This window comes from Vogesella oryzagri (assembly GCF_040148885.1).
Lineage (GTDB): Bacteria > Pseudomonadota > Gammaproteobacteria > Burkholderiales > Chromobacteriaceae > Vogesella > Vogesella oryzagri.
On record NZ_JBEFLD010000002.1, the window covers coordinates 385,232 to 493,658 of the forward strand.

118 protein-coding genes and 1 riboswitch (1 of these 119 only partly in view) are annotated in these 108,427 nt (G+C 65.4%); of the genes, 63 read left to right on the forward strand and 55 right to left on the reverse strand.

Annotation, left to right across the window (positions count from 1 at the left end; genetic code table 11):
• Both ABNW52_RS04540 and parC read right to left on the reverse strand, forming a co-directional pair.
• A protein-coding gene (locus ABNW52_RS04540; protein WP_349584611.1) for a two-component system sensor histidine kinase NtrB crosses the window boundary here: on the reverse strand, positions 1-1,432 show its 5' portion. Its footprint begins 89 nt before the window's first position; the window shows 1,432 of its 1,521 coding nt (coding positions 1-1,432); its start codon is at positions 1,430-1,432; its stop codon lies beyond the left edge, outside the window.
• A gap of 4 nt (positions 1,433-1,436) precedes the next feature.
• Positions 1,437-3,779, reverse strand: coding sequence for a DNA topoisomerase IV subunit A (gene parC, locus ABNW52_RS04545; RefSeq protein WP_349584614.1), 2,343 nt, complete (start codon positions 3,777-3,779; stop codon positions 1,437-1,439).
• 80 nt (positions 3,780-3,859) lie between these two features.
• Between parC and ABNW52_RS04550 the strand changes: the two genes are divergently transcribed.
• Positions 3,860-4,318, forward strand: a complete 459-nt coding sequence (locus ABNW52_RS04550) for a GNAT family N-acetyltransferase (RefSeq protein ID WP_349584617.1) — start codon at positions 3,860-3,862, stop codon at positions 4,316-4,318.
• Positions 4,319-4,359: 41 nt separating this feature from the next.
• On the opposite strand, the gene ABNW52_RS04555 is transcribed toward ABNW52_RS04550, so the two are convergent.
• Positions 4,360-5,094, reverse strand: coding sequence for a BPSS1780 family membrane protein (locus ABNW52_RS04555; protein WP_349584619.1), 735 nt, complete (start codon positions 5,092-5,094; stop codon positions 4,360-4,362).
• A gap of 209 nt (positions 5,095-5,303) precedes the next feature.
• Here ABNW52_RS04555 and tkt point away from each other — a divergent pair, with 209 nt between their 5' ends.
• From tkt to fba, 5 genes are all read left to right on the forward strand, one after another.
• Positions 5,304-7,295: a transketolase gene (gene tkt, locus ABNW52_RS04560; protein WP_349584622.1), complete on the forward strand. Its 1,992-nt coding sequence runs from the start codon at positions 5,304-5,306 to the stop codon at positions 7,293-7,295.
• 119 nt (positions 7,296-7,414) lie between these two features.
• Positions 7,415-8,428: a type I glyceraldehyde-3-phosphate dehydrogenase gene (gene gap, locus ABNW52_RS04565; RefSeq protein WP_349584625.1), complete on the forward strand. Its 1,014-nt coding sequence runs from the start codon at positions 7,415-7,417 to the stop codon at positions 8,426-8,428.
• A 162-nt stretch (positions 8,429-8,590) separates the two neighbouring features.
• On the forward strand, positions 8,591-9,763 hold the full coding sequence (locus ABNW52_RS04570; RefSeq protein WP_349584628.1) for a phosphoglycerate kinase: 1,173 nt from the start codon (positions 8,591-8,593) through the stop codon (positions 9,761-9,763).
• A 171-nt stretch (positions 9,764-9,934) separates the two neighbouring features.
• Positions 9,935-10,567 (forward strand): LysE family translocator, encoded by a 633-nt coding sequence (locus ABNW52_RS04575; RefSeq protein WP_349584630.1) that lies wholly within the window; start codon positions 9,935-9,937, stop codon positions 10,565-10,567.
• A 73-nt stretch (positions 10,568-10,640) separates the two neighbouring features.
• Complete coding sequence (gene fba / locus ABNW52_RS04580; RefSeq protein WP_349584633.1) at positions 10,641-11,705, forward strand: class II fructose-bisphosphate aldolase; 1,065 nt, start codon at positions 10,641-10,643, stop codon at positions 11,703-11,705.
• A gap of 109 nt (positions 11,706-11,814) precedes the next feature.
• Here fba and ABNW52_RS04585 read toward each other — a convergent pair whose 3' ends face one another.
• Positions 11,815-12,969: an HPP family protein gene (locus ABNW52_RS04585; RefSeq protein ID WP_349584636.1), complete on the reverse strand. Its 1,155-nt coding sequence runs from the start codon at positions 12,967-12,969 to the stop codon at positions 11,815-11,817.
• A gap of 112 nt (positions 12,970-13,081) precedes the next feature.
• Between ABNW52_RS04585 and ABNW52_RS04590 the strand changes: the two genes are divergently transcribed.
• Both ABNW52_RS04590 and ABNW52_RS04595 read left to right on the forward strand, forming a co-directional pair.
• Positions 13,082-13,228: a hypothetical protein gene (locus ABNW52_RS04590; RefSeq protein WP_349584638.1), complete on the forward strand. Its 147-nt coding sequence runs from the start codon at positions 13,082-13,084 to the stop codon at positions 13,226-13,228.
• A 46-nt stretch (positions 13,229-13,274) separates the two neighbouring features.
• A complete protein-coding gene (locus ABNW52_RS04595; protein ID WP_349584640.1) occupies positions 13,275-14,069 on the forward strand; it encodes a TIGR00266 family protein in 795 nt (264 codons plus the stop codon).
• Between the two features lie 82 nt (positions 14,070-14,151).
• On the opposite strand, the gene aroG is transcribed toward ABNW52_RS04595, so the two are convergent.
• The 6 genes from aroG to ABNW52_RS04625 form a co-directional block, all read right to left on the reverse strand.
• Entirely contained in the window at positions 14,152-15,225 is a 1,074-nt protein-coding gene (gene aroG / locus ABNW52_RS04600) for a 3-deoxy-7-phosphoheptulonate synthase AroG (protein ID WP_349584643.1), read from the reverse strand.
• 132 nt (positions 15,226-15,357) lie between these two features.
• Positions 15,358-15,768, reverse strand: coding sequence for an RNA polymerase-binding protein DksA (gene dksA / locus ABNW52_RS04605; protein WP_174873000.1), 411 nt, complete (start codon positions 15,766-15,768; stop codon positions 15,358-15,360).
• A 209-nt stretch (positions 15,769-15,977) separates the two neighbouring features.
• Positions 15,978-16,283 carry a c-type cytochrome gene (locus tag ABNW52_RS04610; protein WP_349584646.1) on the reverse strand — a complete coding sequence of 102 codons (306 nt, stop codon included), beginning with the start codon at positions 16,281-16,283 and terminating at the stop codon, positions 15,978-15,980.
• Positions 16,284-16,335: 52 nt separating this feature from the next.
• Positions 16,336-16,920 (reverse strand): YggT family protein, encoded by a 585-nt coding sequence (locus tag ABNW52_RS04615; RefSeq protein ID WP_349584649.1) that lies wholly within the window; start codon positions 16,918-16,920, stop codon positions 16,336-16,338.
• A 3-nt stretch (positions 16,921-16,923) separates the two neighbouring features.
• Entirely contained in the window at positions 16,924-17,727 is an 804-nt protein-coding gene (proC, locus tag ABNW52_RS04620) for a pyrroline-5-carboxylate reductase (protein ID WP_349585033.1), read from the reverse strand.
• 50 nt (positions 17,728-17,777) lie between these two features.
• Positions 17,778-18,470 carry a YggS family pyridoxal phosphate-dependent enzyme gene (locus tag ABNW52_RS04625; RefSeq protein WP_349584651.1) on the reverse strand — a complete coding sequence of 231 codons (693 nt, stop codon included), beginning with the start codon at positions 18,468-18,470 and terminating at the stop codon, positions 17,778-17,780.
• A gap of 394 nt (positions 18,471-18,864) precedes the next feature.
• Between ABNW52_RS04625 and ABNW52_RS04630 the strand changes: the two genes are divergently transcribed.
• The 3 genes from ABNW52_RS04630 to ABNW52_RS04640 all read left to right on the forward strand — a co-directional run bounded on the left by ABNW52_RS04630 (position 18,865) and on the right by ABNW52_RS04640 (position 22,047).
• A complete protein-coding gene (locus tag ABNW52_RS04630) occupies positions 18,865-19,572 on the forward strand; it encodes a hypothetical protein (protein WP_349584654.1) in 708 nt (235 codons plus the stop codon).
• A 285-nt stretch (positions 19,573-19,857) separates the two neighbouring features.
• Positions 19,858-20,895 (forward strand): type IV pilus twitching motility protein PilT, encoded by a 1,038-nt coding sequence (locus ABNW52_RS04635; protein ID WP_349584657.1) that lies wholly within the window; start codon positions 19,858-19,860, stop codon positions 20,893-20,895.
• Positions 20,896-20,907: 12 nt separating this feature from the next.
• Entirely contained in the window at positions 20,908-22,047 is a 1,140-nt protein-coding gene (locus ABNW52_RS04640; RefSeq protein WP_349584660.1) for a PilT/PilU family type 4a pilus ATPase, read from the forward strand.
• A gap of 59 nt (positions 22,048-22,106) precedes the next feature.
• Here ABNW52_RS04640 and ABNW52_RS04645 read toward each other — a convergent pair whose 3' ends face one another.
• Positions 22,107-23,318 (reverse strand): EAL and HDOD domain-containing protein, encoded by a 1,212-nt coding sequence (locus tag ABNW52_RS04645; RefSeq protein WP_349584663.1) that lies wholly within the window; start codon positions 23,316-23,318, stop codon positions 22,107-22,109.
• A gap of 233 nt (positions 23,319-23,551) precedes the next feature.
• On the opposite strand from ABNW52_RS04645, the gene thpR reads away from it, so the two are divergent.
• Complete coding sequence (thpR, locus tag ABNW52_RS04650; RefSeq protein ID WP_349584666.1) at positions 23,552-24,058, forward strand: RNA 2',3'-cyclic phosphodiesterase; 507 nt, start codon at positions 23,552-23,554, stop codon at positions 24,056-24,058.
• Positions 24,059-24,146: 88 nt separating this feature from the next.
• Here the strand turns inward: thpR and ABNW52_RS04655 are convergent, their stop codons facing one another.
• From ABNW52_RS04655 to cyaY, 8 genes are all read right to left on the reverse strand, one after another.
• Complete coding sequence (locus tag ABNW52_RS04655) at positions 24,147-24,881, reverse strand: amino acid ABC transporter ATP-binding protein (RefSeq protein WP_349585035.1); 735 nt, start codon at positions 24,879-24,881, stop codon at positions 24,147-24,149.
• A 2-nt stretch (positions 24,882-24,883) separates the two neighbouring features.
• The gene (locus ABNW52_RS04660) at positions 24,884-25,549 is read right to left on the reverse strand and encodes an ABC transporter permease subunit (protein ID WP_349584669.1); all 666 of its coding nucleotides are present in this window, start codon (positions 25,547-25,549) and stop codon (positions 24,884-24,886) included.
• Positions 25,549-26,292 (reverse strand): amino acid ABC transporter permease, encoded by a 744-nt coding sequence (locus ABNW52_RS04665; protein ID WP_349584672.1) that lies wholly within the window; start codon positions 26,290-26,292, stop codon positions 25,549-25,551. The genes ABNW52_RS04660 and ABNW52_RS04665 overlap by 1 nt, the downstream gene beginning before the upstream one ends.
• Before the next feature lie 121 nt (positions 26,293-26,413).
• Positions 26,414-27,310: a glutamate/aspartate ABC transporter substrate-binding protein gene (locus ABNW52_RS04670; protein ID WP_349584675.1), complete on the reverse strand. Its 897-nt coding sequence runs from the start codon at positions 27,308-27,310 to the stop codon at positions 26,414-26,416.
• Between the two features lie 84 nt (positions 27,311-27,394).
• Positions 27,395-28,129 (reverse strand): amino acid ABC transporter ATP-binding protein, encoded by a 735-nt coding sequence (locus ABNW52_RS04675; protein ID WP_349584678.1) that lies wholly within the window; start codon positions 28,127-28,129, stop codon positions 27,395-27,397.
• A gap of 119 nt (positions 28,130-28,248) precedes the next feature.
• Positions 28,249-29,022: a 16S rRNA (adenine(1518)-N(6)/adenine(1519)-N(6))-dimethyltransferase RsmA gene (gene rsmA, locus ABNW52_RS04680; RefSeq protein WP_349584681.1), complete on the reverse strand. Its 774-nt coding sequence runs from the start codon at positions 29,020-29,022 to the stop codon at positions 28,249-28,251.
• Positions 29,023-29,224: 202 nt separating this feature from the next.
• A complete protein-coding gene (locus ABNW52_RS04685; RefSeq protein ID WP_349584684.1) occupies positions 29,225-29,641 on the reverse strand; it encodes a YqaA family protein in 417 nt (138 codons plus the stop codon).
• A gap of 5 nt (positions 29,642-29,646) precedes the next feature.
• Positions 29,647-29,964: an iron donor protein CyaY gene (gene cyaY / locus ABNW52_RS04690; RefSeq protein WP_349584687.1), complete on the reverse strand. Its 318-nt coding sequence runs from the start codon at positions 29,962-29,964 to the stop codon at positions 29,647-29,649.
• 97 nt (positions 29,965-30,061) lie between these two features.
• Here cyaY and lptM point away from each other — a divergent pair, with 97 nt between their 5' ends.
• A complete protein-coding gene (lptM, locus tag ABNW52_RS04695) occupies positions 30,062-30,181 on the forward strand; it encodes an LPS translocon maturation chaperone LptM (RefSeq protein ID WP_349584690.1) in 120 nt (39 codons plus the stop codon).
• Positions 30,178-30,657 (forward strand): GNAT family N-acetyltransferase, encoded by a 480-nt coding sequence (locus tag ABNW52_RS04700; RefSeq protein WP_349584693.1) that lies wholly within the window; start codon positions 30,178-30,180, stop codon positions 30,655-30,657. The genes lptM and ABNW52_RS04700 overlap by 4 nt, the downstream gene beginning before the upstream one ends.
• A 25-nt stretch (positions 30,658-30,682) precedes the next feature.
• Here ABNW52_RS04700 and ABNW52_RS04705 read toward each other — a convergent pair whose 3' ends face one another.
• Positions 30,683-32,395: a GGDEF domain-containing protein gene (locus tag ABNW52_RS04705; protein WP_349584696.1), complete on the reverse strand. Its 1,713-nt coding sequence runs from the start codon at positions 32,393-32,395 to the stop codon at positions 30,683-30,685.
• A 375-nt stretch (positions 32,396-32,770) separates the two neighbouring features.
• Between ABNW52_RS04705 and ABNW52_RS04710 the strand changes: the two genes are divergently transcribed.
• From ABNW52_RS04710 to ABNW52_RS04735, 6 genes are all read left to right on the forward strand, one after another.
• Complete coding sequence (locus ABNW52_RS04710) at positions 32,771-33,139, forward strand: VOC family protein (RefSeq protein ID WP_349584699.1); 369 nt, start codon at positions 32,771-32,773, stop codon at positions 33,137-33,139.
• Positions 33,136-33,582, forward strand: a complete 447-nt coding sequence (locus tag ABNW52_RS04715) for an EVE domain-containing protein (RefSeq protein WP_349584702.1) — start codon at positions 33,136-33,138, stop codon at positions 33,580-33,582. Before ABNW52_RS04710 ends, ABNW52_RS04715 begins: the two co-directional genes overlap by 4 nt.
• Positions 33,583-33,586: 4 nt before the next feature.
• The gene (locus ABNW52_RS04720) at positions 33,587-34,300 is read left to right on the forward strand and encodes a helix-turn-helix transcriptional regulator (protein ID WP_349584705.1); all 714 of its coding nucleotides are present in this window, start codon (positions 33,587-33,589) and stop codon (positions 34,298-34,300) included.
• Positions 34,301-34,372: 72 nt separating this feature from the next.
• Positions 34,373-34,780, forward strand: coding sequence for a VOC family protein (locus tag ABNW52_RS04725; RefSeq protein WP_349584708.1), 408 nt, complete (start codon positions 34,373-34,375; stop codon positions 34,778-34,780).
• Between the two features lie 202 nt (positions 34,781-34,982).
• Positions 34,983-35,615, forward strand: coding sequence for a glutathione S-transferase family protein (locus tag ABNW52_RS04730; protein ID WP_349584711.1), 633 nt, complete (start codon positions 34,983-34,985; stop codon positions 35,613-35,615).
• Positions 35,616-35,634: 19 nt separating this feature from the next.
• Complete coding sequence (locus ABNW52_RS04735; protein ID WP_349584714.1) at positions 35,635-36,576, forward strand: pyridoxamine 5'-phosphate oxidase family protein; 942 nt, start codon at positions 35,635-35,637, stop codon at positions 36,574-36,576.
• Positions 36,577-36,633: 57 nt separating this feature from the next.
• Here ABNW52_RS04735 and ABNW52_RS04740 read toward each other — a convergent pair whose 3' ends face one another.
• Complete coding sequence (locus tag ABNW52_RS04740; protein ID WP_349584717.1) at positions 36,634-37,533, reverse strand: LysR family transcriptional regulator; 900 nt, start codon at positions 37,531-37,533, stop codon at positions 36,634-36,636.
• A 137-nt stretch (positions 37,534-37,670) separates the two neighbouring features.
• Between ABNW52_RS04740 and ABNW52_RS04745 the strand changes: the two genes are divergently transcribed.
• Positions 37,671-38,225: a carboxymuconolactone decarboxylase family protein gene (locus ABNW52_RS04745; RefSeq protein WP_349584720.1), complete on the forward strand. Its 555-nt coding sequence runs from the start codon at positions 37,671-37,673 to the stop codon at positions 38,223-38,225.
• 59 nt (positions 38,226-38,284) lie between these two features.
• Positions 38,285-38,767, forward strand: a complete 483-nt coding sequence (locus tag ABNW52_RS04750) for a nuclear transport factor 2 family protein (protein WP_349584723.1) — start codon at positions 38,285-38,287, stop codon at positions 38,765-38,767.
• 36 nt (positions 38,768-38,803) lie between these two features.
• Here ABNW52_RS04750 and ABNW52_RS04755 read toward each other — a convergent pair whose 3' ends face one another.
• From ABNW52_RS04755 to ABNW52_RS04810, 12 genes are all read right to left on the reverse strand, one after another.
• Positions 38,804-39,646, reverse strand: coding sequence for a GNAT family N-acetyltransferase (locus ABNW52_RS04755; protein ID WP_349584725.1), 843 nt, complete (start codon positions 39,644-39,646; stop codon positions 38,804-38,806).
• A 79-nt stretch (positions 39,647-39,725) separates the two neighbouring features.
• The gene (locus ABNW52_RS04760) at positions 39,726-40,271 is read right to left on the reverse strand and encodes a cytochrome b (protein ID WP_349584728.1); all 546 of its coding nucleotides are present in this window, start codon (positions 40,269-40,271) and stop codon (positions 39,726-39,728) included.
• A gap of 133 nt (positions 40,272-40,404) precedes the next feature.
• Positions 40,405-44,517 (reverse strand): DEAD/DEAH box helicase, encoded by a 4,113-nt coding sequence (locus ABNW52_RS04765; protein ID WP_349584731.1) that lies wholly within the window; start codon positions 44,515-44,517, stop codon positions 40,405-40,407.
• Between the two features lie 173 nt (positions 44,518-44,690).
• Entirely contained in the window at positions 44,691-45,968 is a 1,278-nt protein-coding gene (gene hemL, locus ABNW52_RS04770; protein ID WP_349584733.1) for a glutamate-1-semialdehyde 2,1-aminomutase, read from the reverse strand.
• Between the two features lie 256 nt (positions 45,969-46,224).
• The gene (locus ABNW52_RS04775) at positions 46,225-46,557 is read right to left on the reverse strand and encodes a thioredoxin family protein (RefSeq protein WP_349584736.1); all 333 of its coding nucleotides are present in this window, start codon (positions 46,555-46,557) and stop codon (positions 46,225-46,227) included.
• Between the two features lie 161 nt (positions 46,558-46,718).
• Positions 46,719-47,138 carry a flagellar protein FlhE gene (locus ABNW52_RS04780; protein ID WP_349584739.1) on the reverse strand — a complete coding sequence of 140 codons (420 nt, stop codon included), beginning with the start codon at positions 47,136-47,138 and terminating at the stop codon, positions 46,719-46,721.
• A 184-nt stretch (positions 47,139-47,322) separates the two neighbouring features.
• Positions 47,323-47,784 (reverse strand): CYTH domain-containing protein, encoded by a 462-nt coding sequence (locus ABNW52_RS04785; protein WP_349584742.1) that lies wholly within the window; start codon positions 47,782-47,784, stop codon positions 47,323-47,325.
• The gene (locus ABNW52_RS04790; RefSeq protein ID WP_349584745.1) at positions 47,768-48,181 is read right to left on the reverse strand and encodes a DVU_2496 family lipoprotein; all 414 of its coding nucleotides are present in this window, start codon (positions 48,179-48,181) and stop codon (positions 47,768-47,770) included. The genes ABNW52_RS04785 and ABNW52_RS04790 overlap by 17 nt, the downstream gene beginning before the upstream one ends.
• Complete coding sequence (locus ABNW52_RS04795; RefSeq protein ID WP_349584748.1) at positions 48,181-48,597, reverse strand: CopD family protein; 417 nt, start codon at positions 48,595-48,597, stop codon at positions 48,181-48,183. Before ABNW52_RS04795 ends, ABNW52_RS04790 begins: the two co-directional genes overlap by 1 nt.
• Before the next feature lies 1 nt (position 48,598).
• Positions 48,599-48,949 carry an MmcQ/YjbR family DNA-binding protein gene (locus tag ABNW52_RS04800; protein ID WP_349584750.1) on the reverse strand — a complete coding sequence of 117 codons (351 nt, stop codon included), beginning with the start codon at positions 48,947-48,949 and terminating at the stop codon, positions 48,599-48,601.
• A 149-nt stretch (positions 48,950-49,098) separates the two neighbouring features.
• On the reverse strand, positions 49,099-49,911 hold the full coding sequence (locus tag ABNW52_RS04805) for a M48 family metallopeptidase (RefSeq protein ID WP_349584753.1): 813 nt from the start codon (positions 49,909-49,911) through the stop codon (positions 49,099-49,101).
• Positions 49,912-49,937: 26 nt separating this feature from the next.
• Entirely contained in the window at positions 49,938-50,102 is a 165-nt protein-coding gene (locus ABNW52_RS04810) for a rubredoxin (protein WP_349584755.1), read from the reverse strand.
• 63 nt (positions 50,103-50,165) lie between these two features.
• Between ABNW52_RS04810 and thiD the strand changes: the two genes are divergently transcribed.
• The 3 genes from thiD (at position 50,166) to ABNW52_RS04825 (ending at position 52,511) form a co-directional block, all read left to right on the forward strand.
• Positions 50,166-51,023, forward strand: a complete 858-nt coding sequence (thiD, locus tag ABNW52_RS04815) for a bifunctional hydroxymethylpyrimidine kinase/phosphomethylpyrimidine kinase (RefSeq protein WP_349584758.1) — start codon at positions 50,166-50,168, stop codon at positions 51,021-51,023.
• The gene (thiE, locus tag ABNW52_RS04820; RefSeq protein WP_349584761.1) at positions 51,010-51,624 is read left to right on the forward strand and encodes a thiamine phosphate synthase; all 615 of its coding nucleotides are present in this window, start codon (positions 51,010-51,012) and stop codon (positions 51,622-51,624) included. Before thiD ends, thiE begins: the two co-directional genes overlap by 14 nt.
• A gap of 95 nt (positions 51,625-51,719) precedes the next feature.
• Complete coding sequence (locus ABNW52_RS04825; RefSeq protein ID WP_349584764.1) at positions 51,720-52,511, forward strand: DinB family protein; 792 nt, start codon at positions 51,720-51,722, stop codon at positions 52,509-52,511.
• 34 nt (positions 52,512-52,545) lie between these two features.
• On the opposite strand, the gene ABNW52_RS04830 is transcribed toward ABNW52_RS04825, so the two are convergent.
• The gene (locus ABNW52_RS04830; RefSeq protein WP_349584767.1) at positions 52,546-53,316 is read right to left on the reverse strand and encodes an EAL domain-containing protein; all 771 of its coding nucleotides are present in this window, start codon (positions 53,314-53,316) and stop codon (positions 52,546-52,548) included.
• Between the two features lie 199 nt (positions 53,317-53,515).
• Between ABNW52_RS04830 and ABNW52_RS04835 the strand changes: the two genes are divergently transcribed.
• Entirely contained in the window at positions 53,516-54,184 is a 669-nt protein-coding gene (locus ABNW52_RS04835) for a flagellar basal body L-ring protein FlgH (RefSeq protein ID WP_349584770.1), read from the forward strand.
• A 10-nt stretch (positions 54,185-54,194) separates the two neighbouring features.
• Here ABNW52_RS04835 and ABNW52_RS04840 read toward each other — a convergent pair whose 3' ends face one another.
• On the reverse strand, positions 54,195-54,713 hold the full coding sequence (locus ABNW52_RS04840) for a hypothetical protein (protein WP_349584772.1): 519 nt from the start codon (positions 54,711-54,713) through the stop codon (positions 54,195-54,197).
• 190 nt (positions 54,714-54,903) lie between these two features.
• Between ABNW52_RS04840 and ABNW52_RS04845 the strand changes: the two genes are divergently transcribed.
• A complete protein-coding gene (locus tag ABNW52_RS04845) occupies positions 54,904-55,668 on the forward strand; it encodes a response regulator (protein ID WP_349584775.1) in 765 nt (254 codons plus the stop codon).
• Positions 55,669-55,743: 75 nt separating this feature from the next.
• Here ABNW52_RS04845 and ABNW52_RS04850 read toward each other — a convergent pair whose 3' ends face one another.
• The 11 genes from ABNW52_RS04850 to ABNW52_RS04900 form a co-directional block, all read right to left on the reverse strand.
• Positions 55,744-56,247 (reverse strand): ester cyclase, encoded by a 504-nt coding sequence (locus ABNW52_RS04850; RefSeq protein WP_349584778.1) that lies wholly within the window; start codon positions 56,245-56,247, stop codon positions 55,744-55,746.
• Positions 56,248-56,465: 218 nt separating this feature from the next.
• Entirely contained in the window at positions 56,466-57,917 is a 1,452-nt protein-coding gene (locus tag ABNW52_RS04855; RefSeq protein WP_349584781.1) for a gamma-aminobutyraldehyde dehydrogenase, read from the reverse strand.
• Positions 57,914-58,726, reverse strand: a complete 813-nt coding sequence (locus tag ABNW52_RS04860) for an ABC transporter permease (protein ID WP_349584784.1) — start codon at positions 58,724-58,726, stop codon at positions 57,914-57,916. Before ABNW52_RS04860 ends, ABNW52_RS04855 begins: the two co-directional genes overlap by 4 nt.
• Positions 58,716-59,669: an ABC transporter permease gene (locus tag ABNW52_RS04865; RefSeq protein ID WP_349584787.1), complete on the reverse strand. Its 954-nt coding sequence runs from the start codon at positions 59,667-59,669 to the stop codon at positions 58,716-58,718. Before ABNW52_RS04865 ends, ABNW52_RS04860 begins: the two co-directional genes overlap by 11 nt.
• 10 nt (positions 59,670-59,679) lie before the next feature.
• Positions 59,680-60,693, reverse strand: coding sequence for an ABC transporter ATP-binding protein (locus ABNW52_RS04870; RefSeq protein ID WP_349584790.1), 1,014 nt, complete (start codon positions 60,691-60,693; stop codon positions 59,680-59,682).
• 205 nt (positions 60,694-60,898) lie between these two features.
• Positions 60,899-62,056 (reverse strand): ABC transporter substrate-binding protein, encoded by a 1,158-nt coding sequence (locus tag ABNW52_RS04875; protein WP_349584793.1) that lies wholly within the window; start codon positions 62,054-62,056, stop codon positions 60,899-60,901.
• Between the two features lie 279 nt (positions 62,057-62,335).
• Positions 62,336-63,241: a LysR family transcriptional regulator gene (locus tag ABNW52_RS04880; protein WP_349584796.1), complete on the reverse strand. Its 906-nt coding sequence runs from the start codon at positions 63,239-63,241 to the stop codon at positions 62,336-62,338.
• 91 nt (positions 63,242-63,332) lie between these two features.
• A complete protein-coding gene (locus tag ABNW52_RS04885; protein WP_349584798.1) occupies positions 63,333-64,079 on the reverse strand; it encodes a sulfite exporter TauE/SafE family protein in 747 nt (248 codons plus the stop codon).
• Between the two features lie 89 nt (positions 64,080-64,168).
• The gene (gene ung, locus ABNW52_RS04890) at positions 64,169-64,882 is read right to left on the reverse strand and encodes a uracil-DNA glycosylase (RefSeq protein ID WP_349584801.1); all 714 of its coding nucleotides are present in this window, start codon (positions 64,880-64,882) and stop codon (positions 64,169-64,171) included.
• A 120-nt stretch (positions 64,883-65,002) separates the two neighbouring features.
• Positions 65,003-65,329, reverse strand: a complete 327-nt coding sequence (locus ABNW52_RS04895; RefSeq protein ID WP_349584804.1) for a rhodanese-like domain-containing protein — start codon at positions 65,327-65,329, stop codon at positions 65,003-65,005.
• Positions 65,330-65,331: 2 nt separating this feature from the next.
• Complete coding sequence (locus ABNW52_RS04900; protein WP_349584807.1) at positions 65,332-65,991, reverse strand: protein-L-isoaspartate O-methyltransferase family protein; 660 nt, start codon at positions 65,989-65,991, stop codon at positions 65,332-65,334.
• Positions 65,992-66,137: 146 nt separating this feature from the next.
• Positions 66,138-66,278, forward strand: a riboswitch (TPP riboswitch).
• A gap of 101 nt (positions 66,279-66,379) precedes the next feature.
• Here ABNW52_RS04900 and thiC point away from each other — a divergent pair.
• The 5 genes from thiC (at position 66,380) to ABNW52_RS04925 (ending at position 72,798) form a co-directional block, all read left to right on the forward strand.
• A complete protein-coding gene (gene thiC / locus ABNW52_RS04905; protein WP_349584809.1) occupies positions 66,380-68,284 on the forward strand; it encodes a phosphomethylpyrimidine synthase ThiC in 1,905 nt (634 codons plus the stop codon).
• Between the two features lie 175 nt (positions 68,285-68,459).
• Complete coding sequence (locus tag ABNW52_RS04910; protein ID WP_349584812.1) at positions 68,460-69,491, forward strand: tetratricopeptide repeat protein; 1,032 nt, start codon at positions 68,460-68,462, stop codon at positions 69,489-69,491.
• A 51-nt stretch (positions 69,492-69,542) separates the two neighbouring features.
• Entirely contained in the window at positions 69,543-70,553 is a 1,011-nt protein-coding gene (locus tag ABNW52_RS04915; RefSeq protein ID WP_349584815.1) for a tetratricopeptide repeat protein, read from the forward strand.
• A 174-nt stretch (positions 70,554-70,727) separates the two neighbouring features.
• Entirely contained in the window at positions 70,728-71,468 is a 741-nt protein-coding gene (locus tag ABNW52_RS04920; protein WP_349584817.1) for a sporulation protein, read from the forward strand.
• A gap of 400 nt (positions 71,469-71,868) precedes the next feature.
• A complete protein-coding gene (locus ABNW52_RS04925) occupies positions 71,869-72,798 on the forward strand; it encodes a sugar ABC transporter substrate-binding protein (RefSeq protein WP_349584819.1) in 930 nt (309 codons plus the stop codon).
• Between the two features lie 148 nt (positions 72,799-72,946).
• Here the strand turns inward: ABNW52_RS04925 and ABNW52_RS04930 are convergent, their stop codons facing one another.
• Complete coding sequence (locus ABNW52_RS04930; protein ID WP_349584822.1) at positions 72,947-73,291, reverse strand: hypothetical protein; 345 nt, start codon at positions 73,289-73,291, stop codon at positions 72,947-72,949.
• A 117-nt stretch (positions 73,292-73,408) separates the two neighbouring features.
• On the opposite strand from ABNW52_RS04930, the gene ABNW52_RS04935 reads away from it, so the two are divergent.
• From ABNW52_RS04935 to ABNW52_RS04955, 5 genes are all read left to right on the forward strand, one after another.
• A complete protein-coding gene (locus tag ABNW52_RS04935) occupies positions 73,409-73,639 on the forward strand; it encodes a DUF2789 domain-containing protein (RefSeq protein WP_349584825.1) in 231 nt (76 codons plus the stop codon).
• Between the two features lie 177 nt (positions 73,640-73,816).
• Entirely contained in the window at positions 73,817-74,131 is a 315-nt protein-coding gene (locus ABNW52_RS04940; protein ID WP_349584827.1) for a hypothetical protein, read from the forward strand.
• Between the two features lie 121 nt (positions 74,132-74,252).
• Positions 74,253-76,241, forward strand: a complete 1,989-nt coding sequence (locus tag ABNW52_RS04945; RefSeq protein WP_349584830.1) for a peptidase U32 family protein — start codon at positions 74,253-74,255, stop codon at positions 76,239-76,241.
• 149 nt (positions 76,242-76,390) lie between these two features.
• Positions 76,391-77,044, forward strand: coding sequence for a CPBP family intramembrane glutamic endopeptidase (locus ABNW52_RS04950; protein ID WP_349584832.1), 654 nt, complete (start codon positions 76,391-76,393; stop codon positions 77,042-77,044).
• Positions 77,045-77,272: 228 nt separating this feature from the next.
• The gene (locus ABNW52_RS04955) at positions 77,273-77,734 is read left to right on the forward strand and encodes a DUF3806 domain-containing protein (protein WP_349584834.1); all 462 of its coding nucleotides are present in this window, start codon (positions 77,273-77,275) and stop codon (positions 77,732-77,734) included.
• 357 nt (positions 77,735-78,091) lie between these two features.
• Here the strand turns inward: ABNW52_RS04955 and ABNW52_RS04960 are convergent, their stop codons facing one another.
• Positions 78,092-78,751: a cupin domain-containing protein gene (locus ABNW52_RS04960; RefSeq protein ID WP_349584836.1), complete on the reverse strand. Its 660-nt coding sequence runs from the start codon at positions 78,749-78,751 to the stop codon at positions 78,092-78,094.
• Between the two features lie 320 nt (positions 78,752-79,071).
• On the opposite strand from ABNW52_RS04960, the gene ABNW52_RS04965 reads away from it, so the two are divergent.
• From ABNW52_RS04965 to ABNW52_RS05040, 16 genes are all read left to right on the forward strand, one after another.
• A complete protein-coding gene (locus ABNW52_RS04965) occupies positions 79,072-79,251 on the forward strand; it encodes a hypothetical protein (RefSeq protein WP_349584839.1) in 180 nt (59 codons plus the stop codon).
• A gap of 20 nt (positions 79,252-79,271) precedes the next feature.
• Positions 79,272-79,763: a L,D-transpeptidase family protein gene (locus ABNW52_RS04970; protein ID WP_349584842.1), complete on the forward strand. Its 492-nt coding sequence runs from the start codon at positions 79,272-79,274 to the stop codon at positions 79,761-79,763.
• A gap of 60 nt (positions 79,764-79,823) precedes the next feature.
• Positions 79,824-79,991 carry a hypothetical protein gene (locus ABNW52_RS04975; RefSeq protein WP_349584844.1) on the forward strand — a complete coding sequence of 56 codons (168 nt, stop codon included), beginning with the start codon at positions 79,824-79,826 and terminating at the stop codon, positions 79,989-79,991.
• Positions 79,992-80,099: 108 nt separating this feature from the next.
• A complete protein-coding gene (locus tag ABNW52_RS04980; protein WP_349584847.1) occupies positions 80,100-80,600 on the forward strand; it encodes a cupin domain-containing protein in 501 nt (166 codons plus the stop codon).
• Between the two features lie 201 nt (positions 80,601-80,801).
• Positions 80,802-81,266, forward strand: coding sequence for a DMT family transporter (locus tag ABNW52_RS04985; protein ID WP_349584849.1), 465 nt, complete (start codon positions 80,802-80,804; stop codon positions 81,264-81,266).
• 32 nt (positions 81,267-81,298) lie between these two features.
• A complete protein-coding gene (locus ABNW52_RS04990; protein WP_349584852.1) occupies positions 81,299-81,664 on the forward strand; it encodes a nuclear transport factor 2 family protein in 366 nt (121 codons plus the stop codon).
• 170 nt (positions 81,665-81,834) lie between these two features.
• Positions 81,835-84,282 carry a DUF3141 domain-containing protein gene (locus ABNW52_RS04995; RefSeq protein WP_349584854.1) on the forward strand — a complete coding sequence of 816 codons (2,448 nt, stop codon included), beginning with the start codon at positions 81,835-81,837 and terminating at the stop codon, positions 84,280-84,282.
• 147 nt (positions 84,283-84,429) lie between these two features.
• Positions 84,430-84,798 carry a VOC family protein gene (locus tag ABNW52_RS05000; RefSeq protein ID WP_349584856.1) on the forward strand — a complete coding sequence of 123 codons (369 nt, stop codon included), beginning with the start codon at positions 84,430-84,432 and terminating at the stop codon, positions 84,796-84,798.
• 143 nt (positions 84,799-84,941) lie between these two features.
• A complete protein-coding gene (locus tag ABNW52_RS05005) occupies positions 84,942-85,406 on the forward strand; it encodes a DUF3291 domain-containing protein (RefSeq protein WP_349584858.1) in 465 nt (154 codons plus the stop codon).
• 3 nt (positions 85,407-85,409) lie between these two features.
• Entirely contained in the window at positions 85,410-85,697 is a 288-nt protein-coding gene (locus ABNW52_RS05010; RefSeq protein WP_349584860.1) for a hypothetical protein, read from the forward strand.
• A 101-nt stretch (positions 85,698-85,798) separates the two neighbouring features.
• On the forward strand, positions 85,799-86,311 hold the full coding sequence (gene sodC / locus ABNW52_RS05015; protein WP_349584863.1) for a superoxide dismutase [Cu-Zn] SodC: 513 nt from the start codon (positions 85,799-85,801) through the stop codon (positions 86,309-86,311).
• A 113-nt stretch (positions 86,312-86,424) separates the two neighbouring features.
• Positions 86,425-86,823, forward strand: a complete 399-nt coding sequence (locus ABNW52_RS05020; RefSeq protein WP_465270722.1) for a YkgJ family cysteine cluster protein — start codon at positions 86,425-86,427, stop codon at positions 86,821-86,823.
• On the forward strand, positions 86,820-87,107 hold the full coding sequence (locus ABNW52_RS05025; protein WP_349584868.1) for a VF530 family protein: 288 nt from the start codon (positions 86,820-86,822) through the stop codon (positions 87,105-87,107). The genes ABNW52_RS05020 and ABNW52_RS05025 overlap by 4 nt, the downstream gene beginning before the upstream one ends.
• Positions 87,108-87,202: 95 nt before the next feature.
• The gene (gene gstA / locus ABNW52_RS05030) at positions 87,203-87,811 is read left to right on the forward strand and encodes a glutathione transferase GstA (RefSeq protein ID WP_349584871.1); all 609 of its coding nucleotides are present in this window, start codon (positions 87,203-87,205) and stop codon (positions 87,809-87,811) included.
• 146 nt (positions 87,812-87,957) lie between these two features.
• Complete coding sequence (locus ABNW52_RS05035; RefSeq protein WP_349584874.1) at positions 87,958-88,287, forward strand: nucleotide pyrophosphohydrolase; 330 nt, start codon at positions 87,958-87,960, stop codon at positions 88,285-88,287.
• 242 nt (positions 88,288-88,529) lie between these two features.
• Entirely contained in the window at positions 88,530-89,468 is a 939-nt protein-coding gene (locus ABNW52_RS05040; protein WP_349584877.1) for a sensor domain-containing diguanylate cyclase, read from the forward strand.
• A gap of 75 nt (positions 89,469-89,543) precedes the next feature.
• Here ABNW52_RS05040 and ABNW52_RS05045 read toward each other — a convergent pair whose 3' ends face one another.
• Entirely contained in the window at positions 89,544-90,758 is a 1,215-nt protein-coding gene (locus ABNW52_RS05045) for an HD-GYP domain-containing protein (RefSeq protein WP_349584880.1), read from the reverse strand.
• A gap of 320 nt (positions 90,759-91,078) precedes the next feature.
• Here ABNW52_RS05045 and ABNW52_RS05050 point away from each other — a divergent pair, with 320 nt between their 5' ends.
• The 4 genes from ABNW52_RS05050 to ABNW52_RS05065 all read left to right on the forward strand — a co-directional run bounded on the left by ABNW52_RS05050 (position 91,079) and on the right by ABNW52_RS05065 (position 95,454).
• Positions 91,079-93,157 carry a methyl-accepting chemotaxis protein gene (locus ABNW52_RS05050; protein ID WP_349584883.1) on the forward strand — a complete coding sequence of 693 codons (2,079 nt, stop codon included), beginning with the start codon at positions 91,079-91,081 and terminating at the stop codon, positions 93,155-93,157.
• Between the two features lie 313 nt (positions 93,158-93,470).
• A complete protein-coding gene (gene pyrB / locus ABNW52_RS05055; RefSeq protein WP_349584885.1) occupies positions 93,471-94,391 on the forward strand; it encodes an aspartate carbamoyltransferase in 921 nt (306 codons plus the stop codon).
• Positions 94,392-94,402: 11 nt separating this feature from the next.
• Entirely contained in the window at positions 94,403-94,870 is a 468-nt protein-coding gene (gene pyrI / locus ABNW52_RS05060; RefSeq protein WP_349584887.1) for an aspartate carbamoyltransferase regulatory subunit, read from the forward strand.
• Between the two features lie 224 nt (positions 94,871-95,094).
• A complete protein-coding gene (locus tag ABNW52_RS05065) occupies positions 95,095-95,454 on the forward strand; it encodes a group I truncated hemoglobin (protein WP_349584890.1) in 360 nt (119 codons plus the stop codon).
• A 30-nt stretch (positions 95,455-95,484) separates the two neighbouring features.
• Here the strand turns inward: ABNW52_RS05065 and ABNW52_RS05070 are convergent, their stop codons facing one another.
• Together ABNW52_RS05070 and ABNW52_RS05075 are read right to left on the reverse strand one after the other, a co-directional pair.
• Positions 95,485-96,879: a sensor histidine kinase gene (locus ABNW52_RS05070; protein WP_349584891.1), complete on the reverse strand. Its 1,395-nt coding sequence runs from the start codon at positions 96,877-96,879 to the stop codon at positions 95,485-95,487.
• Entirely contained in the window at positions 96,876-97,544 is a 669-nt protein-coding gene (locus tag ABNW52_RS05075; protein ID WP_349584894.1) for a response regulator, read from the reverse strand. The genes ABNW52_RS05070 and ABNW52_RS05075 overlap by 4 nt, the downstream gene beginning before the upstream one ends.
• Positions 97,545-97,766: 222 nt before the next feature.
• On the opposite strand from ABNW52_RS05075, the gene ABNW52_RS05080 reads away from it, so the two are divergent.
• From ABNW52_RS05080 to ABNW52_RS05100, 5 genes are all read left to right on the forward strand, one after another.
• Entirely contained in the window at positions 97,767-98,816 is a 1,050-nt protein-coding gene (locus ABNW52_RS05080) for an ABC transporter substrate-binding protein (RefSeq protein ID WP_349584897.1), read from the forward strand.
• Positions 98,817-98,912: 96 nt separating this feature from the next.
• The gene (locus ABNW52_RS05085; protein WP_349584900.1) at positions 98,913-99,866 is read left to right on the forward strand and encodes a Bug family tripartite tricarboxylate transporter substrate binding protein; all 954 of its coding nucleotides are present in this window, start codon (positions 98,913-98,915) and stop codon (positions 99,864-99,866) included.
• Positions 99,867-99,869: 3 nt separating this feature from the next.
• Positions 99,870-100,385, forward strand: a complete 516-nt coding sequence (locus ABNW52_RS05090) for a tripartite tricarboxylate transporter TctB family protein (protein WP_349584903.1) — start codon at positions 99,870-99,872, stop codon at positions 100,383-100,385.
• The gene (locus ABNW52_RS05095; RefSeq protein ID WP_349584906.1) at positions 100,386-101,891 is read left to right on the forward strand and encodes a tripartite tricarboxylate transporter permease; all 1,506 of its coding nucleotides are present in this window, start codon (positions 100,386-100,388) and stop codon (positions 101,889-101,891) included.
• Between the two features lie 75 nt (positions 101,892-101,966).
• Positions 101,967-102,437 (forward strand): AbrB family transcriptional regulator, encoded by a 471-nt coding sequence (locus ABNW52_RS05100; RefSeq protein ID WP_349584909.1) that lies wholly within the window; start codon positions 101,967-101,969, stop codon positions 102,435-102,437.
• On the opposite strand, the gene ABNW52_RS05105 is transcribed toward ABNW52_RS05100, so the two are convergent.
• Positions 102,365-102,928 carry a YIP1 family protein gene (locus ABNW52_RS05105; protein ID WP_349584912.1) on the reverse strand — a complete coding sequence of 188 codons (564 nt, stop codon included), beginning with the start codon at positions 102,926-102,928 and terminating at the stop codon, positions 102,365-102,367. The genes ABNW52_RS05100 and ABNW52_RS05105 overlap by 73 nt on opposite strands.
• Before the next feature lie 217 nt (positions 102,929-103,145).
• Here ABNW52_RS05105 and ABNW52_RS05110 point away from each other — a divergent pair, with 217 nt between their 5' ends.
• The gene (locus ABNW52_RS05110) at positions 103,146-103,373 is read left to right on the forward strand and encodes a hypothetical protein (RefSeq protein WP_349584915.1); all 228 of its coding nucleotides are present in this window, start codon (positions 103,146-103,148) and stop codon (positions 103,371-103,373) included.
• A gap of 139 nt (positions 103,374-103,512) precedes the next feature.
• Here the strand turns inward: ABNW52_RS05110 and ABNW52_RS05115 are convergent, their stop codons facing one another.
• From ABNW52_RS05115 to ABNW52_RS05125, 3 genes are all read right to left on the reverse strand, one after another.
• Positions 103,513-103,959: a MarR family winged helix-turn-helix transcriptional regulator gene (locus ABNW52_RS05115; protein WP_349584918.1), complete on the reverse strand. Its 447-nt coding sequence runs from the start codon at positions 103,957-103,959 to the stop codon at positions 103,513-103,515.
• Positions 103,960-103,992: 33 nt separating this feature from the next.
• Complete coding sequence (locus tag ABNW52_RS05120; protein WP_349584921.1) at positions 103,993-104,433, reverse strand: DUF488 family protein, N3 subclade; 441 nt, start codon at positions 104,431-104,433, stop codon at positions 103,993-103,995.
• Positions 104,434-104,611: 178 nt separating this feature from the next.
• Positions 104,612-108,106: an indolepyruvate ferredoxin oxidoreductase family protein gene (locus tag ABNW52_RS05125; protein WP_349584924.1), complete on the reverse strand. Its 3,495-nt coding sequence runs from the start codon at positions 108,104-108,106 to the stop codon at positions 104,612-104,614.
• Positions 108,107-108,427 lie beyond the last annotated feature (321 nt).

Below are 108,427 nucleotides of genomic sequence, written 5' to 3' on the forward strand. Positions count from 1 at the left end.
CAATGTACAACCCCAGCCCGGTGCCGCTGCTCTCGGTGGTGTAGAACGGCTCGAACAGCCGGCTTTGCGCCTGCTCGCTCACCCCCGGGCCGTCGTCGCGCACGCGGATGCTGTCGTCGTCCACTTCCACGCACAGCGCGCCCGGCGTCTGGCTGCTGTAGCGCCAGCCGTTGCTGATCAGATTGGTGAGGATCTGCTGCAGGTGGCCGCGGTCGAAGCGCACGGTGTGTGCCACCAGCACGCGGCAGACGATGCCGCCCGCCGCCGCAGGGTTGGCCAGCAGGAAATCGTCCACCAGCGCGGCGAGAAAGGCGCTCAGCGCCACCGGCTCCGGCTTCACCCGGTCGCGGCGGTTCAGCTGCAGCACTTCTTCCACCAGGTGGTTGATGCGACGGCTGTTGGCATGCACCATCGCCGCCAGCCGGCGGCTGCCTTCGTCGCTGGCATCCTCGCCCAGCAGTTCGGCGGCCTGGCTGATGGCGGCCAGCGGGTTGCGGATTTCGTGCGCGATATTGGCGGTAAGCCGTCCCAGTGCGGTGAGCTTGATGCGCTGCGCCTCGGCGGCCAGCTCCGCCACGTTCTGCAAAAAGATCACCACCAGCCGTACCTCGCCCACCGCCAGCGGCAGCATGCGCCCCAGCAGCTGTTGGCCGCGTACATTGAGGTCCAGCGTCTGCGCGTGCGACGGGCAGCCCTGCAGCCGCCAGCGGCGCAGCAGCGGCGACAGCTCCGGCAGGCTGCTATCGCGCTGGATGCGGCCGAACACGCGCTCGGCGCGGCTGTTGTAGTGCTGCACCAGGCCATTGTCGTCCAGCACCACCACCGCCTCGCGCAGTGCCTGCAGCACCAGCGCATTGACGCGGTTGAGGCTGGCCAGCTCGCTGCTGCGCGCGGCGGCCAGCTGCTCGGAGCGGCGCGCCTTGTTGCCCAGCAGCGAGGTGATGCCGCTGGTGACGAAACAGGCGGTGGCCAGCAGCGCGCCCTGGAACAGCTCGCGCGGATCGGGTGCGCCGCCGTGGCTGCTCAGCAGCACGCTGCCGAACACCGTCAGCGTGGCCAGCGCGGCATAGAAGCCGGCAAAGCGGCCGGACACCAGCATGCCGGCCACCGCCAGGAACGGCAGCAGCAGCATGCCGAAGCCGCTCTGCACCCCGCCGTAGTGCTGCATGAATGCCACCAGCAGCAGGATGTCGCCGGTCAGCGTGGCGGACAGCGTCCACAACAGCGGCAGCTTGAAGCGCGGCAGCAGCAGCCCCAGTGTGATCAGCGCGCCGTATAGCCAGGCCCAGCCGCCCAGCGGCGTGCCGGGCGACAGCGTCGGCATCGCCCACTGCGTCATGATCAGCAGCACCACCACGCTGACGGTGCGGAACAGGTTGAAGAAATGCAGCACCCGTTGCGGCGACAGGGGGATCGGCACGGGTATCGGCATGCGCTCAGTCCAGATCGCGAATGGCGGCGACGGTCCACTTCTTCGGCAGCAGCTTGCCCTTGCGGCCACGCTTGCCGTCGAACTCCGCCAGCGCCAGCTTCTCGTCCGCCACCTTGCCGCGCACCGAGGTGGTGGCCAGCAGCGCACGTTCGCCGGCCACCAGGCCGAAGGCGGTGACCGCCTCGCCGGCCTCCAGCGCCATAAGCATCAGGCCGCGGCCCTTGGCCAGCTCCTTCAGTTCGCTGGCCGGGAACGCCAGCAGGCGGCCGCCGTCGCTGGCCACCACCAGGCGCAGGCCGTCAAGGTTGGCCGCAGCCTTCACCGGCGCCAGCACCGCTTCGCCGGCATCCAGGCTCAGGAACGCCTTGCCGGCCTTCACCCGCCCGGCCATGTCGGCGATTTTGGCGATGAAGCCGTAGCCGCCGCTGCCGCCGACCACAAAGCGCTCGTCGTCCTTGCCGGAGATCATCTGCGCCGGCTTGGCGCCGTCCTGCAGCTCCACCAGACTGGCCACCGGCACGCCGTCGCCGCGGCCGGTGGGCACGTCGGCCGGATCGATGCTGTAAGCGCGGCCCTTGCTGTCCAGCACGATCAGCGACCACACGGTGCGCGTTTCCACCACCGTGTGCAGGCCGTCGCCGTCCTTGAAGCTAAGCGCCGACAGGTCGACGTTGTGGCCGACGCGGGCGCGGATCCAGCCCTTCTGCGACAGGATCACCGTCACCGGCTCGTCGGCCACGGTCTGGGTCAGCACCGCGCGCTCGGCGGCCTTGATCTCGCTGCGCCGCGCATCGCCGTACTTGGCGGCGTCTTCGCGGATTTCCTCCGCCATCTTGCCGCGCAGAGCGGCCTCGCTGCCCAGCAGGTAGCGCAGGCGGTCGCGCTCGTCGCGCAGCTCGCCCAGTTCCTTCTCCAGCTTGAAGCCTTCCAGCCGCGCCAGCTGGCGCAGGCGGATTTCCAGGATGTCCTCGGCCTGCAGCTCGGTGAGGCCGAAAGCGCGCATCAGGTCCGGCTTCGGCTCGTCCGACTCGCGGATCACGCGGATCACTTCATCGATGTGGATGAAGGCGATCATGCGCCCTTCCAGGATGTGGATGCGCTTGTCCACCTGCCCTAGGCGGTAGTTCAACCGGCGGGTGATGGTGTGCTGGCGGAACTGCAGCCACTCGGCGAGGATGCTCTTCAGCCCCTTCTGCGCCGGGCGGCCGTCCATGCCGATCATCACCAGGTTGAGCGAGGCGTTGCCTTCCAGGCTGGTCTGCGCCAGCAGGATGTTCATGAACTCGTCCGGGTCCTGGCGGCTGGACTTGGGTTCGAACACCAGCCGCACCGGCTGTTCGCTGTCGGATTCGTCGCGCACGCGGTCGAGCAGCGACAGCATCAGGCTCTTCAGGTTTTGCTGGTCCTGCGTCAGCGCCTTCTTGCCGGATTTCACCTTCGGGTTGGTGGCTTCCTCGATTTCGGCCAGCACCTTCTGCGCGCTGGAGCCGGGCGGCAGCTCGGATACGATCACCCGCCACTGGCCGCGCGCCAGCTTTTCCACTTCCCACTTGGCGCGCACGCGCACGCTGCCGCGGCCAACCTCATACGCCGCCAGGATGTCTTCCACCGGGGTGATGATCTGGCCGCCGCCGGGGAAGTCCGGCCCCGGTACGTGCTGCATCAGCTCGGCAGTGCTGAGCTCAGGATTGGCCAGCAGCGCCAGCGCGGCAGAGGCCACTTCCTTCAGGTTGTGCGGCGGGATCTCGGTAGCCATGCCCACCGCGATGCCGGAGGCGCCATTGAGCAGCACCATCGGCAGCCGGGCCGGCAGCAGCGCCGGCTCGTCGAAGGCGCCGTCGTAGTTGGGCACGAAGTCCACCGTGCCCATGTCGATCTCGGACAGCAGCAGCTCGGCAATCGGCGTCAGCCGCGCTTCGGTGTAACGCATCGCCGCCGCGCCGTCGCCATCGCGCGAGCCGAAGTTGCCCTGGCCGTCGATCAGCGGGTAGCGCAGGGTGAAATCCTGCGCCATGCGCACCAGCGCCTCGTAGGCCGAGCTGTCGCCGTGCGGGTGGTATTTACCGAGGATCTCGCCCACCACGCGGGCGGATTTCACCGGCTTGGCGCCGTGCACCAGGCCCATGTCGCGCATGGCGTACAGGATGCGGCGCTGCACCGGCTTCTGGCCGTCGGCCACCTCCGGCAGCGCGCGGCCCTTGACCACGCTCATCGCGTATTCGAGGTAGGCGCGCTCGGCGTACAGATCAAGCGGAATGCTGCCGTCGTCCACGGCAAGGTTGGCCGCGGGCGGGGCCGGCGGCGGCGCGGACACATCGGGTGCGTCAAACAGGTCGTTGTGGCTCATATGTGGGAATCGCGGCCGGCGTGCAGGGCGCACACCGTGCTATGTTCGGATCACGAAAGTGAAAGTTCGAGGATTGTACTATGGCAAGTCAGGTACGGTGGCAATGCCACGGTTTTAGCGATTTTTCGGCGCGGGCACTGTATGAAGTGCTGCAACTGCGCGACCGGGTGTTTGTGCTGGAGCAGCAGTCGCTGTACGGCGATATCGATGGCGCCGATCTGGAATGCTGGCATTTGTCCGGCCGCGACGCGCACGGCCAGCTGCTGGCCTATGCCCGGCTGATCGCCCCCGGGGTGAAATACCCGGATGCCAGCGCCATCGGCCGGGTGGTGATTCCGCAGCCCTTGCGCGGCAGCGGCCTGGCCAAGCCGCTGATGCAGCAGGCGGTAAACCATTGTCTGGCGCTGTTCCCGGGCCGCGCCATCATGCTGTCGGCGCAGGCGGACCGCCAGGGCTTCTACGAGAGCTTCGACTTCCGCCCGGTATCGGCGCCGTACGACGACGGTGGCATCCTGCATCTGGACATGCGTCGCGATTGAGCAGCAAAGGTTGGCCGCAAGCGCTGCGGCCAAGCTGGCAATCAACGCTGCGGCAGCCCGTCGCCAAATACGTCCTGCCAGGCCATGTACACCGACACGAACATCACCGGCAGCCACAGCAGCAGCCCCAGGCCGAACGGCAGCATGGCCAGGAACAGCAGCAGCGCCAGCACCACGCCGCACAGCAGCACCGCCGCCCAGTTGGCCAGCCCGCCGGCCAGGCTGCAGCGCATGGCGCGCAACGGGTCGAACCCGGCCAGCACCACCGCCGCCGGCGCAAACCAGTACAGCAAGGAGGCGGCAAACAGCCCTCCGGCCAGCAACACCATGCCCACCAGTTGCTTGCCCAGCGGCAGCGCCTGCATCTGCTGCGGGTCGTGCATGCCACCCATCAGGCCCATCAGCAGCAGCATGAGCAGCAGCATCGCCAGCACCAGCAAACCGAAGTAGCTCAGCCCCAGCCCGATCAGCGGTCGGGCGAAATCCTGGAACGCGGCCAGCACCTCGGCCGGGCGCAGTGTGTCGCCGCGGTCGGCGCGCTGCGCCGCCAGCACGAAGCTGCCGGCAAACAGCGGCGCCACCATGATGGCCAGCAGCTGGCCGATGGCGGGCAGCATGCCCAGCAGCAGCTGCAGCGCTAGGTAGCTGGAGGCAAACAGCAGCCAGGTCAGCGGCTGCTCGCGCACCAGGAAGAACGCCTGCTGCACCCAGCGCCAGCCGTTGATCATCGGCACGCGGCGCGGCGGAAAGGCATGAGAAGGGGGGGATTCGATCACCAGTACACTCCGTTTTGGTACCGCTACGACTACACGCAACGGCAAAGTAATTTTATTACGCCGCAAAGCCAATACCGGCGCGGGCTGGCGAGGTTGCCGCGGTGCGGCAAAATCGGCGATAATCCTATGATTTCGCAACGGTTACATCCGCCGCTTTACCTGACGGTGCGCCGTTGTTCCGGTTCCCTACAAGTTGAGGTTTTCCCCGAATGGTCACCCGAACCGAGCTAGCCAATGCCGTGCGCTTCCTGTCCATGGACGCCGTGGAGAAGGCCAAATCCGGTCACCCCGGCGCCCCGATGGGCATGGCGGATATCGCTGAAGTATTGTGGCGCGATCATCTGAAACACAACCCCGCCCACCCGGACTGGGCCAACCGCGACCGCTTCGTGCTGTCCAACGGCCACGGCTCGATGCTGCTGTACAGCCTGCTGCATCTCACCGGCTACGACCTTTCGATCGACGACCTCAAGAACTTCCGCCAACTGCACAGCCGCACCCCGGGCCACCCGGAATACGGCTACGCGCCGGGCGTGGAGACTACCACCGGCCCGCTGGGCCAGGGCATCAGCAATGCGGTGGGCATGGCACTGGCCGAGAAGATTCTGGCTGCCGAGTTCAACCGCGACGGCTTCCCGGTAGTGGATCACTACACCTACGCCTTCATGGGCGACGGCTGCCTGATGGAAGGCATCAGCCACGAAGCCTGCGCACTGGCCGGCACCTGGGGCCTGTCCAAGCTGATCGGCTTCTACGACGACAACGGTATCTCCATTGACGGCGACGTGGACGGCTGGTTCACCGACGACACCCCGGCACGCTTCGAAGCCTACGGCTGGCAGGTGATCCGCAACGTGGACGGCCACGACGCGGAAGAAATCCAGACCGCCATCGACACCGCCAAGAAGAGCACCGATCGCCCGACCCTGATCTGCTGCAAGACTGTGATCGGCAAGGGCGCACCGAACAAGCAGGGTGGCCACGACGTGCACGGCGCGCCACTGGGCAGCGCCGAAATCGCCGCCGCCCGCGCCAACCTGCAGTGGGCCTACGAACCGTTCGTGGTGCCGCAACCGATCCAGGACGCCTGGGACTGCCGCGCCAAGGGCGCCGGTCTGCAAGCCGCCTGGGACAAGCTGTTCGCCGACTACGCCGCCGCCTATCCGGAACTGGCTGCCGAATTCACCCGCCGCATGGCCGGTGAGCTGCCGGCTGGCTGGGATGCGCACGTGGCCGCCAAAATCGCTGCCGCCAACGACAAGGGCGAAACCATCGCCACCCGCAAGGCTTCGCAGAACGCCATCGCCGCACTGGCCGAGGTACTGCCGGAACTGGTCGGCGGCTCTGCCGACCTGACCCCGTCCAACCTCACCAACTGGCCGGGCTCGGTCGCGGTGACTCCGGAAGCCGGCGGTAACTACATCCACTACGGCGTGCGCGAGTTCGGCATGGCCGCCATCATGAACGGTCTGGCCCTGCACGGCGGCGTGAAACCGTTCGGCGCCACCTTCCTGATGTTCAGCGAATACGCCCGCAATGCACTGCGCATGGCGGCGCTGATGAAGATCAACCCGGTGTTCGTGTTCACCCACGATTCCATCGGCCTGGGCGAAGACGGCCCCACCCACCAGCCGGTGGAACAGATCGCCACCCTGCGCCTGATCCCCAACATGGCGGTATGGCGCCCGTGCGACACCGTGGAATCCATGGTGGCGTGGGCCGAGGCGCTGGCAGCCAAGGACCACCCGTCGTGCCTGATCTTCAGCCGCCAGAATCTGCCGTTCGTCAGCCGTGACGCCGCGCAGATCGACGGCGTGAAGAAGGGCGGCTACGTGCTGCGCGATGCGGCCAACCCGCAAGCGGTACTGATCGCCACCGGCTCGGAAGTGGAACTGGCGCTGAAGGCACAGGAAGCCCTGGCCGCCGAAGGCATCGCCGTGCGCGTGGTGTCCATGCCGTGCACCAACGCCTTCGACAAGCAGGACAAGGCCTACATCGCCTCCGTACTGCCGGCCGGCGTGCCGCGCGTGGCCATCGAGGCCGGTGTCACCGACATCTGGCGCAAGTACGTGGGTCTGGAAGGCGACGTGGTCGGCATCGACCACTTCGGCGAATCCGCTCCGGCCGGCGAGCTGTTCAAGGAATTCGGCTTTACCGTGGACAACGTGGTCGCCAAGACCAAGGGCGTGCTCCGCGCATAACTGACAGGCCGCCCCGCCACGTGTAGGGGCGGCCGCTTCATTTCTGTGCCACCAGACCGGCAAAAGCCGGCAGCCATGGGCACATTCCGGTTTCAGACATTTTTCTTGGGAGAGAAAACATGACCATCCGTATCGCGATCAACGGCTACGGCCGTATCGGCCGCCAGGCGCTGCGCTCCATCTACGAATACAACCTGCGTAACGAGTTCGAGATCGTGGCTGTCAACGCCTCCGGCGACCTGGCTACCAACGCGCACCTGACCAAGTTCGACACCGTGCACGGCCGCTTCAATGCCGAGGTGAGCAACGACGAGCACAACCTGATCGTCAACGGCGACGTGATCCCGTTCTTCTCCACCCGCAACCCGGCCGAACTGCCGTGGGACAAGCTGCAGGTGGACCTGGTGCTGGAATGTACCGGCTCGTTCACCACCAAGGAAAAGTGCCAGGCGCACCTGAACGCCGGCGCCAAGAAAGTGCTGATCTCCGCCCCGGGCGGTGACGACGTTGACGCCACCATCGTGTACGGCGTGAACCACGACGTGCTGCGCCCGGAAATGACCGTGGTGTCCAACGCTTCCTGCACCACCAACTGCCTGGCCCCGGTGGCCAAGGCGCTGAACGACGCCATCGGCATCAAGAAGGGCCTGATGACTACCATTCACGCCTTCACCAACGACCAGGTACTGACCGACGTGCGTCACAAGGACCTGCGCCGTGCGCGTTCCGCCACCGACAACCTGATCCCGACCAAGACCGGCGCCGCCAAGGCCGTGGGCCTGGTACTGCCGGAGCTGAAAGGCCGTCTGGACGGTTTCTCGGTACGCGTGCCGACCATCAACGTATCGCTGGTTGACCTGACCTTCACCGCCATGCGCGATACCACCAAGGATGAAATCAACGAGATCATCAAGGCCGCCTCCGAAGGCAGCATGAAAGGCACGCTGGGTTACAACACCCTGCCGCTGGTCTCCAGTGACTTCAACCACAGCACCGAAGGCTCCATCTTCGACGCCACCCTGACCAAGGTGACCGGCGGCAACATGGTGAAAGTGCTGGCCTGGTACGACAACGAGTGGGGCTTCTGCCAGCAGATGCTGAAAACCGCCAAGGCTATGTTCGAGGCGAAGTAAACCGGGACTGATGCGGCCAACCTGCGGGTTGGCGCCAGCCTGGTAGGGTGGGCCGCTTGCGGCCCACGCCACTGTTACCCATTTGCCGCTGTCCGGTTTACCGGCAGCGGCACAATGACTATGGCGGGCAGCATGCCCGCCCTGCCTAGCTGAGGAGAAAACATGCAATTCAAGAAACTGACCGACCTGGCCCTGGCCGGCAAACGCGTACTGATTCGCGTGGACATGAACGTGCCGGTAAAAAATGGCGTGATCGGTGACGACACCCGCATCCGCGCCAGCCTGCCGTCCATCGAGCACTGCCTCCAGGCCGGCGCCAGCGTGATCCTGATGACCCACCTGGGCCGCCCCACCGAAGGCGAGCCGAAGCCGGAAGACAGCCTGGCACCGGTAGCCACCCGCCTGTCCGAGCTGCTGGGCAAGGCCGTTACCGTGTCCGACAACTGGCAGGCTGGCCTGCAGTTGGCCGCAGGTGACGTGGTGATGCTGGAAAACGTGCGCCTGAACAAGGGCGAGAAAAAGAACAACGAAGAACTGGGCCGCGCCTACGCCAGCCTGTGCGACATCTTCGTCAACGATGCCTTCGGCACCGCGCACCGCGCCGAAGCTTCCACCCATGCCGTGGCCAAGTTCGCCCCGGTAGCCTGCGCCGGCGTGCTGCTGGCTGCCGAGCTGGAAGCACTGGGCAAGGCACTGCAAGCGCCCGCCCGCCCGCTGGTGGCGATTGTTGCCGGCTCCAAGGTATCCACCAAGCTCACCATCCTGGAAGCGCTGGCCGACAAGGTAGACCAGCTGATCGTCGGTGGCGGCATCGCCAACACCTTCCTGCTGGCCGAAGGCAAAACCATCGGTAAGTCGCTGGCCGAAGCCGACCTGGTGGACGAGGCGAAGAAAGTCATTGCCAAGATCCGCGCCCGCGGTGGCGACGTGCCGCTGCCGAGCGATGTGGTGTGTGCCAGCGAATTCGCCGAAACCGCCGCCGCCACGCTGAAGAACGTGGCCGAGGTGACCGCCAACGACATGATCCTGGACATCGGACCGCAGTCCGCTGCCGAACTGGCCCAGATCGTGGCCAAGGCCGGCACCGTGGTGTGGAACGGCCCGGTCGGCGTGTTCGAGTTTGCGCAGTTCAGCGACGGCACCCGCGTGCTGGGCGAAGCCATCGCCAAGTCGCCGGCGTTCTCGATTGCCGGTGGTGGCGACACCCTGGCGGCCATCGCCAAGTTCGGCCTCACCGACGACATCAGCTACATTTCCACCGGTGGTGGCGCCTTCCTGGAGTTCCTGGAAGGCAAGGAGCTGCCGGCGGTAGCAATCCTGGCCGAACGCGCCTGAGGCTGCGCTGGTCTGCGGCCAACGTTGGCCGCAGACCAGCGCTTAAACGCCGCTGCGCGCGCCCGCTCGTGCGGGAACAGCCGGCGGCGGCAACACCTGCACGGCGTGTAACTTGCCGGGTACAGGCCTGCGGCCTAGACTCGGCAAGACTGTTTTCAAGGAGCAGCGATCATGGCATTCAATACCTGGCTTATCTTCGTGGTGACGGTGTTCTTCGTGTCCGCCACCCCCGGCCCCAACATGCTGCTGGCGATGAGCCACGGCATCCGCTTCGGCCTGCGCGGCGCGCTGCCGACCATGGCCGGGCTGCTGCTGGCGCTGGGCCTGATCATGGCCGGTTCCGCCGCCGGCCTGGGTGCCTTGCTGGCCACCTCCGAACTGCTGTTCTCCATCGTCAAGTACGCCGGTGCCGCCTACCTGGTGTGGCTGGGCTACCAGGCCTGGCGTGCGCCGGTCAGCGCCGACAACACCGCCAGCAAAGCTGACAGCGATGTCGCCGTCAGTGGCTGGCAGCGCTTTCGCACCGGCTTCCTGGTGGCGATGAGCAACCCGAAGGCGTTCGTGTTCTTCACCGCGTTGTTCCCGCAGTTCATGCGTGCCGATGCGCCGCAGCTGCCGCAGCTGGTGGTACTGGCCGGCACCTTCTACGTGATCGAAAGCAGCTGGCAAGTGGTGTACGCCTTTGGCGGCGCCAAGCTCAAGCACTGGCTGACCAGCCCGCTGCGCCAGCGGCTGATGAACCGTTTTGCCGGCGGCTCGTTCATGGCAGCCGGTATTGCACTGAGCACCGTGAACCGCGCGTAGTCCCCGCGGCCAACCTTTTCCCGCGCCGGCCACGGCGGGCGCGACAAGCATTCAACTACTGGAGATTCACACCATGGCACTCGTTTCGATGCGTCAGCTGCTGGACCACGCAGCAGAATTCAGCTACGGCCTGCCGGCCTTCAACGTCAACAACCTGGAACAGATGCGCGCCATCATGGAAGCCGCCGACAAGGTCGACGCCCCGGTGATCGTGCAGGCTTCGGCCGGTGCGCGCAAATACGCCGGCGCGCCGTTCCTGCGCCACCTGATCCTGGCGGCGGTGGAAGAATTCCCGCATATCCCGGTGGTGATGCACCAGGATCACGGCACCAGCCCGGACGTGTGCCAGCGCTCGATCCAGCTGGGTTTCAGCTCGGTGATGATGGACGGCTCGCTGAAGTCCGACGGCAAGACCCCGGCCGACTACGACTACAACGTCGACGTCACCCGCACCGTGGTCAACTTCGCCCACGCCTGCGGCGTGTCGGTGGAAGGCGAGATCGGCTGCCTGGGTAGCCTGGAAACCGGCATGGCCGGCGAGGAAGACGGTGTCGGCGCCGAAGGCGTGCTCGATCACAGCCAGCTGCTGACCGACCCGGAAGAAGCCGCCCAGTTCGTCAAGGACACCGGCGTCGACGCGCTGGCGATCGCCATCGGCACCAGCCACGGCGCCTACAAGTTCAGCAAGAAACCGACCGGCGACGTGCTGCGCATCGACCGCATCAAGGAAATCCACGCCCGCATCCCCAACACCCACCTGGTGATGCACGGCTCCTCCAGCGTGCCGCAGGAATGGCTGCAGATCATCAACGAATTCGGCGGCGAGCTGGGCGAGACCTACGGCGTGCCGGTGGAAGAGATCGTGGAAGGCATCAAGCACGGCGTGCGCAAGGTGAACATCGACACCGACTTGCGTCTGGCCTCCACCGGCGCCATCCGCCGCTTCATGGCGCAGAACCCGAAAGAGTTCGACCCGCGCAAATACCTGGCCGCCAGCACCGTGGCGATGCGCGACATCGTGATCGCCCGCTACGAGGCGTTCGGCGCCGCCGGCATGGCCAGCAAGATCAAGCCGGTGAGCCTGGACAAGATGGCCAATCTGTACCTGCAAGGCCAGCTGGCGCAGATCGTGAAGTAAGCGGCTAGCGCAGTAAAAAACGCCACTCGGCTGAGTGGCGTTTTTTTATGCCTGCGGCCAACGTTGGCCGCATCGCGGGGTGCCGGCGCAGTCCGGCATCGACCGCCGGCTAGGCATGCAGCCGGTCGCGGAACAGCGCGGCGATCAGGTCGGACTGGCTGATCATGCCCACCAGCGTGCCATCGCCACTCAGCACCGGCACATGGTGCAGGCCGCGCTCGGCGAACAGCGGCACCAGCTCCACCAGGTGCAGGCCTTCGCGCACGCTGATCACCGGGCTGCTCATGATCGCCGCCACGCGGTTGGCGGCGCTGCGCCCGCCCAACAAGCGCGCCAGCCGCTCGCGCAGCCCTTCCGGCGTACCGTCCAGCCGCTTGAGAAAATCCACCAGCGACACCATGCCCAGCACCTGACCAAACTCGCCCACCACCGGCAGGGCGCGCACCTTGTGGCGGCGCAGCAGGCGCCAGGCCTCCTGCAGGCCGGTATCGGCGCGCAGCGTCACCACGTCGCGGGTCATGATGTCGCGGCAGCGGATATCGCCCAGCCGGCGGCGGTAGGCGTGCATCTCGGCCAGCGTCATCACCTGCTCCAGATCGTCGCGACTGATATCGAGCAGGTGGTTGAAACCGGCCAGCGCCGCGCTGACGTCATCGTCCTGGATGCCCAGCCGCGCCAGCGGCGACGGGTCGCGCACCTGGTGACGATTGGGCGCCGGCAGCGGGCGCGGGTAGGGGCGGCGCAGCAGATAGCGGTTGAGCAGCACGGCAAACAGCAGCATCAGCAGCGCGTTGCTCAGCACCAGCCCGACGAAGCCGAAACCCATGGCCTGCACCGCCGGGCCGCCGATCACCGCGTTGAGCGCGATCGCGCCGCCCGGCGGGTGCAGGCAGCGCAGCGCAATCATGGCGAAGATGGCCAGCGCCACCGCCAGCCCGGCGGCCAGCACCGGCACCGCCACGTAGTGGGCGCACAGCACGCCGATGGCGGCCGACACCAGGTGGCCGCCCACCAGCGGCCACGGCTGCGCCAGCGGGCTGCTGGGCAGCGCGTACAGCAACACCGCGGCGGCGCCCATCGACGCCACCAGCATCGGCGCTGGCCCCAGCAGCCAGTGGGTAAGTAGGCCGGTGCTGGCAATGGCCAGCAGGGTGGCCACGGTGACCGCCAGCCGTTCGCGCTGGCCGATTACCAGCGGCTCCGGCCACCAGCGCCCCAGTTGGCCGCGCAGGGCGACCGGAAAGTGCATCAGTTTCGCAATCATCCGGCCATTGTAGAGAAGATGTATTTCAACTGTCACTTAGCAGATACCGCCGGCACGGGCTGGCGGGCGGATGCGACTTGGCCGCTGCGGATGGCTTGCGTACACTGCTGTCATGAGCGAACTTTTCTCCCCCCTGGAATGGGTCTTCGTCATCATCCTGGCGTTGGTGCCGCTGGCCGGCATCGTGCTGCACCTGTGGATCATGCTGCTGCGGCCGCCCAAGACGCCGCCGGCTGACGACGACCAGTCCAAATCCTGACCCGCGCCCCAGCGGCAAACCGCCCTGATCCCGAAAGGAAAGCAGCATGGCAATGGACGTGATCGATTACGAGATTTTCGGCGACGACATGCAGTACGTCGAAGTGGAACTGGACCCGGGCGAGGCCGCGGTCGGCGAGGCCGGCGCGCTGTACTACATGGAAGACGGCGTCAGCATGGACACCATCTTCGGCGACGGCTCGGCCAGCCAGAGCGGCCTGTTCGGCAAGCTGCTGGGCGCCGGCAAACGGCTGATTACTGGCGAATCGCTGTTCACCACCGTGTACCAGAACCAGAGCACGCAGAAGCGCAAGGTGGCGTTTGCCGCCAGCTACCCGGGCAAGATCGTGCCGGTACACCTGCTGGAGCTGGGCGGCACGCTGTATGCGCAGAAAGACAGCTTTCTGGCCGGCGCCAAGGGCGTGAGCCTGGGGCTGGCGTTCCAGAAGAAGATCGGCACCGGCCTGTTCGGCGGCGAAGGCTTCATCATGCAGAAGCTGGAAGGCGACGGCTATGTGTTCCTGCATGCTGGCGGCACGTTGACCTGCCGCCAGCTGCACCCGGGCGAGACGCTGCGGGTGGATACCGGCTGCGTGGTGGCCTACCAGCCGAGCGTGGATTTCGACATCGAGTACGTCGGCAAGCTCAAGAGCGCGCTGTTCGGCGGCGAGGGCGTGTTCTTCGCGCGCCTGACCGGCCCGGGCAAGGTGTGGCTGCAGTCACTGCCGCTGTCACGCCTAGCCGACCGCATCCTGGCCGCCAGTCCGCGCGCCGGCGGCCGCAGCAGCGAGCAGGGCTCGATCCTGGGTGGGTTGGGCGATCTGATCGACGGCGACGATTGACACTGCGGCCAACGTTGGCCGCATAAAACAAAACCGCCCGTGGCAGCACGGGCGGTTTTTTATTGCCGTGGCAGGCCGGCGCTTACTTGCCGCCGACGCCCAGCTTGCTACGGCGGGCTTTCACCGCATCGGCCAGCGTTTGCAGCGTGGTTTCGGTGTCGTCCCAGCCGATGCAGGCATCGGTGATGCTCTGGCCGTAGGTCAGGTTGCAACCCGGCTTCAGGTCCTGGCGGCCTTCCACCAAGTGGCTTTCCACCATCACGCCGAAGATGTGGTTGTCGCCGGCGGCCAGCTGGCCGGCCACGTCCTGGCACACTTCCATCTGCCGCTTGTAGTCCTTGCGGCTGTTGGCGTGGCTGAAATCCACCATCAGCTTCTGCGGCAGGCCGACGGCGGCCAGCTCGGCGGCAGCGGCCTTGACGAAGCGCTCTTCGTAGTTCGGCTCCTTGCCGCCACGCAGGATCACGTGGCAATCCGGGTTGCCGCCGGTTTCCACGATGGCGGAGTGGCCGGTCTTGGTCACCGACAGGAAATGGTGCGATACGCTGGCGGAACGGATGGCATCCACCGCGATCTTCAGGTTGCCGTCGGTGCCGTTCTTGAAGCCCACCGGGCAGGACAACCCGGACGCCAGCTCGCGGTGCACCTGCGATTCGGTGGTGCGCGCGCCGATGGCGCCCCAACTGATCAGGTCGGCCAGGTACTGCGGGGTGATCATGTCGAGGAATTCGGTGGCGGCCGGCATGCCCATGCTGTTGAGGTTGAGCAGCAGGCGGCGGCCGATGCGCAGACCGGCGTTGATGTCGTAGGACTCGTCCAGGTGCGGATCGTTGATCAGCCCTTTCCAGCCCACGGTGGTGCGCGGTTTTTCAAAGTACACGCGCATCACCACCACCAGTTCGCCGGCGTATTTTTCGCGCAGCGGCAGCAGGCGGCGGGCGTACTCTTCGGCCGCGGCCGGGTCGTGGATGGAACAGGGGCCAATCACCACCAGCATGCGGTCGTCTTCGCCGCGCAGCAGGCGAGCGATGTCCCGGCGGGTATGGTAGATCAGCTCGGCGGCCGGCTCGTTGATCGGCAGTTCGTACAGGTGCGCGATCGGGGGCAGCAATTCCTTGATGTCACGGATTCTTACGTCATCGGTCTGGCGGTGCATGATTGTTTTCCTTGCCTGTCTGGCTATCTCTTTGCATAGCAACATTACCTGCTTGCACCCGCCGTGCCAAGCCTGCTGCGGCAAAACAAAAGGGCACCCCGCGGGGTGCCCTTGTGCTGCGGCCAACAGCAATCAGTCTGCGTACTGGCGTTTCATGCGCTCGCGGCGTTCCTGCGCTTCCACCGACAGGGTGGCGGTAGGGCGTGCCAGCAGGCGCTTGAGGCCGATCGGTTCGCCGGTGTCTTCACAGAAGCCGTAGGAGCCGTCGTCGATCAGACGCAGGGTGGACTGGATCTTTTGCAGCAGTTTGCGCTCGCGGTCACGGGTGCGCAGTTCCAGTGCGTACTCCTCTTCCAGCGTGGCGCGGTCAGCCGGATCCGGCGTGGCCTCCTGCTCTTGCAGATGGCTGGCCGTGGCATTGGCGTTGCCCAACAGCTCTTGCTGCATCTGCAGCAGGCGCTCCTTGAAGAACTCAAGGTGGTCGGCGTTCATATAGTCGTCGCCGGACCAGTTGAGGATGTCTTGTTCAGTCAGCTTGGCCATGATTTGAGCTTCCAGCTATTAAGAGTTTTGGCAAACAGGCGTGGAAGATTACCGACGGCATACGGAAAGTGCAACACGGTAATGGAACATTCACGGAATTATCTATCTATATAGCGTCCGCGGCACTAAAGCTCAAGCCGCATCGCTGCTGGCCGCCGCGCCAGGCCAGCACAACACCTTAGCGGCCGTTGTACTGGCGCCAGGCAGCATCACTTCTGCGACAGCACCCACTTCACCAGCGTCTTGAGGTCGGCATCGCTGACCTGCGGGTTGGGTGGCATCGGAATGCTGCCCCAGACGCCGGAGCCGCCGGCCTTCACCTTGGCAATCAGCCGGGCCTCGGCGCCCTTGTCAGCGGCGTATTTCTTGGCCACATCCCGGTAAGCCGGACCCACCACCTTTTTTTCCACCGCATGGCAGGCGGTACAGCTGTATTTTTGCGCCAGCTGAAGATTCGCCATGGCCGGAGCGGCCAGCAAGCCGCCGAACACGGCAGCAAACAGCATCTTTTTCATTGCAGTACCTCCACAAGCGCAGCTGCCGGCAGGCCGGCGGGCTGCATGTCCATTACACCGCCAGTTGCAGCTGGGTCAGGAATAGCCCTTCCAGCATACGCAATGGCAGCATCTGCAGCACCTGGATGATCAGCAGCAGGATCAGCGGCGACAGGTCCACACCGCCCACGTTGGCCGCACGGAACGGCTTGAGGTAGGGGCGGGTGAGTGCTTCCAGTACCGGCGACAGCGCATTGTACGGGCTCACCCAGCTGAGGATCGCCTGCACGATCACGGCACCGGCCAACAGGTTCAGCGACTGGCGGAACAGCTCCAGCAACGCTAGCAGCAGCAGGCCGAACCAGGTTTGCGGATTGGCAAAATCGTAAGGCATGGCGTTGAGCGCCAGCACCACGACCACCACCAGCAGCTGCACCAGCAGCGCCAGCAGCAGTGAAGCGCTGTCGTAACCATGCCAGGCCGGCACGCGGCGGCGCAGCGGCAGCACGGCAAAGTTGGTCACCGCCAGCACGAACTGGGTAAACGGGTGCTTGTGCGGTGCACGCGCCAGCTGCAGGTAGAAACGCAGCAGCAGTACCAGCACGAACAGCCCGCCCACGGTGGTCATCAGAAAGCGCAGGGTTTCCAGAATCAGCATGGATCAGTCCTTGGACAGTTCGATGCCCATTTCCACCGAGCGGGCGCGGCAATCCATGGCACCGGCGATGATGGCCTGCTTCACGCCCTCCGCCTCGAAGCGGAAGATCGCACGTTCGGTGGTGCCCCCCTTGGACATCACGTTCTGGCGCAGGGTTGCCACCGGCAGCGGGCTTTGCCGCGCCAGTTCCACCGCGCCGTCGAAGGTGGCCAGCACCAGGCGGCGCGCTTCGTCTGCAGCAAAGCCGGCCTGCACCGCGCCTTCGATCATGCTTTCGATAAAGTAGAACACGTAGGCCGGACCACTGCCGGACACGCTGGTGATGTCGTCGATGCCGGTTTCGTCCGCCAGCCAGGTGGTGGTACCCACTGCCTGCATGATGCTGGTCGCCGCCGCGCGGTCGGCCTCGCCCACGTTGGCCGCGGCATACAGGCCGGATACGCCCTTGCCCACCATGGCCGGGGTGTTCGGCATCACGCGCACAAGGCGCTCGCTGCCCAGCCAGCGCGCCAGCGCCTCGCAGCGGATGCCGGCGGCAATCGATACCACCAGCGCGCCACCCAGCACCGGCGCCAGCGCCAGGCAGACATCCCGCAGCGCCTGCGGCTTCACCGCCAGGACCACCACGTGGTCGGCCCCAAACTGGGCCGGCAGTGCCGACACGGCTTCCACGCCAAATTGCTGCTGCAGCTGGGCGCGCTTTTCTTCGTGCAGTTCGACCACACGGATATGGTGCTCGCCGCTTTGTACCAGCCCGCCGATGATGGCCGTCGCCATATTGCCGCCGCCAATGAAGGTAATCTGCATCATTTCGCCTTTGTAGATTGTATACATTTGTTTGAGCAAAGCATGATAGCTCAGGCCGGATAGTGCCGGGCGCCAAAGATGGCAGTACCCACCCGCACCATGCTGCTGCCGGCAGCCACCGCCTGCGCCATGTCGGCCGACATGCCCATCGACAGCGTATCCAGCGGCATACCCTCGGCCGCCATCTGCTGCTGCAACTGGCGCAGCACGGCAAAGCGTGCGGCCAACAGCGCCGGATCCGGCGTGGGTTCGGGAATGCACATCAGCCCGCGCACGCGCAGCCCGGGCAGCGCAGCTACCGCGCGCAGCAACGCTGGCGCGTCTTGCGGGGCACAGCCACTCTTGCTGTCTTCGCCGGAAACATTCACCTGGATGCAAACATTCAGCGCCGACAGCGCCGCAGGACGCTGTGCCGACAGGCGCTCGGCAATCTTCAGCCGGTCGACGGAATGCACCCAGTGCGCCAGCTCGGCCACGATGCGGCTCTTATTGGATTGCAGCGGGCCGATGAAATGCCATTCGATGGCCAGGTCGGCCAGTTCACGGCATTTGCTCTGCAGCTCCTGCACATAGTTCTCGCCGAATGCCCGCTGCCCGGCAGCGTATGCTTCACGAATGGCCGCCGCCGGAAAGGTTTTGCTGACCGCCAGCAGCTGGACGTCCTGCGCCGGTCTGCCGGCGGCCTGCGCCGCGGCGTCCAGTTTGCTGCGTACCTGCTGCAATGCCTGTGCGAGTTGCGTCATGTGACTATGTGGATTCTTTCGATGTGGCCAACAGACAGCTGCGCTTGCTACGCCATGGCAAGCATGCGTATCGAGCGCGGTGACCAAACAAGGCTGCCATGTTCGCGGTTTACACTTTGCCAGGAGGACAACACCAAGCCCGCCCGCCTGCGGTCGCTGCCTTGGCACCCTGGAGAATTATATGGATGTGCTGCAGCAAGAGCCAGAAGCCGATATCCAGCACCTCCACCGCGCGAGCAAAGACAAGCCCCGATAGCCCGATCGCCACACACGGAGTTTTGTCGTCACAACGGCATATCCGGGCCATCAATCGACCCGCGGCCATTCGGCGCGGGTGTCATGCCAACTAGGCTATAAAGCAATAGCTGATAAAGACTTGCGGCGGGAGGATCATATGCAGGGCCATGATGAGGAGGCACGCTCAAACCGCTTGTATAAAATCGAGAAAAAAAGTGCCCAGTATCAGGAAACATACCGCAATCTGGAGAACGAGCTCGGTATTGCCGCCGCTATTGCCGCCCTGGAAGGCGACAATTACAACGGGATAGCAATTGAAGTGGCCGCGCTGCGCGAATTATTTGCCGGGAAGCGCAAAGCGGAGGATTTGCGGACCAAACAGCATAAAAGCTACGACTACATCGCGACGCGCATTGGCAAGGTCAGAAAAGCGCTGCGACAGCATTACTTTTCGATTCCAGATGTCGAGCAGCGCAAAATATTGATCATGGCCCGGCGTATGCCTAGGCGCCTGGTTTGCGAGGCGCTGCAGAACGAGCTGAATGTGGCCCGCCACTCCTTGCAGACGGTGAAGCACACGGCACATGCCAAGCCCTGGTTGATCGGCGCGACGGCAAGCGTGGTAGCGGTGTTGCTCGGGGGCAGCTTGGCCGGACTGTACGGAGCGCTGGCGGGCGTGGTCGGGGGCTTCTTCCTTGGCAAGTGGCTTGTCGACAACAGTCATAAAAGAATCATGCGCCAGACAACTGCCGTGCAATGGGACGTGGACAGCCTTTCCAACCTGCTGCTGGCATGCCGCCGTGCACCGGAGTGGTTTTCCGAATCGGAAGAACACAGCGGTGAGCGCGATCTGTATGAAGTGTGATGCGGCGCACCCTCGAATGCCGTTCGACAGCTAGTTACCCCCTGCAGACGGCGACCACGCTGCGCCATGCCTCGGCCATCGCCTTCCCGCACTGTTCACCCCCTGTGTCACTCTCCAACTAACCATGAACTGGCCGTATCGATACCGGCATGGAGCCGCGAGAAAGCGCCGTGTATGATTTAGTCACACACGGCGCCAATCCGGCATCCAAATGCGGTATTACCGCGCGTCGTATTTTGTGGCTCACCAGCAGACACGCCACGCCGAGCATCGGGGGAAAACAAGATGGAAATTTCGGACCTGCTGGCCTTCACGGTCAAGAACAAGGCCTCAGACCTGCACCTTTCCGCCGGCCTGCCGCCCATGATCCGCGTGCATGGCGACATCCGCCGCATCAACCTGCCGCCGATGGATCACCATGATGTGCACGACATGGTGTACGACATCATGAACGACTATCAGCGCAAGATCTTCGAAGACAGCTTCGAATGCGACTTCTCGTTCGAGGTGCCCAACCTGGCGCGCTTCCGGGTGAATACCTTCATGCAGAACCGCGGTATGGGTGCGGTGTTCCGCGTGATTCCGTCCAAGGTGCTGTCGCTGGAAGACCTGAATGCGCCGAAGATTTTCCGCGACATCTCCGAATATCCGCGCGGCATCGTGCTGGTGACCGGGCCGACCGGCTCCGGCAAGTCCACCACCCTGGCGGCGATGATCGACTACATCAACAACAATGCGTATTCGCACATCCTTACCGCCGAAGACCCGATCGAATTCGTGCACGAGAGCAAGAAATCGCTGATCAACCAGCGCGAGCTGGGTACCCAGACCCGCAGCTTTGCCAATGCGCTGAAAAGCGCGCTGCGTGAAGACCCGGACGTGATCCTGGTGGGCGAGATGCGCGACTTGGACACCATCCGCCTGGCGCTGACCGCGGCCGAGACCGGCCACCTGGTATTCGGCACCCTGCACACCAGCAGCGCGGCCAAGACCGTCGACCGTATCGTGGACGTGTTCCCGGCCGGCGAAAAGGAAATGGTGCGCGCCATGCTGTCGGAAAGCCTGCGCGCGGTGATTTCGCAGGCGTTGCTGAAAACCAAGGACGGCGGCGGCCGGGTGGCGGCGCACGAGATCATGGTCGGCACCCCGGCGATCCGCAACCTGATCCGCGAGAACAAGCTGGCGCAGATCAACTCGATGATCCAGACCGGCCAGCAATACGGCATGCAGACGCTGGACCAGTGCCTGCAAGACCTGGTACGCCGCAATATCGTGTCCGAGGAAGAGGCACGCGGCAAAGCCACCAACAAGGATTACTTCTAAGCGGAGCCGGTGATGGAAAAGGAACAGGCGTCAAAATTCATCAACGATCTGCTGGCCCACGCGGTCAGCAAGAATGCTTCGGATATCTTCATTGCCGCGGAATTCCCGCCGGCGATGAAGATCGACGGCAAGATCACCCCGGTGTCGCCACAGGTGCTATCCGGGCAACATACCAAGGAGCTGGTACGTTCGGTAATGAACGATCGCCAGACCGAGGAGTTCGAGGCCAGCAAGGAAGCCAACTTCGCCATCAGCCCGCCAGGAGTTGGCCGCTTCCGTGTCAGCGCCTATGTGCAGCAGGGCAAGGCCGGCATGGTGCTGCGCAAGATCAACACCGAAATCCCCACCTTCGATCAGCTGCAGCTGCCGGAAGTGCTGCGCGACATCGCCATGATCAAGCGCGGGCTGGTGATCTTCGTCGGCGGTACCGGCTCCGGTAAATCCACCTCGCTGGCGGCGCTGGTGGACTGGCGCAACACTAATGCCGCCGACCACATCATCACCATCGAAGATCCGGTGGAATACGTGCATGCGCACAAGAAAAGCATCGTCACCCAGCGGGAAATCGGCGTGGACACCGACAGCTGGGAGATCGCGCTGAAGAACACCCTGCGCCAGGCGCCGGACGTGATTCTGATGGGCGAGATCCGCGACCGCGAAACCATGATGTACGGCCTGCAGTTTGCCGAGACCGGCCACCTGTGCCTGGCCACGCTGCACGCCAACAACGCCAACCAGGCGCTGGACCGCATCCTGAACTTCTTCCCGGAAGAGCGGCACCAGCAGGTGCTGATGGATCTGTCGCTGAACATGAAGGCCATCATCTCGCAGCGGTTGGTGCCGCTGAAGGGCGGCAAGGGCCGCACCGCGGCGATCGAGGTGCTGATCAACAGCCCGCTGATCTCCGACCTGATCTTCAAGGGCGAGGTGTCCAGCATCAAGGAGGTGATGGGGCGCTCGCGCGAATCCGGCATGCAGACCTTCGACCAGGCGCTGTTCGATCTGTTCGAGATCGGCAAGATCAGCTACGAGGACGCGCTGCGCAATGCCGACTCGGTGAACGACCTGCGACTGCAGATCAAACTGCACAGCGAAACCGCCAAGCACCAGGGCGTGGAGCAGGGCGGCCTCGATCACCTGGACATCGTCTAGCCGCGCAGCCACCCAAACAACAAGGCCGATCTATGACCGGCCTTGTTGTTCTTGTCGCCTCAGTGCGGCAGCTCTTCCTGCCACAGCTGTTTCACCCACTCCAGCGCGTGCAGCTGCAGCCGGTTGAAGCGCTCGGCATCCATCTGCGGCAACGGGCAGGCCGGCAGCCGGCACTCGGCCAGCTCCACCTGCTGCAGCAAGTCTCCCAGCTCACCGCTGCGGCGCAGTAGGGCGTCCTCCACCGGCGGATGCAGCGCCAGACCATCCACCAGCTCGGCCATCGGCATCGACAGCAGACTGTCGGCCAGCGACAGGATGCCGGCCATGAAGGCATCGTCACTGTCATGCCCCAGCTCGTCGGCCAGCAACTCCATCATGCGGCCGCGCACCGCCGCCATTTCCAGCAGCGGGTTGGGGCCACGCATTGGGCTGCAATCGGCGGAAAACAGCAGGATCAGTGCCCAGCGCTTCAATCGCGCGGTGCCCAGCAGCAGCAGCGCCTCGCGGATGGAGGAGATCGGTCGGCGGTAGTTTTCCGCCGCGTTCACCAGCCGCAACAGGCCCAGCACCATGTCCGGCGCCGCCTTGAACACTTCTTCCAGGCGCTGGATGTCGGCCTCCTGCAGCACCAGGCCCAGCAGGCGCAACGTCAGCGCGCGGTTGGGGTGGGCGCGGTTGTGGGTCATCACCGTTGGCCGCGCAAAGAAATAGCCCTGGAACAAGGAAATGCCCAGCGCCTTGCAGGCCTCGAACTCTTCCACCGAGTCCACCTTCTCCGCCAGCAGCGTACCCTTGAAGCCCTGCAGCCGGCCCAGCACCGCGGGCAGGGTCGCCAGCGGAATCTCGCGCAGGTCGAACTTGATGTAGTCCACCAGCGGCAGCATGCGCGTCACCTCCGGCGTGATGTCCACCACGTCGTCCAGCGCAAAGTGGTAGCCACGCGCCTTCAGCTCGGCGCAGCGCGCACGCACCGTGTCATCCAGCGGCACGTTTTCCAGGATTTCCAGAATGATGCTTTCCGGTGGCATCAACTCGATCAGCGGGCTTTTCAGCAGCTGCTCGTTGACGTTGATAAAACCGGGGCAACCTTCCAGCACCCGTGCCAACCCCAGGTCGATGAAGGTGTGGCGGATAACAGCGGCGGTGGCATTGATGTCGTCCGTGAACAGCGCCCGGTTTTCTGGGCCGGAGCGGAACAGCAGTTCGTACGCCACGCGTTGCTGCTTGAGGTCGACAATTGGCTGTCGGCCAAGATAGATGGTGGAGTACATGGTTTCAGTTCATGCCTAGACGGTTCGATAGTAGCCGAAAGCAGCCGCTGGCGGCATCCGCGCCGGAATGCCATCGGCAACTGGCCACGGCGGCGTGGACTTGTTGCAACAAAACTGCAATTGGTCGCCCAGCGCAGTTCCATGTGAAACCGCGGCCCCGGCCCCTGGTCCGGCAGCCAGCGGCGCCAGTTGGTCGCATACTGCAAACATGCCCCCGCCGCCAGGAGTCCGCCGTGCGACTGTTCTTCGCCATCCTGCCAGGCCGGCACCTTGCCGGCGCCCTGCATGGCCTGGCGCGCCCGCTCACCCGGCGCTGCCGCGGCCGGCCGGTGCCACCGCGCAGCCTGCACCTCACGCTGGCCTTCCTGGGCGAGGTGGCGCCGGAACGGCTGGACGAACTGCGCCGTATCGGCAGCCAGCTGCCGCACGCGGCCGGCACCGCCTGGCAGCTGGACCAGGTGGGCTGCTGGCACGGCGGCATCGTCTGGGCCAGCGGCAGCCAGCCCTGCCCGGCACTGGACGAACTAGCCACCACCCTGCGCAGCGCGCTGGCCGGTGCCGGCTTCAGCATCGAACAGCGCCTCTATCTGCCACACATCACCTTGCTGCGCCGCGCGCGCCAGCCACTGCCGACCCATGCCATTGCACCGCTGCTCTACCCGTTGCGGCGCGTGTCGCTGATGGCATCCACACTGACACCACAGGGGGCGCACTACCGCGAGCTGGCACACTGGCCCTGAGCCGGATACGACAACGCCACCTCGGACGGTGGCGTTGCCGGGCAAGGTTGGCCGCAGGCTTGCGGCCAACCTGTGGCACAGGTGCAGCTCAGTGCTGCAGGATCTTGGACAGGAACTGCTTGGCCCGCTCGGAGCGCGCCTCCGGATTGCCGAAAAACTCTTCCTTGGCGCAATCTTCCACGATGTGGCCGCGGTCCATGAAGATCACGCGGTTGGCCACCTTGCGCGCGAAGCCCATCTCGTGGGTCACGCACATCATGGTCATGCCTTCGTGCGCCAACTCCACCATCACGTCCAGCACCTCGTTGACCATTTCCGGGTCCAGCGCCGAGGTCGGTTCGTCGAACAGCATGGCGATCGGGTCCATCGCCAGCGCACGGGCGATGGCCACGCGCTGCTGCTGGCCGCCGGACAGCTGCCCCGGGAACTTGTTGGCCTGCGCCTTCAGGCCGACGCGGTCCAGGTAGTGCATACCCTTCTGCATCGCCTCGTCCTGGCTACGGCCCAGCACGCGCTGCTGCGCGATGGTCAGGTTCTCGGTAATCGACAGGTGCGGGAACAGTTCGAAGTTCTGGAACACCATGCCGATGCGGGCGCGCAGTTTCGGCAGATCGGTCTTGGCATCGCCGACCGACACACCGTCGACGAAAATCTCGCCCTTCTGGAACGGTTCCAGCGCGTTGACAGTTTTGATCAGCGTGGATTTGCCGGAGCCGGACGGGCCGCACACCACCACCACTTCGCCTTTGCTAACGTCGGTCGTGCAGTCGGTAAGCACCTGGAACTCGCCATACCATTTGCTGACGTTCTTGATGGAAATCATGCTCATACTGCCAACCTCTTTTGCAGACGCTTCACCAGGGTGGAGGCGCCGAAACTGATCACAAAGTACACCGCACCGGCAAAAATCAGGAACTCATGCGGCAGACCGATAATGTCGCCCTTAGAGCGGGCCATGTTGAGGAAGTCCATCAGGCCCACCGCATACACCAGCGACGTGTCCTGGAACAGGATGATGGACTGCTGCAGCAGCAGCGGCATCATCTTGCGGAACGCCTGCGGCAGGATGATCAGGCGCATGGCCTGGCCATAGCTCATGCCCAGCGCGTAGGCGGCGTTGAGCTGGCCGCTGGAGATGGACTGGATGCCGGCACGCACGATCTCGCAGTAGTAGGCGGCCTCGAACATCATGAACGCCACCAGGCAGGAGGTGAAGGCGCCGATGGCGACAAACTCGCCGGTGATCCAGTTCAGCAGCATCGGCACTGCCAGGTAGAACCAGGTGATCACCAGCAGCAGCGGGATGGAGCGGAAGTAATTGACATAGGCCTTGGCCAAGCCGGACAGCAGCGGGCTGCTGGACAGGCGCAGCAACGCCAGGATGGTCCCCAGCGCCACACCGCCGCCCACTGCCAGCAACAGCAGCTTGAGCGTCAGCAGCATGCCTTCCCACAGGTTGGGCAGGGATGGAACGATCTGCGTGAAATCCATTATTTGCCTCCTCCCATCATGCCGGGCACGCGCACCTTGCGCTCCACCCAGCCCATCACGCCCATCAGACTCATATTGAGCACGAAGTAGATGATGGTAGCGAGGGTAAACGCCTCAAACATATTGGCGGTAAATTCCGCGGTCTGCTTGGTCTGCGCCAGCAGCTCCATCAGGCCGATCAGCGACGCCACCGACGAGTTCTTGAAGATGTTGAGAAACTCGCTGGTCAACGGCGGGATGATGATGCGGAACGCCTGCGGCAGTAGCACGTGGCGGTACATCTGCATCTGGTTGAAACCCACCGCCATGGCAGCGGCACTCTGGCCCTTGGGCAGCGCCTGAATGCCGGTGCGCACCTGCTCGCAGACGCGGGCGGCGGTAAACAGCGCCAGGCAGATCACCACCGAGATATAGGCCGAGGAGGTGGGCGACAGCTCCTGCTTGAACCAGATCTGCGCGTGCTCCGGCAGCAAGTCCGGTACCAGGAAGTACCACACGAACAGCTGCACCAGCAGCGGCACGTTGCGGAACAGCTCGACATAAGCAGTCGCAATGCTGGCCAGAGTCTTGTTCGGTAGCGTACGCATCACGCCGAGCAGCGACCCGATCAGCAGCGCCACGCTCCAGGCCACCAGCGCCACGGCGATGGTCCAGCCCAGGCCGGAGACGAACCAGTCAAGGTAGATCTCGCTGCCGATGCCGGTGGACTTGAAGAAAACGTTCCAGTCCCAGTTGTAATTCATTGATGTCTCCAAAGAAAAAGGGGCGCAAGCCGCGCCCCTTCGCAAGCGGGTGGGGGAGCTTCCCCCGGCCCGGTTACGTTGGCCGCAAGCCGAACTTACCCGCTTGCACCGTCATGCCGGCTTACATCTGCTCCGCAGACTTGTCGGTCGGCTTGGCGATCAGCTCTTTCAGCTCGTCAGACATCGGGAAGTTCAGGTTCAGGCCTTTCGGCGGCACCGGGCTGGTGAACCACTTGCTGTAAATCTTGTTGACTTCGCCGGACTTGTAAGTGGCCTTGATGGCATCGTCCACCACTTTCTTGAATGCCGGATCATCCTTGCGCAGCATGCAGCCGTAGATTTCGAACGACTGCGGCTTGCCGGTCACTACCCAGTTGGCCGGGCTCTTGGCCTTGGCCAGTTCGCCGTACAGCAGCGCGTCGTCCATCATGAAGGCCACGGCACGGCCGGACTCCAGCATCAGGAACGATTCGCCGTGATCCTTGGCGGAGATGATGTTCATGCCCATCTGCTTCTCGGCGTTCATCGCCTTCAGCAGGCGCTCGGACGTGGTACCGGCGGTGGTCACCACATTCTTGCCCTTCAGGTCCGGGAAGTCTTTCACGCCGGAGGTCTTGGCGGTCAGCAGGCGGGTGCCGATTTCAAAGATGCCCACCGAGAAGGCCACCTGTTTCTGGCGCTCCAGATTGTTGGTGGTGGAGCCACATTCCAGGTCCACGGTGCCGTTCTGTACCAGCGGGATACGGGTCTGCGAGGTCACCAGGTTGTAGCGCACTTGCAGGTTAGGCATCTTCAGCTGCTTCTTTACCGCCTCGACCACTTTCAGCTGCAGATCGTGCGAGTAGCCTACCGGCGCCTGGCCATCAGCCAGGTAGGAGAACGGAATCGATGCATCACGGTGGCCCAGCACAATCACGCCGGATTGCTTGATCTTGTCCAGGGTACCTTCGGCCATGGCCGGAGCGGCAACAGCAGAGGCGATTACGGCGGTAGTCAGCAGTCGTTTAGTAAAACGCATGAGTTTCTCCATTTTTTCTCGGGTTTTTTGCTGCTTGTCCCGGCGACCCCGTACAACGGCGCCGCCCGAATTAAATCTGTTGTTTTAGTTCATCGGCGTCAGCAACTGACGCAGGAATTGCTTGGCACGGTCATGCTGCGGATTGGTAAAGAAGCTTTCCGGATGTGCCTGTTCGATGATCTCGCCGTGATCGACAAACACCACGCGGTCGGCCACTTCGCGGGCAAAGCCCATTTCGTGGGTCACCACCATCATGGTCATGCCGGATTCGGCCAGGTCCTTCATCACCTTCAGCACTTCGCCGATCATTTCCGGGTCCAGCGCCGAGGTCGGCTCGTCGAACAGCATCACGCGCGGTTCCATCGCCAGGCCGCGGGCAATCGCCACACGCTGCTGCTGGCCGCCGGACAACTGCGACGGGAACGCATCCTTCTTGTGTGCCAGACCCACCTTCTCCAGCAGCCCCACCGCCTGCTTTTCCGCCGCGGCCTTGTCCATGCCTTTTACCTTGATAGGCGAAAGCGTGATGTTTTCCAGTACCGAAAGGTGGGGATACAGGTTGAAATGCTGGAAAACGAAGCCGACTTCGGCACGCAACGCGTTCAGATTGGTCTTCGGATCGGTAACGTTAACGCCGTCGACCCAAATCTCGCCTTCGTTGATGGTTTCCAGCTGGTTCACCGTGCGGATCAGCGTGGACTTGCCGGAGCCGGACGGCCCGCACACCACGACAACCTCGCCCTGGGTCACTTCCAGGTTGATGCCCTTGAGCACATGCAGATCCTTGAACCACTTGTGCACATTGTTGAATCGGATCATGACTTCCCTTTTCCCACCGTATGTAGAAGATTCCCGTCGCCGCTGGCGCGGTCTTGTCTGACGGAGCGTAGCAGGCGCCAATACTGTCTGCCGGTAAGCCGGCAGACAGCCTGTCGCCATCAGCCGGCCAGCGCGTTGGCGATGGCCACGTATTGCTCGACGCTGAGGTTCTCGGCGCGCAGCCCGGCATCGATGCCCAGTGCGGCCAGCTTCTCGTCGTCGATCATGCCCTTGAGGTTGTTGCGCAGAGTCTTGCGGCGCTGGGCAAATGCCTGCGCCACCACCTGCTCCAACAGCTCCTCATCGCGGGCAATGCCGCAACGTCCCGGTACGGGAATCATCCGTACCACCGCCGAGTCCACCTTCGGCGGCGGGTAGAACGAACCGGGCGGTACCAGCAAGATCTGTTCCATGTCGAAACGGTACTGCAACATCACCGTCAAACGGCCGTAATCCGGGGTGCCCGGTACCGCCACCATGCGATCCACCACCTCTTTTTGCAGCATGAAATGCATGTCGGTGACGCGCTCGCCGTAGCAGGCCAGGTGAAACAGCAGCGGGGTGGAAATGTTGTACGGCAGGTTGCCCACCAGCTTGAATTTGCCGGCGGTGACGCTACCGAAATCGAACACCAGCGCATCGCCCTCGTGGATGGTCAGCCGCTCGGGCGGGTATTCACGCTTCAGGCGGGAAATGATGTCGCGGTCGATTTCTGCAACATGCAAATGGTCTAGACGCTGCAGCAGCGGCTTTGTCAGCGCCCCCAGGCCCGGGCCGATCTCGATCACCACGTCGTCGCGCTGTGCGCCCACGGCATTGACGATGTCCTCGATCACCTTCTGGTCCTGCAAAAAGTTCTGGCCGAATCGCTTGCGCGGAATGTGTTTGCTCATGAATTGTCCGGATTGCTAACAAAGCACAACGCCCGCGCAATACCGCGCGGGCCGTTGGCAAATAAAAACGTGGCCACTGTGTTCACCTTATGTCGTCGCGGCCGTTTTGCCATGACAAAGTCCCACAGTACCCAGAAAAACCTATGCGTACGGAAAACCGAACAAGTGCACCTGCCACCATACGCCAGACCGGATGCGCGGTCTAATGCCCCGGCCCCAGCTGCTGCAGCCCCACCACCAGCACGGCATAGCGCGCAAACTTGCCCACGCCGATCCAGCACAGGCAGGGCCACCACGGCAGGCGCAGCCAGCCGGCCGCCAGCGGCAGCGCATCGCCCAGCAGCGGCACCCAGCTTAGCAGCAGCGCCGCCGGGCCGAAGCGGCCGAACCACGCCGCCGCCCGCGGCGGCAAGGTCTTGGGCGGCACCCGCCGCCCCAGCCACATGCTGCTGAGACTGCCGGCGGTATTGGCGATGGTCGCCACCAACAAGGCCAGCAGCCACAGTTGCGGCCGGGCCCGCAGCAGCGCGCCCAGCGCCAGCTCCGAGCTACCGGGCAGCACCGTGGCCGACAGGAAGGCCGAGGCGGCCAGCCCTGCCAGCAACAGCGCGCTGTCCATGCCGCTTATACGCTGAAGCTGAACGCCGCGCTGGCGGCGGTGCTGACCACCTGCGACAGCGTGGCGCCAAACTCGGCGCCATCGCGGCTGGCGATCCACTGGCCGTCGCGACAGGCAAAATGGAAGCCGCCGCTCTTGGCGGCGATCCACAGCTCCTGGTTGGGTACGTGGCGATTCACCACCACCTTGCCGCCATCGTCGAACTCGATCTCCAGCACATTGCCGCTGATCACGCAGTCCACATCCAGCCCGGCGGCGTCCAGCGCATTCTCGATGCGGCGAAAAATCTCCTCGCTCAGACGCAGGAATTCGGTTTCGCTCATTGCTTCATCCTGTCCAAAAGGTTGGCCGCACAGCTTGGGAGAGTCTGCCACGGCCTGTTAGACTGCCATTTTGCCATAGCTCCCCACTGGAATCCGTATGCGTACTGCGCTGCTGCTTGTTCTGCTGTGTTCCACCGTGGCCGCCTGCGGCTACAAAGGCCCGCTGTATCTGCCAAAACCGCCAGCCGGCGAGCTCGCCGCCAGCGCCGCCAAATGAGCCAACTAACTGTGCGGGCGGCCGACCTGGCCGACGCCGCCGAGCGTGCACGGCTGGTGCAGCTGACCGATGGCTACGCCCGCGACCCGATGGGCGGCGGCAATGGCCTGTCCGCCGCGGCCCGCGCACAGCTGGCCGATGCGCTGGGCCGCCATCCCGGCCTGTTTGCGCTGATTGCCGAACTGGACGGCGAGCCGGTGGGGCACGCGCTGTGCGTGCTGGGCTTTTCCAGCTTCTACGCCGCGCCGGTGTGCAATCTGCACGACCTGTCGGTGCTGGCAGCAGGCCGTGGCAAGGGGCTGGGGCGCCGGCTGATGCAGGCGGTTACCGCCGCCGCCAGCGCACGCGGCTGCGCCAAGGTGACGCTGGAAGTGCGCGAAGACAACCACGTTGGCCGCGCGCTGTACCACAGTGAAGGTTTTGCCCACGCCGGGTTGGGCGACAGCCGCTACCTGCTGCTGGAAAAACGGCTGTAAGCGTGCGGCCAACCTGACCACCGGCTCATTCCAGATCGCGGTCGCTGGACAGCTGCAGCCGGTTGCGGCCATTGCGCTTGGCGCGGTACAGCGCGATGTCGGCGGCGCGCAGTGCCTCGTCCCATGACTGCGGGCTGTCGCACCAGTGCAGGCCAAAGCTGGCGGTCACGTGCAGCAGCGGGTGCACCTCCTGCCAGCTGTATTCCATGATCGCCAGCCGCAGCCGTTCACAGCACACCAGCACGCTTTCCACCACGCTGTCCGCCAGCAGCAGCACGAATTCCTCACCGCCGTAACGCGTCACCAGATCGCTGCTGCGCGTGCGCAGGGTAATCAGCTGCGCGACCTTCTTCAGCGCCTCATCGCCGACGGCATGGCCGAAGCGGTCGTTGATGTTCTTGAAGTGATCCAGATCCAGCACCACCACCGCCAGCCCGCCGTCCTCGCTGCCCAGCCGCGCCAGCCGTGCCGGCCCTTCCAGATCCAGCAGCCGGCGGTTGCCCACCCCGGTCAGCGCATCGACCAGCGCCGCCTGTTCCAGCTCGTTCATGCGCGCATCGGCCACCGCTTTTTCCGCCTCCAGCCGGGCGGCGCGCAGCCGTTCGCGCTCCGCCTGCAGCCGCTCGCGCTCGGCGGCCAACTGCGCGCTGGTGATTTCCAGTTCTTTGCGGATGGCCCAACCCTGGGTGCTGCTGCGCTGGGTGGCCAGCTCCTGCTCGATACGGCGCAGCGCTTCCAGCTCGGCCAGCGCCAGCTGGAACTCGCCAATATCCTTGTACAGCCGGTACAGGCCCTCGTGCACAAGCACCTTCATGTCGAACTCCAGCAGCTCGGCCTGCGCCAGCAGTGCGCGCAGCACCGTGGCTGCCGCCTGATGCTGGCCGGAGTGATGCAGCAGGGTGGCTTCGGCCAGGTCGACATTGCGCTGGATGTGAGTGAAATGGCCCTGCTGCGCCAGACTGCGCGTCTGCGCCAGCGCCGTCTGGCCGGCGGCAAAATCGCCGAGGTTGGTGTGGATTTCCGCCAGGTTGATGTAGGCGGTGGCCAGCGAGTGCAGGTTGTTGCCGCTGACGGCCAGCTGCTCGGCCTGCATGAACTGCGCGCGCGCCAGCAGGAACAGCCGCCGCGCCTCGGCGCCATTGCCCAGCAGCTCCTGCTGCAGGCCGGCGGCGCGGTAGGTCACTCCCAGATTGGTCAGCGCGCTGAAACAGGCGACATCGTCTGCGGCCAACCGGGCCTGGATCTCGGCCTGCTGCAGCAGGCTGACGCTCTGTTGCAGGTCGCCCAGTGCGGAAAAGGTGGCGATGCCAGCGCGGTTCAGCGCCCACGACAGCAGCTCCGGTTCGTTACTGATGCGCGCCGCCCCCAGCGCCTCCAGCGCGTACTTCAGCGCGTCCTGGCCCAGCCCCATCTCGTTGCAGGCCATGGCCACGGTGCACAGCACGTCGGCGCGCGCCGCCGCCTGGCTGACGAAATCCAGCCCCGACGCCGCCTCCAGCCCGTACTGCACGGCGTCGGTCAGCCGCCCCAGGCGCAGCGAATGCAAGGCCAGCAACTGCAGCGCCTCGTCGCGCTGACGGCGAAAGCGCGGCTGGCCGCACAGCGCCAGCGCCGCTGCGGCCGCCTGACGGCCAAGGTGATGCTCGCCGCTGAGCCGTGCCCGCCGCGCCTGGCGCAGATGCAGGGAAATCGTGCGGCTGCTACTGGGGGCAGGGGCCGACGGGGAAGGCTCATTCATGGCTTTAGCCGTGACTCGTGTTGGCATTATGTTTTTTGTTGGCAAACAGCTGTAAGCAAATCGCTAAAAAATGGTTACATTTCAATAACGCATTGCTTTATATCGCCTAATTCGCCGGCGGAACAGGGGCTAAACAAGTCATAGCCGGTTTTTTTGCGCCTTGCTGCCCCGGCATACAACAAGCAGCGGATTCTTCAAGCAAGCGCATCAAATAATGAGAATTTCCGGGCGTAAAACTATCAGTTGTCAACCGCACACTGTTGCGGTGATGCCACCGGCCGCCACCCGCTAAGCCGCCTGCTGACAGTAGGCTGTCAGTAGGCCCGGTCGATACTGGCGCCATGCAGGAAGTCCTGCCCATTCAAGGAGCCCATCATGTCGCCGTTTGTTCACTGGTTCGAAATCCCCGTTACCGACTTTGACCGCGCCGTTGCCTTCTACCAGCAGGTGTTCCACGTGGAACTGCGGCTGGAGGACGCCATGGGCGAGCGCATGGCCATCTTTACCCGCCCGGACGGCAGCAGCCACGGCTGCCTGATGGCCAGCCCGCGGCTGCAGGCATCGCCCCACGGCTGCCGCCTCTACCTGGATGGCAGCCCGGACGTGGCCACCGTGCTGGCGCGCGCCCGCGCCGCCGGCGGCCAGGTGCTGCTGGAGAAAATGGCGCTGCCGGATGGCAACGGCGACATCGGCCAGTTTGCCGACCCGGACGGCAACATCATCGGCCTGCACACCGAGCCATGAGCCGACGCTACTGGATCGGCGTCGCCAGCCGCGACCACGTTGGCCGCGGCGTGGCCGGCGGCTTTGCCCAGCTGTGCCACGGCAAGGCCGCGCCGCTGGCGCGCCTGCAGCCGGGCGACGGCCTGGTGTACTACTCGCCGCGCGAGCAGTTCGGCGCCGACACGCCGTGCCAGTGTTTCACCGCCATCGGCATCGTGCAGCCGCGCCAGCCATATCAGGTGGCGATGGCGCCGGACTTCACGCCGTGGCGGCGCGACGTGCAGTTTCTGCCCGCCCACGCCGCGGCCATCCGGCCGCTGCTGCCGCAACTGGCCTGCATCGCCGACCCGGCGCACTGGGGCTACAGCTTCCGCTTTGGCCAGCAGCAGATCAGCGCCGCGGATTTTGGCTTGATCGCGCAGGCGATGGGCGCGACACTGCCCGCTTCCATGCTGACGGAGTAATGCGATGCGCCGAGCCGATCGCCTGCTGCAGATCCTGCTACTGCTGCGCGGCCGGCGCCGCACCACCGCCGCGCAGCTGGCCGAGTGGCTGGAAATCTCGCCACGCACCGTGTACCGCGACATGGCCGACCTGCAGGCCAGCGGCGCGCCGGTCAACGGCGAAGCCGGCGAGGGCTACTGGCTGGAGCGCGGCTTTGTGCCGCCACCGCTGAGCTTCAGCAGCGACGAGCTGGCGGCGCTGGAGGCGGGCGCCCGCATGCTGGCCGGCTGTGCCGACAGCGACACCGCCGCCGCCGCTCATGCCGCGCTGGCCAAGATCCACGCCGTGCTCGGCAGCGCCGGGCTGGCGCCGTCGCCGCTGTTCGTGCCACCGCTGCTGGCGCCGGCCCCGCAGGTACTGGCCGCGCTGCGCCGCGCCTGCGTACAGCAGCAATGCCTGCAACTGCACTACCGCGACGCCGCCGGCAACAGCAGCCAGCGTGCTGTCGCGCCGCTGGGGCTATTCTTCTGGGGCGAGCGCTGGACGCTGGCGGCGTGGTGCCTGCTGCGGCAGGACTACCGCCACTTCCGTACCGATCGCATCGCCGCACAGCAGGCGGCCACCGTACCGTGGCCGCACGGCATCTCGCTGGATGCCTTCCTGCAACAGGCCGGGGCAGGTGCTGCCAGCCGCCAGCAATTGCAGCAGCAGACCCGCCAGCCCTGGCACCAGCGCTAAGCGCGGCGCGGCGCGGCGCGGCGCGGCAGCGCAAGGTTGGCCGCAACATTCCTCATCACAAGGAGCCCGAATATGGAAGCCCGACTGAGTTTCATCACCCTGGGCGTGGCCGATCTGGCGCGCGCCACCGCGTTTTACCGCGACGTGCTGGCGCTGCCGCAGATAGCGATGCCGGAGGGCGCCGGCGTGGCCTTCTTCGAACTGGGCAAAACCTGGCTGTCGCTGTTTCCACGCGCCGAGCTGGCCAAGGACGCCGGTGTGGCCGACAGTCCGCCGGCGGCGTTTCCCGGCTTTTCGCTGGCGCACAATGTGCGCGAGCGGCTGGCGGTGGACGCGCTGCTGGCCGAAATCGCCAGCCGTGGCGGCGACATCGTCAAGCCGGCGGAGGACGCGTTCTGGGGCGGCCGCAGCGGCTACTTCCGCGATCCGGACGGCTTCCTGTGGGAAGTGGCGTGGAATCCGCAGTTTCCGCACGTGTAACCACCACCGCCTGCCGTGCAGGCACGCTGCGGCCAACGTGCCGGCTACGGCGGTAGGCGCTTTGCCGCGGCCTTCGCCGCCGTACTATTCCGCTGCTGGCAATAATCAATTACCCGCCGCGGTCATTCTGTTCTCCGCCTGGGTGGCGCACAGTGCCGCCATCCGCATCCCGTCGTGATGCGCCACTGTTCCGGAGATCAACATGGCTCGTCTGCCCGTCAAACTGTATACCTTCCCGCTGTCCGGCCACGCCCATCGCGTGCGGCTGGCGCTGGCCTTGCTCAAGGTGCCCACCGAGTTGATTGAGGTGGATCTGCGCAGCGGCGCACACAAGCAGACCGATTTCCTCAAGCTGAACGTGTTCGGCCAGGTGCCGGTCATCGACGACAACGGCAGCATCATTGCCGACTCCAACGCCATCCTGGTGTACCTGGCGCGCCGCTACGGCAATGGTGACTGGTTGCCGAGCGATGCGGTGGGCGAAGCCGCGGTGCAGCGCTGGCTGTCGGTGGCCGCCGGCCCGCTGGCCTTCGGCCCAGCGGCGGCGCGGCTAATCACGGTGTTTGGTGCAGGCTTGCATGCCGAAGAAGTCATCCCGCGCGCCCACAAACTGTTCGCGGTGATGGAGGCGGAACTCTCGCGCCGCCCGTTCCTCACCGGCGACCAGCCCAGCATTGCCGACATCGCCAACTACACCTATACCGCGCATGCGCCGGAAGGCAATGTCTCGCTGGCCGCCTATCCGCACCTGCGCGCCTGGCTGGCGCGCATCGAGGCCTTGCCCGGTTTTGTCGGCATGCAGCAAAGCGCCGTGGCGCTGGCCGGCAGAGCGTAACCACCGCGAGGGAAGCACCATGCACAGCACCTCACCCTGGCACCGTGGCGAACAGCTGCTGCAGCAACGGCTGGGCGTCTCCAGCCAGATGGCAGCCGTCGGCCAACGCGTGATTCGCGACTACATGCCCGAGCAGCACCGGCAGTTCTATGCCCAGCTGCCGTTCCTGCTGCTCGGAGCAGTGGATGCCGCCGGCTGGCCGTGGGCCGGGGTGCTGGAAGGGGCGCCCGGCTTTGTGCAGTCCCCCGATCCCCGCCTGCTGACGATTGCCGCCCAGCCTGGCCGCGATGACCCGCTGCACACCTGCCTGTCACCCGGCGCCCCGGTCGGCTTGCTGGGCATCGAGCTGCCAACCCGCCGCCGCAACCGCATGAACGGCCGCCTCCAGGCCTGCACGGGCGCGGGCCTGACGGTGGCCGTCGAGCAATCGTTCGGCAATTGCCCGAAGTACATCCAGCAGCGTGATGTCTGCGTTGTCCCACGGCCGGCCGGGCCTGCGGCGCCGGCCGAACAACACGGCGCGCTGGATGTCGCCGCGCGGCAGCTGATTGCCAGCGCGGACACGCTGTTTGTCGCCAGCAGCTTTCCCGGCGATGCCAGCCAGCCGGCCGCATCGGTCGATGTGTCGCATCGCGGCGGCAAGCCGGGCTTTGTCCGGGTCGACGGCAATCGCCTGACGATTCCGGATTTTTCCGGCAACCGCTTTTTCAATACCCTCGGCAACCTGCTGCTCAACCCCAGAGCCGGGCTGCTGTTCATCGATTTTGCCAACGGCGACCTGCTGCAGCTGACCGGCCGCACCGAGATCATCTGGCACGACGAACGTATTGCCGCGTTCGCGGGCTGCGAGCGCGCCTGGCACTTCACTGTCGAACAGATGTGGCGGCGGCGCGGCGCGCTGGCCCTGCGCGGCCTGCCCCCCCAGCTGTCGCCCAGCCTGCAACACACCGGCACCTGGTAACAAGCCGCGGCGCGGCCGAGCCCGCACCGGCGCCGCGACTAACGGCGGCCGGGCGGCTCAGCCCAGGTGCTTGTCGGCCCGCAGCCGCGCCACCATCAGGTCGATGAAACTGCGCACCTTGGCCGAGCCATATTTGCTTTCCCGATGCACGATATGGATCGGTAGCGGGGCGCTTTCGTACGCCGGCAGCACGATCTGCAGCGCACCGGATTCCAGTTGCCCGGCGACCTGATAGGACAGCAGCCGGGTAATGCCCAGGCCGGCCTTGGCCGCCTCGATGGCGCTGTCGTTGCTGGTGACCAGCAGCCGTGGCTGCAGCCGCACCGCCTCCGTGTCGCCCGCCGGCCCGAACTTCCACTCCACGGTAGGCGACACGCTGGTGGCGGCAATGGTGGTGTGCGCCTGCAGATCGGCAGGCTGCGCCGGCACGCCATGCGCCGCCAGGTAGTCCGGTGCCGCACACAGCACCCGCCGCACTTCCCCGACCTTGATCGCACGCAGGCTGGAATCCGGCAGCGGGCCGATGCGCACCGCCACATCCACGCCTTCTTCCAGCATGTTCACCACCCGGTCGAGAAACAGCGCCGACACCGCCACCTGCGGGTAGCGCTGCAGATAGGCCACGATGCCCGGCATCACGTACAGCTTGCCGAACAGCACCGGCGCGGTAACGGTAAGTTGGCCGCGCGGTGCGGCGTTGATGCCGGCCACCGCCTCGTCCGCTTCGTCCACCTCCGCCACTATCCGCCGCGCATCATCCAGATAGCGTTGCCCGGCATCCGTCACCCGCACATAACGGGTGGTGCGCTGCAGCAGCTTGACCCCCAGCCGCGCCTCCAGGCTGGCAATGGCACGCGTCACCGCCGGTGGCGACATGCCCAGCCGGCGGGCGGCGCCGGCAAAACTGCCTGCCTCGCCCACCGCCACAAACACGGTCATCAGGTGCAGCCGGTCCATGTTTCATTTCTCCAAGTGGAACAATCAATTGCATTGTATGGCTATTCTTCTGCCGCATGAGGTCTGCCAAAGTGAACTCACGCGCTCCACACCCTGCGGCGCGCAGCAAACCCCCATCACTTGCCAAGGACTGCACCATGAACCGCCTCAGCATCCCGACCGTGGAACACGCCCATACCGCCAGCCAGCCGCTGCTGGCCGCCGTGCAACAACAACTGGGCGTCGTGCCCAACCTGATGAAAGTCATCGGCCACAGCCCGGCCGCGCTGGAAGGCTATCTGGCGCTGAATGGCGCGCTGAACAAGGGCAAGCTGCCGCCGGCCCTGCGCGAACGCATCGCCCTGGCAGTGGCGGAATACAACGGCTGCGATTACTGCCTGTCGGCACACAGCTACCTCGGTCAGCATGTCGCCAAGCTCAGCGCCGCCGAAATCGCCGCCGCCCGCGACCAGCACAGTGCCGATGCCCGCGCCGCCGCCGCGCTGCAGTTTGCCTACCAGGTCGCCGCCAGGCGCGGCCATGTCAGCGATGCCGAGCTGGCCGCGCTGCGCGAGGCCGGTTTCGACGAGGCGGAAACCATCGAACTGGTGCTGGTGGTGGCGCTGAACGTGCTGACCAACTATGTCAACAATGTGGTGCGCACCAGCATCGACTTCCCGCTGGTGACGGCCCGCCAGCCGGCAACGGCTTAAAACCAGGTTTCCCCGGCGCTACCACCGGCGGTAGCGCCGCCCCTTTTCCAGGAGCTGCCATGACCACCACTCACGCCGCAAGCCGGCCACCGCTGCCACCGTTCACGCTGGAAACCGCCATCCAGAAAGTGCGCGCCGCCGAAGACGGCTGGAACAACCGCAACCCGCAACAAGTGGCACTGGCGTATACCCCGGACAGCCGCTGGCGCAATCGCAACGAGTTTCTGGCCGGCCGGGCACAGATCGAGGCCTTCCTGACCCGGAAATGGCAGCGGGAACAGGAATATCGCCTGATCAAGGAAATCTGGGCATACGGCGAGCAGCGCATTGCGGTGCGCTTTGCCTATGAATGGCACGACGCGCAGGGGCAGTGGTTCCGCTCCTACGGCAACGAGAACTGGGAATTCGATGCAAACGGCCTGATGGCAGTGCGCCACGCCAGCATCAACGATCTGCCGATCCGCGAGGAGGAGCGGCTGTTTCGCTGGCCGCAGGGCCGCCGCCCGGACGATCATCCGGGGCTGACCGCGCTGGGGCTGTGACGGACGGTGCGGCCAGTGCCGAGTTGACACGCGGCATCAGCCGGCAGGCAACGGCCGCCGCATCAGGTACTGGAACAACTCATCGCGCTGGCAGCCGGCCGCCAGCAGTGCCTCGCCGCCGGCATCCGGCCGTTGCAGCTGCGGCACGCGCCACGGCACGCCGGGCTGCGCGGCGCGCAAGGCCTGCAGCAAATGCTGCGCATCGTGCTGCGCCAGCTGGCGATCGACCAGGCTGTGGATCAGCACGCCCTCATCCGACAGCGAAAACACCAGCTGCGCCGCACCGTGCTGCCACGCCTGCCACGGCAGCGGCGATACCGCCAACACCGGCGCGGTGACCTGCAGCGGCAGGTCGTCGCGCTGCAGTTCGGCATCGTCCAGCCACGCCAGTGCCGCCTCGCGGCCAACGTGTGGCGGCGCAAGCCCCGCCGCCGGGGCCGGTGCCGTTGCCGCCAGCGTGTAGCCATGCAGCGGCGCCAGTTCGCCAAAGCCACGGCTGCGGTACAGCCGCAAGGCGCGCGCGTTCTGCGCGAACACTTCCAGTTCCAGCGCCTGCAGGCCGTGGGCGCCAGCGCGGGTGATCAGCTCGTCCAGCAGCGCCGGCGCCGCGCCGCTACCACGCGCCTGCGGCACCGCCCCCATGCCGGCCAGCCGCCAACGTTGGCCGCGCGGCGCCACCAGTGCAAACGCCAGAATATCGTCGCCGCGCAAGGCCACCCGACTGAGGGACAGCACCGCCGCCTGCCGCGCCAGGAAGGCCGGCCACTGCGCCAGCGTCAGCGCCAACGGCAGCAGGTAATCGGCAAACGCATCGCGAAACGCGGCATGCAGCTGCGCCGGCGGCAGGATATTGGCGGGGACAAGGCGGAAAGCGGACATGGCGCGGCTCCTGTGGGATACCGCGCCATTCTAGAAACGCGCCGCGCCGAGCACAGCCCGCCGTTGGGACAGCTGCGGCCTAGCGCAGCGGGCCGATCAGCCGGGTGAGGGTGTCGTCGCGCAAAAAGCGGTGATGCCAAACGCTGGCAGCCACATGCACGGTCAGCGCCACCAGCATCAGGTTGCCCAGCAGCTCGTGGACCTCCTTCAGCACATGGCCCAGCCCCGGCCGTGACGACAGCAGCACCGGCAGCGCACTGCCAAACAGCGCCACCGGCTTGCCGGCCGCCTGCAACGCCAGCACCCCGAACAGCGGCAGCGCCAGCATCAGGCCATACAGCGCCCAGTGGCCGGCACGAGCCAGCAGCTGGAATAACGGCGGCGGCGGCGGGGTGACGTCCGGCGGGCGGTTACCCAGCCGCCACAACAGGCGCGGCACCAGCAGCAGCGCGGTCAGCAGGCCGGCGTCGATATGCCATAGCAGCAGCTGCAGGCGCTCGGTCGAGCCGCGCGGAAAGAAATCGTTGATCTCGATGCAGATCAGCGCACCCACGACGGCTATAGCAGACAGCCAGTGAAAGACGCGCGCCAACACACCATAACTGTGGCGGGTATTGCGTAGCATGCTGCGGCTCCGGCAAAGGGTAGGCTATAAGCCTAGCCCGCCCGGCTTAACCGCGCCTTAGCGCGGCCAGCCACAGCACAACGCCCGCCGCGGCAGGCCGGGGCGGGCGTCAAGGTTGGCCGCAGGCGGCGGCTTACAGTTCGCCCTTCAGCAGCGCCAGCAGCGCCTCGGTATCCAGCTTGGCGCTGGCGTCGCCGCCTTCCAGCAGGCTGTCGGCCAGATCGCGCTTCACACCGTGCAGCGCCACGATCTGCTCCTCGATGGTGTGCTCGGCCACCAGCCGGTAGATGGTCACCGGCCGCTGCTGCCCCATGCGGTAAGCGCGGTCGGAGGCCTGGTCTTCCACCGCCGGGTTCCACCACGGGTCGAGGTGGATCACGTAATCGGCGGCAGTAAGGTTGAGACCGGTGCCGCCGGCCTTCAGGCTGATCAGGAAGATGTCGCCCTCGCCACGCTGGAAGGCATCCACCCGCGCCTTGCGTTCGCGCGCCGGGGTGCTGCCATCCAGGTACTGGTAGGCGATGCCCTGTTCATCCAGCCACTGCCGCACCAGCTTGAGGTGATCGACGAACTGGCTGAACACCAGCGCCTTGTGGCCGTTTTCTACCAGCTCCTCGGCGATCTCGCTGAAGGCGGCCAACTTGCTGCCGGCAATGACACTGTCCGGCAGCACCAGCTGCGGGTGGCAGCAGAAGCGGCGCAGCTTGGTGATCTCCGCCAGCACCTGCATCTGCTTGCCGTCGGTGCCCTGCAGCTGGTCCAGCTTGTCCACCGCCTGCTGGCGCATGGCCTCGTACAGGTGCAGCTCTTCCGCCGACAGCGGCACTTTGCGGGTGATCTCGGTGCGCGGCGGCAGCTCGTGCAGCACCTGGCTCTTGGTACGGCGCAGGATGAAGGGCTGGATCAGCGCCTTCAGCGCCAGCCGCGCGTTCTTGTCGCCTCGCTCCACCGGGCCGGCAAAGCGCTGCTGGAAGCGCTCCTGGCTGCCCAACAGGCCGGGGTTGAGGAAGCGGAACAGATTCCACAGCTCGCCCAGGTGGTTTTCAATCGGGGTGCCGGAGGCCGCCAGGCGGAAGCCGGCGTTCAGCGCCATCACCGCCTGCGAGCGCTTGGTGCCGGCGTTCTTGATCGCCTGCGCCTCGTCCAGCACCACCGATTGCCACGGCACCGCGGCAAAGGCGTCGGCATCCAGCTGCAGCAGGCCGTAGCTCACCACCACCAGGTCGAACGGCCCCAGCTCCACCAGCGAGCGGAACTGGTGATACGGCCGCACGCGCAGGGTGGGGGCGAAGCGGGCGGCCTCCGACAGCCAGTTCAGCGCCACCGAGGTCGGCGCCACCACCAGCTGCGGGCCGCCGGGGGCGCGCGCCAGCAACAGCGCCAGCGTCTGCACCGTCTTGCCCAGGCCCATGTCGTCGGCGAGGCAGGCGCCGACGCCCCAGTGTGCCAGCCGCGCCATCCAGTTGTAGCCTTCCAGCTGGTAGTCGCGCAGCGTGGCCTGCAAGGTGGACGGCAGCTGCGGCTGGTAATCGCGCAGCGTGTCCAGCAGCGCCAGCTGCTGCTGCCAGGCGGCGTCGGCGTCGAATTCGCCCACCTCGCCGGACAATTCGGCCAGCACCGGTGCCGCCAACTGGGCGTAGTGCACGCCGTCGCGGCCAACGTGGTCGGCCAGCAGCGCCAGCTCCTCCAGCCGTTTTTTCATGCTGTCGGTCAGCGCCAGCCAGTCGTCGTCGCCCAGGGTGATGAAGCGGCCCTGCTGCTGCGCCGCCAGTTCCAGCAACTCTTTCAGCTGCAGCACGCGGCCGTCGTCCAGTTTCAGCTGGCCATTGAGCACGAACCACTCGCCGTGGCGCTTCACGCTCAGTTGCAGCTGCGGCAGGCCGCGGCGCGACTTGATGCGCAGCCGCTCGCCTTCCGGCCACACGCACTCCAGCACGCCGGCGTCCAGCTGCTGCAGTTCGGACAGCACTTCCAGCGCCTGCTGCGGCTCCGGCAGCTGCCATTCCTGGCCGTCGTTGTCAGCCGCGGCCAGCGCCGGGCAGGACGACAGCACATGTTGCAGCGCGGCGCGCTCGGCGGCCAGGTTGCGGCGGGTCTGCACCGTGCGGCCGTCCACCTCGCCGACGATGCTCTCCATGCCGCTGCCCGGCTTGCACCAGTTGGCCGCCGCCAGCGGCCGCACCAGCAGCTGCAGCCGCAGCCCCTGCGCCAGTGGCAGCAGGTGGGCATAGATGCGGCTATCGGCGGCGATGGTGTCGAGATTGGCGGCCAGCTCCGGCAGATCGGAATGAATCGGCACCAGCGGCGCCACGCTGGTCACCGCATCGATCAGCTGCGCCTTGGCCGCCAGCGGCACGGTGAGTTCGCGGCCGATGATGGCGGCGATCTGCCGCACCTCGCGGCCAACCTGGTACACCGCCAGCCGGGTGGGGGTATCCTTGTCCCACACCACCTCGCTGTCGGCGGCGATCTTGGACGGGTTGAGGCGCACGCGGATCTCGCGTGCATCCTCGGTCAACTGCAGCGTGACCTGGCCAGCCACCACGTCCACGCGCACGTCCGGCGCGTCGGCCCAGTACACCGCGCCGTGGCCGACCAGCGCCGGCAGCGATTTCTCGCCGTCCAGCTCGTAGGCGCTGCCGCCACCGTAGTAGCTGTCATGCGCCGACTTGATCTGGCGCAGGATGCGGCGGTCCGGCTCGGCCAGGTAATCGAATTCGTCGCTGCTTTCCAGCAGCCGGCGCAGCGCCACCGCGCGGCCGCGGCTCCATTGCCCGCGCGCGCCCAGTTTCTGTTCGCGCGGCTCCATCAGCACGCCATGCGGGGCCACGGTGATGAACCAGGCCAGACGGGTATCCTTGCTGTCCACGGTGAGTGGGGTCTCCTTGCCGGCGCCCAGCATCTTGAGCGCGTTGAGTGCGTGCTGCCAGGCTTCCTGGCGGCGATAGATGTCCACCAGCGGCGTCAGCTGGCGGCCGGCGTGCCAGTCCGGCTGCTCGCGCGCCACGCCGAACTGGCGCTGCAACAGCGCCGCCACTTCCTGCGCCGCCCAGGCATAGCCTTCGTCCTGCAACTGCTGGCCAAACGCAGTCAGCGCCACCTGCCATGCCGGCGTGCGCGCCTGTTTCACGTCCAGCCAGTAGGCGGCCAGCGCCAGCAACAGGCCGTCAAAACCGTTCAGTACCGAGGCATCCGGCAGCTGCACGCTGGCGGCCACCGCCGCACCTTCCTGCACCGTGAGCAGATGCTGCAGCACGTAGTAGCAGTGGCCATGGCGCTGGCGCACGCCGGCGGCAATTGCCTGCTTCAGCTCGGCCTGGCGCTTGTCGTCGCGGCTGCCGATCAGTGCCAGGCAGTAAAACGCGTTCAGCACCGCCGGCAGATCCAGCGTGCGCTTCTTGGTTTCGCGGCGGATGTCCGCCAGCCAGTCGGCCACCACTTCCAGCGCCTCGGCATAGCGGCCCTGCATCACCGGCAGGAAGAAGCGCCGCGCCACCGGCAGACCATCGCCCTCGGCGCCGGCCTGGGTCACCTGGTCGAAATCGGCGCGCCACAGCGCCTGCTGCAACAGCTGGCCGGTCAGGTCGTCCCAGTCGCGGTAGCCGTCTTCCAGCCGCGCCACCGCATAGCGGTAGCCGTCGGCAAAGTGGTCCAGCCGCCAGTTGGCATCCGGCAGGTAGTCCATCAGCAGCTGTACCTGGATGTCGTCGTCCAGGCGGTCGAACAGCGCGCGGCCGGCGGCGGTGTGGAACAGGCGCTTGAACGGCGGCTGCGGCTGCGCGCCGCTGCCGTTCTGCATCAGCTGCTGGTACAGCGCCAGCCACTCGGCGGTGGGCTCGGCGCGGCCCTGCAGAATCGCCAGCCACAGCCGCAGCTGCACCGCCGGTGCGCTGGGCGCGCCGCGCGGCAGCGGAATGTGGTCGCACAGCAGCTCGCCCCACGCTGCCAGCTCCGCCTGCTCGTCCATGAGCTGCAGCAGCACCGCGTTGCGCGCCTGCGGCGCCACCCGGTACGGCAGGCCGGTGGTGCGCACGATGGCGTCGCGATGCTCCAGATCGCCCAGCACCGCGCCCAGCGTGTCGTTGTTGAGCGCCTTGCCGTGCGCATCGCGGATCAGGTTCAGGCTCAGCAGCATCAGCAGGTTGGGCTTGTTTTCGCCGTTGGGCAGCAGCGCCAGCGCTCGCAGCACCGCCAGGTGATGGGCGGGCAGCTGGTCCAGGTAATGCAGGGAATCGGGCGTGGTCATGTAGGCACAGGCAATCAGGTTGGCCGCAGCAAGCTTCGCGCTGCAGTTTTAAAAAACGAACCTGAAAGTTTACGGCAAGGCGGCGCCGGCGGCCATCGGCGGCCAAAGAAAAACCCCCGGCCGGGTTGCCACGGCAGGGGGTTGCAGCCGGCGGCCAACGTTGGCCGCAACGCTCAGATGCGTGCCAGCGCGCGGCGGGCGGCGGCGATGGTCTGCTCGATCATGTCGTCGCTGTGGGCGATGGAGGTGAAGCCGGCTTCGTACGCCGACGGCGCCAGGTACACGCCTTCGTCCAGCATGGCGTGGAAGAAGGCCTTGAAGCGGGCGATGTCGCACTGGGTGGCTTCGGCGTAGCTGGTGGGCACCTTGTCGCTGAAGTAGAAGCCGAACATGCCGCCAACGCTGTCGGTGGTCATCGGCACCCCGGCCTCGCGCGCGGCGTCGGCCAGGCCGGCGGCCAGGCGCGCGCTACGGGCGCCGAGGGTGGCGTGGAAGCCCGGCTGCTGGATCAGCTTCAGGGTGGTAAGGCCGGCGGCCACCGCCAGCGGGTTACCGGACAGGGTGCCGGCCTGGTACACATTACCCAGCGGCGCGATCTTGGCCATGATGTCGGCGCGGCCGCCGAACACCGCCAGCGGCATGCCGCCGCCGACCACCTTGCCCAGCGTGGTCAGGTCCGGGGTGACGCCGTGCAGGCCCTGCGCGCAGTTCAGCGCCACGCGGAAGCCGGTCATCACCTCGTCGTAGATCAGCAGCGCGCCGTGCTGTTCGGTGAGTGCGCGCAGCTGCTGCACGAACTCGGCCGACGGCTTGATCAGGTTCATGTTGCCGGCGATCGGCTCCAGGATCACGCAGGCGATCTTGTCGCCCAGTTCCTTGAAGGTGTCGGCCAGCTGCTGCACGTCGTTGTACTGCAGCACCAGGGTGTGCTTGGTGCAGTCGGCCGGCACGCCGCCAGAGGACGGGTTGCCGAAGGTGAGCAGGCCGGAGCCGGCTTTCACCAGCAGGCTATCGGAATGGCCGTGGTAGCAGCCTTCGAACTTGACGATCAGGTCGCGGCCGGTAAAACCGCGCGCCAGGCGGATGGCGGACATGGTGGCCTCGGTGCCGGAGGACACCAGCCGCAGCTGCTGGATGGACGGCAGCAGCTTGCAGATTTCCTCGGCGATCTCGACTTCGCCTTCGGTCGGCGCACCGAACGACAGCCCGCCGACGGCGGCATCCTGCACCGCCTTGATCACCTCGGGGTGGGCGTGGCCGAGGATGGCCGGGCCCCAGCTGCCGACGTAGTCCAGGTACTGCTTGTCGTCGGCATCCCAGAAGTAGGCGCCTTCGGCGCGCTTGACGAAGCGCGGCGTGCCGCCGACCTGGCCAAAGGCGCGCACCGGCGAATTGACGCCGCCGGGGATCACTTGCTTGCCACGTTCAAACAGTTCGAGATTGCGGGACATTGCTTTTCCTTTCTGGCAGCCGCGGGCGGCTGCGCTTCACATGGGGTGCGGCACCGGCGGCAATGGCCACCGGGCGGATATTCCTGTCGGCAACGATAGCGCCTGGTTGCCGGCGCGGCGTTGACCTGTGTCCAGACGGGGCACCTTCTGCGGGCGCGTGCTGAAATCAAGACCGCGATTTTCCGGCAAATCGCCGCCGCGGGCTAGCGGGTAGCGGGAAAGCTGTGTTCTGCCTGCGGCCAACCTTGTGGCCACTTCACGGCACGGGCGGCAGCAGCGCCAGCAGGTCGGTCACCTCGGCCGCCGCCAGCGGCCGCACCACGCGGCCCAGCTCCACGCCGTGCTGCAACAGGATCAGTGTCGGCCACAGCTTGACGCGGAAGCTGCGCCCCAGCCGCCGGCCGGCGCCGTCTTCCACCTTGATGTGGGTCAGCGCCGGCTGGGCGGCCAGCGCCTGCGCGATGGCCGGCTGCGCGCCCTGACAGTGCGGGCACCAGTCGACGCCGAATTCCAGCAGCAGCGGCGCGGCGGCGGCATCCAGCGCGGCGCGCTCGGGGGCGCTGGCAGAGTAATGGGCAATGTAGGGCATGATGTCATCCATAAAGGCGCGGCGGCCGCCGTCCGGGTGCAGCCGGCGCGGCAAATACTGCCGCCGCCGGCGCAGAGTGTGTTCACGATCTCGCGAGCTAGAACGAGACAAGGCGTTTTTAACGCAGTATCGCTGACGCGTAGCAGATCGTGCACACGCACTCAGAACTCGTAGCTTACCGCCAGCTGCTGCTTGCCACTGAGCACCGGCATCAGCGCGCCGCGGCCAGTGACAGAGTATTGGAGGTAAAACGGCTGCGTCGGGTTCAAACCGCGAAACGCCTGCGTGCTGCCGCTGGCGTCCTGGCTGACATTCACACAGCGGTGGCCCTGACACAGCAGCACGGTTAGCCCAGGCGGGGACGGCGAGAAATGCCAGGCGTAGTACACCGAGGTGATGCGGCCATCCGCCGGCGGCGTGCCCTGCAGCGGAAAGGCGGCGCGGTACGGCATGTTGCGCACGGCAATGCCGGGGCCCACCGTGTCGCTGGCATAGGAACCGGCGCCGGCAGCGGCCAGCAAGGGCAGCGTCGCCAGCAACAGGGCGGCCAGCGTGCGAGGCCAGCTAGCGGTGCGGGGCATCCGGCGCTCCTTTCCCCGGCGTGGCCGGGCGGCAACAAGGCGATAAACCGGCTATGACAAGCAACGTTGATGCCCGTTCGCGCCGCCGCAAACAAGGTTGGCCGCATGCCTGCGCGGCGATGCGGCCAACCTTGTTACCGTGCAGCTGACCCGCGCTGGCGCTAAGCCTTGCGCGGCACTCGCCTTACCAGCGGGTGTACGGGTGTTTCGACAGGTAGGCGTTGGTGTAGCGGCCGTCGCTGGTCACTTCCTCGCCGAGCCACGCCGGCTGTTCGAACGGCGTGTCTTCCGACGGCAGCTCGATCTCGGCCAGCACCAGCCCGGCGTTGTCGCCGAAGAACTCGTCCACTTCCCACACGAAGCCGCCGAATGTGATGCGGTAGCGCAGCTTGTCCACCACCATCGGGCACATCGCGTCCATGATGGTCTGCGCCTCGGCCAGCGGGATGCTGTATTCGAACTCGTGGCGGCTGATGTCGCTGATCTGGCCCTTCAGCGTGAGCCAGGCCTGCTCGCCCACCACGCGCACGCGCACGGTGCGCTCCTTTTCCACCGACAAATAACCCTGCCGGTAGCGCACGCCGGGCGCCAGGCCGCGCCAGGCGTCACCGTTTACCTTGAAGCGGCGTTCAATTTCCACTGCCATGGGTTTCTTCTTTCTTCAGCAGGCGGGCCGGGGCTTTCAGGCGCCAGTCGGCCTCGCGGTAGGGATAAACATCTTGCGGCCAGCGTGCATCCAGCCGGTAGACGTACCAGGGTTTGCCGGCTTGCAGATGGCCGCCTTTCAGCGCATCGCGGTAATCGCTACGCGCCGCCAGCGCGCTGCAGTAGGCCTTGGTGCCAGGGTAGTGGCCATCGGCCGACGGTTGCAGCCCGGCCGGCAGCTTGCCCGGCGGCAGGCGGCCCGGCATGGCGGCAACGCTGGCCGCCGGGACATCGCCAAAATCGGTGCCGGACAGCACGAACACACCGGCGGTACAGTCGTCGCGCTGGCAGCCGGCCAGTACGGCCGTCAGCAGCAGGGGAAGAATGAGAATTTTCATCAGAACGGTTTGACCACCACCAGAATCACCACCGCCAGCAGCACCAGCACTGGCAGCTCGTTGAAGACGCGGAACCAGACATGGCTCCGGAGGTTGTGCCCGCTGCGGAAATCGGCCAGCAGTTTGCCGCAGTAGCCGTGATAGCCGATCAGGCCAGCTACCAGCGTGAGCTTGGCATGCAGCCAGCCGCCGCCGATGCCGTAGCCGAACATCAGCCACAACCCCAGCAGCACCGCCAGCACGCCCAGCGGCGTCATGAAGCGCAGCAGCTTGTGCGCCATCAGCAGCAGGCGGTCGTATTCCGCCCCCGGCTGGGCCATGGCCAGGTTGACGTAGATGCGCGGCAGGTAGAACAGGCCGGCAAACCACGCCACCACGAAGAAAATGTGAAACGCCTTGAGATACAGGTATGCCATGTCAGAGTCCGTACGCAGCGCGTACTTTTTTGGGGAGTGTCAGCAGCACCAGCCGCCACGAGGCGGCCAGCCCGGCCTGCAGCTGCGCCAGGTCCAGCGCGGCGGTGCTGGCCACGCTGATCCAGCGCGCCCGCGCCAGATACGGTGCCGGGCGCACACCGGGCAGGCCGGACAGGGCGAGGAAATCCTCGGCCGCCACCTTGTAGGCCAGCGCGTCGGCGACGAAGGTGGCGAACATCTTGCCCTCCACCTTCAGCACCTGCACGCCGCCCCACAGCACTTCCAGCTGCGCGCCGGGCAGCGCCAGCGCCTGCTGCTGCAACGCGGCCAGCTGGCTGGGAGTCAGTTTCACGTGAAACGGCTCAGCGTCGCTGCACGTGCTGCTGCGCGGCGGCGGTAGCGCATTAACACCGTCGTCGGAACACTCATTTACCACAGTGATACTCCGCGCCCCTCAGTTTTTGCCTTGTCTCGCACCAGCACGAGAACGTGAACACCCGCTTACTTCTTCGCTGCCGCCTGGTACAGCGGCATCACCTTGGGAATCAGCCGCTGCAGGGTAGCGATGCGTTCCTCGCCCGCCGGGTGGGTGGACAGGAAGGCCGGACCACCGCCGCCGCCGGCTTTCAGCATTTTCTGCCACAGCGTAATGGAGGCCTGCGGGTTGTAGCCGGCGCGCGCCATCAGCTCCAGGCCGATGGTGTCGGCCTCGCTTTCCATGCCGCGGCTGTGCGGCTTGGTCAGCGCCACGTCGGTGGCCAGCGCCGCCAGTTCCATCGAGCCCTGCGACAGCCCGGCCAGCTGGCCGACGATACTCAGCCCGGCCTGCTGCGCGTAGGCCTGGCTCATGCTTTCGCGGCTGTGCTCACGCAGCGCATGCGCCATTTCGTGGCCGATCACGGTGGCCAGCTCGTCGTCGCTCAGCGCCAGTTTTTCCACCAGCCCGCTATAGACCATGATCTTGCCACCCGCCATGCAGTAGGCGTTGAGCTCGGGCGAGGTGGCGACGTTGACTTCCCACTTCCAGTTGCGCGCATCGGCGCGGAACACCGGCGCCTGGCGGATCAGCCGCTCGGAAATGGCGCGCACGCGGCGGGTGATCACCGCATTGCTGTTCAGCGCGCCGGCGGTTTTGGCCTTTTGCAGCTCCTGCGTGTAGGCCTGTGCCGACATGGCGGTGACCTCCTGCTCGGACAGCAGGATGAACTGCTTGCGGTTGACGCCCACCTCACCGCCGGCGGTGGTGTTGACACAACCGGCCAGCGCGGCCGAGACCAGCAGCGCAGCACTACAACGTCGCAGAGTGGTGTTCATAGTCTATGCATCCATCAAGTGATGGCTCAGAATGCCATCATTTCAAAGTCGTCCTTGCGCGCACCGCAGTCCGGGCAAGTCCAGTTCATCGGCACGTCCGCCCACTTGGTACCGGGGGCAATGCCATCTTCCGGGCGCCCGGCGGCCTCGTCATAGATAAAGCCGCAAATCAGGCACATCCAGGTTTGCATGGTTTCTGCTCTCAAACGGTTAAAATGCACATTGTAAATGCTCCTGCACAAAGAGGATAAACCTTGAGCCAAGACATCGAGCTGCCGCCCATCGTACTGACGCTGGCCGGCTCCGACCCCACCGGCGGCGCCGGCATCCAGGCCGACATCCTGACCCTGGCCAGCATGGGCTGCCACCCGCTATCGGTGATTACCGCCGTCACGGTGCAGGACACCCGCGGCGTGCAGGACTTTCTGGTCATCGACGACGAGTGGGTGCTGGACCAGGCGCGTGCGGTGTTAGAGGACATGCCGGTGGCAGCGTTCAAAGTCGGCATGATCGGCAGCGTCGAAAACGTGGTGGCCATCGCCGAACTGGCCGCCGACTACCCGGACATCCCGCTGATCTACGACCCGGTGCTGGCCAGCGGCCGCGGCGACGAGCTGTCGCGCGACGAGCTGGTGCACGTGCTGCGCGACATGCTGCTGCCGCAGGTGACGGTGCTGACCCCCAACAGCATCGAGGCGCGCCGGCTGGCGGCCAACGACGAGGACGACGAGGACAGCATCACCCTGGCCGACTGCGCCAAGCGCCTGACGCTGCTGGGTTGCGACTACGTGTTCATCACCGGCACCCACGAAACCACCCGCGACGTGGAAAACCGCCTGTACGACCGCAGCGGCGAAGTACGGCTGGACACCTGGCCGCGGCTGAACGGCAGCTTCCACGGCTCCGGCTGCACGCTGGCCTCGGCCATCGCCGGGCTGATCGCGCGCGGCCTGGCGGTGCCGGAGGCGGTGAAGGAGGCGCAGGATTACACCTGGCAGGCGCTGCGCTACGGCTTCCGTCCCGGCATGGGGCAGTACATCCCGGACCGGCTATTCTGGGCCAACGACGACGCCAGCGACGACGACAACAAGGATCAAGATGCCCAACGTTAGTGGCTTATATGCCATCACCCCCGACACCGACAACAGCGAGCAGCTGATCGAGCAGGTCAGCGCCGCGCTGGATGGCGGCGCCCGCGTACTGCAGTACCGCAACAAGGGCAGCGACACCGTGCGCCGGCTGTGGCAGGCCAACATCCTGGCCAGCCTGGCGCGCAGCCGCCACGCACTGTTCATCGTCAACGACGACATCGAACTGGCGCAGGCAGTGAAAGCCGACGGCGTCCATGTTGGCCGCGACGATGCCGCCATTGCCGCCGCCCGTGCCGCGCTGGGGCCGGCGGCGCTGATCGGCGCCAGCTGCTACAACGACATCGCGCTGGCGCGCGCCGCGGTGGCCGCCGGCGCCAACTACGTGGCGTTCGGCGCGGTGTTTCCGTCCGCCACCAAGCCGCAGGCGGTGGCCGCGCCGCTGGCGCTGTTCGCGCAGAGCATCGATCTGGGCGTGCCGCGGGTGGCCATCGGCGGCATCACCACCGCCAACGCCGGCCAGGTGGTGGCCGCCGGCGCCGATGCCATCGCGGTGATTGGCGGGCTGTTCGACGGCGACGGCATCGCCGAGCGCGCAGCAACGTTGGCCGCACTGTTCGACTGAGCCTGCGGCCAACCTTGCCGCAGCGCAGATAACGCTGTACATCCCCCGACGCCCCTAGTAACGTATCAAATTGATACGTTACTAGGGGCGTCGCCATGCACAACCGCTTCGACCAATTCCGCCTCACCGCGCTGGGCCGCCAGCTGGAAACGCTGATCGACAGCCCGCAGCGCTACACCGAATACGCGGCGCTGTCGCGCGCCGAGATTCCCGCCGTGACCGCCATCGTGCACGAGCTGCAAAGCCGCTTTCCGGAACTGGCCGCCGACCAGACCGCGCGCCAGTTCTGCGGCGCCATGGTCGGCGATGTGATGCGCCGCCACGGCCACGAGCTGCTGCGCCCGCGCGGCCGCGTGCCCGGCGGCTATTTCAGCTACGGCGCGGTGTGGTCGCCGACGCCGCGGCAGCGCAGCTTCGGCGAACTGCTGCAGCAGCTGGCCGCCATGCCGGCGCTGGTGCAGCACAGGTTGGCCGCACTCCCGGCGGCACAACGCCGCCAGCGCCCAGCCGGCACCGCCTTCTGCGCGCTGGAGCACCTGTGCCACCTGCGCGATCTGGATACCGATGCCTTCCTGCCGCGCGTGCAGGCCATGCTGCAGCAAGCGCAGGCCACGCTGCACGGCGTCAACGGCAGCCAGTGGGCGCTGGAACGCGACTACCTAGCGCAGGACTGGCAGCAGGCTGCCGATGGCTTCGCCGCCGCGCGCCAGGCGCTGCTGACGGCACTGCAAGACTGCGACGCGGCGGCGCAGGCGCGCATCGCGGTATGGGAAGGGGTGCGCCGGCTGACGCTGGCGGAGCTGGTAGCCGACATGGTGGCGCACGACGCCACCCATTTGCAGGAGATCGACGAGCTGCTGGCGGCGCTGGCGGGCGAGGCGGTCTAAACGGCTAGCCAGCCTGCGGCCAACCTTGGCCGCCTCACAACAGCTCGCGCACCGGCAGCAGCGCCGGTCGCCCCAGGTGAAAGCCCTGGTACAGCTCCAACCCCAGTGCCTGCATCGCCTCGTGCTGGGCGGCGGTTTCCACGCCGCACACCACGCTGCGACAGCCGATCTGCCACGCCAGCTGCAGCTCGCGGCCAAAGCGGCCGCCATCGCCCTGCTGCTGGTCCAGCAGCATGCTGCGGTCGAACTTGATGATGTCCGGGCCCAGCGCGCGGGTGCGGCTGTGGCTGGAGGCGGTGGCGCCGAAATCGTCGATGGCCAGGCCGAAACCGGCCTGCGCGACGCGGCGCAGGCTGTCGGCCAGCTGCAGCGGGCTGTGCTCCAGCTCGTACTCCAGCACTTCCAGCACCAGCCCGGCCGGCACCAGCCCCAGCGCCGCCGCCAGCTGCTGCAACAGCGGCAGCAGGCCATCCACCTGCAGCGAGGCGGCCTGCACATTCAGCGCCAGGCAGCCGTCGCAGCGCGCCTGGGCAAAGTTGTGCAGATGCATCACCAGCGCCAGCACATCCAGCTGCCGCGCCGCGGCGTCGTCCAGCGTGGCGAACAGCAGGTCCGGGCGCAGCGCCCGGCCGGCGGCGTCCTGCACCCGCAGCAGCGCCTCGTGGCCGAACACGCCGCCGCTGCGGTAGTACACCGGCTGGAACACGCTGTGCAGGCAATGGCCGGCGAACTGTGCCTGGTAACGGCCGGCGTCATCGCGTTGCAGCGCCGGCAGCAGCGTTGTCAGGCTGGGCAAAGGGGTCATCGGGTCGCTACCGCGGGAAACAATGGTTGCAGCATAGCCCAGCGCCGCTGGCGAGCGAAATCCTGCCGCCGCCACCGCTGTTGCAGCTTGGTGTCCGGATTGCAACAGACGGCAATAAAATGCTTACCAACTGGCAGTGCTGGCGCTACATGCGCGTGCTTGAATCGCACGCATGCATTCTGCACAGCGAGCTTCTGCCATGGCCCCCCTGCGTCTGACCCTTCCCCTGCTGCTGTTGGCCGGCTGCACCACGCAGTCGGTGGTGCAACTGCCCACCAGCGCCTACCCGCAGCTGCGCCCGGTGCTGACCAGCCAGGCCGACGGCTCGATCTTCAACCCGTCCACCGCCAAGCTGTTCTTCGAAACCCAGCTGGCGCGGCAGATCGGCGACGCCATCACCATCACCATCGAGGAAGACCTCAGCAGCAGCACCTCGCAGGCGCTGAACGACAAGTCCAGCGGCAACAACAAGGTCAACGGCCCGGCGGCGCTGAATACCGTGCCCGGGGCGGTGAAGCAGCTGTTCAATGTGGATGTGGATTCGGACTACAGCCTGCAGGACAAGCTGGATCACTCGCGCAAGAACAACAGCAAGGTCAGCGGCAACATGATGGTGTCGGTGATCGATGTGCTGCCCAATGGCTACCTGGTGGTGGGTGGCGACAAGATGCTGCTGATCAATAACAAGCAGACCGTGCTGCGCCTGTCCGGGGTGGTCAACCCGGCCAACCTGCAGGCTGGCAACACCATCTCCTCCAAACAGGTCGTCAACGTGCGGCTGGATCAGGTCAACCAGGACATGCCGCTGGACGCCAGCGTGCTGGCCTGGGTGCAGTTCCTGTTCGGCGTGGCGCTGACGGTGTACTGAGCCGCGCGGCTCAGGGCGCTACCGCCGGCGAGCGCAAGGCGAACAGCAGCTGATCGACCAGAAACACCAGCTTGGCCTCGGTGCTGGCCCAGCGATCCATCACCCGTGGCTCGTACGCCACGCTGGCCAGCACATGGCCTTCCTTTTGCAACGCCATGGTGGCGTAGTTCAGATACGCATTGTCCTTCTCCCACACTCTGGTGGCGGCATAGGTAAAGGTCACGCAATCCGCCGGCACGCTGCCTGGCTGATAGACCTGGGTCGCCACCCCGCGGCGAGTCATGCCGTCCTGCACCACACGCACGAAATCCGGCACCGTCACTTTGTCGTTCCACTGGATGCAGATACGCGAATAGGGCGCTTGGCGGCGGTCGAAACGCTGGCGCTCCTTCTCCACGAATGCCTGCATTTCACTGGCAGTAGAAAAGGTAAACGTAAAGATATCCATGGTCGGATTGGGCAGCGATTGCACGGTGATGCAACCGGACAGCGCCAGCACGGCAAGGGCAACAACAGGAAAACGGGTCATGAGTGGGGTAAGCCGGTTAAGCGGCCGCGCGCGGGCGCGGCCATCGGCGACAAGCCTAGCCGCAGCAGTGTTGCCTGCGATTGCTCGTTTTGTAGAAAAACGCTTACAAACGGCACATATGGTGTCAGCACGGCGTCGTTACCCTACATTTTTTTGCGGCCAACCTTCGGTCACCACACGCACCCACACCATGCTGCAAGCCATCTACCCCCCGCCAACCAGCATCAGCGACCCGGGCACCATCCGCGTACTGGTGGTGGATGACGACGACGAAATCCGCGAGCTGATCTGCCAATACCTGGGCAACTACGCCATCCGCTCGGTGGGCGTGGCCAACGGCGAGGCGATGCAGCAGGCGCTGGGCGAACACAGCTTCGACGCCATCGTGCTCGATCTGATGCTGCCGGGCGAAAACGGCCTGTCGCTGTGCAAGCGGCTGCGCAGCCACTCCTGCGTGCCGATCCTGATGATCAGCGCCCATGGCGACCCCACCGAGCGCATCATCAGCCTGGAAGTGGGCGCCGACGATTTCCTCACCAAGCCGTTCGATATCCGCGAGCTGGTGGCGCGCATCCACTCGGTGCTGCGCCGCACCCGCCAGCAGCCGGCCAGCGGGCCGCAACCGGCGGCGGCACCGCAGCGGCTGGGCTTTGGCGACTGGCAGCTGCACCTGACGCTGCGCCAGCTGCAGGACCGCGACGGTACCGTGGTGCCGCTGTCCAATGCCGAATTCCGCCTGCTGTCGGCCATGCTGCAACGGCCGCGCACGGTGCTGGACCGCGACCAGCTGCTGGACATCACCCGCGGCAGCACGGTGGAGGTGTTCGACCGCAGCATCGACATCCTGATCTCGCGCCTGCGCGGCAAGCTGCGCGACGATCCGCGCAGCCCGCGGCTAATCCGCACCGTGCGTGGCGAGGGCTATATGCTGGACGCGCAGATTCGCCCGCTGTGAATCACGACGCATCCAACAGAAAAAAGGCCATCCGCACGCGGATGGCCAAGCCCTTTGCCCTCACCACATCAACCGTTACTTGATGTTGCCCAGCTGCTTGTTCAGTGACAGCGCGTCGTAGAAGTCGCCCTGGTACACGATCTTGCTGTTCTTCACCCGGATCAGGCTCAGCCCTTCGAAGCTGATCGGCTTGCCGGTGGGTTTGCCCTCGTTGATGCTGGCGTCGATGTTCGGCCCGGTGTTGGTGCCGGTAAAGCGCCAGCGGAACACCACCTCGTTCTTGGTCACCACCGGCTGATCCAGCATCTGCCATTTCAGGTCCGGGAAGCTATTCATGAAGAAACGGATCACGTTGTCGCGCGCCACCATCACGCCGTATTGCGACTCGCCCACCGTCACGTCGTAGTACTCCACCTCCGGGTCCATCGCCATCGCCGCCTGGTTGGCGTCGTGCGCGTTCCAGCCCGCCATGTATTGCTGCACCACCTGCAGCGGTGTCGCCGCCCAGCTGGCGGTGGACAACAGCAGGCCGCCCACTACCGTAGCCAGGGCAACGCGTCGGGTGATTCCTGTGTACATGTGTGTCTCCCTATGTGAACGAGGTTGGCCGCAGCCTTGCGGCCAACTGTTTGACGCCGGCAAGCCGGCTGCCGCTTAGAGCGTATTCACGATCTCGCGAGCTAGAGCGAGACAAGACGAAAACGGCTGAGGAAGCAGAGTTGACATGAAGTCAATGCACATCACTGAGTCGAATTCAACGCCGTATCGCCGACGCGCAGCAGATCGTGAACTGGTGCCTACTGCTTGATCATCACGTGCCTTACGCAGCTGTAATCCTCCAGCGCGTACATCGACATGTCCTTGCCGTAGCCGGAGCGCTTCATGCCGCCGTGCGGCATCTCGCTCACCAGCATGAAGTGGGTATTCACCCAGGTGCAGCCGTACTGCAGCTCGGCCGATACCTGCATCGCGCGGCCAACGTTCTGCGTCCACACCGAGCTGGCCAGGCCGTAGTCGGAATCGTTGGCCCAGCCGATCACCTGCTCGGTGTCGTCGAACGGCGTCACCGACACCACCGGGCCGAATACCTCGCGGCGCACGATCTCGTCGTCCTGCAGCGCGCCGGCGATCAGCGTCGGCTGGTAGAAGAAGCCGGGGCCGCTGCCCATGGCGCCGCCGGTGACTACCTCGATGTGCGGCTGCTGCTCGGCGCGCTCCACGAAGCTGGCGACGCGGCTGCGCTGACGCTCAGAAATCAGCGGCCCCATCTCCACGCCGTCCAGGTGCTGGTGGCCGACCTTGATGGTGGCCACCGCGCCGGCCAGATCGGCGACAAAGCGCTCGTACACGCCTTTCTGCACGTACAGGCGGCAGGCGGCGGTGCAGTCCTGGCCGGCGTTGTAGTAGCCGAAGGTGCGGATGCCTTCCACCGCGGCGGCGATGTCGGCGTCGTCGAACACGATTACCGGCGCCTTGCCGCCCAGCTCCAGGTGGGTGCGCTTCAGCGAGCGCGAGGCGGTTTCCAGCACCCGCTGCCCGGTGGATACGTCACCGGTGATGGAGATCATGCGCACCTCCGGCTGCGAGATCAGCGGGCTGCCCACCGTTTCGCCGCGGCCCAGCACCAGGTTGAACACCCCCGGCGGCAGGATGCCGGCCACCAGCTCGGCCAGTTTCAGCGTCGACAGCGGCGTCTGCTCGGATGGCTTGAGCACCACGGTATTGCCGGCCGCCAACGCCGGCGCCATCTTCCACGCCGCCATCATCAGCGGGTAGTTCCACGGCGCGATGGAGGCCACCACGCCCAGCGGGTCGCGGCGGATCAGGCTGGTATGGCCGGGCAGGTATTCACCGGCCAACGCGCCGGTCTGCGCGCGCACCGCGCCGGCAAAGAAGCGGAACACGTCCACCACTGCCGGAATCTCGTCGCCCAGCGCCAGGTGGTAGGGCTTGCCGCAGTTCAGCGACTCCAGCCGCGCGAACTCCGGCCCGCGCGCTTCGATGGCCTCGGCCAGTGCCAGCAGTTTTTCGCTGCGCTCGCGCGGCGTGGTGCGCGCCCAGCCGGCGAAAGCGGCCTGGGCGGCCGCCACCGCGGCCTGTACCTGTTCGCCGCTGGCTTCGGCGATTTCCACGATCAGCTCGCCGGTGGCCGGGTTGACGATGCGCTCCGGCTCGCCGTGGCCTGCCACAAATTCACCGCCAATCAGCATGCGGGTTTGCAGTGTCTTTTCCATATGCACCTCGGTCATTTACCGCTGCCGGCGATGTCTTCCGTGCCGCGGGTCAGGTAGTACGCGGCCAGAATCGGCAGCGCGGTGATCAGCATCACGGTCATGGCCACCACGTTGGTGATGGGCACGTCGCGTGGACGGGTAAGCTGGTTCAGCATCCAGATCGGCAGCGTGGTTTCGTTGCCGGCGGTGAAGGTGGTGACGATGATCTCGTCGAAACTCAGCGCGAAGGCCAGCATGCCGCCGGCCAAGAGCGCAGTGGCGATCTGCGGCAGCACCACGTAGCGGAAGGTCTGGAATACGTCGGCGCCCAGATCCTGCGACGCCTCCACCAGGCTGTAGCTGATGCGGCGGAAGCGGGCGATCACGTTGTTGTAGATCACCACCACGCAGAAGGTGGCGTGGCCGACGGCAATGGTCCAGAAGCCGGACGGGATCTCCGCCAGCCGGAATGCCGACAGCAGCGCGATGCCGGTGATGATGCCGGGCAGGGCGATCGGCAGGATCAGCATCATGGTGATGGCGTCCTTGCCGAAGAACTCGCGGCGGTACAACGCGGCGGCGGCCAAGGTGCCCAGCACCAGCGCCAGCACCGTGGCCAGCAGCGCCAGCTGCAGCGAAAGGCCGATCGCCGCCAGCACGTCGTCGCGGGCAAAGGCCGCCGGAAACCACGCCAGGGTGAAGCCCTTGGGCGGAAAGCTGTAACCGGCACTTTCGGCGTTGAAGGCGTAGATGATGATGACGGCGATCGGCAGGAACAGGAAGCCGATGCCACCGTAGGCCAGCAGGCGCAGCCACAGCGGGGCGCGGTCTTGATCAGAGTGCATCGAACGCTCCCAGTTTGCGTGCGCCGGACAGGTACAGCGCGATGATCACCACCGGCACCACGGTGAAGGCGGCGGCCAGCGGCATGTTGCCGATGGAGCCCTGCATGGTGTAGACCATGGAGCCGATGAACAGGCCGGACGGACCGATGATCTGCGGGATGATGTAATCGCCCAGCGTCAGCGAGAAGGTGAAGATGGAGCCGGCCACCACCCCCGGAAACGCCAGCGGCAGGATCACGTGACGGAAGGTCTGCGCGCCGCTGGCGCCCAGGTCGCTGCTGGCTTGCAGCAGGTTGGTCGGTACCCGCTCCAGCGCCGCCTGCACCGGCAGGATCATGAACGGCAGCCAGATATAGGTGAACACGGCAAAGCGGCCCAGGTGCGAGGTGGTCAGCGAGTTGCCGCCCAGCAGCGGTAGCGTCATCAGCCAGTCCACCGCGCCGCCCAGCCCCAGGTGCTGATAGCTCCAGTACACGATGCCGTCCTTGGCCAGCAGCACGGTCCAGGCATACACCTTGACGATGTAGCTGGCCCACATCGGCAGCATCACCGCCACGTAGAAGAAGCCTTTTTTCCAGCCGCGGGCGTAGCGCACCATGTAGTAGGCCAGCGGAAACGCCAGCACCGCTGACGCCAACGACACCGCGCTGGCCATCACCAGCGTACGCAGCACCACGTCGAAGTTGGCCGGCTGCAGCAGCTGCTGGTAGTTGGCCAACGTCAGCTCGCGGCTGACCTCCATGGTGAAATCGTCGAAGGTGAAGAAGCTCTGCGCCAGCAGCGTCGCCAGCGAGCCGATGTACACCACCAGGAACCACAGCAGCGGCAGCCCCAGCAGCAAGGCCAGCTGCAGACCGGGATGGCGATACAACGCCACCCCCAGCCGTTGCCACAGGCTAAGCGGCGGCACGGCAGGGCTGGCGGACAGGGAAGCAGTCATCATGGCATCCCCCTCAACCGGCCAGCGGCAGCATGGCCTGCCGCGGCCAGGCCAGGGTCACGGCGGCGCCGATCTCGGCCGGCGCCACCGCGTTGCCGTTTTCATTGGGTAGCACCATGCTCACCACCTTCTGGCCGAACACTTCCACCTCGTAGCGGCTGACCGCGCCCAGGTACTGGATGTCCAGCAGCTTGCCCGGCACCCGCACCACGTCGCCGTCCAACTGCCCGGCCGGGCGGATGCGCTCCGGACGCACGGCAAACGCCCGCTGCTGGCCGACCAGCGTGCCGGCCAGCTCGCCGTCGAACACGTTGGCCGCACCGACAAAATCCGCCACGAAGGCGGTGGCCGGCTGGTTGTACAGCAGCTGCGGCGCGGCGACCTGTTCGATGCGGCCCTTGTTGAACACCGCCACCCGGTCGGACATCGACATCGCCTCGCCCTGATCGTGGGTGACGTAGATGAAGGTGATGCCGAGGCGGCGCTGCAGCGCCTTAAGCTCGGTCTGCATCTGTTCGCGCAGCTTGAGATCCAGCGCGCCAAGCGGCTCGTCCAGCAGCAGCACGCGCGGCTGCAGGATCAGCGCCCGCGCCAGCGCCACCCGCTGCCGCTGGCCGCCGGACAGCGCCGCCGGGCGGCGGGTGCCGTACTGGCCAAGCTTGACCATCTCCAGCATTTCCTCGGCGCGGCGGTAGCGCTCGTCCTTGCTGACGCCCTTGAGCATCAGGCCGTAAGCGACGTTGTCCAGCACGTTCATGTGCGGAAACAGCGCGTAGTCCTGGAACACGGTATTCACCGCACGCAGATTGGGCGGCAGGCCGGCGGCTTCCTGGCCGAAGATGCGGATGGAGCCGATGCTGGGCTGCTCGAAGCCGGCGATCAGGCGCAGGCTGGTGGTCTTGCCGGAGCCGGACGGCCCCAGCATGGAGAAGAATTCGCCCTCGACAATGTCGAGGCTGATGTCGTCAACCGCGCGCACGCTGTCGTAGTGGCGGCTAACCTGTTGAAATTGAACGGCAATAGACATGGTGTGCTCCAATGCGCGGTAACTGCGCGCAAGGCGGGCCGCCCGGCGGACAGGCCGTACTGCGGGTGAGCCGCCGCCACACCCCGCCCCTCAGCGGGGCATGGCGGTGCTCGGTTGATACGCCGGCGGCCCGGGCGCGTCAGGCCGCGGACCCGGCATGTGGTGCCATGGCGGCCAGACGGTGGGGCGCCGGAGACGCAGCGGCTTAACGGCCACCCATGATGGCGATGTAGTCGCTGGTCCAGCGGCTGTACGGCACGCAGCTGCCCTGGCTGGCGCACTTGGCCACCGGGGTTTTCCAGAAGCGGATCTGCGCAAAGCGGTCAAAACCGTTGCTCTTGCAGAAATCACTGCCACCCGGCGCCTTGGTCTTGCAGGCGTCGGCCACCACCGGGTTGGAGCCGAACCATTCGGCCAGCCCCGACTGCAGGTTCTTGTTCAGCGACCATTCCATCCACTTGTAGGCGCACACCGGGTGCTGCGCCTGGGCATGCAGCATGGTGGTATCGGCCCAGCCGGTGGCGCCTTCTTTCGGAATCACGCCCTCCACCGGGAAGTTCTCCGCCTGCAGGGTGTTGATGGTGTAACCCCAGGCACTGGAGGCGGCGACGCCTTCTTTCTTGAAGTCGTTCATCTGCACGGTGACGTCATGCCAGTAGCGGTGGGTAAGCTGCTTTTGCTGGCGCAGCAGCTTCAGCACTTCGGCGTACTGCGCTTCGTTCAGCTCGTACGGGTCCTTGATGCCCAGCTTGGGGTTCTTGCTCATCAGGTACAGCGCGGCATCGGCAATGTAGATGGCCCCGTCGTAGGCCTGCACCTTGCCCTTGTTGGCCAGGCCGTTGGCCAGCTTGCCCGGCTCGAATACCACCGACCAGCTGTTCGGCGCGCTGGGGTAGAGCTTGGTGTTGTACATCAGGAAGTTGGCGCCCCACTGGTACGGCGTGCCATACACCTTGCCGCCCACGGTGTACCAGCTGCCGTTCTTCACCCGCGGGTCCAGCGTGTTCCAGCTGGGGATCAGCGCCGGGTTAATCTCCTGCACCTTCTTGCCGTAGATCAGGCGCAGCGAGGCATCGCCGGAGGCGGTGACCAGATCGTAATTGGGGGAGTTCATCAGCGACACCATCTCGTCCGAGGTGGCGGCGGTTTTCACGCTGACCTGGCAGCCGGAGCTTTTCTCGAACTGGGTCACCCAGTCGTAGTTCTTGTCGGTTTCGCCGCGCTCGATATAGCCGGGCCACGCGATGATGTTGAGTTTGCCTTCCGGTTTGCCCAGCGCGGTGGGCGGTGCGGCCAACAGCGGGGTGGCAACCATGCTGCTACAAACGGCGGCGCAGGCCAGGGCATGCAGGCGGTGCTTCATCACAGTTCTCCTTTGCAGATCGGCGCATTGTTTGCGTCTTCAGTGGTGTGCTGCATTCTAGGAACCGCCATTCGGCACTACCAAGGCAACTTGCCCAATACGACCTATCGGAAAAACCGGATGCTCAGCATGCGGATTGGCAGTTTTCACCCGGATTGTGCAATGCAACGCCAGAAATGACGCAGCAGCGGAAAATGCGCCGCCAGCCGGGCCGTAGCAATCTGTATTACCGATTGCTTATCGCCACATATCGATTAAATAGAAATAAAACCGGGGCAATCAGACGTGGCTGCGGGTGTACTCGCGCGCCACGGTCAGGAAGTTCTGTGCCGTTTCCGCCACTTTGGCGCCGCGGCGCCAGGCTAGCCCCACCTGCAGCGACGGGGTTTTTTCCAGCAGCTGGCGTACTTCCAGCCGGTCGCCATCCAGCGACCACGGCCGGTACAGCAGGTCCGGCATCACCGCCAGCCCGGCACCGGTGGCCACCAGGCTGCGCAGCCCCTCCACCGAGCTGGTGCGCACCGCCACTGTTGGCCGCAGACCCTGGCTGCGCCACAGCGCGGTGGCCACGTCTTCCAGCTCGTCCAGCCTCAGGTTCACCAGCGGCTGCTGCGCCATCTCCGCCACCGCCACCGTGCCCAGCTCCAGCAACGGGTGGTTCACCGGCAGCCACAGCCGGTAGGCGGACTCCAGCAGTGTCTCCGCTTCCAGCGCCTGGCGGTTTTCCAGGTTGGAGACGATCAGCACGCCGACATCCAGCTCGCCATTCACCAGCAGGTGCTCGATGTATTCACGCTGGTCTTCCACCACGCGCACATCCACCAGCGGGAAAGTATTGCGGAAACGGTCCAGCAGATAGGGTAGAAAGTAGCCGCACACCAGACTAGTGACGCCGATATTGAGCTGGCCGGTGACGGTATCCGGCCGGGCGCGCATCGCCTCGCGCGCATTGCGCACCGAGGCCAGGATCTGGTGCGCATGGCGCAGGAACTGGTAGCCGGCGTGGGTCAGGATCATGCCGCGCGCGTGGCGCTGGAACAGCGTGGCGCCCAGGTCGGCCTCCAGCGCGCGGATCGCCTCGGTGACCACCGATTGCGATACGTTCAAATCCTGCACCGCGCCGGTAATGGATTCGGCCTCGGCCACCGCCACGAAGTAGCGCACGTTCTTCAGCGTGATTGCCACGATTTCCCCCTGTAGACAATGGCGGTGTCGCCCGCCTTGGGCTGCACTTTACACCATGGCCGCCAACGGCAAAGCGGGCAGCCGGGGCAGGCTAGGCCAGCGCCGAGTACACCAGCTGCACGCCGGACAGCGCCAGCAGCACAATGGCGGTGCTGAAAAACGCCTGCTCCGGCAGCCGGCGCTGCAAACGCACCCCCAGCCATACGCCCAGCGGCACCAGCGGCGCCAGCAACAGGCATTGCCACAGTAGCGATGCGGTAAACAAGTGCAGCGCCAGATACGGCAGCAGCTTCACCAGGTTGACCACGGTAAAGAACACCGCCAGCGTGGCGACGAAGCGCTCCTTGGGCATTGGTCGGCTGAACAGGTACACCAGCACCGGCGGGCCGCCGGCATGTGCCAGCGTGCTGGTCAGTCCGCCCAGCAGGCCGGCGATGCGGCCAACCTGCGGCCCCAGCTGCCGCGGCGTGGCCGGGAAAAAGCGCAGCCACAGCCGTTGCAGCGCGAACAGCAGCGCCAGTCCACCAATGGCCAACTTGATCGACCACGCCGGTAGCAGGCCGAACGCCAGCGCGCCCAGCGCGATACCCAGCAGCGCGCCGGACAGCAGCAACTTCAGCTCGCGCGCGTCCCAGCGCCGCCAGTACAGCCGCACGCTGGACAGATCCATCAGGCACAACAAGGGCAGGGTCAGCGCGGCGGCGGCCTCCGGCGGCATCACCAGCGACATCAGCGGCACGGCGATGCCGCCGAACACGCCGCCAAAACCGCCCTTGGCCACGCCGGTGAGCAAGATGGCCACGGCGCTGACCAGCCAGGCGCTGAGGGAGAAATCCATGCGGAAGCCGTCTCGAGGAATGCAGGAAACAGCCAGCTTACTGGGGATGCAGAAATTCTGCATGCATGGCGGCAGCGCCGGGCCGGAGACTAGAACAGGCTGTCCTGCGCCGCCGGCGCGCCCCAGGCGATCTCGCCGCGGCCGCGGGCGGCCAGCCATTGATTGGCCTGCGAGAAATGGCGGCAGCCAAAGAAGCCGCGGCTGGCGGACAGCGGTGACGGGTGTGCCGCCTTCAGCACCGCGTGGCGCTGCGCGTCGATGCGCTCGGCCTTGCTTTGCGCCCAGTTGCCCCACAGCAGGAACACGCAGCCGGGGTTGGCCGCACTCACCGCGTCGATCAGCGCATCGGTCACCGCCTGCCAGCCGATCTTGCCGTGGCTGCCGGCGCTGTCGGCCTCTACCGTCAGCGAGGTGTTGAGCAGCAGCACGCCCTGTGCCGCCCAGTGCGACAGGTCGCCGCTGACGGCCGGGGCGATGCCGAGGTCGCTGGCCAGCTCCTTGTACATATTGCGCAGGCTGGGCGGAATCTTCATCCCGGCCGGCACCGAAAAGCTCAGCCCCATCGCCTCGCCGGCGCCATGGTACGGGTCCTGCCCCAGGATCACCACCCGCACATCCTGCGGCGCCACGTGATGCAAGGCATTGAAGATCAGCTCGCGCGGCGGGTAGATCGCCACGCCGGCGGCGGCGCGGGCGGCCAGGCGGGTATCGATAGCCTGCAGTTGCGTCGCCAGCGTCGGGGTGGACAGCAGCTCGCGCCAGGCGGCGGGCAGGGTTTCGATTGCAGGGGACAGAAAAGTCATGGTCATCGCTACACAAGCCACCGAACGCACCGCCCGCATCGACGGCGGTGGCGGGTTGCGGTGGTGACAATAAAAAAGCCGCTCCAGGTCTGGAACGGCTTTACGCATACCCGCGGCGAGCTAGTAGCGCGCCATCGCCGGGTCGACATCGTTGGCCCAGGCATCCACGCCGCCCCGCAGGCTCAGCACGTTTTCAAAGCCGGCGTTCTGCAGATACAGGCCGACCTGGAAACTACGCACGCCGTGGTGGCAGATGGTGACGATGGGCACATCGTCCGGCAGCTCGTTGTGCCGCAGCGGCACCAGGTTCATCACCATCTGCTGCGAGCCGTCGATATGGCACAGCTTGTATTCCCAGTCCTCGCGCACATCCAGCAGCAGTGGCTTGACGCGGGATTCGTCCGCCAGCCAGGCCGCCAGATCGCGGGCAGTGATTTCGCCGATCATGCTCAGAAGCTGAAACGGGACGGCTCGATGGCGTCCAGTTGCTGCAGGCGGGCAATGTTGGTGTCGAAGCTCACGCTTTCCTGATACGCGTTTTCCGACACACGGGTGATCACCTTGGCGATCATCACCGGGGCGTCGCCGGCGATCACCGCCAGACGGCCGCCGATGGCCAGCTGCGACTTCAGCGCTTCCGGCACCACCGGCACCGAGCCGCCGACGCAGATCACGTCGAACGGCGCCTGCGAGGCCAGACCGTCGATACCGTTGCCGACCGACAGGGTCACGTTGCGGATGCCGGCGGTCTTGAGGTTGGCCGCAGCACGCTGCGATTGCTCGGCATCCAGGTCCACGCTGTACACGTGCTGGCTGACGGCAGCCAGCAGCGCGGTCAGGTAGCCACTGCCGGTGCCCACTTCCAACACCTTGTCAGTGGACTTCACCTGCAGGTCCTGCACCAGGCGGGCTTCCACTTTCGGCTCCAGCATGGTGCAGCCGTTTTCCAGCGGCAGTTGCACGTCGGCAAACGCCAGCGTGCGCTTGTCTTCTGGCACGAAATCTTCGCGTTTCACGTGGAACAGCAAATCAAGAATGGAGGTGTCGAGCACATCCCACGGACGGATCTGCTGCTCAACCATGTTGAAACGGGCTTGTTCGAAATTCATTCGGAAACTCCGAGGGATTCAAGACTAATGAAAGGACGACTCTGAAAACGGCATTAACGCTTGATTTCATGCGGTTTTCGCAGGCGACCAACGCCAGATGCGGGCGCAACCTAACTTGCGATTATCCCACAATTAACTTACCTTCACAGCATCGCTAGGGGTCCTGCCCCTGCCGTGAAGGATGCCACAGCGTTGTGCGCAAACGACACTGGCAGGTTGGCGGGTGAGAGTCACCCTTCGAACCTGACCCGGATAATACCGGCGTAGGGAAGCGTAATCTGCCAGACACCGCACATCGTCATGCGTTCCCGCACCGGTCTGCGGCCAACCTGCAGCCGGGCATTCCGGGCCGCTCCTTGCGCCGTTTCATCGCACTGGAGAACCCCCGATGAACGCGCCTGCCAAACTGAACCAGCAAATGGTGGTGGATTCCGCCGCCATCCAGCCGCTACCCAATTCCCGCAAGATTTATGTCGAAGGCAGCCGCCCGGACATCCGCGTGCCGATGCGCGAGATCAGCCAGGCCGACACCCCGACCCAGTTCGGCGGCGAGCAGAACCCACCGATCTACGTCTACGACTGCAGCGGCCCGTACAGCGACCCCGCCGTCAGCATCAATATCCAGAACGGCCTTGCCCCGCTGCGCGCGGCATGGATCGCCGAGCGTGACGACACCGAGCTGCTGGCTGGACTGTCCAGCGACTACGGCCGCCAGCGCGAAGCCGACCCCAAGCTCGCCGAGCTGCGCTTCAACCTGACCCGCAAGCCGCGCCGCGCCAAGGTTGGCCGCAACGTCAGCCAGATGCACTACGCACGGCAGGGCATCATCACCCCGGAGATGGAATACGTCGCCATCCGCGAAAACCTCAACCGCCAGGCCTATGTCGAATCGCTCAAGGCCACCGGCAACAGCCGCCTGCTGGAGCTGATGACGCGCCAGCACCCCGGCCACAGCTTCGGCGCCAACCTGCCGGACACCATCACCCCGGAATTCGTGCGTCAGGAAATCGCCGCCGGTCGCGCCATCATCCCCAACAACATCAACCACCCGGAATCCGAGCCGATGATCATCGGCCGCAATTTCCTGGTAAAAATCAACGGTAACATCGGTAACAGCGCGGTAACGTCGTCGATCAGCGAAGAAGTGGACAAGATGACCTGGGGCATCCGCTGGGGCGCCGACACCATCATGGACCTGTCCACCGGCAAGAACATCCACGAAACCCGCGAGTGGATCCTGCGCAATTCGCCGGTACCGATCGGCACCGTGCCCATCTATCAGGCGCTGGAAAAGGTCAACGGCAAGGCCGAAGACCTGACCTGGGAAATCTTCAAGGACACCCTGATCGAGCAGGCAGAGCAGGGCGTGGATTACTTCACCATCCACGCCGGCGTGCGCCTGCAGTACGTGCCGCTGACCGCCGGCCGTATGACCGGCATCGTGTCGCGCGGCGGCTCGATCATGGCCAAGTGGTGTCTGGCGCATCACCAGGAAAACTTCCTGTACACCCACTTCGAGGACATCTGCGACATCATGAAGGCCTACGACGTGGCCTTCTCGCTGGGCGACGGCCTGCGTCCAGGCTCTGCCTGGGACGCCAACGACGCGGCGCAGCTGGGCGAGCTGAAGACACTGGGCGAACTGACGCAGATCGCGTGGCAACACGACGTGCAGGTGATGATCGAAGGCCCCGGCCACGTGCCGATGCAGCTGATCAAGGAGAACATGGACAAGGAGCTGGAGTGGTGCCACGAGGCGCCGTTCTACACGCTGGGGCCGCTGACCACCGACATCGCGCCGGGCTACGACCACATTACTTCGGCCATCGGTGCCGCGCAGATCGGCTGGTACGGCACCGCCATGCTGTGCTACGTGACGCAGAAGGAACACCTCGGCCTGCCGAACAAGAACGACGTGAAGGAAGGCATCATCACCTACAAGCTGGCCGCCCACGCCGCCGACCTGGCCAAGGGCCATCCGGGCGCGCAGATCCGCGACAACGCGCTGTCCAAGGCACGTTTCGAGTTCCGCTGGGAAGACCAGTTCAACCTCGGCCTCGATCCGGACAAGGCACGCGAATTCCACGACGAAACGCTGCCGAAAGACAGCGCCAAGGTGGCACACTTCTGCTCGATGTGCGGCCCACACTTCTGCTCGATGAAGATCACCCAGGACGTGCGCGAATTCGCCGCCAAACAGGGCATCAGCGAGCAGGATGCGCTGCAGAAGGGCATGGAAGTGAAATCGATCGAGTTCGTGCAGGGCGGCGGCAAGCTATACGACAAGGTGTAACTAGGCACTGCTTCCCGTGAAACGATAAAGGTTGGCCGCAGCGATGCGGCCAACCTTTTTTCAAGACAGACACAGCCGCCTCCACACCGCGACATTCCGCGATCCGTCAGCCACCGCTGTTCCCCATTGGCATAATTTGCGGCACCATGGCCTCCCTACAAGACAAGGTCATGCCATGAAAAAAGCACTCTTCGGACTGCTGCTGTACTTGCCACTGGCGCTCCCTGCACTCGCGACGGAAACCAAGCAATTGCTGCAGGACGGTTATTACCTGCAAGCAATGCAACAGGCCCGGCAGGCACTGCAGCAACTACCCGCGGATGACTCGGCAGGCAGATTGCGTGCACAAATCGACCTGGCGAACGCCATGATGGAACGCCATCAAGCAGACCAGGCGGAGCTCATATTCAAGGCCTTGTTGCAGGACAGCCGCCAGGTTCCCCCTAGTAGCCTGATCGAGGCAGAAGTGCAGGAAGGTCTGGCTGGCGTGTATCTGGACCGGCAGCAGTCCAAAGCGGCCGCAAAGCTCTACCGCCGCATACTGTCCATACGTCAGCAGCATCTGGGGGCACAACATCTGGACGTTGCCCAGACACTGAATGACCTAGGGGTTGCACTGGGCATGCAAGACCAGATGTCTGAAAGCGAGAAGCTGCTGAAACAAGCACTGGAAATACGCGAGCAACTGGCAGGGCATGACAGTTTCCCTGTGGCAGAAAGCCTGTACAACCTGAGCTTCAATCACATGGCTCCCGGCCAGTACCAACAGGCCGAACCCATGATGATCGAAGCCATCCGCATCAAGCAGCATGTCTTGCGCCCTGATCACCCCAGTCTGACTCGCAGCATGCGCATGCTGGGCTGGCTGTACCGCAAGCAAAAGCGCTTCGACGAAGCCATGGCGCAATTACAGGCAACCTTGGCCATGACACAACGGAATGGCGAAGACTCGCTTGACCAGACGGGCAGAACCTTACGCGCCATCGCCGACTGCCTTCAGGACCAGGGTAAGGCCATGGAAGCGGAACAGTACTACCGCCAGGCCCTGGTAGTACTGCCGCAGGCACTGGGAGCAAAACATTACGCAGTAGGCCAGACCATGAACAATCTGGGATGGCTGCTGAAAACAAACCTCCATAGCAGCGAAGGCCAGCAACTGATCACCGAAGGCCAGCGCATCATGGATGCCGCGGAAAACCAGAACTGACGGCACGCCGGATTACTTCCGGCAGCAAGCACATCATCCAGGGCTGCCCATATGCACATTTTCCGTCCCGTCCTCCCCCTGCTCTTCGCCATTGCCTGCCATGCCAATGGTGTCGATGATCTGCTGCGACAGGGCAATTACCAGCAGGCCACCCAACTGGCAGAAGCGGCGCTTGCCAGCGCCACCGACCAGCCTGCCCGCTGGCAGGCGCAGCGGGACCTTGCCCGCAGCTGGCTACAGAAGGACCACTATCAGGAAGCAGGCGTGTTGCTGCAATCTCTGCTTTACGGCCCGCAAGCCGTACCCGCTGACACGTTGCTGTATGCCGATCTGCTGGACGCATGGTTCCAGTTCCTGCGCGAGAGCAGCCGCTTCAAGGAAGCAGAGCCCGTTGGCACGCAAGCCCTCGCACTGCGCACACAGCTACTGGGCACGCAACATCTGCTGGTTGCCGAATCGATGAACAATCTGGCCCTGCTGCGCCAATACACCGGTAACTATGGCGAGGCCATCCGGCTGCACGAACAGGCATTGGCCATGCGCAAGACCCTTGCCGGAGAAAACAGCAAGGAGGTGGCCGAAAGCCTGCACAATCTGGGCACGCTGTATAACCGCAAGCGGGACTGGGTTTCCGCCGAGCGCTATCTGGAGCAAGCCCTCGCCATCAAGCAACAGATTATGCCGGCCGACCACCCGTCGATCCGGGTGTCGAAAGCGCGTCTTGCCGGCAGCTACATCGATAGCAAACAGTACCCCCGTGCCATCCCGCTACTGGAGGAGGTACTGAGCGGGGAGCAGAACAACCTGAACAGCGACCGGGTGCACAAGGCCATCGTGCTGCGCGAACTGGGCGATGCCCATCACTATCTGCACCATGTCGATGTGGCAGAAGGTTATTACCGGCAAGCACTGGATGCCTTTGCCTCCAGCGTAGGCACGCAGCATTACGCCTATGCGGTCACCCTCAACAGCCTGGGGTGGCTGTACAAGAAGAATGGCAAACAGGAGCAGGGTGCAAGCATGATTGCCGAATCCGAGCGCCTGTTCGACGCCATCAAATAGCGCCGCGCCCTGGCAGAGCCATGCTCCTTGTACGGGGCCTACAGGCCGAACTGTTCTACTCACCGTTACAAGCGCCGCAGCGGGCATGCGGCCAACGGCGTGCCACCTTGCCGGAACTTGCCGCCACGACTACAGTCTGCTGCCTCTGCCGATTCAACACATACGGATACAAAAATGTTCAAGAAACTGCTGGCCTCCATTGGCGTCGGTGGCGCCCGTGTCGATACCCAACTGGACAACCCGCGGCTGTACCCGGGCGAGCTGCTGCGCGGCCGCGTCGTGGTGCACGGCGGCGGAGCCGATCAGGACATCGAGAAGATCGAGCTGGTGCTGATGGTGGAAGCGGAGCAGGAATCCGGTGACCACGAGGCGCGCGGCGCGTTACCGCTGGGCGCGGTACGGGTGGCGGAGCGCTTTACCATCCGCGCCGGCGAAAGCCGCGAGCTGCCGTTCCAGATCAACCTGCCGGCGGAAACGCCGATCAATGCACTGGCGCACTACGGCCGGCCGCTGCCGGTGTGGATTCACACCGATCTGGCCATCGACGCCGCGCGCGATGCCAGCGACCGCGACCTGCTGGAAATCCTGCCGCCGCCGCCGGTAGCCGCGCTGCTGAGCGCCTTCGACCAGCTGGGCTGGGCGCTGTCCAGCACTGATGTGGAGGTGGGTACCGCCCGCGTCGGCAATGTGGTGAGCACGCTGGGCTGCTACCAGGAGTTCGAGCTGCGCCCGCGCGGCGGCAACTTCCGCCTCCAGGAGATCGAGCTGACCTTCATCCCGCACGGCAGCGACACCCATGTGCTGATCGAGGTGGATGCGCGCTTTGGCAGCGACAGCTACCAGGCACTGGTGATGGGCGCCGATTTTGCCAGCCGCGACTGGGCCGTCGAGCTGCGCCAGCGGCTGCCGCTGTAGTCCTGACCGCGACACCGCCGCGCTAGCCGCACGCCCCATTCGCTCACGCCCAGCCGCCGGCAGCGGCCAGCGCGGGGCCACGCGCGGCCGTCCGCCGTGTCGGCGGCGAGCGGCCAACCGCGGCAACACCCAGCAGTTGTCCACTCCCCGTACGCCTTGCCCGGCGGGCGGGCAGTCGCACCAGTCGAGGCATGGCCCGGTTTCCGCGGCGACATACCGGCCATGCCACGACGCCGCTCCGCCAACCGCGGTGCCCGAGTGCCATCATAGGCCGGCAACTGACGGGAATTGGGGTGACGGCAAAAAGTCTTCTGGAAATTTATTTCCGCAATTGTTAACTTGTGGAAATAAATTTGCCTCCGGTGCCTTGCTACCGGCGGCCATGACCAGGAGACAATGCATGTTGAAACAATCCGCAATTGCCATAACGTTGGCCGCCAGCCTGGCCAGCCCGCTGGCACTGGCCGAAAAAATCGGCGCCACCATCGCCAACTCCAACCCGTGGCTCACCCGCGTGCGGGCCGGCATGCAGCAGCAGGCGGCCAAGATGCCCGGCGTGAAAGTCCAGTTCGAGGATGCGCAGGACGACATCGGCCGCCAGCTCAGCCAGATCCAGAACTTCATCGCGCAGAAGGTGGACGCCATCATCGTGGTGGCGGTCGATTCGCAGGCAACCCCCAAGATCACCAAGCTGGTAACCCAGGCCGGTATTCCGCTGATCTACGTGAACCACCCGCCCGGTGACAAGGCGCTACCGCCGCGCGTGACCTTCGTCGGCTCCAATGAAAAAGAATCCGGCACCATGCAGGCCCGCGAAGTGTGCCGCCTGATGAAGGGCAAGGGCGATTTTCTGCTGATCGTCGGCGATCTGGCGAATGAGTCGGCGCTGCAGCGCACGCGCGACGTGAAAGAGGTGATTGCCAAACCGCCGTGCAACGGCATGCGCATCGTGGCGGAACAGGCCGCCACCTGGAGCCGAACCCAGGCCGCCGACCTGATGAACAACTGGCTGACCACCGGCATGAAGTTCGATGCCGTGATCTCCAACAACGACGAAATGGCCATCGGCGCCATCCAGTCGCTGAAAGCCGCCGGCAAGATGAACAGCAAGATGATCGTCGCCGGCATCGACGCCACCCATGACGCGCTGGCGGCGATGAAGGCGGGCGACCTGAAGGTGACAGTATTCCAGGACGCGCTGGGGCAAGGCGGCGGCGGGGTGAGGGCGGCGGTAGATCTGGCGCGCGGCAAGAAAGTGCCGTCGCAGGTGTGGATTCCGTTCGAGCTGGTGACCCCGGCCAATATGAGCAAGTACGCGCAGAAAAACTGAGCGCGCGCCGCAGGCGGGCGTGACGGCGGCTGGCTGGCATCGTGCCGGCCAGCCGTTTTTTCATGCCACCGTCCGGGCCACCAGCCACCATTTGTGCGCTGGGCAAGCGCGGCGCCAGCGCGTGCCGCGGCCAACGTTGGCCGCGGCGTTACGGCTTACCGGTGACGGCATCGGCCGCCTGTTTGACGGCATCCACCTGCTGCTTGGCAGCGTCGATCTGCTGCCCCAGCTCCGGGTCGAGGATGGCCTCCGCCGCACCCACGCGCTTGGCCACGCCGATGGCGGCGCTGGCCTGGTGCTTGAGTTTGTCGGTGCTGCCGATGGCGGCACTGGCTTGCTGCTTCAGCTCGGCCAGCGGCGCACTGCTGTCCTGCACCACCTGGTGCACGCTGCCAATGGCGGCCGACGCCTGCTGCTGTAACTGGGCGGTTTGCTCCGGGCTGCAGGCGCTCAGCACCATGACAGCGGCAATCAGCGGGGCAATTCGATACATGCGATGTCTCCGGGCCGGTGGCCAGATTCGGGTCAATCAACGCTAGAGCAATTGCCCCGCAGCAAGTTCCATCGCCGTCTATGCTGGACAGGACACCCCCGCCAACAGGAGCGCCACATGGATACCAGCCATCACGATCTGCCGGGCCTGTTCAAGCAACTGGGCCTGCCGGCAGATGCCCACGCTATCCGCGCCTTTATCGCCAGCCACCCGCTGGACCCCGAAACCAATATCGAAGAAGCCCCGTTCTGGAGCAGCTCGCAGGCGGCGTTCCTGAAGCAGTCGCTGGACGACGACGCGGAGTGGGCCGAGGCGGTGGACGCGCTGGCCAATCTGCTCACCGGCTAGCGCTGCCGCCGGCACGGCCATGGTCTATGCTGGGTTACACCCATCTGGGCATGCGCGTCCACCATGCGGCGGGCGCCGGCCCGGCTGCCTTGCAACACGGCCACCCCGGCCCCGCGCTGCAGCGGCAACCGTTGGCCGCACGCGTTCGGCATGCCCTGTCTGACAGGAGTAGCCATCATGTTCATTGCCCGCTGGAGTATCGAGGCCCGCTTTGGTCACAAGGCAGAGGTGCTCGACCAGATGCACCACTGGCTGCGGGAGATCGGCTCGCAGATCGGCTGGACCGAAGCCAATACCCGCCTGCTCACCGGCTCGATCGGCGCCAAAGAGTCCACCATCCAGTCCGAAATCGCCGTCGCCAGCCTGGCCGAGCTGGAAACCGCCTGGGCCAAGCTTGCCAGCCTGGATTCGCACGCGGCGTGGAGCAAGCAGCTGGAACCGCACGTGGTTTCCGGCACCCAGCACTGGGAAATCTTCCGCCTGCTGGGCTGATCGCCGCCATGCCGCGCCCGCACACTGCCGGCGCTCACGGCAGCGCTGCGGGTGGCTACACCTAAGCTACTGATTCCGCTATACTTCCGCCCCTTCACCCCACCCACCGCAGGAAGTATTCATGAGTCTGTTGCCGCACCAGGTTGAGCTGCTATCCCCCGCCAAGAACGCCGACATCGGCCGCGAAGCCATCCTGCACGGCGCCGACGCGGTGTATATCGGCGGCCCCAGCTTTGGCGCGCGCCACAACGCCTGCAACAGCGTGGAAGACATTGCGTCCCTGGTGCAGTTTGCCCATCGCTATCACGCGCGCATCTTCACCACACTGAACACCATCCTGCACGACGCCGAGCTGGACGCCGCGCGCACGCTGATCTGGCAACTGTACGATGCCGGCGTCGATGCGCTGATCGTGCAGGATATGGGCATCCTGCAGCTGGACCTGCCGCCGATCCAGCTGCACGCCTCCACCCAGTGCGACATCCGCGATGCCGACAAGGCGCGCTTCCTGTCCGATGCCGGCTTCAGCCAGATCGTGCTGGCGCGCGAGCTGACCATCCCGCAGATCGCCAAGATCGCGCAGACCGTGGCCGAAGGTCCGGACCCGGCCGCCATCGAATACTTCATCCACGGCGCGCTGTGCGTGGCGTTCTCCGGCCAGTGCTACATCAGCCATGCCGACACCGGCCGCAGCGCCAACCGCGGCGACTGCTCGCAGGCCTGTCGCCTGCCGTACACGCTGACCGACGAAAAGGGCGGCGTGGTGGCGTTCGACAAGCACCTGCTGTCGATGAAGGACAACAACCAGAGCAACAACCTGGAAGCACTGCTGGACGCCGGCGTGCGCTCGCTGAAGATCGAGGGCCGCTACAAGGACGTGAGCTATGTGAAGAACATCACCGCCCACTACCGCCTGCTGCTGGACGAAATCTTCGAGCGCCGCCCGGAGCTGGCGCCGGCCGCCAGCGGCAGCAGCGAAATCTTCTTTACCCCCGACCCGGACAAGACCTTCCACCGCGGCGCCACCGACTACTTTGCCACCGGCCGCAAACAGGACATCGGCGCCTTCGATTCGCCCAAGTTCGTCGGCGTACAGCTGGGTACCGTGCACCAGGTAGGCGAGGGCTGGCTGGAAATCGCCACCAGCGAGCAGATGAGCAACGGCGATGGCATCAACTTCATGAAGAAGCGCGACGTGGTGGGCATGCAGCTCAACACCGTGAAGCAGATCGGCAAGGCGCCCGGCGGCCTGCTGCTGTGGCGCTGCCAGCCGAACGACCCGGCGCTGCTGGCTGGCCTCAAACCCGGCACCGACATCAGCCGCAACCGCGACCACGCCTGGGAGCTGGCGCTGCTGAAAAAATCCGCCGAGCGCCGCGTCGGCGTGTGGGCCACCCTGGCCGATACCGCTGACGGCCTGACGCTGACCCTCACCGACGCCGACGGCTGCAGCGCCAGCGTTGCGGCCAACCTTGCGCTGGAGCCGGCCAAGGATGCCGCCCGCGCCGAGAGCAGCCTGCGCGAGGCGGTGGCCAAGCTCGGCAACACCATGTTTACCGCGCACGACGTGGCGTTGCAGCTGGCCCAGCCATGGTTCGTGCCGGCTTCGGTGATCAACGGCCTGCGCCGCGAGGCGGTAGAACAACTGGAAGCCGCCCGCGTCGCCGCCTGGGTGCGGCCGCAGCGCAAGGCCGAGCTACTGCCGGCACCACGCTTCCCCGAACAGAACCTGAGCTACCTGGCCAATGTGTACAACGCGCTGGCGTGGGACTTCTACAAAAAGCACGGCGTAGAGGTGATCGAGCCGGCGTACGAGGCGCATCAGGAAGAGGGCGAGGTGAGTCTGATGATCACCAAGCACTGCCTGCGCTTCTCCTACAACCTGTGCCCCAAGCAGGCCAAGGGCGTGAAGGGGGTGATGGGCCAGGTACGCGCCGACCCGATGGTGCTGAAATCCGGCGACGAGACCTACACCCTGAAGTTCGAATGCCGCCCGTGCGAAATGCACGTGATGGGCAAGATGAAGAAGCACATCCTGAAATCGGCGCCACCGAGCGACATCCCGGCCAGCGCACCGATCACCTTCTTCAAGCAGCGTCCCGCTTCATGAGCTAGCGGCAGGATGCGGCCAACGTTGGCCGCATGTGCTCTCTCTGCAGCAAACCACAAGGGCAAGCCATACGGCTTGCCCTTTTGTCATAATGGTAGCCGTATTGTCGCCACTACCAGCACCGACACGTTATCGATACAACGCTGCTCATGAACAAATTCAGCCTCTCCGCTCCCCAGGCCACCACCATCAGCCTGATCTGCTTTGGCCTGCCGATACTCACCTCACTGCAGATCGTCAGCGCCGGGTTTCCGGTGATTACGCTCACGAATGACGGCAATGCCGCCATGATCTTCATCGAGCTGATACTTGCCGCCACCGCCTTGCTCTATCTGCGTTCGCAGGACTTTGACATTACCCACCTTTACCCGCGGCCAAGCTGGCGCAGCACACTGGCCGGATTGCTGCTGGCGGTAGTTGCCTGGCTGGCCAGCGGGATGGCAACGTCGGGAGCCGCGAGTCTTACACACATTACCGGCCTGCACGGTATGAGCCGCTTCTCCTTTGGTGAGCTGTCGCTTGTGTCCATCGTGTGTTTTGCCATGGTCAACGGCACCTTCGAAGAAGTATTCCTGCTTGGCGTGCTGGCGCGCGGCCTGCGCCATCACGGCCCGTCGCTGGCGCTTGGCGTATCGCTGCTGGTGCGCATGCTTTATCACCTCTATCAAGGGCCGCTGGGCGTGGTATGGGTACTCACCTTCGGGTTGACACTCACCCTTGCCTATCTATGGAAACGGACGTTATGGCCCCCGGTGCTTGCCCATATCCTGTGGGATATCGTGCCTTACTTTTACAAGGGCTGAAGCGGGAGGCAAGGAACACATCGGCCAGCAGGTTAGATTATCTGGCCCCCAAAACCCTCGGAACGGACGACAACTCCTGCAAGGTGCTGACCATACTCAAGCTCGGTGCGCAGCCCGGACTCGGGGAAGAGAAAAAATGTGTTGCCGGCAACGCCCATAGCCATACCATCGACATTCACTGAGCCGATAAACCCCACTCATCAAAGAAGGTGCCGCATGCGCCGATTATTGCTGCTGCTACTGTTACTTGGCTGCCAGATGGTGGCTGCACAGGAAATTTCACCACTGGGCAAGCAGGATATCGCCGCACTTGATGCACAGCGCCAGCTGATCCGGCACTTCCTGTCTCCGCGCGACCTGCAGGACAAATACCCTACAACTGTCGGCAAGCTCGGCACCTTGCGCGCCTTGCTGGAAGCGCGGCGATTCCGCCCCGAACAGACATATGAGCTGCAGGCCTTGGGCGTGGTGTTGGGCGATGTTTTCGTGCAGGAGATGGGTTTCAAATGGGTGATGGTCAGCGATGAATATGGCCGCGATCCGGCCCTGCAGTACCGGGATTCACCAATCCTGCTGTTTCCGCTCACCATGATCGCCAAACGCATCGAACGCGGCGAAACCGTCGATGTATTCGCACTGTACGAGGGCATCGCAGATCACGCCAGGCACCGCATCCAGGCGCTGCAATAAACCAGGCCGCACACCGCCATTAATGCACATCGCGCATGTGGAAGTGAGGAGCTTGCCAAATGAGCAGCATCAAGAGCAGCGTAGCTTGGGTTGAGCGCAGCGAAGCCCAACGTCTTCCGTACAATGAATTCAAAAGGTTGGCCGCACGCTGTAACGGGTTTGCGGCCAACCTTTTGGGACTGGGACTCGTCAACCACTGAGCGCAGCCATGGGAGAAATGACTACGTCGAACAGGCAGGGCGTCACCTGCTCGACGACTCCGCGAATGTTGGGCTTCGCTACGCTCAACCCAACCTACCGTGCTGACCGCCGGCCTGAGCTACCGGCTGGGTTGACCGCGCGGGCGGGGTGCCCGGCTTACAGTGCCAGGTGGCCCACTTTTACATAAATCAACGCGCCCTCGGTGCCGGTATATGGCGTGTGCTGGCTGCCGCACGGGTTGCGCAGCCAGCTGCCCGCCGGGTAGCAGCCGCTGTCGTCGCACAGCACGCCTTGCAGTACCAGGATTTCTTCGCCACCCGGGTGGCTGTGCGGCTTGAACACGGTACCGGGTGCCCAGCGCACCAGCGCGGTGTGTTCCGCGCCATGCTGATGCAGCGGCAACACCTGCAGACCGGGCACCAGCCCCGGCCGCCAGCTTGCCGTGGCAGTGTCGATGCGCACCGTGGTGCTATCGTCCGCCGCGAACTGGCGCAGCTTGACCAGCAGGCGGCAGCCGCCAGTGGAAAACGGTGCGTGGCGGCTGCCCGGCGGGTTGCGCAGGTAGCTGCCGGACGGGTACACGCCGTGCTCGTCGGCAAACTCGCCGGACAGCACCAGGATTTCCTCGCCACCATCATGCAGGTGGGCATCAAAACGGGCGCCTGGGGCGTAATCGACAATGCTGGTGGCGCGCGCCACTTCGCCACCGACACGATCCAGCATCATGCGCTGCACGCCCGGCAGCGGTGAGGCCACGAACTGGTAATCGCCGGGCAGCACCAGCGCGCGTTGCGTCATGTCGGCGCGTATCAGCATGCGTTCTCCTGCGGCCAACCCATGGCCAAGGCGCAAACAATACCGGACACCTCGAAAAACTCCAGCTTTCGTCGCGATACTGCGTTGCTCACGGAAAATTTCTCCTTACATATCAAATATATGCTGCGTCGAAATTTTTCGTTCGCGCCTTGTCTCGCCGCATTATCTCGATTGGAAATCCGGGTTTTTCGAGGCGCCCTACCACCTTGCCGGCCGGGGCTGCAGCCATGCGCAACGCTTGCCATCACGCAATGCGAAACGAATAATTGCGCATGCTCTCGTGGGCAGGCCCCTGACTACTGAATACGGAGTTCTGCAACATGCTGCCATTACGCCGCTTACTGGCCCGCCTGTGGCACGACCCGGCCACGCGCTGGCCGCTGGCGATGTTGCTGATCATGCTGCTGCTGATGCTGATCGTGTGGCTGTTCGGGCTGGATGCTCCTGTGGGCTACAGCCAGCCGCTGCCGCCGCCTGCGGCCAACGCCGTGGCGGTTTGACCTGCAAAAGAGGAAACATCATGCATCGCACCATCCTCACTGGCGGCCTGGCCGCGCTGCTGTTTACCGCTGCCGCAACTGCCTTGCCGCAGGCCGACCTGGTGCTGGTGGACAAGCGCGCGCAGCGGCTTTACCTGTATCAGGGCCAGCGCTTGCTGGCGGCGTTTCCGGTGGCATTTGGCGGCCAGCCGCAAGGCCACAAGCAGCAGGAAGGGGACGGGCGCACGCCGGAAGGCCGCTATCTGCTGGACGACAAAAAGGCCGACAGCGGCTATTACAAGGCGATCCACATTTCCTACCCCAACGCTGCCGACCGCGCCGCAGCTGCCGCGCGCGGCGTGTCGCCCGGCGGCCAGGTGATGATTCACGGCCAGCGCAACGGCTTTGGCTGGGCGGCGGCGCTTACCCAGCGTGTCAACTGGACCAATGGCTGCATCGCGCTGCGCAACGCCGACATGCAGCAGGTGTGGCAGGCGGTGGCCCCCGGCACGCCCATCGTGATCCGGCCGTGACGCTTTCCTCACGGCATCACTTGGCCTACAACGCAGGCATCACCCCCACCGGAGAGCACCATGCGCATCATCCTCCTCATCAGCCTGCTGCTGGCTGGCTGCGGCCCCAGCGGCAAGATCGCGGAAAGCCAGCGCCAGGAGCTGGACAAGGCCAAGGCGGTACAGCAGCAGGTAGACCAGTACGGCGCGACGCAGCGCCAGCAGCTGGACAGTTCCGCCGCACAGTAGCCGGCGCCAGTTGCGGCGGCCAACCACTACTGGCCATTACGGCAGGAGGCGTTGACCACCGCGGCGGGTGACGCCAGATTGTGCCGATCACCACCCGGAGCCAGCCAGATGGATCAGCAAACCAGCCGCAATGCCGATGGCGCTGTCGAGCCGTTTCCCGCCGACAGCGTGCCGTGGGACAGTTATCAACAGGGCAGCCGCTTCGGCCTAAGTTATCAACAACTGGGCGCGTTTGGCGGCGCGCAGCATGTCGGCGTCAGCCGCGAGGTACTGGCACCCGGTAAACAATCCTGTCCGCTGCATTACCACATGCAGGAAGAAGAGCACCTGCTGATTCTGGATGGCGAGCTGACGCTGCTGCTGGGCGAGCAGCGCTACCGCATGCAGGTCGGCGATTACGTGTGCTTTCCCGCCGGACAGCAGGTGGGGCATGCGCTGTTCAACCACAGCGCGGCGCCGTGCCGCTACCTGATCATCGGCGAGCGCAATCCCAACGAGGTGGTGGTGTACCCGGAAAGCGGCCGCGTCGGCGTGCGCAGCCTGGGGCAGGGCTTCGACGGCAAGGCCACCATGGACTACTGGGACGGCCAGGCCGGCAGCCAGGACTGAGCGCCGGTTCACGCGCGACAACGCCGAATGCAACGCCTGCCTGCGCCGCCACCACACCGTTAATGCCGCGTGCCGGTTTGCGCCTGCTCTGGCGCTGGCGTGCCAGCCGCTGGGCACGCGCAGGCGGTGCGGAACACAGCGTTGCTTGCATGCCATCGGCGTTGGCAGGATCATCGCCGCTCCCACTCACTGGATTTCCCCATGAACGCATTGTTTCTGCCGCTGGCCTTTGTCATCGGCATCGTGGTGCCGCTGCAGGCAGCCATCAATAACCAGCTGAAGGCGCTGATCGGCGGCAGTCCGATCATGGCGGCGCTGGTGTCCTTTCTGGTGGGCTCGGTCACCCTGGCCATTGCCGCGTTGCTGACCGGCCAGCGCTGGGTAGGGTTGGCCGCATTGCCGAAGGCGGAATGGTGGATGCTGACCGGCGGCGTGCTGGGCGCGCTGTTCGTGTTCGGCACCACCTTGCTGGCGCCGCGGCTGGGGGTGGCGGTGATGCTGTCGCTGATCATCGCCGGCCAGGTATGCGCGTCGCTGCTGTTCGACCGCTACGGCTGGCTGGGCATGCCGCTGAAGGAAATCAACAGCTGGCGTCTGCTGGGTGCGCTGCTGGTGATTGCCGGCGTGCTGCTGGTGAACCTGGGCGACAAGATCGGCCGTGCCTGAGCACGGCTTGCGGCCAACCCTGGAGCACGTCAATGAACGCACGAGAGCTGCTGACCCTGCATTGGCAGGCCGCCAATGCCCGCGACTGGGCCACCTTCGCCACCACCTTGCACCCGCAAGTGGAATACCGCGTGCCGCAAACGCGCGAGCTGCTGTGCGGCGCCGAGGCGCTGCTAGCATTCTATGCCAGCTATCCAGGTAACTGGACGCTGGAAATCACCCGCCTGCTGCTGGACGGCGAGCAGGCCGTCACCACCACTGCGTTTCACGTGGAACAGCAAACACTCACCGGCATCGCTTTCTTTACCCTGAAAGACGGCCTGGTATGGCGCATCGACGACTGGTGGCCGGAGGACTACAGCCCGCCGCCACGTGCAGTACCGATGCAGCGTTACTGAGCTGCAGCGGCAAATTGTTGCGCCGCACACAACACGCCGCCACGCCCAAGTTGGCCGCAACGCTTGCGCACTGGCGGCCAAGCACCTGCGGATACATTTTTGCCGCGCACCTTAGCTGCACCGCAACAAAGTTATGGCTATGCTGGTAAAAACTGTCCCCGGAGCCAGCCATGCCCAGCGCAACCCTGTTCCACGACCTGAACGCCTATGTCGCCGATGCCTGGCAACGCAGCATCCTGACCCTGGACGTGCTGCGCGAGCGCGGCGACGTGTACCTGAAGCACCACGCCGACGGCAAGCCGCCGGTGCTGGCCTTCGACTACAGCATCATCCTGGACGGCCGCAAGCTGCCGCAGCCGGTGAACTACGCACTGGCGGCCATCCAGCCGCCGGCCGGCAGCCCGGCCACCGATCCGGCCAAGCGCCCCTTCGTGGTGATCGACCCGCGCGCCGGCCACGGCCCCGGCATCGGCGGCTTCAAGATGGACAGCGAGATCGGCATTGCACTGCGCCAGGGCCACCCGTGCTACTTCGTGATGTTTTTTCCGCAGCCGGAGCCGGGGCAGACCATCGAATGCGTGCTGCAGGCGGAGCAAGCGTTTCTGGAGCGCATCAACAGCCTGCACCACGGCCACAGCGGCAAACCGTTCGTGATCGGCAACTGCCAGGGCGGCTGGGCGCTGGCGCTGCTGGCGGCCACCGCGCCGGACAAGGTTGGCCCCATCCTGCTGGCCGGTTCGCCGCTGGCGTACTGGTCCGGGGTGCAGGGCAAGCACCCGCTGCGCTACAGCGGCGGGCTGACCGGCGGCACCTGGAGCGCCTCGCTGGCCGGCGACCTGGGCGGCGGCCTGTTCGACGGCGCGCATCTGGTCAGCAATTTCGAGAACCTGGACCCGGCCAACACGCTGTGGAAAAAGCCGTACCGGCTGTATGCCAATGTGGACGAGGAGCGCGAGCGCTTCCTGGAGTTCGAGCGCTGGTGGGGCGGCCATTTCATGCTCGGCAAGCAGGAGATGGAGTGGATCACGCAGAACCTGTTTGTCGGCAACCACCTGGCCGCCGGCGACATCGAGCTGGCGCGCGGCAATGCCCGCGTCGACCTGCGCAACATCCGCTCGCCGATCATCGTGTTCGCCAGCTGGGGCGACAACATCACCCCGCCGCAACAGGCGCTGAACTGGATCATCGACCTGTACCACAGCAGCGACGAGATCCGCGCCAACGAGCAGACCATCGTCTACTGCCTGCACGAGCAGGTGGGGCACCTGGGCATCTTCGTCTCCGCCGGCGTGGCCAACCGCGAGCACAGCGAGCTGGCCAGCGCGCTGGACCTGATCGACGTGCTGCCGCCGGGGCTGTACGAGGCGGTGATCACCGACACCCACCCGGAAACGCCGGGCCAGGACTACCTGCAGGGCCGTTACCTGGTGCGCTTCGAGCCACGCGACATTGCCGACATCGCCGCGCTGGACGACGGCCGCGACGACGAGCTGGCGTTCGAGGTGGTGCGCCGCGTGGCCGAGATAAACCAGCAGCTGTACGACAGCTTCGTATCGCCGTGGCTGCGTGCGCTGATCAAACCGGCGCAGGCCGAGGCGCTGCGCGTGCTGCACCCGGCGCGGCAGGAGCGGTTGTGGCTGTCCAGCTACAACCCGTGGCTGGCCTGGCTCCCGCGCGCCGCGGCGCAGGTACGCCAGCAACGCCAGCCGGTGGCGGCCGACAACCCGTTCTGGCAATGGCAGCAGCAGGGCAGCCAGCTGCTGGCCAGCATGCTGGAACAGTGGGGCGACTGGCGCGACCGCTGCTGCGAGCAGACCTTCCAGCTGCTGTACGGCGCACCGTGGCTGCGCGCCGCCGTCGGCCTGCCGCCGGCCGACAGCTGGCAACGCGAGGCGCAGTCTGGGCGCTGGGAACGCGAAGAGATGCTGCGCCTGAAACGCGCCGAGCTGGAACAGCACTACACCGCCGGCACGCCGTTCGACGGCCTGCTGCGGCTGCTGGTGTACACCGCCATCGGCACCGGTGTAGTGGACGTGCGCCCGTTCAACGCCATCCGCCGGCTGATGACGGAAACGCCGCTGGGCGAGGGCGTGGCGCTGCCGGCGCTGAAGGACAGCATCCGCCGCCAGACCTGGCTGGTACGCAACAACCCGGATCACGCGCTGGACACGCTGGGCAGCCTGCTCACCGAGCCGCAGCAACGGCAACAGGCGCTGGACCTGGCCTGGCATCTGCTGGGCATTGCCGGCCAGATCAGCGAGGAAAAACAGGCGCGGCTGGCCCGTGTCGCCGCCGCGCTGCAGCTGAGCGGCCCCAGCCCGCGGCCAACGTTGGCCGCAGCCCCCACACCGGATGCCACGCCGGACACAACCGCGACCGAGGCGGTGCCCCCGGCAGCCGCGGCCAGCGCCAGCAGCACGCCGCCAGCCGCCCCGCAGGCGACTACAGCCACCGCCAACACCGCGCGCCAGCCGGCAGCCAAGCGTACCCCCAGCGCCAGCAAGGCGAGTGCGGCCAAACCGGCCGGCACGCGTAACGCCGCCCCGGCCAGTACTGCCGATGCCAACAGCCCGCGCCCCGGCCGCCGCCGCAAGCCGACGGCGCCGGACACGGATTAATCCGCATCGCGCAACGCTTGCGGCCAAGCCTGATCGCTTGGTCGCAAGCAGTTGCAGCATCAGTATTTTTCAATCGCCAAACCGCTACCAGCCTCTATGCTGAAGTCTTCTCCCGGCACCACGCCGGACCACAGACAGGAGGCAATCATGAACAACCCGGTAGGCTGGTTTGAAATCCACGTGCAGGACATGGCGCGTGCGGTGAGCTTCTATCAGGCGGTACTGCAACTGCCGCTGGAGCAGCTGGAATTCCCCGGCATGCAAATGTGGACCTTCCCGATGCAGCCGGACGGCAAGGGCGCCTCCGGCGCGCTGGTTCAACGCGACGGCCAGCCGTCTGGCGGCAACAGCGTGCTGGTGTACTTCAGCTGCAGCGACTGTGCCGAGCAGGCCGGGCGCATCGAAGCCGCCGGCGGCAAGTTGCTGCAGCCCAAGATGGCCATCGGCGAGTACGGTTTCATCGCGCTGGGGCTGGACCCGGACGGCAACTGCTTCGGCCTGCACTCCATGCCGTAGCCGCAGGCACCACCCGACTGCAGCGGCGGTGCTGCCGCACCGGCATGCGGCCAACCTTGTCGCCAGGTTGGCCGCTTGTTTTTTGCGTATGTCATCGCCAGTTATGCTGGGTAGCCACCACCACCACCACCACGGAAACCGTCATGTCCGCCTATCAGCTTGCCCAACTCAATATCGCCACCTTGCTGGCACCGCTGGATTCGCCGCAACTGGCCGACTTCGTCGGCAACCTGCAGCACATCAACGGCCTGGGCGAAGCCGCCCCCGGCTTCGTGTGGCGGCTGCAGGACGAGGCCGGCGACGCCACCGCGCTGCGGCCGTTCGGCGACGAGGTGATCGTCAACATGTCACTGTGGCACAGCCTGGAAGCGCTGGGCGACTTCGTCTATCGCAGCGAGCACGTCGAGTTTTTCCGCCGCCGCCGCGAGTGGTTCGGCCGCATGGCCGAGGCCGCCAGCGTGCTGTGGTGGGTGCCGGCCGGGCACATCCCCAGCCTGCAGGAGGCCGCCGACAAGCTGGCGCTGTTGCGGCGCGATGGCCCCACTGCGGCGGCGTTCAGTTATGCGCGGCCATTCCCGGCGCCGGCCACCAGCCCGCAGCCCGGCTAAGCCATGCCTGCGCCGCTGCCGCCGCCCATCCCCGCCGGGGTCGGCTATCACCTGCTGCAGTTGCTGACGCTGCTGAGCTCGCTGACCGCCTGGCTGGCGCCGCTGTGGATCCGGCAGCTGTACTGCGAAAACTTCGGCTGCATCGGCATCGGCGTGCTGTGGCTGTGCTGGCTGCTGGCCGTGCTGCTGGGTGCCGGCCTGAGCTGGCAGCGCGGCAAGGTGTGGTGGTGGCGGTGGCCCGGCCTGCTGCTGCTGTGGGGGGCCGGCTGGCTGTATCACCTGCGCCGCTGAAGGCGATTTGCCATGTGACAAGCGCGCCGCCGCTGTCTACAACAACGGGATAGGCCGGACCAGCCACTCACGGCATGCGGCCCACTCACCAGGAGCCACCGATGAAAGCACTTGTCACCCTGTCCCTGCTGGCGCTGGCCGCCGTCGCACACGCCGATTCCGTAGTCAGCATGCAGCTGGTCGACGAAAACGGCAGCGGCGCCCTGCTGGGGCAGGTCACCATCAGCGACAGCCGTTACGGGCTGGTGTTCAGCCCGCAATTGCACGGCCTGCCGCCCGGCGTGCACGGCTTCCACCTGCACCAGAACGCCAGCTGCGCACCGCAGCTGCGCGATGGCAAGGCGGTGGCCGCGCTGGCCGCCGGCGGCCACTATGACCCGGCTGCCAGCAACAAGCACGGCACGCCTTGGGGCGATGGCCACCTGGGTGATCTGCCGCCGCTGTATGTGGATGCTGACGGCAATGCCAGCCAGCCGGTGCTGGCACCGCGGCTGAAAGCCAGCGACCTGCCGGGCCGCGCGCTGATGATTCACGCCGGTGGCGACAATCATGCCGATCACCCGGCGGCACTGGGCGGCGGCGGCGCCCGTGTGGCCTGCGGCGTGATCCAGTAGCCCCGTTCCACCGGCTGCAGGCGGCCTTGCTTCGCCCGCCTGCAGCCCGTAGAATGCGCGGCTGCCGCATTTTTGGCGGATTTTGTTGTCAATTCAATGCGTTAGGGATAGCCGTGGCCGATATCGACCGCCTCGATACCTGGATCAAATACAAGAACGGGCTGTGCAGCGACTGCATGGCCTCCTGTTGCACCATGCCGGTGGAAGTGAAGCTGCCGGACCTGGTGCGCATCGGCGTGGTGGACGAGTTCGAGCTGGAAGAGCCGCTGAAGAACATCGCCAAACGCCTGGAAAAACAGCGCATCATCCAGCATTTCAACTTCAAGCATGGGGTGTTTACCCTGGCGCAGCGTTCCAATGGCGACTGCCTGTACCTGGATGCCAAGAGCCGGCTGTGCACCATCTACGAACAGCGCCCCAACACCTGCCGCAACCACCCCAAGATCGGCCCGCGCCCGGGTTATTGCGCCTATCGCCGCAACCCGGCACATGGCCGCAAGGTATCCGCATGAGCGACAAGCAAAACAACAACCCGCTGCATGGCATCACGCTGGAAGCGCTGCTGACCGAGCTGGTGCGCCACTATGGTTGGCCGCAACTGGGCCAGCTGGTGAAGATCCGCTGCTTCAACAGGGAACCCAGCATCAAATCCAGTCTCACCTTTCTGCGCCGCACGCCGTGGGCGCGCGAACAGGTGGAGGCGCTGTACCTGCAGCTGGTGCGCCCCAAGCCGGCCAGCCGCCACCCCGGCAGCGCCGCGCCGCGGGTGCTGTTTGCACGCAAGGCGGTGGACTGACGCCACCGCCGGTGGCCATCTTGCAAAATGCATGACACGGCACCATCTGGCCAGAGTTCCTCCACCCCGGAGGCCCACTTTTGCTAGGAGTCGCGATGAAGCTGTATTTCTCCCCCGGTGCCTGCTCGCTGTCCCCCCATATCGCGCTGGCCGAATCCGGCCTGCCGTACACCTTCGAGAAGGTGAACCTGCGCGCCGAGCCGCGCCTGACCGAAAGCGGCGCCGATTTCCGCGCCATCAACCCCAAGGGCTACGTACCGGCACTGCAGCTGGCTAACGGCGAGATTCTCACCGAAGGCCCGGCCATCGTGCAGTACATCGCCGACCAGGCGCCGGAGCGCAAGCTGGCGCCGGCCAACGGCACCCTGGCACGCTACCGGCTGCAGGAAATGCTCAATTTCATCTCCACCGAAGTGCACAAGGGCTTTTCGCCGATGTTCCGCAGCCAGGACGAAGCGGTGCGCGACGCCGCCTGGCTGCAGCTGTCCACCCGCTTCAACGTGCTAAGCCAGCTGCTGAGCGCGCAGGACTACCTGCTGGCGGACGGCTTCAGCGTTGCCGACGGCTACCTGTTCACCTGCCTGGGCTGGGCGCGCATCCTCGGTCGCAGTCTGGATGCCTGGCCGGTGCTGCAGGCCTACGTTGGCCGCATCGGCGAGCGCCCAGCGGTGATACAGGCGATGAAAGAAGAAGGGCTGCTCTGAGCGCCCACGCGCGGCCCATCCGCTAGCGGCAGGCTGCGCACCGCGTGCCGCCCGCCATTCCGGCGGCGGACACAAGCAACACCCCGCCGCGTGCGGGGTGTTGTGCTTTCTGGCAGCATCGCCGTTTCACCAAGCGGGAGCACGACATGAGCAAACTGGTCGACGTCGACGGGCTGATTGCCGCACAGCGCGATTTTGCGGCGGCACGCGATTGGCAGCCGTACCACACGCCGCGCAACCTGATGCTGGCGCTGGCCGGCGAAGTGGGCGAGCTGGCCGAGATTTTCCAGTGGAAAACCGATGCCGAAGCCGCCGCCATTGCGGCCAACCCAGCGGAGTTCACCCATCTGCAGGAAGAGCTGGCCGACGTGCTGATGTACCTGGTGCGACTGGCCGACGTGTGCCAGGTGGACCTCAACACCGCCGCCAGCGACAAATTGCGCAAGAACGCGCGGAAATACCCGCCACCGGGCTGAGCCGGCAGCAGGTCACACCACCGCCTCGGGGTCACCGACCGCGACAATGCCGGGCACCGTGAGCCCAGCAGCATGCGCTGTTGCAGAAATGACCACCGCATGGCGCATTTGCTGTGCTTATTTATTGAAATAACTCAACAGAAAACAGTTTTCACCGCCAAAACCAGCGGCGCTGGCAATGCTTGCCGCATGGTTTGACATCAAATGCTAACATCTTATTTTTAAAGCACTTCCCGCTAGCCATGACGCATCCCGAGTACACCCTGACACCCGCAGGTGCAATCAACAGCCCGGCGGCACGCCGCCTGCAGCAGATCCTGGACATCCTGCCGCAGCCGGTGATGCTGTTTCGCCCGGATGGCCAGGTGGAGTACGCCAATGCCGCCGCCCGCCGCCAGTTTGGCCACCCGGCGGCGGATGTCAGCTGCCACCACTACACCCTCGCCAGCGACAGCCGCTGCCACGGCGCACAGCCCTGTCCGTTCCAGCTGGCCCGGGACAGCGGCCAGCCGGTGACGCTGGAGCACCACCGCCGGGATGCGCAAGGCAACGAGCGCTTTATCGAGGTGACCGCCGCGCCGCTGTTTGGCGAAGACGGCCAACTGGAAGCGCTGCTGGAAACCCACCACGACGTTACCGCCCGCAAGCAGGAAGAGCAGCGACTGCAGCTGCTGCAGGGCCAGCTGACCGAGCTGGCGCACCGCGACCCGCTGACCAATCTGTCCAACCGCCGCTTTCTGGAACTGAAGCTGGAAACACTGGCCAAGGACCGCGTATCGCGCCCGTACGCACTGCTGTTCGCCGACCTGGACCAGTTCAAACCGATCAACGATGGGCACGGCCACGTGGTCGGCGATCGCGTACTCAGCCTGGTGGCGCAGCGGCTGCGCGGCGCGGTGCGCAACAGCGACCTGCTGGTGCGCCTGGGCGGCGACGAGTTCGCCATCCTGCTGGAAAACAGCAACGACAGCGGTGCACGGGCGGTGGCCAGCAAGATCATCGCCGCGCTGAGCCTGCCGCTGGACGGGCTGCCAACGCCCAACCAGCTGGGAGTGTCGATCGGCATTGCCATGTTCAACACCGGCAGCGCCATGCCGGCAGAGCTGCTGCAGCAGGCCGATGCCGCCATGTATCGCGCCAAGCGCCGTGGCGGCAACGACCGCGAGCTGATCCGGCTGTAACCCGCGCCAGCCCACGACAAAGCGGCCAACCCGGTAACAGGTTGGCCGCAGTTTTTTGTCACGGACGATGTGGTTTCACATGAAACGCAGCGGGTTGATCTGCCATTTTTCCGGGCTTTCATGGCTGACAATCTTGTCGCCGCCGCCAAAGCCCAGCGGCTTGGACAGGTCGACGATTTCCGGCGTCAGGTACACGCCACTCTTGCTGCTGAAGAAGGTCTTGATCTTGGGCTGCAGCAGGCTGCCTTCGTTCTGCTCCACCACCACCCCCAGCTTGCCGGACTCCAGTCGCACCAGGGTGCCCACCGGGTAGATGCCGACACAGCGCATGAAGGCCTGCACCAGCGTGGGGTCGAAATGGTATTTCGACCACTCGTAAATCTTGCGCAGCGCATCGGTGGGCGCCATGCCCTTGTGGTAGCAGCGGTCGGCGGTGATGGCGTCGTACACGTCGACGATGGCCGCCATCTTGGCTAGCGTGCTGATGGTGTCGCCCTTGAGGTTGTGCGGGTAACCGCTGCCATCCACCCGTTCGTGGTGGTGCAGGGTGATGTCCAGTGGGATCTCGCCGATGCCGTCGGTGCGGCACAGGATGTCGAAGCCGTCGCGCGGATGGCGCTTGATGCCATCGAACTCTTCTTCGGTGAGTCGCCCCGGCTTGTTCAGCACCTCGTCCGGCACCAGCGCCTTGCCGGTGTCGTGCAGCAGCCCGCCCATGCCGGCCAGGTGGATGGTGTCGCGGTCCAGCCCCACCGAGCGGCAGAAGGCGATCATCAGCGTGCCCACACTCACCGAGTGCAGGAAGGTGTAGTCGTCCTTGTGCTTGATGCGCAGCAGCGTCAGCAGCGCGCCGCCGTTGCGCAGCACCGATTCGGTGATGCTTTCGATCATCGGATCGACCAGCTCCAACTCCACTGCCTTGCCCAGCCGCACGTCCTGCATCACCGTCTTGACCAGGGCATGCGCCTGGTTCTTGATGCGCGCCGCCCGCGCCATTTCCTCGGCAATGGACACCTGCAGCACCATGGCAGGCTGCTGGCCGATGACCTCGATCATTTCCTGTTCCAGCTTTACCCGCACCTCTTCTTCGGTGCGGGCATGCTTTACATCCAGGCCCTTGCTGGTATCGATGTAGATCTCGTGGATGCCCGCCGCGACGATTTTCTCGATCTCCTGCTCGCTTTTGAGCAGGAAGCTCTTGCGGAAAAACGGGTGGGATGACCAGTCGCAATTCAGGTCTTCAATGAACATCCCGACCTTGAGGTCAGACACATCAATGCACTTGATCATGAAATTGCCACTTGCCGCCAAACCGCAGCGAAATATCCCGAATAAGAGCATGATACGCCGCGAAAAACGGCGAGTCCTCAATCCGGGCAAAAGTAAATAGCCCACATGGCGGATAGCCAGCAGCTGCCGGCCTTTAGCACAAAGTCATTATATCAATGGGTGTTGTGTTTCCGGTGCCGCGCTAGCCGCACCGCAGCCAAGCGGCAAGACGGGGCTATCCAAGCCGCCGGCCGCGCAGTAAGGTCTTGCTGAAAATACGTCGAAATAGCGCAATAAGCTTGGTTGCAAAACAGACTAACAGTCACTTCAGGGGGCCGCTCATGGCACAAACCGCACGGTGGGGACACCTCAGCAATCGCATCATTCTGGTGGCCGGCATCGCCATCGCCATCGGTTTTGCCAGCATGATCGCGCTGATCGCGCGGCAAAGTTACAACGCCGCCGAAGCGCAGGGTTACCAGTTAGCGTCGGAGCAGGCCGGCCGCTTTGCCGACTCGGTCACCGGCGACCTGGCGCGCGGTTTTGCCATTCCGCGGCTGCTGGCGGAAAGCGTGGCCGGTATGCAGCGTGCCGGCGCAGTGGACCGCAAAGTGGTCAACAACACCCTGCTCAGCATCCTGGATGCCGAGAAGCAGGCGATCGGCCTGTGGATGATCTACGAGCCGGACGCGCTGGACGGCAAGGATAATGACTTCCGCCTGGACTGGCCGCACCACGACCCGACCGGGCGCTACACCCCGTACATGACCCGCGGCGCCGACGGCAAGGCGCAACAGGACGTGATGATGTCGTCCGACCGTGTGGAAAAGTTTGCGGAGTGGAAAGACAAGCCCACCGAGTACGTGCCGGACTACGAAAAAGCCGGCTGGGGCGATTTCTACTTCGTGCCGAAGAGCCGCAACCGCGACACCATCACCGAGCCGTTCTTCTACGAAGTACAAGGCAAGAAAGTACTGGAAAGCTCGCTGGCGGTGGCGATCAAGGATGGCAGCGGCAAGTTTGTCGGCCTGGCGGCCGCCGACCTGGCGCTGGATGACCTGCAAAAGCGCTATGGCAGCGTCAAGCTGTACGACACCGGCTATGTGCGCATGGTGTCCGAGGGCGGCCTGTATGTGGTGAACCCGGACGCCGCGCAGATCGGCAAGCCGATTGCCAAGGAAGACCCGCTGGCGGCCAACCTGGACAAGATCAAGAAGGGTGAAAGCTTCGTGTACCAGGACGGCGGCTTCACCCACTTCTACTACCCGATCCGCGTCGGCGACACCGGCCAGTTCTGGTCCGCCGGCGTGTCGATTCCCACTGCCGCCATTACCAGCGATGCCGCCAGCCAGCGCAATATGGCGATCATCATCGGCGTGGTGGCGCTGGTCATCATCCTGCTGGTGCTGACCACCGTGGTGCGCGCGCTGACCCGGCCGCTGAACACCCTGGCCGGCACCATGGAACAGCTGGCCTCCGGCAAGGGCGACCTGACGGTGCGCATCCAGGTGGCCAACCGCGATGAAATCGGCCGCACCGCCGCCGCCTTCAACCAGTTCATCGACTCGCTGCGCGACATGTTCGTCGAGGTACGCGAGCAGAGCCTGGCCGTCAGCCGCACCGCCGGCCAGCTGGCCGAGTCCGCGGTGCAGGTGGAGCAGGCCTCGGCGCAGCAGTCGGACGCCGCCAGCGCCACCGCCGCCGGGGTGGAGCAGGTCACCGTCAGCGTGCACCACATCGCCAACACCGCGCAGGATGCGGAAAAAGCGGCGCGCGACACTGGCAGCCTGACCGAGCAGAGCGTGGCCACGGTAGAGAAGGTCACCGCCGAAATCACCCGCATGACCAGCAGCATGCAGGCGCTGGCCACGCGCATGGAGGCGCTGGGCGAGCGCTCCAGCGAAGTCACCACCATCGTCAACGTGATCAAGGACATCGCCGACCAGACCAATCTGCTGGCGCTGAACGCCGCCATCGAGGCCGCCCGCGCCGGCGAACTGGGCCGCGGCTTCGCGGTGGTGGCCGATGAAGTGCGTAATCTGGCCAGCCGCACCGCCGAAGCCACGGTGCAGATCAGCCGCATCGTCAATGCCATCAGCGGCGAAACCGGCGAAGCGGTCAGCAATGTGAAGAAATCCAGCGAGCTGGTGGCGGTGAGCGTCGGCATTGCCGAAGAAGCCAACCACGCCATGCAGCAGGTGCGCGACAAGAGCAGCGAGCTGGTGCTGGGCATCGGCGACATTGCCGCCTCCACCCGCGAGCAGTCCAGCGCCGCCACCGAGATCGCGCAGAACGTGGAGCGCATCAGCAGCATGGCGCAAAGCAACAGCCACATCGCCAGCGAAGTGCGCAGCGAAGTGGAGCAGCTGCGCGAGCTGGCTGCCAACCTGGAACGCCTGGTCGGCAACTTCCGGCTGTAGCCGCCGCCGGCTTGCCGCATGATCCGACGCCACCGCCAGGTGGCGTTTTTTTTTTGCGGCCAACGTTGGCCGCCAGCTCGGACGCGGCCCTACCGCGCGGCGAGCGAATTTCGTATAATCCCGCGGTTTTGTTCGCGAGACCGCCCATGACCGCCACCCCTTGCCAGCCTGCACCGTGCGCCGCTACCGCGCGCGCTGCCGCCGTTGCCAAGCGCGGCCGAGGCGTGGCCTGGTCTTGCCGTTTTTGTGAAAAAAGCTCCTGACCCGTTCAGGAGCTTTTTTTTAAGTTTCATCATTGCCGGAGCGATATCCCATGGCCAATCCGCTTTACCGCAAGCACATCATTTCCATTCCGGACTTCAGCCGTGAAGAACTGGAACTGGTGGTGGAAACCGCCGCGCGCCTGAAAGCCAGCCCGCGTGCCGACCTGCTGCAGGACCGCCTGATCGCCACCTGCTTCTTCGAACCGTCCACCCGCACCCGCCTGTCGTTCGAAACTGCGGTGCAGCGCCTCGGCGGCAACGTGATCGGCTTCTCCGACGCCGCCAGCACCTCCACCAAGAAGGGTGAGACGCTGGCCGACACCGTGCGCATCATCAGCAGCTACACCGATGCCATCGTGATGCGCCACCCGAAGGAAGGCGCCGCGCGCGTGGCCAGCGAGTTCTCCGCCGTGCCCATCATCAACGGCGGCGACGGCGCCAACCAGCACCCGTCGCAGACGCTGCTGGACCTGTTCACCCTGCGCGAAACCCAGGGCCGGCTGGACAACCTCACCGTGGCCTTCATCGGCGACCTGAAATACGGCCGCACCGTGCATTCGCTGGCGCAGGCGCTGTCGCTGTTCGGCGCCAAGTTCTACTTCGTCGGCCCGGAAGCGCTGGCGATGCCGGACTACCTGTGCGAAGAGCTGGACGAGCGCGGCATCAGCTACACCATTGCCGCCACCATCGAAGAAGTGATCCCGCACATCGACATCCTGTACATGACCCGCGTGCAGCGTGAGCGCTTCGACGAGGCCGAGTACAAGAAGATCCAGGGCCAGTTCGTGCTGCGCGCCGACATGCTGCGCCATGCGCGCCCGAACATGAAGATCCTGCACCCGCTGCCGCGGGTGGACGAGATCACCCCCGATGTCGACAGCACCCCGCACGCCTACTACTTCGAGCAGGCCAAGAACGGCGTGTTCGCGCGCCAGGCGCTGCTGTCGCTGGTACTGAACGAAACGGTGTGAAAGGAAAAGCCATGAGCGAAAAAGTCTACGCCCGCAACGTCGAGGCCCTGAAAAACGGCACCGTGATCGACCACGTGCCGGCCGGCATGGGCCTGCGCATCCTGCACCTGTTCAAGCTCACCGAATACGGCGAACGCGTCACCGTCGGCCTGAACCTGTCCAGCGGCCACATGGGCAGCAAAGACCTGATCAAGGTGGAAAACCTAGTGCTGAGCGAGGAGCAGGCCAACGAGCTGGCGCTGCTGGCGCCCAAGTGCACCGTCAGCGTGATCGAGGATTTCGAAGTGGTGCGCAAGCAGAAGCTGGCGATCCCGGACGAAGTCACCGGCATCTTCGCTTGCCCCAACTCCAACTGCGTGTCGCACGTGGAGCCGGTAAAAAGCCACTTCCGCGTGCGCGTCACCGAGCACGACACCAAGATGAAGTGCAAGTACTGCGAGAAGGTGTTCAGCAAGAGCATCGTGGTGGACGCGCGCTAAGCGGCCACGCTTGTCCCGACCACGCCACCGCCACTGCGGTGGCGTTTTTGCTGGTGCCCGCGGCGTGCTGGCCGGCAGCGCCCCAGCCGTGGATTGACAGCCCGCCAGCACGAACTAAGGTAAAGACAACCTGGCCCGGCCACCCGGCGGGCCGGGCGTTGCTGCCGCATCCCAACGACCCGATGGCCGCTGCCTGCGGCCGGCATTCTGATCGGGAGTCTGCCATGTCCAGCCTGTATGAACGCCTCGGCGCCGCCGACGGCATCCGCCGCATCGTTGACGATGTGATCGCCAACCATCTGCTCAATCCAGTGGTGAGTGTCCGCTTTCGCCACGTCAAGGATCTGCCGCATCTGAAAGAAATGGCGTTCCAGTTCTTTTGCATGGGCAGCGGCGGGCCGCAAAGCTACCAGGGCAAGGACATGCGCAGCGCGCACCAGGGCATGAATATCAGCGAGCAGGAATACCTGGCGGTGATGGACGACATCGTGGCGGCGCTGCACAAGCACGGCGTGGACGACAGCAGCTGCAACGAGGTGGTGGCGATCCTGTACGCGCTAAAGGGGGAAGTGATCCGCGTGTAGTTGGCTGCGGCCAACCTTTAGCGCCCGGCGTCAGTGCCCGGGCGCGATGGCCGCCATGCGCTGGCGCGGCAGAGTGATGACGATGCGCAGGCCGTCGACGCTGCCGCTTTCCAGCCGGATATGGCCGCCGTGGCCGCGCACGATCTCGCGCACGATGGCCAGCCCCAGGCCGCAGCCATCGCCACCGGCCTGCTGGCCGCGATAGAAGCGCTCGAACACCAGCGCGCGCTCTTCCTGCGGAATGCCCGGGCCGCTGTCGGCCACGCACAGTTCCACCTCGTCGCCACGGGCATAGGCCGACACGGTGATTTCACCGCCCGGCGGGGTGTAACGCACCGCGTTGTCCACCAGATTGGACAGCATCTCGCGCAGCAGCAAAGGTTGGCCGCACAGCGGCGCATGCTCGTCGCCCTCGTAGCCCAGGTCCAGCGCCTTGCCCAGCGCCACGGTGACGAAATCCAGGGTCACGGTGCGCGCCAGCTCGGCCAGATCCAGCTCGCGGGTATCCTGCCGGTTCGGCCCCGGCTCGGCGCGCGACAGCGCCAGCAGCTGGTTGGCCAGGCGTATCACCTGGTCGGTGGCGCGCACCAGCGAGGCCAGGCCGCTGCGCTGCTCGGCCGGGTCATCCATGCGCAGCGTCACTTCGGCCTGGGTTTTCAGCAGCGTCAGCGGCGTGCGCAGCTGGTGGGCGGCATCGGCGATAAAACGCTTCTGCACCGCCAGCTGCTGTTCCAGCTCCGACAGCGCGGTGTTGAGCGCGGTCACCAGCGGCTGCAGTTCGCGCTGCACGCTGCCGACATCCAGCTGCAGCGACGGGTCGCCGGCGCGCTCGCGCAGGATGCTGCGCACCCGCTGTAGCGGCCGCAGCGCGCGGTTGATGCCCACCGCCACCAGCAGTGCCGCCACCGCGCCGATCAGCCACTGCTGCACCAGCAACTCGCGAAACAGCCGTCGCGCCAGCGCCTGGCGGGAGAGGGTGGTTTCGCCCACCTGCACCAGCAGCAGGCGCTGGCCGCCGCCGTAATACAGCGGCAGCGCCAGCACCACGCTGCGGATCGCCTCGTCGCGGAAGCTGGCATCGTAGAAGCGCACCTCGCCGGCCGCCGGCAGCTGCGCCGGCAGCGGCAGCTCGGCATCGCCGGTGATGGTGGAGCCGCCGGCAAAGCCGATACGGTAGAACACCCGGTCTTGGAAGTGCGGGTCGAACATCTCCAGCGCCGCCACCGGCAGATCCACCACCAGTTCGCCACTCTGCAGCGTGATGCGTTCGGCGATGCTGCGCGCCGAGGCCTGCAGGGTGCGGTCGAACGCCGCGTTGGCCGCCTCGCGCGCGTTGTCCTGCGCCAGCCAGGCGGTGGCGGCGGCCAGCGGCAGCAGCGGGATCACCACCCACTGCACCAGTTCGCGGCGCAGCGAGCGCTTCATTTGGCCACATCCAGCATATAGCCCAGCCCGCGCAGGGTGAGGATCACCACGCCGCTGTCGGCCAGCTTCTTGCGCAGGCGGTGCACGTAGATTTCCATCGCGTCCGGGCTCAGGTCCTGGTCCAGCCGCACCACCTGCTCGGCCAGCGCTTCCTTGCTCACCGGCTTGCCCTGGCGGTAGAGCAGCACTTCCAGCACCGCCATTTCGCGCGGCGTCAGCGCCAAAGGTTGGCCGCGCACGCTGTAGCGCTTGCTGGCCGGCTCGAAGCTCAGCTCGCCGCACTGCAGCGCGCCGTCTTCCTTGCCCTGCGAGCGGCGCAGCAGCGCGCGCACCCGCGCCTCCAGCTCGGCCAACTCGAACGGCTTGCCAAGGTAGTCGTCGGCGCCCAGGTCCAGCCCGTGCACGCGCGCATCTACCCCGGTCTGCGCGGTCAGCACCAGCACCGGCACCTTGTTGCCGCGCCGGCGCAGGCGCTTGAGCACTTCGAAGCCATCCATGCGCGGCAAGCCGATGTCGAGAATCACCAGCGCGTACGGCTCGTAGCTCAGCAGTTGATCGGCCTGCACGCCATCGGCGGCGACATCCACCGCATGGCCGGATGCCGACAGCGCCTTTTGCAGCCACAAGGCGATGTCGGGGTTGTCTTCGACCAGCAACAGTCTCATGGTCTCGGTCTCTTGTTGTTGTGTGATGGCGCACAGCCGCTGCCTGCTCACGGGCCGCTGGCGGGGGTGCGCTTTTTTTATCGTATCACCCGGGCCGCTGCCTGCTGTCCGGCGCACCACAGCTGTGCGGCATTCTTGCACCTGTGCAGTGCAACATTCAGGCAATGAAAGGGAAATGAAAGCTTGCCTTGCCAGACTAGCCCCAAGCAGAAGGAAAAAAGCATGAACAGTTTACGCGTACTGCTGTTGCTGTTGGCCGCCAGCCCGGCGCTGGCCGGTGACGCACCGCGCAGTGCGCTGGAAGAAACCGCGCGCCGCGAAAGCCGGCTGGTGGTGGATTCCACCACCGACCGGGAACAGGTGGCGCCGCTGCTGAAGGCATTCCAGCAGCGCTATCCCTACCTGCAGGTGGCGTACCGCGATCTGTCCGGCGCCGATATCTATCGCCGCGCCATCTCCGGTACCCAGCACGGCGACGTGCTGTGGAGTTCGGCGATGGATCTGCAGATCAAGCTGGTGAACGAGGGGCTGGCGCTGCGCTACAGCTCGCCGCAAAAAGCGGCGCTGCCCAGCTGGGCCTCGTGGCGCGACGAAGTGTACGGCACCACCTTCGAGCCGATCGTGCTGGCCTATAACCGCCAGCGCATTGCCGAGCGCGACATGCCGGACAGCCACACCGCGCTGCGCCGGGTGCTGCGGGCCGGCAACTGGCGGGTGGCCAGCTACGACGTGGAAAGCTCCGGCGCCGGCTACTTCTTTTTCAGCCAGGACTCGCGGCACAACCCGGAGTTCTGGGATCTGGCGGCGGTGCTGGGACGCAGCATGCGCTACCAGGAAGGCAACAGCCTGACCCTGCTCAAACGCCTGCAGCGCGACGAGGCCGACATCGCCTACAACGTGCTGGGGCCGTATGCATGGAGCTTTGCCCGCCAGCACCCGCAGGTGGGCTGGGTGCTGCCGCAGGATTACACGCTGGTGGTCAGCCGCCTGCAGCTGATCCACAAGGCGGCAACGCACCCGGCGGCGGCACGGCTGTGGATGGATTTCGTGCTGTCGCGCGAAGGGCAGCAGGTACTGGCGCAGGGCAGTGGCCTGCCGCCGATCCGCGACGACCTGCCGCGCCGGCTGGGCAATATCGACCTGGCGCGCGAAGCGGCCAAGCTGCGGCCGATCCAGGTCGGCAGCGGCCTGCTGGTGTACCTGGACAGCGCCAAGCGCAGTCTGTTTTTGAAGCGCTGGCGCGAGCAGCTACCGGCCGCGCTGCAGCCGTAACAGAGATTCGCAGACCGGTACCGAATACCGGCTGCAATACCGCCCCGATAGAGGGCAAACACAACCGCAACACTCGCAGTATCACAGGAGAGACACATGAAACTGAAAGCACTGATTGCATCCTGCCTGGTCGCCCTGGCCCCGTTTGCCGCCCACGCGCAGGTAGACCAGTTCAAGATCATGGCCCCGGCCAACCCGGGCGGCGGCTTTGACACCGTGGCCCGTACCATGGGCGAAGCGCTACAGGCCAGCGGCTACGCCAAGAGCGTGGTGGTAGAGAACAAGGCCGGCGCCGGCGGCGCCATCGGCATGGCGCAGTTCGTCAACAACGAAAAAGGCAACCCCAACGCACTGCTGGTTGCCGGTGCCGTGACCGTGGGCGCGCTGGAAACCAACAAGTCGCCGGTGAACTTCGGCATGGTGACGCCGATTGCGCGCCTGATGGGCGAGTTCAACGTCATCGTGGTGCCGACTGCCTCGCCGCTGAAATCGATCAAGGACCTGATGGCCGCCTACAAGGCCAACCCGGGTAGCGTCAGCATCGGCGGCGGCTCCGCCGGCGGTATCGACCACATCATGGCCAGCCTGATGTCGGAAAAAGCTGGCGTCGATCCGGACAAGCTGAACTACATCCCGTTTGCCGGCGGTGGTGAAGGCAAGGCCGCCATCCTGGGCAACCAGATCTCCGCCTACATCAGCGGCTACGGCGAACTGGCCGACCTGATCAAGGCCGGCAAGGTACGCGCGCTGGGCATCTCCGCCGCCACCCGCAATCCGGACATCCCGGTACCGACGCTGCGTGAGCAGGGCACCGACGTGGTGGTGTACAACTGGCGCGGCGTGTTTGGCGCCCCCGGCATCAACGCCGCGCAGAAGGCCGCGCTGATCAAGGCAGTGGAAGGTGCAGTGAAGTCGCCGACCTGGAAAGCCAAGGCCGAGAAGATGGAATGGCTGGACATGCTGCAGACCGGCGACAGCTTCAAGGCCTTCCTGGACGAAGACGTGAAGCGCACTGCCGTTACCGTGAAGAAACTGAAGCTGGGTAACTAAACCATGATCAAGCGCGTATCCGGCGAGCAGTGGCTCGCCATCGGGGTGATCGTGCTGGGCCTGTTCATGGCCTGGCAGATCGGTGATATCCCGAATGATTCCGGCTATGCCGGCATCGGTCCGCGCTTCTTCCCCACCCTGATCGTTACCGGTCTGATCGTTGCTGGTGGCGCGTTGCTGATGCAGCGTCGCCACCGTAACGGGCCGGACACCGTGATCATCGACGGGGAAGACGATGCGGAGCAACTGGAAGCGGAAGAAGCCGAACAACGCGGCGAGGCCGACTGGCGCATGTTCGCCATCGCCAGCGGCACCCTGATCGCGCACATGGCGCTGATCGGCATGATCGGCTTCACCCTGGCGGGCACCCTGCTGTGCTTCGGCATCTGCCGCGCGCTGGAAACCCGCCGCCCGGCACTGGACCTGGTGCTGTCGTTCGCACTGGCCCTCGGCCTGTTTCACCTGTTCAAGTGGCTGGGGCTGAACCTGCCCGCCCTGATGCCGGGAGGAGTACTGTAAATGGAATCCTTGAATGCCCTGTTCAGTCTGGGCTTTGCCACCGCGCTGACGCCGGCCAACCTGCTGTGGGCGCTGATCGGCTGTACCCTGGGCACCGCCATCGGCGTGCTGCCGGGCATCGGTCCGGCGGTGACCGTGGCGCTGCTGCTGCCGGTGACGCAAAGCGTAGACCCAACCGGTGCGCTGATCATGCTGGCCGGGGTGTACTACGGCGCCATGTTCGGCGGCTCCACCACCTCCATCCTGCTCAACACCCCGGGTGAAGCCGGCTCCATCGTGTCGGCGCTGGAAGGCAACAAGATGGCCAAGGCCGGCCGCGCCGGTCCGGCGCTGTCCACCGCCGCCATCGGCTCGTTCTTTGCCGGCACCATCTCCACCATCCTGCTGTCGCTGCTGGCACCGGTAATCGCCGGCTTCGCGCTGCAGCTGGGGCCGGTGGAAACCTTCTCGCTGATGATGCTGACCTTTGCCGCGGTGTCCGCGGTGCTGGGCAACTCGCCGCTGAAGGGCGCCATCGCGCTGCTGCTGGGGCTGGGCATCGGCCTGATCGGCATCGAGCCGCAATCCGGCCAGAGCCGCTTCACCTTCGGTCTGCTGCCGCTGATCGACGGCATCGACATCGTGGTGATCGCCATGGGCCTGTTCGCCATCGGCGAGACGCTGTACACCGCCACCTACGAGAACAAGATGAAAGCCGGGCTGGAAACCATGAGCGGCAGCTTCTGGATGAACAAGTCCGACTGGCGCCGTTCGTGGAAACCGTGGCTGCGCGGCACGCTGATCGGCTTCCCGTTCGGCACCCTGCCGGCCGGCGGTACCGAGATGCCGACCTTCCTGTCCTACTCGGCCGAGCGCAAGCTGGCCAGCCCGGAAGCGCAGAAGGAATTCGGCAAGGGCGCCATCGAAGGCGTGGCCGGCCCGGAAGCGGCCAACAACGCCGCCGTCACCGGCACGCTGGTACCGCTGCTGACGCTGGGCATCCCGACCTCCGCCACCGCGGCGATCATGCTGTCGGCGTTCCAGCAGTACAACATCGTGCCCGGCCCGCTGTTGTTCGATACCAACCCGGAGCTGGTGTGGGGCCTGATCGCCTCGCTGTACATCGGCAACGTGATGCTGCTGGTGCTGAACCTGCCGCTGGTGGGACTGTGGGTGCAGTTCCTGAAAGTGCCGCGCCCGCTGCTGTACGGTGGCATCGTGCTGCTGGCCACCATGGGGGCCTATGCGCTGCGCCAGAGCTGGTTCGACCTGATGCTGCTGTACATCGTCGGCGTGGTCGGCTTCCTGATGCGCCGCTACGACTTCCCGGTGGTGCCGCTGGTGGTGGGGCTGATCGTCGGCCCGATGGCGGAGAAACACTTCCGCCGCGCCATGTCCATCCACCAGGGCGACCTGACGGTGTTCCTGACGCATCCGATCTCGCTGGCCATCCTGCTGATCACCGTGGCCATCCTGGTGGTGCCGCCGCTGCTGAAGCGTCGCCAGCGCCTGCTGGAAGCCAGCTAACCCGCTGCGGCCAACCTTTGACACCGGTGCGGCGCAGTAGCGCCGCACCAGCACCGAGTACTCCCGGTACAAGCGATGTTGTACTTCTCATACGCCAGCACACTGTTGATCAGTCTTGCTGGCGTCTTTTTTTGGCAGCTCGCCGGCGGGCCGCTGCCGTGGCTGATCGGCCCGCTGCTGGCGGTGATGGCCGGCAAACTGCTACACGCCGAGCTGAACAGCATCCGCCACAGCCGCGAACTGGGTCAGGCCATCGTCGGCGTGGCGCTGGGGCTGACCTTCAGCCCGCAGGCGCTGCACCGCACGCTGCAGCTGGCACCGTGGATACTGCTGGCGGTGGCGTTTGCGCTGGGGTTGGCGTGGCTGTCGATGCGGCTGATGCGCCGGTTGCTGCCGACGCTGGACCCGCTCACCGCCTGGCTGGTGGCGCTGCCCGGCGGCGCGTATGCCGTTAATCTGGCTGCCGTTGACGGCTACAGCAGCGGCAGCAGGATCAGCGCCACCAACACGCTCCATACCAGCGCGCCGACGCTGAACACGGTGTAGGCCAGTGCTTCGGTACGCACCGAATCGTCGTGCTCGAACAGCGCATCCAGCCCGTGGTACAGCAGCAGGCCGGAGGCGAGCAGCCCCAGCACGCCGATGGCAACATTGAACAGCGGCCACGGCAGCAGCAGGGTCAGTGACGACAGCCAGATGGGCAGCGCGGCCAGGCCGGCCAGCCGGTAGCAATCGGCATAGGCGGGGCGCGCCTCGGCATGCACCGCCATGCGGATGAAGCCGGCCATCAGGTGCACGCTGCCCCAGCAGGCCACCCAGAACAGCGCCACCATCACGTCCCAGTTCAGCAGCGACAGATCCGCCGCATAGGCGCGGCCGTTGACATGGCCGGCATACAGCAGCATCGCGGCCGCCAGGGTGGAGGCGGGCAGCACCACCCGCAGAAAGCTGTGCACGATGTCCGGGTGGCGGTGCGCCAGTTCATCCCAGCCGTGGTGCGACGACAACAACATGCGGAACGGGGTAAGCGGGGTCATGGCAGTACTCCCTGGGCAGAGGCCCGACAAACGGCAGGTGGTACTGTAAATATATCGTGGCACGATACAAAAGCAAGGTCAGCGCGCCAAGCCGGTGCGCGCCGCCTCGCCACGACGCATGCCTGCACCAGCGTCAGGCCGCAGCTGGCGTGCCAGCGGCATTGGCGCAGGCACGCCTTTTGCAATGCAACATGGCAATACTGCGCAGGAGATTGCCATGTTCGCCCACTTTGCCAAGCCCAAACCCGCCGCCACCAGTGAAGCCGTGGTGTTCAACTACCAGCGCCCCACGCGTGCGCGGCTGGTGGCACAGGACAATCAGGGAGGCCTGTGGCTGGTGGAGGCGTTCGATCCACTGCACAAGGTATGGGTGTGGCAGGACGAAAGCCACAATATGGAAAAGGCGGTGGACGATGCCCGCCGCCTGAGTCTGTTCCCCGGCTGAGCGCCGCGCCGAGCGGCGTCAGCGCAGATGCGACACGGCTCCGGACCCGGCCGCCCCCCCGGCCCGGCATCTTCGCCCACGGCGGGCGGCATCGCCGTCCGCTCAACCACCGTGCTGCGGCCAACGTTGGCCGCAGGTTTCAGATCGCCGGATCGCTGTCCGGCGTAGCCAGCAGCAGCATTTCCAGCGAGGCGAAGCCGCCCAGCTGCCGCAGCGCCAGCAGTTCGTCGCGGTGCGCGCGCGCCATTTCTTCCACCAGCTGCTCGCCACGCGGCAGCAGGCTGACTTCCACACAGCGCTTGTCGTCGCGCCCCGGCGTGCGCTGCACCAGGCCCAGCGCCTCGCAGCGGCTGACCAGCCCCACCACGCTGTGGTGCTGGGTCTGCAAGCGTTCCGCCAGCTCCGCCACCGTCGCCCAGTCGCGGCCGGGGTAGCCGCGCAGCTGCAACAGCACCTGGTATTGCTGCGGCGTCAGGCCGTGCTCCTGCGCCATTTCTTCGCTGAAGCGCAGGAAGCGGCGCAGGCGGTAGCGAAAGTCGGCGAGTCGCTGGAAATCATCCTTGCTGAGCGGGGCAGGCTGGGTCATGGTGCAGTGCGGTAGGCAAAGAGCGCCACCGTATCACACTTCGCCACTGTGCTCGACGTAGTCGGCATAGCACACCGGCGAGGCCAGGGCGCGGCTATCCGCCCGCCATTGCTGCGCCGCCAGCCGCGCGCTCAGAAACTCGGCCAACGCCTGCGCCGGATTGGGGTCGTCCGCCGAGGTATCGTGCAGCAACACCAGCTCGTCGTATTGCTGCGCAGCCTGCAGCAGCGGCTGCCAGCGCGCCGGGTTGGCGGCCAGATCCGCCCAGTAGCTGTCGCAGAAATAGGGCCAGCGGCCAACGTCGCGCTGCAGCCAGGTCATCAACCCCTCCGCCGGCGCCAGCCGTGGCAGCCAGTGCGCGCGGGTAACGCTGCGCCGCGGCAAGCCCACCGGCCAGCTGGCGGTAACCAGAAAAACATTGTCGGCGCGCTGGCGGTAATCGGCAGCGGCCAGCAAACGAATGCGTGGCGTCATGATGTGTCCCTTCCATGGTCAGGCAGCCGGCCACAGCCGCTGCTTAAATATATCGTAGAACGATATATATACCAAAACCTTGATCCAGCACACCCTTGCCGTAGTTAGCCGCCGCGCCGGCGCCAGCCATAAAAAAAGCGGGCCATCTGGCCCGCTCAACACCCTCAAACAATGCCCGTTACGCTGCCGCGCCCTTGCGGGAGGTCGGCGGCGCATCGAACGCTTTGCGCAGTTCGGCCAGTTTCTGCCGCGCCACCTTCAGCCCGGCATCCTTGACATGGCCGAAGCCGCGCACGACTTCGTACTGCTTGATCATCTCGGTGGCGGTGACCAGGTTGGCCGCCGTCAGCTTGCCGCTCAGCTCGCCCACCAGCTGCTCGAACTCGCCGATCAGCGCGCGTTCCAGCTTGCGGTCGGCCTGGTAGCCGAACGGGTCCAGCGCGGTGCCGCGCAGGCCCTTGAAGCGGGCCAACACCCCCATCGCCTTCAGCGCCCACGGCCCGAGGTTGATCTTCTTCGGCTGGTGGCCGGTCATCCAGCTGGCGCCAAAGTGGAAGGTCAGCTTCAGCTCGCCGTCGAACTGCGCCGCCAGCTCGCGCTGGAACTCGCCGTCGCTATACAGCCGTGCCACTTCGTACTCATCCTTGTAGGCCAGCAGGTGGTAGTAGTTCTTCGCCACTGCCAGTGCCAGTGCGCTGCTGCCCGGCTTGGCCTGTTCTTCCGCCGCCTGCACGCTGGCCACCAGCGCCTTGTAACGCTCGGCCAGTTTGTCGCCCTGATAGGCCACCAGCTCCTTGCTGCGGTGATGCAGCACGCCGTCCACGGTTTCACGTGGAACGAATTGCACTACCGCCGACGGCGATACCAGCGTCTCCACCTTGAGCAGGTCGTGCGCGGCATGACGGCCCCAGGTAAAGGCGTCCTGGTTGAACTTCACAGCGGCGCCGTTCAGCTCGATGGCGTGCATGATGGCTTCCAGCGATACCGGCACCAGGCCCTGCTGCCAGGCATAGCCGAGCATGAACATGTTGGCAGCGATAGCGTCACCGGACAGCGCGGTGGCGATACGGGTGGCGTTGACCTCGGCATAGTTGGCCGCACCCACCGATTCGATGATGGCGTCCTTCATCGCCCGCGCCGGGAAGCGCGCATCCGGGTTCTTCAGGAAGGCGCTGGTCGGCGATTCGTAGCTGTTGACCACCACGTGGCTGAAGCCTTCGCGCATCTTGGCGACCGCTTCTTCCGCCGCGGTCACCACCAGATCGCAGCCCAGCACCAGGTTGGCATCGCCGGCGGCGATACGCACCGCGTGCAGTTTTTCCTGGCTGTCGGCGATGCGCACGTGCGACCACACCGAGCCGCCTTTCTGCGCCAGGCCGGCCATGTCCAGTACCGTCACCCCCTTGTTGTCGAGGTGGGCGGCCATGCCCAGCACCTGGCCAATGGTGACCACGCCGGTACCGCCGATGCCGGTGACCATGATGCCGTACGGCTCGTGCGACGCCGGCAGCTGCGGCATCGGCAGCGTGCCCATACCATCCAGGCTGCTCTTGCCGCTACCGGATTTCTTCAGCTTGGCGCCGGACACCGACACGAAGCTGGGGCAGAAGCCTTCCACGCAGCTGAAGTCCTTGTTGCAGCTGCTCTGGTCGATCTTGCGCTTGCGGCCGAGCGCGGTTTCCACCGGCAGCACCGACAGGCAGCCGGATTTCTTGCTGCAGTCGCCGCAGCCTTCGCATACGCGCTCGTTGATGAACACGCGGCGATCCGGGTCCGGGAATTCGCCACGCTTGCGGCGGCGGCGCTTCTCGGCGGCACAGGTCTGGTCGTGGATCAGGATGGTGACGCCTTCCAGCTCGCGCAGTTCTTTCTGGATACGGTCCAGCTCGCGGCGGTGGAACACTTCCACCCCCGGCGCCAGCCCTTCCTGCAGCCCGTGCGCGGTGCGGTACTTGTCCGGATCGTCGCTGGTGATCACGATGCGGCCAACCCCTTCGGCCGCTACCTGGCGGGTAATCATCGGCACGTCCAGGTAGCCGTCGACATGCTGGCCGCCGGTCATCGCCACCGCGTCGTTGTACAGGATCTTGTAGGTGATGTTGACCTTGCCGGCCACCGCGGCGCGGATCGCCAGCAGACCGGAGTGGAAGTAGGTGCCGTCCCCCAGGTTGGTGAAGATGTGCTTGGTGGTGGTGAACGGCGCCTGGCCCAGCCAGGTGATGCCTTCGCCGCCCATCTGGGTGAAGGTCTTGGTGCTGTCGCCCTCGATCCAGTGCGCCATGTAGTGGCAGCCGATGCCGGCCACCGCGCGGCTGCCTTCCGGCACCTTGGTGCTGGTGTTGTGCGGACAGCCGGAGCAGTAATGCGGAATGCGGTTGATCGCCTCGCGCGGCTGCACCAGCTGCGCTTCTTTCTCTTCGTAGAACTTCAGCCGGTCGTGAATCACCGGGCTGTCGTAGATATTGGCCAGCCGCTTGGCGATGGCACGCGCGATCATCGCCGGGGTCAGCTCGCCGGCGGCCGGCAGCAGCCAGTCGCCGTGCGGCAGCGCCCATTCGCCTTTCTCGGCGAACTTGCCCACCACGCGCGGGCGCACGTCGTCGCGCCAGTTGTACAGCTGTTCCTTCAGCTGGTACTCGATGATCTGGCGTTTTTCTTCCACCACCAGGATCTCGTCCAGCCCTTCGGCAAAGTGGCGCACGCCTTCCGGCTCCAGCGGCCACACCATGCCCACCTTGAAGATGCGCAGGCCAATGTCGGCGGCCAACGCTTCGTCGATGCCCAGGTCGTCCAGCGCCTGCATCACGTCCAGGTAGCTCTTGCCACAGGTGATGATGCCCAGCCGCGGCTTGGGCGAATCCAGGGTGATGTGGTTGAGCTTGTTGACGCGCGCATAGGCCAGCGCCGCGTACAGGCGGTGGTGCAGCACGCGTTTTTCCTGTGCCAGCGGGGTATCCGGCCAGCGGATCGACAGCCCGTCTTCCGGCAGCGGAAAGTCGTCCGGAATCACCGGCTGTACCCGTTCCGGGCTGATATCCACCACCGCCGAGCTTTCAATGGTGTCGGTAATCGCCTTGATCGACACCCAGCAGCCGGAATAGCGGCTCATCGCCCAGCCGTGCAGGCCGAGGTCGATCACTTCCTGCACCCCGGACGGCGACAGCACCGGAATCATGCTGGCGGCAAGGATGTGGTCGGACTGGTGCGGGAAGGTAGAAGATTTGGCAGCGTGGTCATCGCCGCAGATCAGCAGCACGCCGCCATGCTTGCTGGTGCCGGCCACGTTGCCGTGCTTGATCACGTCGCCGGAGCGGTCCACGCCCGGACCCTTACCGTACCACATGGCGTACACGCCGTCGTACTTGGCCCCCTCGAACATGTTCACCTGCTGCGTGCCCCACACTGCAGTGGCGGCCAGGTCTTCGTTCAGACCCGGATGGAACACCACGTTGTGCGCCGTCAGGTGCTTTTCCGCCTTCTGCATGTTCTGGTCGACGTTGCCCAGCGGCGAGCCGCGGTAGCCGGTAACGTAGCCGGCGGTGTTCAGGCCGGCGGCGCGGTCGCGTTCCTGCTGCATCATCGGCAGGCGCACCAGCGCCTGAATGCCGTTGAGCAACACTTCGCCGGTGGGGGCGGTGTATTTGTCTTCCAGTTCGACGTGGCGAATCGACATGGTTTCTCCTCCATGTTTGTGCTTGTGGCAACGGGTCGGGTGAGCCTTGTGAGCGGTCCCGATCTGGCATGCTCTCTGTCTTTATAGGTGGCTGGACGTCTGTGCGTCGGCTGCTGCGGACATTAATTGACGTAAACGTAAACGTCAAAGTGTTTGTCGTTATTTTGCGGCGATGGCGGCAGCAAGTGCGGCAAATGTGCCATTGCAGCAAACGCGATCTGAACACTGCGTTCCGGATACAGCAATTGAGAGTGGCAACGGAGATGGTTACAGTGCTGACTCGATCACTGCCGCCGCGCCACAAGCGTCGGCGGCCAAACG

What these genes read in the sequence shown, in the direction of transcription:
- ABNW52_RS04765 (WP_349584731.1), bottom strand. Translation starts at nt 44,517, where the DNA reads ATGACCACGCCCGATTCCCTGCATTACCTGGACCAGCTGCCCGCCCAT.
- thiE (WP_349584761.1), top strand. Translation starts at nt 51,010, where the DNA reads ATGCCCAACGTTAGTGGCTTATATGCCATCACCCCCGACACCGACAAC.
- ABNW52_RS04840 (WP_349584772.1), bottom strand. Translation starts at nt 54,713, where the DNA reads ATGACCCGTTTTCCTGTTGTTGCCCTTGCCGTGCTGGCGCTGTCCGGT.
- ABNW52_RS04705 (WP_349584696.1), bottom strand. Translation starts at nt 32,395, where the DNA reads ATGAATGAGCCTTCCCCGTCGGCCCCTGCCCCCAGTAGCAGCCGCACG.
- ABNW52_RS04980 (WP_349584847.1), top strand. Translation starts at nt 80,100, where the DNA reads ATGGATCAGCAAACCAGCCGCAATGCCGATGGCGCTGTCGAGCCGTTT.
- tkt (WP_349584622.1), top strand. Translation starts at nt 5,304, where the DNA reads ATGGTCACCCGAACCGAGCTAGCCAATGCCGTGCGCTTCCTGTCCATG.
- ABNW52_RS04615 (WP_349584649.1), bottom strand. Translation starts at nt 16,920, where the DNA reads ATGCTGATTCTGGAAACCCTGCGCTTTCTGATGACCACCGTGGGCGGG.
- ABNW52_RS04860 (WP_349584784.1), bottom strand. Translation starts at nt 58,726, where the DNA reads ATGCACTCTGATCAAGACCGCGCCCCGCTGTGGCTGCGCCTGCTGGCC.
- ABNW52_RS04975 (WP_349584844.1), top strand. Translation starts at nt 79,824, where the DNA reads ATGCGCATCATCCTCCTCATCAGCCTGCTGCTGGCTGGCTGCGGCCCC.
- ABNW52_RS04985 (WP_349584849.1), top strand. Translation starts at nt 80,802, where the DNA reads ATGAACGCATTGTTTCTGCCGCTGGCCTTTGTCATCGGCATCGTGGTG.
- ABNW52_RS04810 (WP_349584755.1), bottom strand. Translation starts at nt 50,102, where the DNA reads ATGCAAACCTGGATGTGCCTGATTTGCGGCTTTATCTATGACGAGGCC.
- ABNW52_RS05050 (WP_349584883.1), top strand. Translation starts at nt 91,079, where the DNA reads ATGGCACAAACCGCACGGTGGGGACACCTCAGCAATCGCATCATTCTG.
- ABNW52_RS04655 (WP_349585035.1), bottom strand. Translation starts at nt 24,881, where the DNA reads ATGATTTCCATCAAGAACGTCAGCAAATGGTATGGCGAGTTCCAGGTG.
- ABNW52_RS04640 (WP_349584660.1), top strand. Translation starts at nt 20,908, where the DNA reads ATGGAAAAGGAACAGGCGTCAAAATTCATCAACGATCTGCTGGCCCAC.
- cyaY (WP_349584687.1), bottom strand. Translation starts at nt 29,964, where the DNA reads ATGAGCGAAACCGAATTCCTGCGTCTGAGCGAGGAGATTTTTCGCCGC.
- ABNW52_RS05075 (WP_349584894.1), bottom strand. Translation starts at nt 97,544, where the DNA reads ATGAGACTGTTGCTGGTCGAAGACAACCCCGACATCGCCTTGTGGCTG.
- ABNW52_RS04715 (WP_349584702.1), top strand. Translation starts at nt 33,136, where the DNA reads ATGAGCCGACGCTACTGGATCGGCGTCGCCAGCCGCGACCACGTTGGC.
- ABNW52_RS04760 (WP_349584728.1), bottom strand. Translation starts at nt 40,271, where the DNA reads ATGCTACGCAATACCCGCCACAGTTATGGTGTGTTGGCGCGCGTCTTT.
- ABNW52_RS04795 (WP_349584748.1), bottom strand. Translation starts at nt 48,597, where the DNA reads ATGGCATACCTGTATCTCAAGGCGTTTCACATTTTCTTCGTGGTGGCG.
- ABNW52_RS05125 (WP_349584924.1), bottom strand. Translation starts at nt 108,106, where the DNA reads ATGTCGATTCGCCACGTCGAACTGGAAGACAAATACACCGCCCCCACC.
- ABNW52_RS04700 (WP_349584693.1), top strand. Translation starts at nt 30,178, where the DNA reads ATGAGCCAACTAACTGTGCGGGCGGCCGACCTGGCCGACGCCGCCGAG.
- ABNW52_RS04945 (WP_349584830.1), top strand. Translation starts at nt 74,253, where the DNA reads ATGAGTCTGTTGCCGCACCAGGTTGAGCTGCTATCCCCCGCCAAGAAC.
- ABNW52_RS04850 (WP_349584778.1), bottom strand. Translation starts at nt 56,247, where the DNA reads ATGTACACAGGAATCACCCGACGCGTTGCCCTGGCTACGGTAGTGGGC.
- hemL (WP_349584733.1), bottom strand. Translation starts at nt 45,968, where the DNA reads ATGTCCCGCAATCTCGAACTGTTTGAACGTGGCAAGCAAGTGATCCCC.
- proC (WP_349585033.1), bottom strand. Translation starts at nt 17,727, where the DNA reads ATGCAGATTACCTTCATTGGCGGCGGCAATATGGCGACGGCCATCATC.
- rsmA (WP_349584681.1), bottom strand. Translation starts at nt 29,022, where the DNA reads ATGAGCAAACACATTCCGCGCAAGCGATTCGGCCAGAACTTTTTGCAG.
- sodC (WP_349584863.1), top strand. Translation starts at nt 85,799, where the DNA reads ATGAAAGCACTTGTCACCCTGTCCCTGCTGGCGCTGGCCGCCGTCGCA.
- ung (WP_349584801.1), bottom strand. Translation starts at nt 64,882, where the DNA reads ATGACTTTTCTGTCCCCTGCAATCGAAACCCTGCCCGCCGCCTGGCGC.
- lptM (WP_349584690.1), top strand. Translation starts at nt 30,062, where the DNA reads ATGCGTACTGCGCTGCTGCTTGTTCTGCTGTGTTCCACCGTGGCCGCC.
- ABNW52_RS04675 (WP_349584678.1), bottom strand. Translation starts at nt 28,129, where the DNA reads ATGATCCGATTCAACAATGTGCACAAGTGGTTCAAGGATCTGCATGTG.
- ABNW52_RS04965 (WP_349584839.1), top strand. Translation starts at nt 79,072, where the DNA reads ATGCTGCCATTACGCCGCTTACTGGCCCGCCTGTGGCACGACCCGGCC.
- ABNW52_RS04590 (WP_349584638.1), top strand. Translation starts at nt 13,082, where the DNA reads ATGAGCGAACTTTTCTCCCCCCTGGAATGGGTCTTCGTCATCATCCTG.
- ABNW52_RS05025 (WP_349584868.1), top strand. Translation starts at nt 86,820, where the DNA reads ATGAGCGACAAGCAAAACAACAACCCGCTGCATGGCATCACGCTGGAA.
- thiC (WP_349584809.1), top strand. Translation starts at nt 66,380, where the DNA reads ATGAACGCGCCTGCCAAACTGAACCAGCAAATGGTGGTGGATTCCGCC.
- ABNW52_RS04585 (WP_349584636.1), bottom strand. Translation starts at nt 12,969, where the DNA reads ATGATTGCGAAACTGATGCACTTTCCGGTCGCCCTGCGCGGCCAACTG.
- ABNW52_RS04825 (WP_349584764.1), top strand. Translation starts at nt 51,720, where the DNA reads ATGCACAACCGCTTCGACCAATTCCGCCTCACCGCGCTGGGCCGCCAG.
- ABNW52_RS05100 (WP_349584909.1), top strand. Translation starts at nt 101,967, where the DNA reads ATGTTGTACTTCTCATACGCCAGCACACTGTTGATCAGTCTTGCTGGC.
- ABNW52_RS04805 (WP_349584753.1), bottom strand. Translation starts at nt 49,911, where the DNA reads ATGAACACCACTCTGCGACGTTGTAGTGCTGCGCTGCTGGTCTCGGCC.
- ABNW52_RS05070 (WP_349584891.1), bottom strand. Translation starts at nt 96,879, where the DNA reads ATGAAGCGCTCGCTGCGCCGCGAACTGGTGCAGTGGGTGGTGATCCCG.
- ABNW52_RS04735 (WP_349584714.1), top strand. Translation starts at nt 35,635, where the DNA reads ATGCACAGCACCTCACCCTGGCACCGTGGCGAACAGCTGCTGCAGCAA.
- ABNW52_RS04885 (WP_349584798.1), bottom strand. Translation starts at nt 64,079, where the DNA reads ATGGATTTCTCCCTCAGCGCCTGGCTGGTCAGCGCCGTGGCCATCTTG.
- ABNW52_RS05120 (WP_349584921.1), bottom strand. Translation starts at nt 104,433, where the DNA reads ATGACGCCACGCATTCGTTTGCTGGCCGCTGCCGATTACCGCCAGCGC.
- ABNW52_RS04685 (WP_349584684.1), bottom strand. Translation starts at nt 29,641, where the DNA reads ATGGACAGCGCGCTGTTGCTGGCAGGGCTGGCCGCCTCGGCCTTCCTG.
- gstA (WP_349584871.1), top strand. Translation starts at nt 87,203, where the DNA reads ATGAAGCTGTATTTCTCCCCCGGTGCCTGCTCGCTGTCCCCCCATATC.
- aroG (WP_349584643.1), bottom strand. Translation starts at nt 15,225, where the DNA reads ATGCACCGCCAGACCGATGACGTAAGAATCCGTGACATCAAGGAATTG.
- ABNW52_RS04870 (WP_349584790.1), bottom strand. Translation starts at nt 60,693, where the DNA reads ATGTCTATTGCCGTTCAATTTCAACAGGTTAGCCGCCACTACGACAGC.
- ABNW52_RS04995 (WP_349584854.1), top strand. Translation starts at nt 81,835, where the DNA reads ATGCCCAGCGCAACCCTGTTCCACGACCTGAACGCCTATGTCGCCGAT.
- ABNW52_RS04725 (WP_349584708.1), top strand. Translation starts at nt 34,373, where the DNA reads ATGGAAGCCCGACTGAGTTTCATCACCCTGGGCGTGGCCGATCTGGCG.
- ABNW52_RS04925 (WP_349584819.1), top strand. Translation starts at nt 71,869, where the DNA reads ATGTTGAAACAATCCGCAATTGCCATAACGTTGGCCGCCAGCCTGGCC.
- pyrB (WP_349584885.1), top strand. Translation starts at nt 93,471, where the DNA reads ATGGCCAATCCGCTTTACCGCAAGCACATCATTTCCATTCCGGACTTC.
- ABNW52_RS04845 (WP_349584775.1), top strand. Translation starts at nt 54,904, where the DNA reads ATGCTGCAAGCCATCTACCCCCCGCCAACCAGCATCAGCGACCCGGGC.
- ABNW52_RS05010 (WP_349584860.1), top strand. Translation starts at nt 85,410, where the DNA reads ATGCCTGCGCCGCTGCCGCCGCCCATCCCCGCCGGGGTCGGCTATCAC.
- ABNW52_RS04720 (WP_349584705.1), top strand. Translation starts at nt 33,587, where the DNA reads ATGCGCCGAGCCGATCGCCTGCTGCAGATCCTGCTACTGCTGCGCGGC.
- ABNW52_RS04785 (WP_349584742.1), bottom strand. Translation starts at nt 47,784, where the DNA reads ATGGCAGTGGAAATTGAACGCCGCTTCAAGGTAAACGGTGACGCCTGG.
- ABNW52_RS04755 (WP_349584725.1), bottom strand. Translation starts at nt 39,646, where the DNA reads ATGTCCGCTTTCCGCCTTGTCCCCGCCAATATCCTGCCGCCGGCGCAG.
- ABNW52_RS04970 (WP_349584842.1), top strand. Translation starts at nt 79,272, where the DNA reads ATGCATCGCACCATCCTCACTGGCGGCCTGGCCGCGCTGCTGTTTACC.
- ABNW52_RS05085 (WP_349584900.1), top strand. Translation starts at nt 98,913, where the DNA reads ATGAAACTGAAAGCACTGATTGCATCCTGCCTGGTCGCCCTGGCCCCG.
- ABNW52_RS04775 (WP_349584736.1), bottom strand. Translation starts at nt 46,557, where the DNA reads ATGCCCTACATTGCCCATTACTCTGCCAGCGCCCCCGAGCGCGCCGCG.
- ABNW52_RS04645 (WP_349584663.1), bottom strand. Translation starts at nt 23,318, where the DNA reads ATGTACTCCACCATCTATCTTGGCCGACAGCCAATTGTCGACCTCAAG.
- ABNW52_RS04660 (WP_349584669.1), bottom strand. Translation starts at nt 25,549, where the DNA reads ATGGATTTCACGCAGATCGTTCCATCCCTGCCCAACCTGTGGGAAGGC.
- dksA (WP_174873000.1), bottom strand. Translation starts at nt 15,768, where the DNA reads ATGGCCAAGCTGACTGAACAAGACATCCTCAACTGGTCCGGCGACGAC.
- ABNW52_RS04790 (WP_349584745.1), bottom strand. Translation starts at nt 48,181, where the DNA reads ATGAAAATTCTCATTCTTCCCCTGCTGCTGACGGCCGTACTGGCCGGC.
- ABNW52_RS04990 (WP_349584852.1), top strand. Translation starts at nt 81,299, where the DNA reads ATGAACGCACGAGAGCTGCTGACCCTGCATTGGCAGGCCGCCAATGCC.
- ABNW52_RS04855 (WP_349584781.1), bottom strand. Translation starts at nt 57,917, where the DNA reads ATGACCGAGGTGCATATGGAAAAGACACTGCAAACCCGCATGCTGATT.
- ABNW52_RS04670 (WP_349584675.1), bottom strand. Translation starts at nt 27,310, where the DNA reads ATGCGTTTTACTAAACGACTGCTGACTACCGCCGTAATCGCCTCTGCT.
- ABNW52_RS04935 (WP_349584825.1), top strand. Translation starts at nt 73,409, where the DNA reads ATGGATACCAGCCATCACGATCTGCCGGGCCTGTTCAAGCAACTGGGC.
- ABNW52_RS04950 (WP_349584832.1), top strand. Translation starts at nt 76,391, where the DNA reads ATGAACAAATTCAGCCTCTCCGCTCCCCAGGCCACCACCATCAGCCTG.
- ABNW52_RS04635 (WP_349584657.1), top strand. Translation starts at nt 19,858, where the DNA reads ATGGAAATTTCGGACCTGCTGGCCTTCACGGTCAAGAACAAGGCCTCA.
- ABNW52_RS04610 (WP_349584646.1), bottom strand. Translation starts at nt 16,283, where the DNA reads ATGAAAAAGATGCTGTTTGCTGCCGTGTTCGGCGGCTTGCTGGCCGCT.
- ABNW52_RS04570 (WP_349584628.1), top strand. Translation starts at nt 8,591, where the DNA reads ATGCAATTCAAGAAACTGACCGACCTGGCCCTGGCCGGCAAACGCGTA.
- ABNW52_RS04920 (WP_349584817.1), top strand. Translation starts at nt 70,728, where the DNA reads ATGTTCAAGAAACTGCTGGCCTCCATTGGCGTCGGTGGCGCCCGTGTC.
- ABNW52_RS05105 (WP_349584912.1), bottom strand. Translation starts at nt 102,928, where the DNA reads ATGACCCCGCTTACCCCGTTCCGCATGTTGTTGTCGTCGCACCACGGC.
- ABNW52_RS04665 (WP_349584672.1), bottom strand. Translation starts at nt 26,292, where the DNA reads ATGAATTACAACTGGGACTGGAACGTTTTCTTCAAGTCCACCGGCATC.
- ABNW52_RS04830 (WP_349584767.1), bottom strand. Translation starts at nt 53,316, where the DNA reads ATGACCCCTTTGCCCAGCCTGACAACGCTGCTGCCGGCGCTGCAACGC.
- ABNW52_RS04575 (WP_349584630.1), top strand. Translation starts at nt 9,935, where the DNA reads ATGGCATTCAATACCTGGCTTATCTTCGTGGTGACGGTGTTCTTCGTG.
- ABNW52_RS04730 (WP_349584711.1), top strand. Translation starts at nt 34,983, where the DNA reads ATGGCTCGTCTGCCCGTCAAACTGTATACCTTCCCGCTGTCCGGCCAC.
- ABNW52_RS05065 (WP_349584890.1), top strand. Translation starts at nt 95,095, where the DNA reads ATGTCCAGCCTGTATGAACGCCTCGGCGCCGCCGACGGCATCCGCCGC.
- ABNW52_RS04930 (WP_349584822.1), bottom strand. Translation starts at nt 73,291, where the DNA reads ATGTATCGAATTGCCCCGCTGATTGCCGCTGTCATGGTGCTGAGCGCC.
- parC (WP_349584614.1), bottom strand. Translation starts at nt 3,779, where the DNA reads ATGAGCCACAACGACCTGTTTGACGCACCCGATGTGTCCGCGCCGCCG.
- ABNW52_RS05115 (WP_349584918.1), bottom strand. Translation starts at nt 103,959, where the DNA reads ATGACCCAGCCTGCCCCGCTCAGCAAGGATGATTTCCAGCGACTCGCC.
- gap (WP_349584625.1), top strand. Translation starts at nt 7,415, where the DNA reads ATGACCATCCGTATCGCGATCAACGGCTACGGCCGTATCGGCCGCCAG.
- ABNW52_RS04910 (WP_349584812.1), top strand. Translation starts at nt 68,460, where the DNA reads ATGAAAAAAGCACTCTTCGGACTGCTGCTGTACTTGCCACTGGCGCTC.
- ABNW52_RS04550 (WP_349584617.1), top strand. Translation starts at nt 3,860, where the DNA reads ATGGCAAGTCAGGTACGGTGGCAATGCCACGGTTTTAGCGATTTTTCG.
- ABNW52_RS05045 (WP_349584880.1), bottom strand. Translation starts at nt 90,758, where the DNA reads ATGATCAAGTGCATTGATGTGTCTGACCTCAAGGTCGGGATGTTCATT.
- ABNW52_RS05000 (WP_349584856.1), top strand. Translation starts at nt 84,430, where the DNA reads ATGAACAACCCGGTAGGCTGGTTTGAAATCCACGTGCAGGACATGGCG.
- pyrI (WP_349584887.1), top strand. Translation starts at nt 94,403, where the DNA reads ATGAGCGAAAAAGTCTACGCCCGCAACGTCGAGGCCCTGAAAAACGGC.
- fba (WP_349584633.1), top strand. Translation starts at nt 10,641, where the DNA reads ATGGCACTCGTTTCGATGCGTCAGCTGCTGGACCACGCAGCAGAATTC.
- ABNW52_RS04875 (WP_349584793.1), bottom strand. Translation starts at nt 62,056, where the DNA reads ATGAAGCACCGCCTGCATGCCCTGGCCTGCGCCGCCGTTTGTAGCAGC.
- ABNW52_RS04900 (WP_349584807.1), bottom strand. Translation starts at nt 65,991, where the DNA reads ATGAATTTCGAACAAGCCCGTTTCAACATGGTTGAGCAGCAGATCCGT.
- ABNW52_RS05095 (WP_349584906.1), top strand. Translation starts at nt 100,386, where the DNA reads ATGGAATCCTTGAATGCCCTGTTCAGTCTGGGCTTTGCCACCGCGCTG.
- ABNW52_RS05090 (WP_349584903.1), top strand. Translation starts at nt 99,870, where the DNA reads ATGATCAAGCGCGTATCCGGCGAGCAGTGGCTCGCCATCGGGGTGATC.
- ABNW52_RS04625 (WP_349584651.1), bottom strand. Translation starts at nt 18,470, where the DNA reads ATGACGCAACTCGCACAGGCATTGCAGCAGGTACGCAGCAAACTGGAC.
- ABNW52_RS05110 (WP_349584915.1), top strand. Translation starts at nt 103,146, where the DNA reads ATGTTCGCCCACTTTGCCAAGCCCAAACCCGCCGCCACCAGTGAAGCC.
- ABNW52_RS04865 (WP_349584787.1), bottom strand. Translation starts at nt 59,669, where the DNA reads ATGATGACTGCTTCCCTGTCCGCCAGCCCTGCCGTGCCGCCGCTTAGC.
- ABNW52_RS04915 (WP_349584815.1), top strand. Translation starts at nt 69,543, where the DNA reads ATGCACATTTTCCGTCCCGTCCTCCCCCTGCTCTTCGCCATTGCCTGC.
- ABNW52_RS05035 (WP_349584874.1), top strand. Translation starts at nt 87,958, where the DNA reads ATGAGCAAACTGGTCGACGTCGACGGGCTGATTGCCGCACAGCGCGAT.
- ABNW52_RS04750 (WP_349584723.1), top strand. Translation starts at nt 38,285, where the DNA reads ATGACCACCACTCACGCCGCAAGCCGGCCACCGCTGCCACCGTTCACG.
- ABNW52_RS05040 (WP_349584877.1), top strand. Translation starts at nt 88,530, where the DNA reads ATGACGCATCCCGAGTACACCCTGACACCCGCAGGTGCAATCAACAGC.
- ABNW52_RS05080 (WP_349584897.1), top strand. Translation starts at nt 97,767, where the DNA reads ATGAACAGTTTACGCGTACTGCTGTTGCTGTTGGCCGCCAGCCCGGCG.
- ABNW52_RS04745 (WP_349584720.1), top strand. Translation starts at nt 37,671, where the DNA reads ATGAACCGCCTCAGCATCCCGACCGTGGAACACGCCCATACCGCCAGC.
- ABNW52_RS04710 (WP_349584699.1), top strand. Translation starts at nt 32,771, where the DNA reads ATGTCGCCGTTTGTTCACTGGTTCGAAATCCCCGTTACCGACTTTGAC.
- ABNW52_RS05005 (WP_349584858.1), top strand. Translation starts at nt 84,942, where the DNA reads ATGTCCGCCTATCAGCTTGCCCAACTCAATATCGCCACCTTGCTGGCA.
- ABNW52_RS04595 (WP_349584640.1), top strand. Translation starts at nt 13,275, where the DNA reads ATGGCAATGGACGTGATCGATTACGAGATTTTCGGCGACGACATGCAG.
- ABNW52_RS04835 (WP_349584770.1), top strand. Translation starts at nt 53,516, where the DNA reads ATGGCCCCCCTGCGTCTGACCCTTCCCCTGCTGCTGTTGGCCGGCTGC.
- ABNW52_RS04940 (WP_349584827.1), top strand. Translation starts at nt 73,817, where the DNA reads ATGTTCATTGCCCGCTGGAGTATCGAGGCCCGCTTTGGTCACAAGGCA.
- ABNW52_RS04740 (WP_349584717.1), bottom strand. Translation starts at nt 37,533, where the DNA reads ATGGACCGGCTGCACCTGATGACCGTGTTTGTGGCGGTGGGCGAGGCA.
- ABNW52_RS04630 (WP_349584654.1), top strand. Translation starts at nt 18,865, where the DNA reads ATGCAGGGCCATGATGAGGAGGCACGCTCAAACCGCTTGTATAAAATC.
- ABNW52_RS04895 (WP_349584804.1), bottom strand. Translation starts at nt 65,329, where the DNA reads ATGATCGGCGAAATCACTGCCCGCGATCTGGCGGCCTGGCTGGCGGAC.
- ABNW52_RS04960 (WP_349584836.1), bottom strand. Translation starts at nt 78,751, where the DNA reads ATGCTGATACGCGCCGACATGACGCAACGCGCGCTGGTGCTGCCCGGC.
- ABNW52_RS04780 (WP_349584739.1), bottom strand. Translation starts at nt 47,138, where the DNA reads ATGCCCCGCACCGCTAGCTGGCCTCGCACGCTGGCCGCCCTGTTGCTG.